109 protein-coding genes, 1 tRNA gene and 1 riboswitch (1 of these 111 cut by a window edge) are annotated in these 115,343 nt (G+C 52.6%); of the genes, 82 read left to right on the top strand and 28 right to left on the bottom strand.

Features of this window, described 5'->3' with window-relative positions:
* The 12 genes from yfkAB to RAC89_RS05980 all read left to right on the top strand — a co-directional run.
* A protein-coding gene (yfkAB, locus tag RAC89_RS06035) for a radical SAM/CxCxxxxC motif protein YfkAB (protein WP_306612432.1) crosses the window boundary here: on the top strand, positions 1-773 show its 3' portion. Its footprint begins 364 nt before the window's first position; only the last 773 of its 1,137 coding nucleotides appear in the window; its start codon lies beyond the left edge, outside the window; its stop codon occupies positions 771-773.
* A 52-nt stretch (positions 774-825) separates the two neighbouring features.
* Entirely contained in the window at positions 826-1,878 is a 1,053-nt protein-coding gene (ytvI, locus tag RAC89_RS06030) for a sporulation integral membrane protein YtvI (RefSeq protein WP_306612431.1), read from the top strand.
* A 20-nt stretch (positions 1,879-1,898) separates the two neighbouring features.
* The gene (locus RAC89_RS06025; RefSeq protein ID WP_306612430.1) at positions 1,899-2,783 is read left to right on the top strand and encodes a YitT family protein; all 885 of its coding nucleotides are present in this window, start codon (positions 1,899-1,901) and stop codon (positions 2,781-2,783) included.
* A gap of 239 nt (positions 2,784-3,022) precedes the next feature.
* On the top strand, positions 3,023-3,244 hold the full coding sequence (locus RAC89_RS06020) for a spore coat associated protein CotJA (RefSeq protein WP_306612428.1): 222 nt from the start codon (positions 3,023-3,025) through the stop codon (positions 3,242-3,244).
* Positions 3,245-3,262: 18 nt separating this feature from the next.
* Positions 3,263-3,532 carry a spore coat protein CotJB gene (locus tag RAC89_RS06015; protein ID WP_284641223.1) on the top strand — a complete coding sequence of 90 codons (270 nt, stop codon included), beginning with the start codon at positions 3,263-3,265 and terminating at the stop codon, positions 3,530-3,532.
* Positions 3,533-3,634: 102 nt separating this feature from the next.
* Positions 3,635-4,204: a manganese catalase family protein gene (locus tag RAC89_RS06010; protein WP_284646833.1), complete on the top strand. Its 570-nt coding sequence runs from the start codon at positions 3,635-3,637 to the stop codon at positions 4,202-4,204.
* Positions 4,205-4,228: 24 nt separating this feature from the next.
* Entirely contained in the window at positions 4,229-4,603 is a 375-nt protein-coding gene (locus RAC89_RS06005; protein WP_306612426.1) for a hypothetical protein, read from the top strand.
* A gap of 181 nt (positions 4,604-4,784) precedes the next feature.
* A complete protein-coding gene (locus RAC89_RS06000) occupies positions 4,785-4,985 on the top strand; it encodes a WYL domain-containing protein (protein WP_306612425.1) in 201 nt (66 codons plus the stop codon).
* Positions 4,986-5,408: 423 nt separating this feature from the next.
* Positions 5,409-5,939 (top strand): dihydrofolate reductase family protein, encoded by a 531-nt coding sequence (locus RAC89_RS05995; RefSeq protein WP_306612424.1) that lies wholly within the window; start codon positions 5,409-5,411, stop codon positions 5,937-5,939.
* Between the two features lie 89 nt (positions 5,940-6,028).
* Positions 6,029-6,679 (top strand): CBO0543 family protein, encoded by a 651-nt coding sequence (locus RAC89_RS05990; RefSeq protein WP_306612423.1) that lies wholly within the window; start codon positions 6,029-6,031, stop codon positions 6,677-6,679.
* 150 nt (positions 6,680-6,829) lie between these two features.
* The gene (locus tag RAC89_RS05985; protein ID WP_306612422.1) at positions 6,830-7,219 is read left to right on the top strand and encodes a DUF6010 family protein; all 390 of its coding nucleotides are present in this window, start codon (positions 6,830-6,832) and stop codon (positions 7,217-7,219) included.
* Positions 7,220-7,372: 153 nt separating this feature from the next.
* Positions 7,373-8,050, top strand: coding sequence for an HAD family hydrolase (locus RAC89_RS05980; RefSeq protein WP_306612420.1), 678 nt, complete (start codon positions 7,373-7,375; stop codon positions 8,048-8,050).
* A gap of 58 nt (positions 8,051-8,108) precedes the next feature.
* Here RAC89_RS05980 and RAC89_RS05975 read toward each other — a convergent pair whose 3' ends face one another.
* The 7 genes from RAC89_RS05975 to RAC89_RS05945 form a co-directional block, all read right to left on the bottom strand.
* Positions 8,109-9,197, bottom strand: coding sequence for a YheC/YheD family endospore coat-associated protein (locus RAC89_RS05975; protein WP_306612419.1), 1,089 nt, complete (start codon positions 9,195-9,197; stop codon positions 8,109-8,111).
* A gap of 37 nt (positions 9,198-9,234) precedes the next feature.
* Positions 9,235-10,416 (bottom strand): YheC/YheD family endospore coat-associated protein, encoded by a 1,182-nt coding sequence (locus RAC89_RS05970; RefSeq protein WP_306612417.1) that lies wholly within the window; start codon positions 10,414-10,416, stop codon positions 9,235-9,237.
* Positions 10,417-11,787, bottom strand: a complete 1,371-nt coding sequence (locus RAC89_RS05965; protein WP_306612416.1) for a YheC/YheD family endospore coat-associated protein — start codon at positions 11,785-11,787, stop codon at positions 10,417-10,419.
* A gap of 104 nt (positions 11,788-11,891) precedes the next feature.
* On the bottom strand, positions 11,892-13,112 hold the full coding sequence (locus RAC89_RS05960; RefSeq protein WP_306612414.1) for a YheC/YheD family endospore coat-associated protein: 1,221 nt from the start codon (positions 13,110-13,112) through the stop codon (positions 11,892-11,894).
* A 75-nt stretch (positions 13,113-13,187) separates the two neighbouring features.
* On the bottom strand, positions 13,188-14,546 hold the full coding sequence (locus RAC89_RS05955; protein WP_306612413.1) for a YheC/YheD family endospore coat-associated protein: 1,359 nt from the start codon (positions 14,544-14,546) through the stop codon (positions 13,188-13,190).
* Positions 14,547-14,733: 187 nt separating this feature from the next.
* The gene (locus RAC89_RS05950) at positions 14,734-15,537 is read right to left on the bottom strand and encodes an HAD family hydrolase (RefSeq protein ID WP_306612411.1); all 804 of its coding nucleotides are present in this window, start codon (positions 15,535-15,537) and stop codon (positions 14,734-14,736) included.
* A gap of 5 nt (positions 15,538-15,542) precedes the next feature.
* Positions 15,543-16,313, bottom strand: a complete 771-nt coding sequence (locus RAC89_RS05945; RefSeq protein WP_306612409.1) for a DeoR/GlpR family DNA-binding transcription regulator — start codon at positions 16,311-16,313, stop codon at positions 15,543-15,545.
* Between the two features lie 190 nt (positions 16,314-16,503).
* Between RAC89_RS05945 and RAC89_RS05940 the strand changes: the two genes are divergently transcribed.
* Both RAC89_RS05940 and RAC89_RS05935 read left to right on the top strand, forming a co-directional pair.
* The gene (locus RAC89_RS05940) at positions 16,504-17,619 is read left to right on the top strand and encodes an acyltransferase (protein ID WP_306612407.1); all 1,116 of its coding nucleotides are present in this window, start codon (positions 16,504-16,506) and stop codon (positions 17,617-17,619) included.
* Between the two features lie 85 nt (positions 17,620-17,704).
* Positions 17,705-17,983: a hypothetical protein gene (locus RAC89_RS05935; protein WP_284641155.1), complete on the top strand. Its 279-nt coding sequence runs from the start codon at positions 17,705-17,707 to the stop codon at positions 17,981-17,983.
* 72 nt (positions 17,984-18,055) lie between these two features.
* Here the strand turns inward: RAC89_RS05935 and RAC89_RS05930 are convergent, their stop codons facing one another.
* On the bottom strand, positions 18,056-18,433 hold the full coding sequence (locus tag RAC89_RS05930) for a hypothetical protein (RefSeq protein WP_306612404.1): 378 nt from the start codon (positions 18,431-18,433) through the stop codon (positions 18,056-18,058).
* A gap of 157 nt (positions 18,434-18,590) precedes the next feature.
* Here RAC89_RS05930 and RAC89_RS05925 point away from each other — a divergent pair, with 157 nt between their 5' ends.
* Positions 18,591-19,931 carry a DRTGG domain-containing protein gene (locus RAC89_RS05925; RefSeq protein ID WP_306612402.1) on the top strand — a complete coding sequence of 447 codons (1,341 nt, stop codon included), beginning with the start codon at positions 18,591-18,593 and terminating at the stop codon, positions 19,929-19,931.
* Here RAC89_RS05925 and helD read toward each other — a convergent pair.
* From helD to RAC89_RS05905, 4 genes are all read right to left on the bottom strand, one after another.
* Positions 19,915-22,275 carry an RNA polymerase recycling motor HelD gene (helD, locus tag RAC89_RS05920; RefSeq protein ID WP_306612401.1) on the bottom strand — a complete coding sequence of 787 codons (2,361 nt, stop codon included), beginning with the start codon at positions 22,273-22,275 and terminating at the stop codon, positions 19,915-19,917. The genes RAC89_RS05925 and helD overlap by 17 nt on opposite strands.
* A 637-nt stretch (positions 22,276-22,912) precedes the next feature.
* Entirely contained in the window at positions 22,913-23,197 is a 285-nt protein-coding gene (locus tag RAC89_RS05915; RefSeq protein ID WP_306612399.1) for a YtpI family protein, read from the bottom strand.
* A 105-nt stretch (positions 23,198-23,302) separates the two neighbouring features.
* Positions 23,303-23,815, bottom strand: a complete 513-nt coding sequence (locus RAC89_RS05910; protein ID WP_284641150.1) for a sporulation membrane protein YtrI — start codon at positions 23,813-23,815, stop codon at positions 23,303-23,305.
* Positions 23,812-24,144 carry a YtrH family sporulation protein gene (locus RAC89_RS05905; protein ID WP_284641149.1) on the bottom strand — a complete coding sequence of 111 codons (333 nt, stop codon included), beginning with the start codon at positions 24,142-24,144 and terminating at the stop codon, positions 23,812-23,814. Before RAC89_RS05905 ends, RAC89_RS05910 begins: the two co-directional genes overlap by 4 nt.
* A gap of 135 nt (positions 24,145-24,279) precedes the next feature.
* Here RAC89_RS05905 and RAC89_RS05900 point away from each other — a divergent pair, with 135 nt between their 5' ends.
* The 9 genes from RAC89_RS05900 (at position 24,280) to RAC89_RS05860 (ending at position 35,600) form a co-directional block, all read left to right on the top strand.
* On the top strand, positions 24,280-27,849 hold the full coding sequence (locus RAC89_RS05900; RefSeq protein ID WP_306612398.1) for a DNA polymerase III subunit alpha: 3,570 nt from the start codon (positions 24,280-24,282) through the stop codon (positions 27,847-27,849).
* Between the two features lie 109 nt (positions 27,850-27,958).
* Positions 27,959-28,447 carry a phosphatidylglycerophosphatase A family protein gene (locus RAC89_RS05895; protein WP_284641147.1) on the top strand — a complete coding sequence of 163 codons (489 nt, stop codon included), beginning with the start codon at positions 27,959-27,961 and terminating at the stop codon, positions 28,445-28,447.
* A 100-nt stretch (positions 28,448-28,547) separates the two neighbouring features.
* A complete protein-coding gene (locus RAC89_RS05890) occupies positions 28,548-28,739 on the top strand; it encodes a glutamate decarboxylase (protein ID WP_284641146.1) in 192 nt (63 codons plus the stop codon).
* Between the two features lie 55 nt (positions 28,740-28,794).
* Entirely contained in the window at positions 28,795-29,724 is a 930-nt protein-coding gene (gene accD / locus RAC89_RS05885; RefSeq protein ID WP_306612397.1) for an acetyl-CoA carboxylase, carboxyltransferase subunit beta, read from the top strand.
* A complete protein-coding gene (gene accA, locus RAC89_RS05880; protein ID WP_306612396.1) occupies positions 29,714-30,688 on the top strand; it encodes an acetyl-CoA carboxylase carboxyl transferase subunit alpha in 975 nt (324 codons plus the stop codon). The genes accD and accA overlap by 11 nt, the downstream gene beginning before the upstream one ends.
* A complete protein-coding gene (gene pyk, locus RAC89_RS05875; RefSeq protein WP_306612395.1) occupies positions 30,681-32,438 on the top strand; it encodes a pyruvate kinase in 1,758 nt (585 codons plus the stop codon). Before accA ends, pyk begins: the two co-directional genes overlap by 8 nt.
* A gap of 87 nt (positions 32,439-32,525) precedes the next feature.
* Positions 32,526-32,939 carry an acyl-CoA thioesterase gene (locus RAC89_RS05870; protein ID WP_284641142.1) on the top strand — a complete coding sequence of 138 codons (414 nt, stop codon included), beginning with the start codon at positions 32,526-32,528 and terminating at the stop codon, positions 32,937-32,939.
* A 4-nt stretch (positions 32,940-32,943) separates the two neighbouring features.
* Positions 32,944-33,339: an FxsA family protein gene (locus tag RAC89_RS05865; protein ID WP_306612394.1), complete on the top strand. Its 396-nt coding sequence runs from the start codon at positions 32,944-32,946 to the stop codon at positions 33,337-33,339.
* Positions 33,340-33,515: 176 nt separating this feature from the next.
* The gene (locus tag RAC89_RS05860; RefSeq protein ID WP_306612393.1) at positions 33,516-35,600 is read left to right on the top strand and encodes an RNA degradosome polyphosphate kinase; all 2,085 of its coding nucleotides are present in this window, start codon (positions 33,516-33,518) and stop codon (positions 35,598-35,600) included.
* On the opposite strand, the gene RAC89_RS05855 is transcribed toward RAC89_RS05860, so the two are convergent.
* Positions 35,572-37,107 carry a Ppx/GppA phosphatase family protein gene (locus tag RAC89_RS05855; protein WP_306612392.1) on the bottom strand — a complete coding sequence of 512 codons (1,536 nt, stop codon included), beginning with the start codon at positions 37,105-37,107 and terminating at the stop codon, positions 35,572-35,574. The two genes, RAC89_RS05860 and RAC89_RS05855, sit on opposite strands and share 29 nt — an antisense overlap.
* 168 nt (positions 37,108-37,275) lie before the next feature.
* Between RAC89_RS05855 and RAC89_RS05850 the strand changes: the two genes are divergently transcribed.
* The 8 genes from RAC89_RS05850 to RAC89_RS05815 all read left to right on the top strand — a co-directional run bounded on the left by RAC89_RS05850 (position 37,276) and on the right by RAC89_RS05815 (position 46,925).
* Positions 37,276-37,737 (top strand): YsnF/AvaK domain-containing protein, encoded by a 462-nt coding sequence (locus RAC89_RS05850; RefSeq protein ID WP_306612391.1) that lies wholly within the window; start codon positions 37,276-37,278, stop codon positions 37,735-37,737.
* Positions 37,738-37,813: 76 nt separating this feature from the next.
* On the top strand, positions 37,814-38,401 hold the full coding sequence (locus RAC89_RS05845) for a YsnF/AvaK domain-containing protein (protein WP_306612389.1): 588 nt from the start codon (positions 37,814-37,816) through the stop codon (positions 38,399-38,401).
* A 248-nt stretch (positions 38,402-38,649) separates the two neighbouring features.
* Complete coding sequence (citZ, locus tag RAC89_RS05840) at positions 38,650-39,762, top strand: citrate synthase (RefSeq protein WP_284641136.1); 1,113 nt, start codon at positions 38,650-38,652, stop codon at positions 39,760-39,762.
* Between the two features lie 140 nt (positions 39,763-39,902).
* Complete coding sequence (icd, locus tag RAC89_RS05835; protein WP_306612387.1) at positions 39,903-41,198, top strand: NADP-dependent isocitrate dehydrogenase; 1,296 nt, start codon at positions 39,903-39,905, stop codon at positions 41,196-41,198.
* A 53-nt stretch (positions 41,199-41,251) separates the two neighbouring features.
* The gene (gene mdh, locus RAC89_RS05830; protein WP_306612386.1) at positions 41,252-42,193 is read left to right on the top strand and encodes a malate dehydrogenase; all 942 of its coding nucleotides are present in this window, start codon (positions 41,252-41,254) and stop codon (positions 42,191-42,193) included.
* Between the two features lie 409 nt (positions 42,194-42,602).
* Positions 42,603-43,271 carry a TetR/AcrR family transcriptional regulator gene (locus RAC89_RS05825; RefSeq protein ID WP_306612384.1) on the top strand — a complete coding sequence of 223 codons (669 nt, stop codon included), beginning with the start codon at positions 42,603-42,605 and terminating at the stop codon, positions 43,269-43,271.
* Positions 43,268-46,381 (top strand): efflux RND transporter permease subunit, encoded by a 3,114-nt coding sequence (locus tag RAC89_RS05820; RefSeq protein WP_306612382.1) that lies wholly within the window; start codon positions 43,268-43,270, stop codon positions 46,379-46,381. Before RAC89_RS05825 ends, RAC89_RS05820 begins: the two co-directional genes overlap by 4 nt.
* Before the next feature lie 118 nt (positions 46,382-46,499).
* On the top strand, positions 46,500-46,925 hold the full coding sequence (locus RAC89_RS05815; RefSeq protein WP_306612380.1) for a hypothetical protein: 426 nt from the start codon (positions 46,500-46,502) through the stop codon (positions 46,923-46,925).
* On the opposite strand, the gene yfbR is transcribed toward RAC89_RS05815, so the two are convergent.
* The gene (gene yfbR / locus RAC89_RS05810) at positions 46,922-47,503 is read right to left on the bottom strand and encodes a 5'-deoxynucleotidase (protein ID WP_306616054.1); all 582 of its coding nucleotides are present in this window, start codon (positions 47,501-47,503) and stop codon (positions 46,922-46,924) included. The two genes, RAC89_RS05815 and yfbR, sit on opposite strands and share 4 nt — an antisense overlap.
* A 29-nt stretch (positions 47,504-47,532) precedes the next feature.
* A complete protein-coding gene (locus tag RAC89_RS05805) occupies positions 47,533-48,684 on the bottom strand; it encodes a polysaccharide deacetylase family protein (protein ID WP_306612378.1) in 1,152 nt (383 codons plus the stop codon).
* Between the two features lie 122 nt (positions 48,685-48,806).
* Between RAC89_RS05805 and RAC89_RS05800 the strand changes: the two genes are divergently transcribed.
* From RAC89_RS05800 to RAC89_RS05770, 7 genes are all read left to right on the top strand, one after another.
* On the top strand, positions 48,807-50,348 hold the full coding sequence (locus tag RAC89_RS05800; protein ID WP_306612376.1) for a fumarate hydratase: 1,542 nt from the start codon (positions 48,807-48,809) through the stop codon (positions 50,346-50,348).
* Between the two features lie 154 nt (positions 50,349-50,502).
* On the top strand, positions 50,503-52,299 hold the full coding sequence (gene pnpS / locus RAC89_RS05795; RefSeq protein ID WP_306612375.1) for a two-component system histidine kinase PnpS: 1,797 nt from the start codon (positions 50,503-50,505) through the stop codon (positions 52,297-52,299).
* Positions 52,300-52,386: 87 nt separating this feature from the next.
* A complete protein-coding gene (locus tag RAC89_RS05790; RefSeq protein ID WP_284641127.1) occupies positions 52,387-53,103 on the top strand; it encodes a response regulator transcription factor in 717 nt (238 codons plus the stop codon).
* A gap of 254 nt (positions 53,104-53,357) precedes the next feature.
* Positions 53,358-54,443 (top strand): Gfo/Idh/MocA family protein, encoded by a 1,086-nt coding sequence (locus RAC89_RS05785; RefSeq protein ID WP_306612374.1) that lies wholly within the window; start codon positions 53,358-53,360, stop codon positions 54,441-54,443.
* A gap of 191 nt (positions 54,444-54,634) precedes the next feature.
* Entirely contained in the window at positions 54,635-57,625 is a 2,991-nt protein-coding gene (locus tag RAC89_RS05780; protein WP_306612372.1) for a stalk domain-containing protein, read from the top strand.
* Positions 57,626-57,730: 105 nt separating this feature from the next.
* Positions 57,731-58,963 carry an aminopeptidase gene (locus tag RAC89_RS05775; protein WP_306612370.1) on the top strand — a complete coding sequence of 411 codons (1,233 nt, stop codon included), beginning with the start codon at positions 57,731-57,733 and terminating at the stop codon, positions 58,961-58,963.
* An 87-nt stretch (positions 58,964-59,050) separates the two neighbouring features.
* A complete protein-coding gene (locus tag RAC89_RS05770) occupies positions 59,051-59,923 on the top strand; it encodes a manganese catalase family protein (protein ID WP_306612368.1) in 873 nt (290 codons plus the stop codon).
* A 55-nt stretch (positions 59,924-59,978) separates the two neighbouring features.
* Here the strand turns inward: RAC89_RS05770 and RAC89_RS05765 are convergent, their stop codons facing one another.
* Positions 59,979-60,143 (bottom strand): hypothetical protein, encoded by a 165-nt coding sequence (locus RAC89_RS05765; protein ID WP_306612367.1) that lies wholly within the window; start codon positions 60,141-60,143, stop codon positions 59,979-59,981.
* Between the two features lie 185 nt (positions 60,144-60,328).
* On the opposite strand from RAC89_RS05765, the gene RAC89_RS05760 reads away from it, so the two are divergent.
* The 3 genes from RAC89_RS05760 (at position 60,329) to RAC89_RS05750 (ending at position 64,532) form a co-directional block, all read left to right on the top strand.
* On the top strand, positions 60,329-61,984 hold the full coding sequence (locus RAC89_RS05760) for an alkaline phosphatase family protein (protein ID WP_306612365.1): 1,656 nt from the start codon (positions 60,329-60,331) through the stop codon (positions 61,982-61,984).
* A gap of 141 nt (positions 61,985-62,125) precedes the next feature.
* Positions 62,126-64,303, top strand: coding sequence for a PAS domain-containing protein (locus tag RAC89_RS05755; protein ID WP_306612363.1), 2,178 nt, complete (start codon positions 62,126-62,128; stop codon positions 64,301-64,303).
* An 85-nt stretch (positions 64,304-64,388) separates the two neighbouring features.
* A complete protein-coding gene (locus RAC89_RS05750; RefSeq protein WP_284641119.1) occupies positions 64,389-64,532 on the top strand; it encodes a hypothetical protein in 144 nt (47 codons plus the stop codon).
* A gap of 50 nt (positions 64,533-64,582) precedes the next feature.
* On the opposite strand, the gene RAC89_RS05745 is transcribed toward RAC89_RS05750, so the two are convergent.
* Positions 64,583-65,728, bottom strand: coding sequence for a DUF2264 domain-containing protein (locus RAC89_RS05745; RefSeq protein WP_306612361.1), 1,146 nt, complete (start codon positions 65,726-65,728; stop codon positions 64,583-64,585).
* 178 nt (positions 65,729-65,906) lie between these two features.
* Between RAC89_RS05745 and RAC89_RS05740 the strand changes: the two genes are divergently transcribed.
* Positions 65,907-66,377 carry a CBO0543 family protein gene (locus RAC89_RS05740; RefSeq protein ID WP_306612359.1) on the top strand — a complete coding sequence of 157 codons (471 nt, stop codon included), beginning with the start codon at positions 65,907-65,909 and terminating at the stop codon, positions 66,375-66,377.
* Positions 66,378-66,417: 40 nt separating this feature from the next.
* Here RAC89_RS05740 and RAC89_RS05735 read toward each other — a convergent pair whose 3' ends face one another.
* Positions 66,418-67,179 carry a YheC/YheD family protein gene (locus RAC89_RS05735; RefSeq protein ID WP_306612357.1) on the bottom strand — a complete coding sequence of 254 codons (762 nt, stop codon included), beginning with the start codon at positions 67,177-67,179 and terminating at the stop codon, positions 66,418-66,420.
* Between the two features lie 190 nt (positions 67,180-67,369).
* Between RAC89_RS05735 and RAC89_RS05730 the strand changes: the two genes are divergently transcribed.
* On the top strand, positions 67,370-67,666 hold the full coding sequence (locus RAC89_RS05730) for a DUF6509 family protein (RefSeq protein WP_306612354.1): 297 nt from the start codon (positions 67,370-67,372) through the stop codon (positions 67,664-67,666).
* 51 nt (positions 67,667-67,717) lie between these two features.
* Here the strand turns inward: RAC89_RS05730 and RAC89_RS05725 are convergent, their stop codons facing one another.
* Positions 67,718-68,023: a hypothetical protein gene (locus RAC89_RS05725; RefSeq protein ID WP_306612352.1), complete on the bottom strand. Its 306-nt coding sequence runs from the start codon at positions 68,021-68,023 to the stop codon at positions 67,718-67,720.
* A 75-nt stretch (positions 68,024-68,098) separates the two neighbouring features.
* On the opposite strand from RAC89_RS05725, the gene infC reads away from it, so the two are divergent.
* From infC to RAC89_RS05710, 3 genes are all read left to right on the top strand, one after another.
* Complete coding sequence (gene infC / locus RAC89_RS05720; protein ID WP_306616053.1) at positions 68,099-68,572, top strand: translation initiation factor IF-3; 474 nt, start codon at positions 68,099-68,101, stop codon at positions 68,570-68,572.
* Positions 68,573-68,779: 207 nt separating this feature from the next.
* Positions 68,780-69,097, top strand: coding sequence for a transposase (locus tag RAC89_RS05715; RefSeq protein WP_306612350.1), 318 nt, complete (start codon positions 68,780-68,782; stop codon positions 69,095-69,097).
* On the top strand, positions 68,983-69,963 hold the full coding sequence (locus tag RAC89_RS05710; protein ID WP_306616052.1) for an IS3 family transposase: 981 nt from the start codon (positions 68,983-68,985) through the stop codon (positions 69,961-69,963). Before RAC89_RS05715 ends, RAC89_RS05710 begins: the two co-directional genes overlap by 115 nt.
* A gap of 173 nt (positions 69,964-70,136) precedes the next feature.
* Here RAC89_RS05710 and RAC89_RS05705 read toward each other — a convergent pair whose 3' ends face one another.
* Together RAC89_RS05705 and RAC89_RS05700 are read right to left on the bottom strand one after the other, a co-directional pair.
* Entirely contained in the window at positions 70,137-70,907 is a 771-nt protein-coding gene (locus tag RAC89_RS05705; RefSeq protein WP_306612348.1) for a PDDEXK family nuclease, read from the bottom strand.
* 8 nt (positions 70,908-70,915) lie between these two features.
* Positions 70,916-72,835: a methyl-accepting chemotaxis protein gene (locus RAC89_RS05700; RefSeq protein ID WP_306612346.1), complete on the bottom strand. Its 1,920-nt coding sequence runs from the start codon at positions 72,833-72,835 to the stop codon at positions 70,916-70,918.
* Between the two features lie 254 nt (positions 72,836-73,089).
* Here RAC89_RS05700 and RAC89_RS05695 point away from each other — a divergent pair, with 254 nt between their 5' ends.
* The 6 genes from RAC89_RS05695 (at position 73,090) to RAC89_RS05670 (ending at position 79,409) form a co-directional block, all read left to right on the top strand.
* Positions 73,090-74,094 (top strand): PstS family phosphate ABC transporter substrate-binding protein, encoded by a 1,005-nt coding sequence (locus tag RAC89_RS05695; RefSeq protein WP_306612344.1) that lies wholly within the window; start codon positions 73,090-73,092, stop codon positions 74,092-74,094.
* 114 nt (positions 74,095-74,208) lie between these two features.
* Positions 74,209-75,117 (top strand): phosphate ABC transporter permease subunit PstC, encoded by a 909-nt coding sequence (gene pstC, locus RAC89_RS05690; protein WP_306612342.1) that lies wholly within the window; start codon positions 74,209-74,211, stop codon positions 75,115-75,117.
* Positions 75,117-75,986 (top strand): phosphate ABC transporter permease PstA, encoded by an 870-nt coding sequence (gene pstA / locus RAC89_RS05685; RefSeq protein ID WP_284641108.1) that lies wholly within the window; start codon positions 75,117-75,119, stop codon positions 75,984-75,986. Before pstC ends, pstA begins: the two co-directional genes overlap by 1 nt.
* 12 nt (positions 75,987-75,998) lie before the next feature.
* Positions 75,999-76,751, top strand: coding sequence for a phosphate ABC transporter ATP-binding protein PstB (gene pstB, locus RAC89_RS05680; RefSeq protein WP_306612338.1), 753 nt, complete (start codon positions 75,999-76,001; stop codon positions 76,749-76,751).
* Between the two features lie 18 nt (positions 76,752-76,769).
* On the top strand, positions 76,770-77,429 hold the full coding sequence (gene phoU / locus RAC89_RS05675; RefSeq protein WP_306612336.1) for a phosphate signaling complex protein PhoU: 660 nt from the start codon (positions 76,770-76,772) through the stop codon (positions 77,427-77,429).
* A gap of 231 nt (positions 77,430-77,660) precedes the next feature.
* Positions 77,661-79,409: a bifunctional diguanylate cyclase/phosphodiesterase gene (locus tag RAC89_RS05670; protein ID WP_306612335.1), complete on the top strand. Its 1,749-nt coding sequence runs from the start codon at positions 77,661-77,663 to the stop codon at positions 79,407-79,409.
* On the opposite strand, the gene RAC89_RS05665 is transcribed toward RAC89_RS05670, so the two are convergent.
* On the bottom strand, positions 79,385-80,152 hold the full coding sequence (locus RAC89_RS05665; RefSeq protein ID WP_306612334.1) for an HAD family hydrolase: 768 nt from the start codon (positions 80,150-80,152) through the stop codon (positions 79,385-79,387). The two genes, RAC89_RS05670 and RAC89_RS05665, sit on opposite strands and share 25 nt — an antisense overlap.
* A 159-nt stretch (positions 80,153-80,311) precedes the next feature.
* Between RAC89_RS05665 and polA the strand changes: the two genes are divergently transcribed.
* From polA to RAC89_RS05640, 5 genes are all read left to right on the top strand, one after another.
* Positions 80,312-82,981, top strand: a complete 2,670-nt coding sequence (gene polA, locus RAC89_RS05660; protein WP_306612333.1) for a DNA polymerase I — start codon at positions 80,312-80,314, stop codon at positions 82,979-82,981.
* 386 nt (positions 82,982-83,367) lie between these two features.
* Entirely contained in the window at positions 83,368-84,219 is an 852-nt protein-coding gene (gene mutM / locus RAC89_RS05655) for a DNA-formamidopyrimidine glycosylase (protein WP_306612332.1), read from the top strand.
* Positions 84,220-84,309: 90 nt separating this feature from the next.
* The gene (ytaF, locus tag RAC89_RS05650; RefSeq protein ID WP_306612331.1) at positions 84,310-84,999 is read left to right on the top strand and encodes a sporulation membrane protein YtaF; all 690 of its coding nucleotides are present in this window, start codon (positions 84,310-84,312) and stop codon (positions 84,997-84,999) included.
* A gap of 37 nt (positions 85,000-85,036) precedes the next feature.
* A complete protein-coding gene (gene coaE / locus RAC89_RS05645) occupies positions 85,037-85,633 on the top strand; it encodes a dephospho-CoA kinase (RefSeq protein ID WP_306612329.1) in 597 nt (198 codons plus the stop codon).
* Positions 85,630-86,205: a lytic transglycosylase domain-containing protein gene (locus RAC89_RS05640; RefSeq protein WP_306612327.1), complete on the top strand. Its 576-nt coding sequence runs from the start codon at positions 85,630-85,632 to the stop codon at positions 86,203-86,205. The genes coaE and RAC89_RS05640 overlap by 4 nt, the downstream gene beginning before the upstream one ends.
* Before the next feature lie 92 nt (positions 86,206-86,297).
* On the opposite strand, the gene RAC89_RS05635 is transcribed toward RAC89_RS05640, so the two are convergent.
* Complete coding sequence (locus RAC89_RS05635; RefSeq protein WP_284641098.1) at positions 86,298-86,522, bottom strand: alpha/beta-type small acid-soluble spore protein; 225 nt, start codon at positions 86,520-86,522, stop codon at positions 86,298-86,300.
* A 99-nt stretch (positions 86,523-86,621) separates the two neighbouring features.
* Between RAC89_RS05635 and nrdR the strand changes: the two genes are divergently transcribed.
* The 16 genes from nrdR to RAC89_RS05555 all read left to right on the top strand — a co-directional run bounded on the left by nrdR (position 86,622) and on the right by RAC89_RS05555 (position 103,384).
* Entirely contained in the window at positions 86,622-87,095 is a 474-nt protein-coding gene (gene nrdR, locus RAC89_RS05630; protein ID WP_284641097.1) for a transcriptional regulator NrdR, read from the top strand.
* 66 nt (positions 87,096-87,161) lie between these two features.
* Positions 87,162-87,234: transfer RNA gene (locus RAC89_RS05625), tRNA-Ala, on the top strand.
* Between the two features lie 159 nt (positions 87,235-87,393).
* A complete protein-coding gene (locus RAC89_RS05620; protein ID WP_306612324.1) occupies positions 87,394-88,341 on the top strand; it encodes an LLM class flavin-dependent oxidoreductase in 948 nt (315 codons plus the stop codon).
* An 80-nt stretch (positions 88,342-88,421) separates the two neighbouring features.
* Positions 88,422-89,081: a TetR/AcrR family transcriptional regulator gene (locus RAC89_RS05615; protein ID WP_306612323.1), complete on the top strand. Its 660-nt coding sequence runs from the start codon at positions 88,422-88,424 to the stop codon at positions 89,079-89,081.
* Positions 89,082-89,086: 5 nt separating this feature from the next.
* Positions 89,087-89,455 carry a DUF4180 domain-containing protein gene (locus RAC89_RS05610; RefSeq protein ID WP_306612321.1) on the top strand — a complete coding sequence of 123 codons (369 nt, stop codon included), beginning with the start codon at positions 89,087-89,089 and terminating at the stop codon, positions 89,453-89,455.
* Positions 89,456-89,476: 21 nt separating this feature from the next.
* Complete coding sequence (locus RAC89_RS05605) at positions 89,477-90,136, top strand: formylglycine-generating enzyme family protein (RefSeq protein ID WP_306612319.1); 660 nt, start codon at positions 89,477-89,479, stop codon at positions 90,134-90,136.
* A gap of 456 nt (positions 90,137-90,592) precedes the next feature.
* Positions 90,593-92,146: an ABC transporter substrate-binding protein gene (locus RAC89_RS05600; protein WP_306616051.1), complete on the top strand. Its 1,554-nt coding sequence runs from the start codon at positions 90,593-90,595 to the stop codon at positions 92,144-92,146.
* Positions 92,134-93,153, top strand: a complete 1,020-nt coding sequence (locus tag RAC89_RS05595) for an ABC transporter permease (RefSeq protein ID WP_306612317.1) — start codon at positions 92,134-92,136, stop codon at positions 93,151-93,153. Before RAC89_RS05600 ends, RAC89_RS05595 begins: the two co-directional genes overlap by 13 nt.
* The gene (locus RAC89_RS05590; RefSeq protein ID WP_306612315.1) at positions 93,150-94,013 is read left to right on the top strand and encodes an ABC transporter permease; all 864 of its coding nucleotides are present in this window, start codon (positions 93,150-93,152) and stop codon (positions 94,011-94,013) included. The genes RAC89_RS05595 and RAC89_RS05590 overlap by 4 nt, the downstream gene beginning before the upstream one ends.
* 32 nt (positions 94,014-94,045) lie before the next feature.
* Positions 94,046-94,969 (top strand): ABC transporter ATP-binding protein, encoded by a 924-nt coding sequence (locus RAC89_RS05585; protein WP_306612313.1) that lies wholly within the window; start codon positions 94,046-94,048, stop codon positions 94,967-94,969.
* Positions 94,959-95,579, top strand: coding sequence for an ABC transporter ATP-binding protein (locus tag RAC89_RS05580; protein WP_306612311.1), 621 nt, complete (start codon positions 94,959-94,961; stop codon positions 95,577-95,579). Before RAC89_RS05585 ends, RAC89_RS05580 begins: the two co-directional genes overlap by 11 nt.
* A gap of 157 nt (positions 95,580-95,736) precedes the next feature.
* On the top strand, positions 95,737-96,549 hold the full coding sequence (locus tag RAC89_RS05575; RefSeq protein WP_306612310.1) for a helix-turn-helix domain-containing protein: 813 nt from the start codon (positions 95,737-95,739) through the stop codon (positions 96,547-96,549).
* A 90-nt stretch (positions 96,550-96,639) separates the two neighbouring features.
* Entirely contained in the window at positions 96,640-97,215 is a 576-nt protein-coding gene (locus RAC89_RS05570) for a dihydrofolate reductase family protein (RefSeq protein WP_306612309.1), read from the top strand.
* An 87-nt stretch (positions 97,216-97,302) separates the two neighbouring features.
* Positions 97,303-99,936 (top strand): winged helix-turn-helix domain-containing protein, encoded by a 2,634-nt coding sequence (locus RAC89_RS05565; RefSeq protein ID WP_306612308.1) that lies wholly within the window; start codon positions 97,303-97,305, stop codon positions 99,934-99,936.
* A 90-nt stretch (positions 99,937-100,026) separates the two neighbouring features.
* Positions 100,027-100,953, top strand: a complete 927-nt coding sequence (locus tag RAC89_RS05560) for an NAD(P)-dependent alcohol dehydrogenase (RefSeq protein WP_306612307.1) — start codon at positions 100,027-100,029, stop codon at positions 100,951-100,953.
* Between the two features lie 134 nt (positions 100,954-101,087).
* Positions 101,088-101,174, top strand: a riboswitch (cyclic di-GMP riboswitch).
* Positions 101,144-103,384 (top strand): diguanylate cyclase, encoded by a 2,241-nt coding sequence (locus RAC89_RS05555; RefSeq protein ID WP_306612306.1) that lies wholly within the window; start codon positions 101,144-101,146, stop codon positions 103,382-103,384. Its footprint overlaps the riboswitch before it by 31 nt.
* A gap of 57 nt (positions 103,385-103,441) precedes the next feature.
* Here RAC89_RS05555 and RAC89_RS05550 read toward each other — a convergent pair whose 3' ends face one another.
* Complete coding sequence (locus RAC89_RS05550) at positions 103,442-104,023, bottom strand: NAD(P)H-dependent oxidoreductase (protein ID WP_306612305.1); 582 nt, start codon at positions 104,021-104,023, stop codon at positions 103,442-103,444.
* 109 nt (positions 104,024-104,132) lie between these two features.
* Between RAC89_RS05550 and RAC89_RS05545 the strand changes: the two genes are divergently transcribed.
* The 6 genes from RAC89_RS05545 (at position 104,133) to RAC89_RS05520 (ending at position 108,179) form a co-directional block, all read left to right on the top strand.
* Positions 104,133-105,149 (top strand): AraC family transcriptional regulator, encoded by a 1,017-nt coding sequence (locus tag RAC89_RS05545; protein WP_306612304.1) that lies wholly within the window; start codon positions 104,133-104,135, stop codon positions 105,147-105,149.
* Positions 105,150-105,167: 18 nt separating this feature from the next.
* Positions 105,168-106,133 carry a helix-turn-helix transcriptional regulator gene (locus RAC89_RS05540; protein WP_306612303.1) on the top strand — a complete coding sequence of 322 codons (966 nt, stop codon included), beginning with the start codon at positions 105,168-105,170 and terminating at the stop codon, positions 106,131-106,133.
* Positions 106,134-106,206: 73 nt separating this feature from the next.
* Positions 106,207-106,587 carry a VOC family protein gene (locus tag RAC89_RS05535; RefSeq protein WP_306612302.1) on the top strand — a complete coding sequence of 127 codons (381 nt, stop codon included), beginning with the start codon at positions 106,207-106,209 and terminating at the stop codon, positions 106,585-106,587.
* Positions 106,588-106,686: 99 nt separating this feature from the next.
* Positions 106,687-107,187, top strand: coding sequence for a VOC family protein (locus tag RAC89_RS05530; RefSeq protein WP_306612300.1), 501 nt, complete (start codon positions 106,687-106,689; stop codon positions 107,185-107,187).
* A 31-nt stretch (positions 107,188-107,218) separates the two neighbouring features.
* A complete protein-coding gene (locus RAC89_RS05525) occupies positions 107,219-107,845 on the top strand; it encodes an SRPBCC domain-containing protein (protein WP_306612299.1) in 627 nt (208 codons plus the stop codon).
* Entirely contained in the window at positions 107,829-108,179 is a 351-nt protein-coding gene (locus RAC89_RS05520; protein WP_306612297.1) for an MmcQ/YjbR family DNA-binding protein, read from the top strand. Before RAC89_RS05525 ends, RAC89_RS05520 begins: the two co-directional genes overlap by 17 nt.
* Here RAC89_RS05520 and RAC89_RS05515 read toward each other — a convergent pair.
* The 3 genes from RAC89_RS05515 to RAC89_RS05505 form a co-directional block, all read right to left on the bottom strand.
* Positions 108,133-109,245 carry a GerAB/ArcD/ProY family transporter gene (locus tag RAC89_RS05515; RefSeq protein ID WP_306612296.1) on the bottom strand — a complete coding sequence of 371 codons (1,113 nt, stop codon included), beginning with the start codon at positions 109,243-109,245 and terminating at the stop codon, positions 108,133-108,135. The genes RAC89_RS05520 and RAC89_RS05515 overlap by 47 nt on opposite strands.
* A gap of 233 nt (positions 109,246-109,478) precedes the next feature.
* Complete coding sequence (locus tag RAC89_RS05510; RefSeq protein ID WP_306612294.1) at positions 109,479-110,654, bottom strand: Ger(x)C family spore germination protein; 1,176 nt, start codon at positions 110,652-110,654, stop codon at positions 109,479-109,481.
* 15 nt (positions 110,655-110,669) lie between these two features.
* Positions 110,670-112,160: a spore germination protein gene (locus RAC89_RS05505; protein ID WP_373429895.1), complete on the bottom strand. Its 1,491-nt coding sequence runs from the start codon at positions 112,158-112,160 to the stop codon at positions 110,670-110,672.
* A 175-nt stretch (positions 112,161-112,335) separates the two neighbouring features.
* Here RAC89_RS05505 and RAC89_RS05500 point away from each other — a divergent pair, with 175 nt between their 5' ends.
* A complete protein-coding gene (locus RAC89_RS05500) occupies positions 112,336-113,607 on the top strand; it encodes a methyl-accepting chemotaxis protein (protein ID WP_306612293.1) in 1,272 nt (423 codons plus the stop codon).
* A gap of 235 nt (positions 113,608-113,842) precedes the next feature.
* On the opposite strand, the gene RAC89_RS05495 is transcribed toward RAC89_RS05500, so the two are convergent.
* The gene (locus tag RAC89_RS05495) at positions 113,843-114,013 is read right to left on the bottom strand and encodes a hypothetical protein (protein ID WP_306612291.1); all 171 of its coding nucleotides are present in this window, start codon (positions 114,011-114,013) and stop codon (positions 113,843-113,845) included.
* Between the two features lie 158 nt (positions 114,014-114,171).
* Here RAC89_RS05495 and RAC89_RS05490 point away from each other — a divergent pair, with 158 nt between their 5' ends.
* A complete protein-coding gene (locus tag RAC89_RS05490; RefSeq protein ID WP_306612290.1) occupies positions 114,172-115,155 on the top strand; it encodes an aldo/keto reductase in 984 nt (327 codons plus the stop codon).
* Positions 115,156-115,343 lie beyond the last annotated feature (188 nt).

Raw genomic sequence — 115,343 nt, 5'->3', positions numbered from 1 at the left:
ATTCGAATGTGACGCTCGATTTGTCCCGCTATGAAATGCTCGCTCCTTATCTGGATGTCATGCATATTTCGTTCAATTATTTGAATGCGGACGACTTTTATCAAGTGGGTTTTGTTCGTGCAGACCGCAAGGTATCCAAGGATACGGCCGCCCGCCTGTATGAACGGATGGTAGAGAACACGATGGCCCTCAGCCGCGGCGGCATGTTCGTATCCGCGGAGTCGATGATCAATTACCGTACGCATGAGAAGCTGCCGGCGATCCACCGGTTGATCGTTGAAATGGGCTGTCGCCGCCACGAGGTGCACCCCATGTACCCGAGCGCCTTTGCCGCCCATCTTCCGGTGCTGAGTCTGGAGCAGATTCGCACATCGATTCACGCTTTGCTTAACCATCGCAATCAGGAGCTCTGGATGCTGTTCGGCACGCTGCCCTTCTATGCTTGCAGCTCCTCCGAAGCCGATCTAGAATTGATTCGGAGACTCAGGAAGGAACCGAACGTAACGGTACGGAACGACCCGGACGGCCGCAATCGATTGAATGTCAACTTATTTACGGGCGATGTCTATGTGACGGATTTCTCGGATGTTCCCCCACTCGGCAACGTTCATCGGGATACGCTGGATCAGGTGTTTGAGCGATGGAAGCAGCATCCGCTGAATGATGCCGTTGATTGCTATTGCCCTGCGGCCTCCTGCTGCGGACCGAATTTGCTTGTTATGGATGCTTATTATAAAGGCTTGAATTTCAAAGAACGCCAGGCGGTCATTTAAACCGGATGCTTCAGTCAGACGCAACTTGACGAAAAGAGGGGAGCCTCATACGGTGTCATTGCGAGCTGTAGTTTTATGCGCTGTCGGATTTGTGCTGCTGTACGGATTGTTTACCATCGGATTCCCTTTCTTGCTGGCCTTGCTGGGAGCAATTTTTTTGGAGCCTTTGGTTACATTAAGTATGAAGTATTTGCGTTTCCATCGGATGGTTGCATCAGCTCTGGTTTGCACATGGTTTACCGCCTTACTGCTTGGCTTTGTTTATTTGCTGGGGTTCAAAATCGTCTCTGAGGTCATTCAGCTATGGAACCATAGTCCAGCTATTTTGAACGGGGCGAGATTGTTTTACGATGATACCTCAGAGCGTACGCGGCTCTTCTACGATTCACTGCCTTTGGGTGTAGCCGAGCAGCTCCAAGGAATTCTGGAGTCAGGCATAACCTCCCTGGCGGAAAGCGTCAAGGATGTATTGACGGCTGTTTCGATGTATTTTTTAAACGTAGCGAAGGCGATTCCTAACATGCTTGTCTTTGTCGTGGTCTTCATCATTAGTCTGTATCTCATGTCTTTCCAATTACCCGGCTTATATCAGTCCTTCCTAAATGTATTCGATAAAAGTTCAAGACCTAAGGTAGCCAGAGTGCTTACTGATTTGCGGAGAGCCTTGGTCGGATTTTTGTTTGCCCAGACACTGATCAGCTTTCTGACCTTCCTTGTTACAGCTGCCGGACTGCTGTTTTTGCGGGTCGATTACCCTTTGGCCATTGCGTTGGTCATCATCCTTGTAGATATCCTGCCTATCCTTGGAACAAGCGCCGTCTTCGTACCCTGGATCATCTACTGTCTGCTCGCGGGGAATACGCAGCTGGCTGTGGGGTTGCTGATCCTGCTGCTCTTCATTATGATTTTCCGGCGTCTCATCGAACCCAAAATTATTGGTGAGGCTGTAGGGATTCATGCGCTTGCCGCACTTATCAGCATGTATATCGGCTTTCAGTTGTTCGGGGTGATCGGGCTGGTGCTCGGTCCAGTCGTGATTATCATTTATCAGGCACTGCGTCGTGTAGGACTTTTGCACCTTACGATCAACTTGGATAAAGCTTAAACGCACGATGGAGGACACAGATGGAGACAACTAGACTGACTGCCAAGAAGCATGCCAAGCTGACTACTTTGAAGCTGCTGCGTCGTATCTTCTTCCTTACCCTGGGGGCTATTCTCGTCTCCGTCGGACTGGAAATTTTCCTCGTTCCGAACTCCATCATCGACGGAGGGGTTGTCGGTATTTCGATCATTTCGTCCTATTTGTTCGGAGGACCGCTCGGGCTTTACTTGCTGCTGCTGAATCTGCCGTTTCTGTTTGTCGGGTATAAGCAAATCGGTAAAACCTTCGCTTTGTCCACCTTGTTTGCCGTCATCATCATGTCCATCGGAACGTACAAGCTGCATCCGGTGGCCCCGTTAACGATAGATCCGCTGCTTGCCGCCGTCTTTGGCGGGATTATTGTCGGTATCGGGGTGGGGATGGTGATTCGTTCCGGAGGCTCGCTGGACGGTACGGAAATCGTGGCCATCCTGGTAAGCAAGAAAAGTCCGTTCTCTGTGGGCGAGATTGTGATGTTCTTCAACTTCTTCATTCTGGGGAGTGCGGGCTTCGTCTTCGGTTGGGACCGGGCGATGTATTCATTGATTGCTTATTATATTGCCTTTAAAATGATTGATCTCACCATTGAAGGCTTCGGAGAGTCGAAGTCCATCTGGATCATCAGCGACAGCGTTCGGGACATCGGGGACGCCATCATACAGCGCCTTGGCCGCGGCGTTACGTATCTCAGCGGCGAGGGAGGATTTACGGGCGATGACAAGCAGGTTATCTTCTGTGTCGTTACCCGGCTGGAGGAGGCGAAGCTGAAGTCCATCGTAGAGGAGATTGACCCAACGGCCTTCCTTGCGGTCGGCAACATTCACGATGTGAAGGGCGGACGCTTTAAGAAGAAAAGCATACATTAATTCAAGCGCCTTTACTTGCTCATTAGGAAACGATGGGCGGGTGAGGTGTTTTTTTATGTTCCTGGGGGCAGGTGCGCTACAGCCGCTGGATAAATAATACCAGTATTCAGGGAGCTTGTAAGCTCATAACAGACAGGCCATGTCTATATAAATAGAGGTAGTGGTTGTAAGATGAGCTCCTAGCCTGAAGCTCGATCCCAATGTATCACTTCCGAGGTTGTACAAAGGAGGTATGGCTTGTGAATCAACAGAATCAACAAGTGAAGGTATGGTTTCCCTTCGTCAGTCCGAATGACCCTTGCCCCCCGATCGAATGCAAAACTTACGTCACACCGCCAAATCTTTATATCCCGTTTCAGCCGCCGGGATTGCCGCAATATTCGCCTATAGAGGCACTGCGTAGAGGAACGCTGTGGCCTGCTCTGTTCAGTCCTTACGAGCCCAAACGAAACGAATCTTAACTCGAGGAGGGATGTTCTATGACCCATGCATTGCCGGAAAAATATTACACCACCCTTCATGAGCTTCAGGCCATCGATTTTGTCCTCGTGGAGCTGACCCTGTACCTTGACACCCACCCCGATGATGAACAGGCCATCAGGCAGTTTAATCAATTCACTCATCAGCGGCTGCAGGTGGCGCATCAATTTCAGATGGAATTCGGACCGCTTACGCAGTATGGCCACAGCTTCGGCTTCAGCAAGCATCCATGGCAGTGGGCGGAAGGCCCTTGGCCGTGGCAGGTATAGGCACGCACATGGCGCTTAACGTTGTAAGGCGGGCTGAGCTTTAATCGTTGCAGCGCCATGGCAGGGTTCTCTTAAACATTCGTTAACGGAGGGGAGCGTACTATGTGGATCTATGAGAAGAAGCTGCAGTATCCGGTACGGGTCGGCAAATGTGACGTACGCATGGCCAAACTGCTCTTGGAGCAGTATGGCGGAGCGGACGGAGAATTGGCAGCGGCGTTACGGTACTTGAACCAACGTTATTCGATACCGGATAAGGTGATCGGGCTGCTGACGGATATTGGGACGGAGGAATTTGCACACCTAGAAATGATTGCGACCATGGTGTATAAGCTGACAAAGGATGCGACACCGGAGATGCTGAAGGCCGCGGGACTCGATGATCATTACGTGGCGCACGACAATGCCTTGTTTTATCAAAATGCCAGCGGTGTGCCGTGGACAGCGGCCTACATACAGGCGAAGGGTGACCCGATCGCCGATTTGTACGAGGATATTGCGGCCGAAGAGAAGGCTAGAGCTACATACCAATGGCTTATCGATATGACCGACGATGTCGATCTTCAGGACGGTCTGAAATTCCTGCGGGAGCGGGAGGTTGTGCATTCGATGCGCTTCCGTGAAGCGGTCGAAATCCTTAAGGCGGACCGGCAGCAGAAGAAAATATTTTAATAGGATCAATGGGAGGTTGGCGCTGTGCAGAAGGAGGATATTCTGCTGGAGCTGCAGTCGCTCCCGGAACGGGTACTGCGGGCGGAGCAGGATTATTTGAAGGCGTTGTCCTACTTGGAGGAGAGCAGGCTGGCGTTAACGGCCAAGACGAACGAGCTTTTCTACCAGGGGACGATTCAGGGCAAGAATGAACAGGCGCGTGAGGCGGAGCTATGGCCTCATACGCATGAGCTGCGACGTCTTGTATTGAAGGCGAAGCTGGCTGCGGAGCAGGCGAAGAGCGAGCTGACTTATGTCAGGAATAAACTGGACAATACAAGGCTCATTGCCCAGATGGTGCTACATGCCCCACCTTCCGCTGCAAGCTACGATAACTGGGCCGCCGGCCCGATGGATTAGCTTAAGAAATAGCATGCCCCTGTGGGTGTGCTATTTTTTTATTTTTCCATTTTGCAGCTTCGCTTTCCCAGTAACCATTAGATAGGAAGTATTGGTAATAGTTAAGTCCTCCTTGCATAAAGAACGTTCGTTCTGTATAACATAAAGTAGAACAAACGTTCCTGTTAAAGGTGTGATATGTATGGATATGGAAAAATACGTCGGTAGAACAATTGATATTATTTATATTGGCCTTGACGAACGAATCACCCAGCGGCGGATCCATGTGAAATCCTCAGTTGGCGGTATCGTTAAGGCACATTGTTTACATCGAAATGCCCCAAGAACTTTTCGAATCGAGAACATTCTGGCAGTAAAGCCGGTGAATCAATATGCTTCATGATGCCGAGCGTAAGCTGTTACGTATAATTGGAAACTTTACAGCTATCCGTAGAAGAACGCCAACGGTCCACGAATTAACGATCAAGACGGGACGTAATGAAAAACTTGTATATGATTCGCTTGCGATACTGGCTGAAGAAGGTTTTATCGAATGGGATAAAACAGATCCGGAGACAATTCTTATCATACGTGCCTGGGAGGATCCTCCGCCGGAGGACTATAGGTTATTTACGGAATAAAAACAAGCTGGTTAGTGTTGACTTAAAAGCCCTTGGATATTGCTGGTCGAGCCATGACTGTGCACATTAGCAATCCATGAGAAACCGGGCATGCTGTTGGATGATAAAATCTAGACATAAAGGAGGCTGCAAATGGAACGCCTAATGATGAATGTGCGAGAAAACCAGGGAGGAGAGTCAGCCGCATGGCAAAAATCATTTTCGCATTGAACCAGTCTCTGGACGGGTTCGTCGACCACACGGCATTTCAGCCCGACCCCGTGCTATTCTGTCATTTCATCGACGACGTGCGCAGCTTGGCAGGCATCCTGTACGGGCGCCGCATGTACGAGACCATGCGGTATTGGGACGGAGACCATTTGGAATGGGATGCGCCGGAACGGGAATACGCAGCGGCGTGGCAAAGCAAACCGAAGTGGGTGGTGTCGAGGACGTTAAAGTCCGTCGGTCCGAACGCTTCTCTGATCGAGGGCGACCTCGCAGCGGCTATACGTAGGCTGAAGGCTCAGCATGAAGGGGAGATTGAAGTTGCCGGGCCGGAGTTGGCTCACAGTCTAACCGAGCTCGGTCTCGTTGATGAGTATCGACTCTATCTCCATCCAGTCGTGCTGGGTCACGGAAAGCCGTTCTTCGCCGGGCCGCGGCCGCCGCTGCGCCTGGTGGCAAGCGATAGAATTGGCGAACAGGTGATCAGGTTGACCTATGTTCCGGAATAGTTGTGCTGTTGATCCAACGGCCAAGGAAATTGCGTAATATTACTGTTATTAATTGTGTACCCTAAGGACAACAAGGAGGGAACACAAGGATGACGCAAACACAAGCTGATTATTTTCATAATATAGTATCGACTCAAGAACAGCTTACTCGTGAGGGGGTTAATTATTGGTCTCTATACTCCAATTTTACCACCTGGCAATTTTGGACAATCCTGGCTATGCTTATAATCCCACTCATTCTAGTATACAGATTTATTGATCGGACAAGGATTTACCAAATCGCATTTTATGGATTCGCCACTCATGTGCTATTTGCTTATACAGATGTATTCGGCATCCGTTACGGGTTATGGGGATACCCATATCAGGTAATACCGTTTCTGCCCAGTGTTTCATTAGATGCTGCGCTGATCCCGGTAGCGATCATGTTCGTCTATCAATGGACCCTTAAGCGAGGGAAAAACTTTCACCTGTATGCCGTCTTAACTGCACTGGCATTTGGGTTTGGTTTCAAACCATTACTGGTCATGTTCGGTTTGTTCGAAAAATACAAGTGGGTAAATTACTTTATCATCTTCCTTATTTATATAACCCTGTATGAGGCGGCCTACCTGCTAACCTCCTTATTTTCGAAAATGAAAACCTCTAATCCGAAGGGGCAGGGCAGACAGGATTACAGGGTTAAGATGAACGATGTGAACCTCAAGCTGCCAGGCAGGAAGAGAAGCAAGGTTACGTAAATAGCTTGAAGGAATAGGCATGCCGGCGGCGTGCCTTTTTTTGCGTGAAGGGCGCAATCATTTGCGTGAAACGGGTACATTTTTTGCGCTTTGTTGTAATCTCCAGGTGCTAAGATATGCATAGGAACGATTACACTAGGAGGATGTATCATGTCAAATCAAGGGAAAATAATTGTTGGAGGTATCTTACTCGCCTTATTGACCATTAGATGCTTTTACTGGTTTTATTCACCGATCGCTTATGAAATGTTCGCGTTATTCTTAGGATATACCGCCTGCGTTTATTTGGGGGCTGCTTTAGCAGATTCGCGAATCCAATGGATTTCTGTTGAGTTTGGAATGTCTCTTCTGTTTTTTACGATGGCAGCCATGGGACTATTGGTTTCCCCAATGTGGATTGGAATCGGATTTGCCTTGCACGGAATATGGGATATGCTGCACCATCCGAAAGTGATCAAGACCAAGGTAATCCACTGGTTTCCGCCTCTCTGTGCGATCTTTGACGTTACCGTGGCCGCATATATTTTTATCTTTTTTTAATTTACTTGGACATAAAGCACTCCGCACCAAACTGAGATGAAACGAAGCCTGCGGGGTTCCCGACAGCAACCAATTCATTCCAGGTGCGGTTTGACTTTACCGGGAAATCATGGTTGTATAATACGTAAAAAAGTGTTTCGGGAGGGGAACCGAATGACTGGGAAATGGACGAAGCCGGAAGCGATGATTTTCGATCTCGACGGCACGTTGTTTCAAACGGAAACGTTGCTGCTGCCGGCGTATTATGCCACCTTTGATCAGCTGCGGAAGGAAGGCCTGTTTCAAGGAGAGACGCCGCCGGAGAAGCATATTCTCGGCGCGCTGGGAATGCTGCTGGAGCATATATGGCAGCAGGTGATGCCGGATTACGGTGCCGAGGTGCATCGACGGGCGGACGAGCTTCTGTTGAACTTCCAGCTCGAGGGGATGGCCCGCAAGGAAGGGAAGTTATATGACGGTGTGGCCCGTACGCTGCAGACTGCGCGGGAGCAGGGCATCAAGCTGTTTATAGCCAGTAATGGGCTTGAAGCATACGTTAAGGGAGTTATCCGCATGCATGGCCTCGAGCCGTTGTTCGAGAAGGATGGGTTGTATAACGCGGGAGAGTACCAAACACGCTCCAAGAATGATCTGGTTCGCCTGTTGCTCGAACGGCATCAGCTGAAGTCGGCCTGGATGGTTGGCGACCGCTCGTCCGATGTGGAGGCAGGTCATGCCAACGGCTTGAAGGTGGTCGGCTGCGATTACGCCGGCTTCCGTAAAGAAGGAGAGCTCGACGATGCGGATGTGGTCATTAACCGGTTTGAGGATCTGTTAACGCTGATACAATAATAACGAAACCCCTTGCTTAGGCCATAAAGGCCGGCAGGGGGTTTGTTGTAGGTAAAGGTTACTCCTTTTTCTCTTCGGCCGGCTTCTTCTGCTTTAGCAGCCAGAGCGCATACTCCAGCGGGCGTGTAATCGCTCTCCGGTACGTTTCCGTTTCTCCGATCCGGTAGAATACTTCCCGCGACGGCTTCGGATTCACTTCCAGGAGCCACACATGGCCCTTCGGGTCAACCGCCAGATCGATGCCGACCTCGCATAGACGTCCGAACTTCTCTTCCAAATGCTTCACGACATTCAAGCCGAGAGTATACGCGCTTTGTTTGATTTGGTCTACCTTTGCCTGCGAGCCGAATCTCCGTTTCAGCAAGGTTTCCATCGGTGTCGCCGAGCCTCCGCCATGAAGGTTGGACGTCACGGAGCGCTTCGGTCCGACCCGTCCGGCACAGCCGGTAACCTGCCACACCCCGGTGCTGTCCTTCTGAACGAGCATCCGAAAGTCGTGAACGCGTCCGTCCTTCAGCTGGAGGGGAATCCCCTGCTGTAAAATGTACCGATGGCCCAGCTTCCAGCCGGTAACCCGGCTCGTAATTTGCTCAGGCGTGACCTTCTGCGGAAGGAGAATGCGCCGATTCGGGTCACGCCCCTGAAGCAAACAGTGTTCGCCGCCTGGAAGACGCTGCAGACGAAGGATGCCCCGCCCTCCGGTGCCGTTCATCGGTTTCATGTAGACGATTGAGTGCTTCTTCACGAAATTCGCAATGCTTTTCGCGTCCTCGAATTTCTCCGTATCCGGCATATGCGGCTTGATTTGGTCGTGCTCGGACAAAATCCGATGCATCGTCCATTTGTTGGCCATCGGTCGGCTAATGTAGCGAAGCTTCGTATGCCGCTCCCGGAAGGCCTTCAGCTTTCGGTAATTGCTCACCCCGTGATAGCGCGCACGGTCATAAATGATGGGTGGGAACGAAGTCCACTTGCGTTCCCACTTACCCTTCTCCGGATTATACGACAGCGCATGAATGCGAGGTCCTTTGCTCTCATGTACGTCGTCCGGCGTGAAGACGAGCACCTCCAGCCCAAGCTTGCGTCCGTTGACACAGAGCTTGCGGAAGAAGGAAAGCTCCTCCAGCTTTTTTCCTTGCATATACATCGCTAATACACCAACTTGGTAAAGGGGCATGCTGTCGTCACCTGCTTGCATTACGTTTTGTTGTAATCCGTGTCCTACCCGGTTTGGCTGCAGTGCGGACTTTTTTCCTGCGGGATAGAAAGGCGCTGTAAAGAATCAAATTTTCAAGTGATTTCTTGCGGATATGGGGTTCGTCGAATTTCATCGGCTTGGAGTTGGCTTCGAAGAACCATAAGCGGCCGTCCGTATCTACGCCAAGATCCATAGACATTTCTCCCAGGACGCTTCCGCTGGCCTTCTCAATCTGCTTCGCAATCAGAAGGGCAGACCTTCTGGCGCTGACGATAATTCGCTTGCTGCCTGCCGCACCGAAGGTGGAGGCAAGCAGCTTTGCCGGATCGTCGATCGAGCCGCCTCTCGGCACATGGGTGGTGATGCTGGATTTTCCCGCCAGTCTGGCGCCTACGCCCGCAATGCTCCACAAGCCTTTGCCGTTCTTCTGCACCAGCACGCGGAGATCGAAAGGGCGCTGCCTGTAGCTCGACAGATCGATCCCTTGCTGCATGATGTATTCCTTGGAGTCCACAAGCTCACGAACCTGGGACCACAGCTGAGTCGGCGTCGTATACCTGGAGATGTGGCTCTTGGTTTTTTCCTGAATGCTCAGCTCATATAAGGGGGTGCCGGCAGCTCCGGGCTTTAGGCTCACCTTCATGATTCCCTTCCCGGCTTTGCCTCGAATCGGCTTCAAATACAGGGAGGAATGCTTCTGGAGCAGCTTATCCAGCTCTTCGCTTGAGGTCAGTTTGTGTGTAACCGGAATAAAGCCCTTCGTGGTGCCGGATTTCGACAGCCACTCAAACAAATTCCATTTATTGAAGAAGGACGGGTTGAAGAAATGAATCTGTCCGTGGCGCAAGCAGGTTTGGATTACCTGCTGCACCTCGGGAAGCAGCTCGAATTTGCGGAAGGGGATCCGGTTATAAATGACATGCGGGATCGGCTGCTCCCCCTTCTTCCAGCGTTTCGCCGCAAAATCATACGTGTAGCCTACGGCGGAGCTCCCGGTAAGTTTAAAATCCTGAACGGTCATCACATAAACCTTCACCTGATGCTCCAGACCAGCCCGGATTAAATCGATAAAGTTTTCCTGATTTCCTCGAAAAATTCTCTTGTCATCCGAGTAAGTGAGAATGGCCAGCGTAGGCCGCTGCGGCTTCTGCTGTGTGCTCGCGTCCACTCACGAATCCCTCCTTGCCCGAAATCGGCTCAAGTAGAGACAGTAGTCATAAATGTACTGCAGCGAGGCTCTGCCTTGTTCCTTGAGCGCCGGGTGTTTAAAGATCGACCGGCCGGGCTTGGAGTTGGCCTCGAACATCCATACCCTCTCGTTCTGATCGATGCCGATGTCGAAGCCGAGCTCTCCCAGCGTATGGCGATGATTTTTCTCTACAGCCTCCGCAAGCTTGATGGCTGCATCCTTGGCCGTTTGCAGCACACTATCTCCACGTGCACCATAGACCTGACGCATCACCTGCTCGGGGGTCATCAGCTGGCCTCCGGTTCGAACATGGGTTGTTACGCTGCCTTTACCCGCCTTTTTGGCGCCGATCGCTGCAACGATCCATTGGTCGTTCGAATTTTTGGTCATATGGAAGCGGAAGTCAATCGGACAGTTGTCAATCTCGATCAAGCGGATGCCTTGCTGCGCCACATAATGGTTTAAGCGGCCGTTTTGGCGGGTCAGCAGGTTCATCAGACCGTCGAATTTGGCGAAGCGAAGCAGCACATTGCGGCCGCTGCGGCGGAAACGGGCATAGTACCCGCGTTTCGGATTGTACGTCAGCCGGTATATGCCGATGCCGAGACTTCCTCCGGTCGGTTTTAAATAAATGAACTTATGCTTCTCGAGCATTTCTCTAATATCTGACGCGGAGGGATTGATTCGGGAATCCGGCACATGCTTGTATGCATCGGTGCCCTCTAACAGGTTGTAGACATCCCACTTGTCGAAAAAGCTCCAGTTAAACAGCGGAATGCCGCGCCGGATAAAACGGTTTTTGAAGGCGTTCATCGAAGCGAGCTTCTCCGCCTTCCGGCTTGGGAGCCGGTTGTATACCACGTCCGGCAGCGGAACCACCTTGCGGACCCAGCCTCCCTCGGAGCGAGGAATGGTTGCTGTTACCGTGCCTTGGTTCCAATTCACTTGGTTCGGGGAAAAGGCAAAGTAATATGCCTTATCTGAGCCGACACGCATGAATTGGCGGATGAATTCGGTGCGGGAGCCGAAGGGAGCGGTGCTGCTGCTCGAGACGCTGGTCAGAATGCCGATGAGCGGTCCGATCTCGAGCTCTTTGCCGCCGCCGCTGCTTTGGATGAGTGTGCTGCCGAGACGCGGGATATGAAGCTGCTTATATAAAGTCGCCGGCAAATACAGATGCTTGCCGGTTTTCTTGAGCAGTCTCAGACCAAGCTCAAGGCTTTTGCTGCCAAGCCGTAATGTCACGCTTCTCGTTTTGGCCAGTTTGAGGGCGCTGGCAAGCTCACTTGTCAAGAAGACCGCTCGCTCCTGCCGCTGGGTGACGTGAATCGTGCAGGTTGTCAAACTCATGATAAACCTCCTTAGCGCTCCGTGTGCGAAGCGTTCTTCGTAAGGAATCGCGGCCTTGCCTAAGGCCGGCTCATCCGTTGCTGCCGCTCGAGCGTAGCCTTATTTCACCGCTCTCGCGATTGTCCAAAACGTCTGAGTTTATGATCTTCGGGAATCGCTGTTTGCGTCAGTAAATACTTGGCATACCGAATGGGATTTTCCAGCGCACGGTTACGCGCCTTATCGTCCTGTAAATAAGTAAAGATGGAGCGGCCGGGTTTGGAGTTCACTTCCAGTATCCAAATATAACCATCGAGATCGACACCAAAGTCGATGCCGAGCTCGACGAGCCGCCCGTGACAGGATTCGAGCACATCCGGGATGAGCTCGGATAGCCGCGTCAGCTCCTTCTGGAGCTGACGCGCCTTCTCCGGCCCGAACACGCGGGCCAGGAAAGGCCCGGCGGCCTCCGCTTTGCCGCCGCCGTGCAGGTTCGAGGTCAGGCTGCCGCCCTGACCTTGGCGGACGGCCATGCCGGTCAGCCGCCAGCGGCCGGCGCCGTCCTTCTGCACCAGCGAGCGTACGTCGTACGCATCGCCGCCGGCATCGTGCAGCCGCAGGTACGGCTGCACGAGATAGCTGCGCCGCCCCGTGAAGCGGCGCAGCCAGCGCAGCAGCGCGGCGGCGTCGCCGAAGCCGTGCGCGATGCGCCGGTTGCGCGTGTCGCGGCCGCGCACAGAGAAGGCCGCCTCGGCCGTATTCTCCGTGACGGCGTCAGCGCTGACGCGGGCCATCCCGGCGCTTTCGCGGCGCACGAGCAGCACGCCGCGTCCCTGCGAGCCGCCCTGTGGCTTCAGCACGATTGCGTCGCGGCGTTTCAGCCACTCCAGCATCGTGCGGCTGCTGCGCAGCTCCTCCGTGGGCGGAAGGAAGGGACGGAGCCGTTCCTCCCGCTGGAGAAGCTGCTGCACCTCCCACTTGCCCTTGAGGCCGTAGCCGAGCAGCCGGACCGGCTGCTGTTCCAGCAGGCGGCGCAGAGCCGTACGGTAATTGGCATATTCCTTGCGGGTGGAGAAGAAGCATCGGTCGTACACCGCATCCGGCAGAGGAAACCACTGGCTGACCCATTGCTTCAGCGACGGTTCATAAACGTAACCGGTGACTCGGGAGAGAGACCAATCGATGCCCTCCGGCGAGAAAACAAACACGGTCAGCCCATAGCGCCGACCGCATACAATCAAGCGGCGGTAGAACCCGCGGTTCGTAAAAGGGACGTCTCCTTCGGTACGTGTCGTCATGATGCCCAAGGTGCGTCCGGTCGTTCGCTCCAGCATGGTAATCATCATGCGTTTCACCTTCCTGCTTTGGCAGTTGCCGCGGCCTGGGAAGGCAGAAGCATCCCCCTTGGCCCCGGTCTTTGATTAGAATTTCGCCGCATGGCGAGCATACTGTACGACCGTCTTCACGGACGGGCGGATCTTTCGCTCCGCATTCAGCGGGGTGTTGTCATCCTTCGACGGCTTCGAATTCACCTCGAGCAGCCACACCCGCCCGGAGGTATCCAAGGCGAGGTCGACCCCCAGCTCGGCAAAATGTCCCTCCACCTGCGTCTCAATGCCCTTCGCAATCTGCAGGGCGGCGCGCTTCAGCCTGGCTGCCCCTGCAGCGGAGGCACCGGCGCGGGCCAGGGCCTCCCTGACGGTGCAGAGCGTTCCGCCCCGGGCCAGGTTGGAGACGAACTGGTGGTTGCCTGCAATCCGTCCGACGATGGAGGTGACGGTCCATGATCCGGTGTCATCCCGCTGCACGAGCGCCCGGAAATCGATGGGGCGGCCGCCCGCCTGAATCAGGTTCAGGCCTTGCTGGATCTGGTGCCGCCCGGTCTTCACCTTGCCCGAGATGGCCGAGTACAGCTGAGTCAGGCTGCGGTACACCTGCTTTCGGGTGCCGTTCAGGCCGGTGAAATGGGCGACATACGTTCCGCCCTCGGAGCGGCGGATGCGAATGATGCCTTTACCCAAGCTGCCCGTTATAGGCTTAAGAAAGACGGAGGCGTATTTGCTGCACATGGATTTCAGCATGGCAAAATTACGAAGCAGATGGGATTCCGGCAAGTACGTCTGGAGTCCGGCTTCCTTGCGCAGCGCATCGAAGACCTCGCTTTTATTGAGATATTTCTCATTAAACATGATGGTGCGGTGCTTGCTTCGGGCCTGGCTTACAAACTGCTGGACGTGGGGGTAATTTTCGTAGCGGCGAGAGGTAAGACGATTGTACAGTATATGGGGTACAGGAAAGGTAGAGCGAATCCAGCGGCCGGCGTAATGCCAGCCCTTGACGGTATCGCCTGCCGTCTTCAGGTCCTCCGGTGTGCAGAAGAAGACGGCGGCACCGTAGGTCTTGCATGCTTCCGTCATTTCGTGGCAGAAGGCGGTCGTTGTACCGAACAGCTTATCACCCGCACTGGCGTTGGCACGGCTGACCATGACTCCGATTAACGGTCCCAGATGAAGGGAACCCGAGGCGGATTTATATTGCAGACACAAGGAATCGCCGTGTTTCACGCCCCATTTGGCAGCGAGGGTGTCACTCAGTCGCAGCATTCCCGCTTGAGTGACAGGGATGACCTTTACCTCTTGTTTGGCGGACCCAAAGCAAAGGGAGACGGATGGGTTCTGCGAAAGCTTCCATTTCTTCACGAGAGAATCGCTGAGCATAACAACGGAGCCGTCCGGTGAAAGGCTGGCGCTGACATGAATCTTTACCTTCGTTCTTTTCATTGCGGACCTCCTTCCCAGCACAACATACATCTACCAAGTAACGAGCTACTGTCATCATATGAGGGCATCTACACCTTGGTGAATGGACCATGCCGAAAAGTACAGCGTTCGTAGGCCCGATGGGAAGGTGCTGCGGCAGGCTGTCCGGCGTCGCCGGAGGGTGGGAAACAACAAAAAAAGCCGGCGTTTATACACCGGCTTCTCGTAAATTATAGGCTCTGACCCAGGCAATCACATCCGCTACATACGCAGCGGTATGCTTTGCCTTTGCGCGTACCTCCGGATGGGCGCCGGCCATAGCGAAGCTGTGCGGCGTCTCGGAGAACATCGCGAGATCGTTGAACGAATCTCCGATGCATACGGTCTCCTCCGGCAGGACATCGAGCTTCTTCAGCAGCGCATGCAGGCCGGTGCCCTTCGAAACGCCCCGCGGCATAACATCCATGCAGTCGATATCGGAAATGTAGGCGTCAATCCGCTCGCCATACTGCTCGAGCAGCTTTCCCTGCAAGCTCCGAAGACGCTCCACATCGCCGAAAAAGGACATTTTGCCGCACATCACCTCGCGTCCCAGGAGCTCCCTCGCATGGGGGATCTCGTGAAAAGGCGCCATCAGCCTTGCTCCGATGATGCGGGCATGCTCATTCATCCGCTCGACGAAGTAGCTGTCCGGTCCGCAGAGCATGGTCAGGAAGGGCATGCCCTCCGCAGCTCCGGCCAGCTCCAGGAGAAGCTCCCGCTCGAAGGCGTGATGCGAAAGCAGCGTCCCGTCCGAGGTGTGGACATAGGCTCCGTTTTGGGAAATGGAATGAACCCTCCGGTCGATTTCCTTCATGACCGCATCGATTTCGGGATACATGCGGCCGGAGGCGAAGGCTACGGCAACACCCTCCTCCAACATAGCTTGAAGGCCCTTCACATCCTCCTCCCGGATCGAGGAATGATGATGGATCAAGGTACCGTCCAAATCGCTGACAATCAATTTAATCATAAGTGCTACTCTCCTTCTTCTGCGGCGACGATCAGATGAATGCCGTGCTTGTCCAGCAGCTCGGCGAATCGTTCTTCCGGACGCCGGTCCGTGATGATGATATCAATTTGCTCAAGACCTGCAACCCGGTAAAAGGTACGCTGCCCGAACTTCGAATGATCCGCGAGAACAATTACCTGATCCGCCCGCTCGACCATTTCACGATGGACATGGCCTTCGTCCTCATAGGGATTAGAGAGACCTTCGGCGGACAAGGCGGCGGTGCCGAGCAGAAGCTTATCCGCATGATAATCGCGCAGCATATCGATCGTTCTTGAGCCGGCGATGAAGCGGTGCTTGGGATGTACGACACCGCCGAGCAAATGCACGGTAATGCCGTTCCTCGCCGACAGCGTACCGGCAATGTCCATCGAATTGGTTACGACAACGTGCTGCGACGTTCTCAGGCACTCCGCCGCCTGAAGCACGGTCGTAGAAGCTTCCATGAACAAATAGTCTCCCTCATGGACCAAGGAGGCGGCATATTCGCCGATGGCGTGCTTGCCGGTGCTTTCCAGGTGTAGCCTTGTATGATAATCCACGACATCCTTCATCAAGGTGGGGAGAATCGCGCCGCCGCGAGTTCGCAGGATGCGGCCCTGCTCTTCCAGCTTGACAATATCCCGCCTGGCGGTATCCCGCGATACCTCGAACAGCTCGCAAATCTCATCCGTGCTGATGCGGCCCTTTTGCTGCAGGTGCTGCAAAATACCGATAAACCGTTCTTCTTGATACATGGCGCTCACCTCAGATAACTTGGTGTTCTTTTCTTCATTCTAAGTGAAGGTGATGCATGAAGGCAAGTGTTTTTAAGTAAATATAAGTATTTATGCGTGATTATAAGTGATATTTCGGTGGGGTAGGCTTGACACACCCAATATGTTACAATGCTTTATAGCATTTCTTCGACAAAGGAGTCGACAACATTTGACGGAAACCGTACCTCCCCCTGCAAAAAAGAAATCACTCCCCAAGCTCCATGAGCTGGATATCGTGAGAGCGATTGCCATCTTAGCGGTGGTAGCGATTCATGCCACCTCGGAGGCTACCGTGGAGCTTCCGGTCGGCAGTACGGCGCAGGCGGTCTACTTAGCAGTAAACAAGCTGTGCAACTTTGCCGTACCCGTTTTTATTTTATTAAGCGGCGTCGTCTTGTTCTATCGCTACTCGAACGATTGGGGCGCCAAGCAGGGAGTCACCTTTTACCTCAGAAGAGTAAAGCAGGTCGTTATTCCCTATCTCGTCTGGTCCTTGTTTTATTACCTGTACAACCAATGGATTTTTTCCAGGAACACTCTGCATTTCGACTGGCGCGCCTTTCTGGATTTACTGCCGTGGGCGGATGCCTCGTATCACTTGTATTTCATGACGATTATCGTGCAGTTTTACCTATTGTTCCCGCTGTTGATGACCCTGTGCCGGAAATGGGCTTGGTTTCGCCGAAGTCTGTTTTTGTTCGGGCTGCTTGTTCAAGCCGCCTTCTATTGCTACAACCGGTATGTGTCGCCTGTAGAGCATGTCCCTTCGCTGGCTGTGACGTATTTCGCGGTATTTGCGGTAGGCGGGCAGATCGGGCTGTATTACCAGCCGTTCATCGAATGGCTGCGGAAGCACATCAGCTGGGTGCTGCCGCTATCGTTGATCATCGGTGCATCGTTCGCCGGGTCCATTCTAATGGAGCAATACAAGCTAGTCCGGTTAAACGGCGTCTGGTATGAAGTCATGTTTCACTCGTATGCGATCTTTGTGGCGATGAGCTTCATCTGGTTCGGGAGAGGGCTGTTGAACAAGTGGAAAAGCGCTGCGCAATGGCTCATCCGGCTCGGAGCGGTCTCCTTCGGTATTTATTTGGTGCATCCGGCGGTCCTTACGTATTGGCATACCCGGGTGGAGCGGGCGACCGGCGACATTCTGCTATACCATGCGTATACACTCGGAGGCTTTGCCGCGACCTTGTTTGTCCCTTGGATTCTGGTCGCTGCCTACGGCAAATTCATGTCTCTTTGGAGAAAGAAAACGAAGCCGCAGCCGGCAAAAGCGTAGCCTGTCTTTTTTTCGGTGATAATCCGTCCCCGTGCCTCATAGAATGAAGCGTACAAGTTGTTCTGGGGAGGGGAGACAAGGACCGATGAAAGGGATACGTAATCTCGTTTATATGGGCTTAACTCTAGGAATGGTTATCTTTGCCGTTCCGCGGTTAAGTTTAAGCGACGGCTTGGCGCCCGAGTCGGTGTTCGGCTTCGTTTGGCTTGCGATGGCGCTCTTGATCGTAGCTGCGCATCTTCACGAGCTGCTGGGCGTGGAGGAGGAGACTCGCCGGGAGCTGCTGAAGGTGAAGAAGATGAAACGATGGCAGCTGGAGCAAATGCTGCAGGGCCGCAGGAAGGTTATGCAGTTCAAAAAATAAATGGCCTGGGTATGAAAAAGCCTGCTTGCTTTCCCTAAGGAGAGCGGGCAGGCTTTTCGGCATGACAGGAAACTACCACAGCAGACTGACGGCGAGGAGATTAAACAGAGCGAGCGGCAAAACCACATTGTTATAATAGGGATTGAATCCCGGAGACCCGAAGCCTCCGTATGGCCCAAAGCCGCCAAAGGGAATGAAGGCGCGGCTGTGTCCCGGCATGATTTGGAGGTAGATGTAATCGCTGTCGATGTGCACGATATAGCCGTCATGCGTTTGGCCGTGTACCGTTTGGACACGGACAGGGCGGTTCATGTGCTGGCTGCAAATGGAATGGAGGCGCTCCCTGCACTTTTTCATAGCACCTGCCGTCTCGGGGTCCAACTGGTAAATCGGCTGTAAAGCGCCGGCTCCGGCAGCGGCTCCGACCGGCTGTAACGGATTCATGGACATGTGTTCTCACTCCTTCGCATTATGTAAGCACAAATGGCTATTTCCATCCTATGCAGCACAAAACAGGTATAGAGCTGTCAGTCTATTCATTTTTTGTAAAATCGCCTATAATGGGTAATACAGAGTATGACAGATCAATGGGGGAGAGGTATAACAGATGGAGGTTTCCGGTGTACCTGAGGCGGCGACGAAGCACGAGCAGATCATTAAATATATAGAAAGCTTAAAGATCGGCACCAAAATCTCCGTCCGCAAAATCGCCGAACAGCTGGATGTCAGCGAGGGTACGGCATACCGTGCTATTAAAGAGGCGGATACGATCGGGCTTGTGGCCACTAAGGAGCGGGTCGGAACCGTACGGGTTGAGAAGAAGCTGCGCGACCAGCTGGATAAGCTTACCTTCGCGGAGGTCGTCAATATGGTGGACGGCGAAGTGCTGGGCGGGAGCGGCGGTTTGAACAAAACGCTGCATAAGTTCGTTATCGGCGCGATGGAGCAGGAAGCGATGATGCGCTATATCGATCCGGGCAGCCTGTTAATTGTAGGTAACCGCTATAAAGCGCATGTACGTGCGCTGGAGCAGGGGGCCGGCGTACTGATTACCGGGGGCTTCGGCACATCGGAGGAGGTCAAGCAGCTGGCGGACCAGCTGGAGCTTCCGATCATATCAAGCAGCTATGATACGTTTACCGTCGCCTCGATGATTAACCGGGCCATCTATGACCGGCTGATCAAGAAGAAGATTTTGCTGATTGAGGATATTATCCCGAAAGGGATGCAGGTGTTCGTGCTTAAGGGGAATCAGACGCTGAGGGACTGGCAGCGGCTGCATGAAGAGACGGGACACAGCCGTTTCCCTGTAGTGGATGAATGGAACCGGGTCATCGGAATGATTACGTCCAAGGACTTCATCGGTGCGGAGCCGCAGCAGACGATCGACAAGCTGATGACGCGGAGCCCTGTCACGGCTGCGCCGAGCACCTCGGTTGCTTCGGCGGCTCACATGATGGTGTGGGAGGGCATCGAGCTGCTGCCGATCATCGACCTTGGCCGTAGGGTAGTAGGCGTGATCAGCCGCAAGGATGTGTTGAAGGCGATGCAGCACACCCAGCGCCAGCCGCAGCACGGGGAGACATTCGAGGACCTGATTTGGTCCGGCTTTCAGGAGGGCAAGGACAAGAACGGCCAGCTCGTCTTCCGCGGCTCGATTACGCCGCAGATGACGAACCGGCTCGGTACCGTGTCCGAAGGGGTGCTGACCGTGCTTATGTCGCAAGCGGCTTACCACGCCGTGCTTGACGTGAAGAAGGGCGATCTCGTGATGGACAATATGTCCTCGTACTTTGTCAAGCCGGTTCAAATCGACAGTGAAATTGAAATTCGTCCGAAGATGATTGAAGTCAGCCGCAAGTTCGGGAAAATCGACGTGGAAATTTATCACGGCAGCGCGCTTGTCGCCAAAGCGATGTTAACCGCTCAGGTCATTGAGCAGGGGTAGCCGTATAAAGCTCCTCTCTGACTCCCCCCAGCAGTGGCGTTCGTTCCCCGGTATAGAATAAATGAAGCTCGTGCATCGCACGGGTGCAAACGGTATAGAAAAGCTTGCGCTCGCTTTCTCTGCCGTATTGCTTTGCCGAGGCGTCAAATACGATGACGGCGTCGAATTCCACACCTTTGGCCAAGTAAGAAGGAATCACGAGCACACCCGCCTCATAGGAGGTCGTTTCCTTGCAGATCAAGGCAAGACCTTCCAGATGCCTGCTGAGCGCCCGGTGGGCTTCCTCGCTTTCCTCCGCCGTTTTGCAAATGACCGCAATCGTAGGATGCCCGGCCGACTTCAACTGTCGGAGACGATCCCCAATGCCTTTTACCAAATCGATAGGGTCTGCAGCCTTCGTCAGAGTCGGCTTGGGACCTTCCCGATGAAACGGCTCTATGAGAGCCCCAGCCGGAAGCAAAGGCTTCGTAAACTCGACAATCTGACGGGTCGAGCGGTATGTCCGCGTTAGGATCATCGTTTCGGTTTGCTCGGAGCCATACAGCTCCGGCAGGAACTCCAGGCTGCTGCCGCCCGAGGTATGGGCGTAGATCGCTTGATTGAAGTCTCCAAGCACGGTCATTTTACTTCTGGGAAACAAGCCCTTCAGGTAATGGTATTGAAACGGCGAATAGTCCTGCCCCTCATCGACGAACACATGGCGAATCCCCGTATTCACTTGAGTGCCCTCCAGGCGCTCGCGGAGGTATAAGTACGGGGTGGCGTCCTCATAGGCGAGATAGCCTTGATCCAGGTGCTCACATGTTTGGCTGCAGATGTCCGCCCATTGCTTCGGCAGGGAGGAAGCTACGCATGCTGCCGCTACCTTCGGATCGGTGAAGAACTGTCTGTAGGCCGACGGCGCGTCAAGGAAACCCAAGCGCTTGATTTCCGCACGAACCGGCTCCATCTGCTCCCGAACCAACATCGTGGCGAGAATATGCTTCTCCCGATCGAAATCATCGAACGTATCCTCCGAAGGAAGCTTCTTGCGCTGCAGCTCCTGGTAGGCCTTTAAGTAAGCCTCGGTATCCAGCAAGTCTATCTCGTCCTCAACCCAGGGCTTTAAGCGCTCCGCGCGGGCGATTGGAATCAGCTCCTTCAGCAAGGCATCCCGGAGCAGCCTTAGACGATTCGGGATGGGCAGCCCTTGATCCAGCTCGTAGAACCGCTTCTGCAGACTTTGTGCGGAGAACAGCACGTCCTCGCGAAACCGGATATCCTGAAACGGAAGGCCTTGCCGGCCTAAGGTAGCCACATAAGCATCCAAAGCGTGCAGGTAATCGGTTGAGGCTTTGAACCGAATGCCCTCAAGCCGCGCCGCGTAGCCGGGCTCGTGCATGGAAGTCAAGGTGTATTCCATTTGAGCTGCGGGTTCCTCCAGATTGAACTCATGCCCTAGCCGGTGCTCCAGATATTCCTGAAACGTCGTTTGCTGCATGTTCTCCTCGCCCAGCTCGGGGAGCACGGTGGAAACATAGCTGTTGAACATGGAGTTTGGCGAGAAGAGAACGATCTGATCGGCCCTCAGCGTTTCACGAAACCGATAGAGCAAGTAGGCGACCCGCTGCAGGGCGGCAGACGTCTTTCCGCTTCCGGCTGCTCCCTGAACGACAAGCAATCGGCTGCCTACGTTGCGGATGAGCCGGTTTTGCTCCTTCTGGATCGTAGCCACGATGCTTCGCATCTGCGGGTCGGCCTGCTTGCCCAGCACCTCCTGAAGCAGCTCGTCGCCGATGGTCACACTGGTATCGAACAGGCTGCGGAGCTCGTTGTCGCGAATGATGAATTGACGCTTCAGCTCCATGCTGCCTGTGATGGTGCCGCCGGGAGTATCGTATTGTGCCGGGCCCGGAGGATAATCGTAATACAAGCTGGAGACCGGGGCGCGCCAGTCGTAGATGAGAAACTGATCTCCTTCCTGATTGAGCAGCGAGCCCACGCCGACATAAATAGCCTCGCTTCGCGGCTCTCCGTCTTCCTGAAAGTCGATGCGCCCAAAATATGGCGATTGCAGAAGCCGCTTGAGTTTTTTTAGCTGCGCCTGCTGCTGCCGGTGCGCCCGTTCACGGTCCGAGATGACCTCCGCCTGCTGCTTCAGGCTTGCCATCGTTTCGACCATTTCCTCGAGACCCTCGACGTTCACTGTTACATCATCCCAGAAATGCTTGCGGAAGCCGACAATGTCTTCTCTTATGCCACTGATTTGCTCCTGCAGCGTTTCGGCCCGCTCCTTAATTTCTTGTCTCACGGCAGTAATGCGATGCTGCTCCTCAACCCATGCTTGCTCTGATACGCGACTCATAGCACAGCTCCTTTTCATGAAAGATTTTTGTGAAGAGGGGTTTGACAACAGGGTTTCGATGTGTTATGATAATATTGAGGAAAACTGATTTTGTTAATCTTTCTTAAAAATGGAATCGAGATCAATGATATCATTAAATTATATCGATTGCAATAGGAAACGGAGCCCCTAGGGAGGACTCCGTTTTTTTGTGTTAAGGCGAGCGCCTTTTCGGCGTTAATGGTCATGGAACGCAGGCAATTTACCGGGATGCATACGAATAAAGACCCCGGGGGGACGTTATTCCCTCGAAATAGCGGGTAACTGGCAATAGCGTCCAAGCGGGACGTTAACGGCGATGAAACGCCAGCAAAGCCTGTATTCACGAGGAAATAGCGACCCTGGGGGACGTTATTCCTTCGAAATAGCCGGTAATTGGCAGAATAGCGTCCCCGCGGGACGTTAACGGCGATGAAACGCCGACAAAGACTGTATTCACGAGGAAATAGCGACCCTGGGGGACGTTATTCCTTCGAAATAGCCGGTAACGGGCAGAATAGCGTCCCCTCGGGACGTTACACAAAGAAAGGCCGACAACGCCGGGCATTCTCTAAACGAAAAAGAACCGCGCAGGCTGATGCCTGACGGTTCCCCGATCCTACCGGTTAAATAAAGAGTGGTTCCGAATTCCGACGAAGAAGTTGAACGCGCCCAAGATAAAGCAAACCACACCGAAAATGCGCCGTGTTACCGAATCCGTAAAGAAGAACAGCTGGCTGACGGCAATGATGACAAGCATCAGGCCCATGGCGATGTTCATCCGGGAGGAATAAATGCCGCGAAGCTTCGGGTCCTGCTCCCGGCGGTACCGAAGGCTGTAGTATACAGTGAAGATCAGGCTGACAAGAATCAAGGTGCTGAGCACCGCTTGAATGATCAGCATTGGCTAATGCACTTCCTTTATGAGCTTGAATATAAGCGCACCTTACGAAGGCGCAGCTTTAACTCTACCCATAACGCGGAAAAAAAGCAATCCTGTCCCTGCGAATCATGACGAGGGGAGGCGCTTCCATTCTTTTGCCGTAACCCAAACGCGAAGCTCTGTACCGACCAGCAGCATGGTTTTGACGGTGACGATATAATCCTTCTCCATGACGCCTGAGAACGTCTTCTCCGTGAGGATTTCCTCGTACAAGTCCTTCGAGTCGACGAATGAGGAAATCTTCGTGCCGATCACGACCTTGCCGAACTCCTTATGAATACGGCGCTTCAGCTCGCTTTCCGTAACTTTATCTAAAGGAGGCTGCGGGCTGCTGGTGCTCACTTCGATAATATTCAGAAGATTAATCGTGGTCTGCTGATTTTTGGATTTGCGCAGTGTGGCCGTCTCCTCCATAAGCTTCTCGTTATCCGACAGCAGCTCCCGATTCTCCGTAATGATGAGATTCATGTTGTGGCTGTACACCGACATAAAAAATGCAGCCCCGATGATCATACCGGAAATGACGAGGCCGAAGGCGCGCAGGTAGGCGGTGAACAGGTCAAAGCGGGGCACCCTCATCCATTTGCGCCTCCCTTGCAGATCCACTGGATCAGCATCGTTCCTACATGAGCCCCTGTGAAAGCGCAGACGATGTACAAAATTTGCTTAATGGCAGGGGAGATATTGCCAAGTGCAAAATTGGTTTCAATCGCCCGAATCGGATCGATCGTGCCGCCGATCGCGGCGACCATAGCCCATATTTTAATCTGTTCGGCAACCAGGGACATCCGGTTGATCGGCGGATCCAGCGTCAGAACGGCACAAATGCCCGCCAGCATCGTTCCCCCCAGCACCACCCCGAACGCAACGAAAAAATCCAACAAACATCTGGATAAAAACATAACCATACGACTGCTCATCCTTTCCCGTATGACAAGCTTGGCTTGACCCATCCCTCTTGTCCTAATCTATGGCACACTTGTTCGCATTATGCTAAAATTAAGAGAAACATTTTTTTCTTTCGAGAAACGGAGGCGAAGCGATTGAGCGGGTTTGTCCATTTGCATGTACATAGCGAGTACAGCTTGCTCGACGGGGCGGCGCGGATCGACGATATGGTCGAACAGGCGGCGAAGCTCGGGATGAAGGCGCTGGCGCTTACCGATCACGGTGTGATGTACGGAGCGATTCCTTTCTATAAAGCGTGCAAGCAGCACGGAATTAAGCCTATCCTTGGGTGCGAGATGTATTTTACCGCCGGCTCGATCAAGCAGAAGGCCGCGAGACAGGAGCAGCCCATCTACCATTTGCTGCTGCTTGCCAAAAATTTGACGGGTTACCGTAACCTGATGAAGCTGGTATCGATCGCTCATCTGGAGGGCTTCCACTATAAGCCCCGCATCGACCTTGAGCATTTGGCCGCTTACTCCGAGGGCTTGATATGCACCAGCGCTTGTCTCGGCAGCGAGGTGTCCCAGCATCTTCTGCACGGGCGTTATGAGGAGGCGAAGGCGGCGGCACTCAGGTACCGCGGTATTTTCGGCGCGGACTTCTATCTTGAGCTGCAGGACCACGGCTTGCTGGAGCAAAGGAAAGTCATGCCCGAGATGCTGAAGCTGAGCCGCGAGACGGGCATCCAGCTGGTAGTAACGAACGACGTGCATTACGTGCGGGAGCCGGAGCACGCCGTGCAGGATATATTGATTTGCATTGGCACGGGGAAAACCGTTGAGGATCAGGACCGGCTTCGTTTCTCCACCAGCCAGCTCTATCTTAAGAGCGGGGAGGAGATGAGCCGTGCATTCGCTCATGTGCCGGAGGCGCTGGCCAATACAGCAGCCATTGCGGAGCAATGCGAGCTGGAGCTGGAGTTCGGCCGCTCGATCCTGCCCCAATTCGAGCCGATTCCCGAAGGACGGACAGCAGGCGAATACCTTGCTGAGCTGTGCCGCGTTGGCCTTCAGCAGCGCTACGGCTTGTCGCAAGAGTGGGAGGATGCAGGCTGGCGAAGAAGCATTGAGGATCGCTTGACTTATGAGCTTGGAGTTATCGAACGTATGGGGTACTCCGATTATTTTCTAATCGTGTGGGACTTCATCCGCTTTGCCAAAGAAAACGGCATCATGGTCGGCCCCGGCAGAGGTTCCTCTGCAGGAAGTCTCGTAGCCTATGTTCTCCGAATAACCGATGTGGATCCGATCCGTTACGAGCTGCTCTTCGAGCGCTTCCTAAATCCGGAGCGGGTCACGATGCCGGATATCGACATCGACTTCAGCGATCTTCGACGCGATGAGGTCATCGACTACGTTGTGAAGAAATACGGCCGCGACCGTGTGGCGCAGATCGTCACCTTCGGTACGATGGCGGCGAAGGCAGCGGTGCGCGATGTCGGCCGCGTGCTGAGCGTTCCCTATAATGAGGTGGACCGCGCGGCAAAGCTCATCCCGAATCAGCTCGGAATGACGCTCGCCGATGCGCTCAAAGTAAGTCCTGAGCTCAAATCGCTCGCCGAGAAGCATCCCAAGACCGGGGAGCTGCTGGAGCTGGCCATGAAGGTTGAAGGAATGCCGCGTCACGTCTCGACGCATGCCGCCGGCGTTGTGATCTCCCGTGAGCCGTTAACGCAGTATGTTCCCCTTCAGGAGGGTACGGAGCAGACGCCGCTAACCCAATACTCGATGGAGCATCTGGAATCGATCGGTTTGCTGAAGATGGATTTTCTCGGACTGCGGACGCTTTCGATCATTGAGCGCACGCTGGAATGGATCCGCGAGAGAACAGGGATAACGATCGATTGGACGAAGATTTCAATGAATGATCCTTTAACCTATGAGCTTCTGAGCCGCGGGGATACGACAGGGATCTTCCAGCTGGAATCTCCGGGTATGCGCCGTGTGCTGAAGGATCTTCGCCCCTCGCAGTTCGAGGACATTATCTCCGTCTTGGCTTTGTATCGGCCGGGACCAATGGAATTCATCCCCCAGTACATCCGGAGCAAGCACGGAGAGCAGGCGGTAGAGTACCCCCACCCGTCCATCGAGCCTTATCTGAAGGATACGTACGGCATCATCGTGTATCAGGAGCAGATCATGCAGATCGCTTCCGGCATGGCCGGCTTCCGGCTGGGAGAGGCGGATCTGCTGCGAAGAGCGGTCAGCAAGAAGAAGCGGGAGGTGCTCGATGAAGAGCGGGCCCACTTCGTTCGAGGCTGCTTAAGCCAAGGTCATACGGAGGATGCGGCCAACCGGGTGTATGATATGATCGTACGCTTCGCCGATTACGGCTTCCCGAAGGCGCATGCGACGGCGTACGGTGTGCTCGCCTTTCAGACGGCGTATCTGAAGGCGCATTATCCGGTGCCGTTCATGGCATCGATGCTTACGGCTGTGATGGGCAGCCACCATAAGGTGGCCGAATATGTGGACGAGTGCCGCCGGATGGGCATTGCCGTGCTGCCACCTGACGTGAACGAGAGCGGGATTGTGTTCACCCCTACGGGGGACTCCATTCGATTCGGTCTTGCGGCCATCAAAAATGTCGGTACGCATGCGATCGAATCCATCATCGCGCAGCGAAGCGAAGGTCCTTATGAGAGTCTGATCGACTTCTGCCGAAGAGTGGACCTGCGGGTTTGCAATAAGCGCGTTCTGGAATCGCTCATTCAAGGAGGCGCGACGGACTCGCTGCCGGGGCACCGGGCGCAGCAGCTTGCGATGCTGGAGGATGCGGTAGACGCCGCTGTGAAGTGGCGCAAGGAGCGGGAGGATCTGCAGCTGCATCTGTTCGGCTTCGTTGAGGAGGTCAACTGGGAGGTGGATTACCCGGAGATCGCTCCTTTCACGATGACGCAGCAGCTGGAGCTGGAGAAGGAGCTCTTGGGTCTGTACATCTCGGGCAGCCCGCTGGATGACTATGAAGCGGTGCTGCGCAGGCTCGAGGTCGATTATTTGCACCATTTGCAGGAATACCCGGACCACAGCGAAGTCAAGGTAGCCGGATTGGTGCTGTCGAACAAAACGATCGTGACCAAGAAGGGCCAGCCGATGGCCTTTATGGAGCTGGAGGACCGGGTTGGCAAGGCGGAGATCGTACTGTTCCCGGAGACCTGGAAGAAGTACGCCCCCCTCGTTCAGAAGGGGAAGCCGATTCTGGTGATGGCGAAGCTGCAGCTTGGTGACGAGGATTATAAGCTGCTTGCCGATCAGCTGATTGCTTTGGAGGATCCGCATTTGGAGCTGAAGGCGGTCAAACCGGCGGCGGCTTCCGGTGCACAGGCTCGTACGGCGGGCGGCACCTACTCCAGGCCGGATTCGGCGACTCTCCGGACGAAGCAGCAGGCTAAGCCGATGGCTCAGGACGCTCCGCAGCAGGTGCATGCCGCTCAAGGATCAAGAGTGTACGTCAAAATTTCCGAGGAGAAGGAGCGGCCGGCGATCTTATCGTCGCTCAAGGAGCTTATACGCAAGCAGCCTGGCAATCATCCGGTGGTGCTTTATTATGAGAAAAGTAAAAAAACGCTGGGGCTGAGCGAGTCCTATTATGTGAATCCTTCCGCCGACCTGGTTCGACGCATGGAGCAGCTGCTCGGTAAAGATACCGTAAAAGTGAAATAATTGACGTCTCCTCTGCATACATTTAGTAACCCAAACGGGAAACTGTGTAAGAAAGCAGCCGAAGCCCGGAACCCCTGTTACTTATGGATGAGTGAGGAGGCGTTTTTTTATGACCCATCAGCACATCGAGGAATGCTTGGAGAAGCGCGGCGTAACGATCGACCGGATCGCCGAAATCGTACACAAGCTGCAGCTGCCTTATAACTCTAGCCTCACTATGGAAGCATGTGTGGAAAGCGTGCAAGCGGTGTTAAGGAAAAGAGAAGTACAGTATGTGCTGTACACCGGCATCGCTCTCGATGATTTGGCGGAAAGGAAGCTGCTTCCGGAGCCGCTTCAAACCATAATGGAGAAGGACGAATCGCTTTACGGAGTGGATGAGACGCTGGCGCTGGGCATTGTGCATGTGTACGGGATGATCGGACTGACCAGCTTCGGTTATCTGGACAAGGAAAAGATGGGGATTATCCGCGAGCTGAACGATCAGCGGTCGGGGATTCACGTGTTTTTGGACGATTTGGTGGCCGGTCTGGCAGCAGCCGCGTCAGCAAGAATTGCGCACCGTCATCAGGATGAGCTGGACGGACCGGCTCACTAGAACCCTCGTTTACGTCCTCAGGAAACAGACCCTCCCTCGGTTGCGGGAAAAAGTGGAGTTATGATATCATTATTCCATTATGTTCGGGAGGTCTGTTTTCATGTGGACGGTTATATATATCGCTCCGACTGCAAAAATTGCTGACAGAATCAAGACGAAACTGACGGAAGAAGGATTTCTGGTGCAAGTGCGCGCGATAAATATGACTAAGAATCAGTTTGAGATTTTGGTTCCCGAAGGCGAAGTGGAAGAGGTTCAAGAGGTATTGAACTCGATTTTGCATAGATCTTAACATTTCATTTTCATCTTATGTGCTTGGTTCAACTTTCCGCAAGAGAGGTGTAGTCGTGCAATTCAAAGATTTGTTTCAGAAGAAGAGGAAGTACGCCACGGTTCCTTCTGCGGATCGGCCTGCGCCCAACCGGGTCGTTGATGATGGGACGATCGATGTCCCCGAGGAACGTCCAAGAAGAGAGATTCCCGAAGGACTTATGAATAAATGCCCGAAGTGCGGCAAAATTCAGTCTACCAAAGAATTGGACAAGAACCTGAAGGTATGTATCAGCTGCAGCTATCATTTCAAGCTGAACGCTGTGGAGCGTATTCAAATGCTGGTCGACGAGGGTAACTTTATCGAGTATGATAGTGATCTGGCATCGGAGAATCCTTTGAATTTCCCACAGTATACGGAAAAGTACACGAAGGCCGTGGAAGCTACCGGGATGCGTGATGCCGTCATTACGGGAGAAGGCTCGATTGGTGGCTTTACCTGTGTTGTCGCGGTGATGAGCGCTGACTTCATGCTCGCAACGCTCGGCTCGGTTGTGGGAGAGAAGATTACCCGAGCGGTTGAAGCGGCAACGGAGAAGAAGCTACCGCTGCTCATTTTCTCCACCTCCGGGGGAGCGCGCATGCAAGAGAGCATTCTAAGCCTGATGCAAATGGCCAAGACGAGTGCAGCCATCGCCAAGTTCAACGAGCAGGGCGGTCTTTATATTTCTGTTATTACGGATCCTACTTATGGCGGCGTTACTGCCAGCTACGCTATGCTTGGAGATTTTGTTATCGCCGAGCCGGCGGCGGCCTTCGGCTTTGCAGGTCCGCGAGTCATCGAGCAGACCATTCGCCAGAAGCTTCCTGAAAATTTCCAAACCGCTGAGCTGAATCAGAAGTACGGCCAGGTGGATCTGGTCGTGCCCCGCAAGGAGCTGCGGACGATGCTATCTCAGATTATCAGCATGCATGGAGTAAAGGAGGGGAAGACCGTTGGCAGGTGAGATGCCTTTCGAGCAGCCGCTCGTGGAGCTGCGGGGAAAAATCGATGAGCTGAAGAAATTCAGCAAGGACAAGCAAATCGATTTCACCGATGAAATCGCCCGACTTGAACAGCGCTATCAGCAGCTGGAGACAGAGCTGTACCAGAACCTCAGCGTGAAGCAGAAGATGCAATTGGCCCGGCATGCTCAGCGTCCGACCACGCTGGACCTGATCAACCACATTTTCACCGATTTCATTGAGCTTCACGGTGATCGCCTATACGGTGACGATTTGGCGATCGTCGGTGGAATCGCTCGTTTGAACGGATTGCCGGTGACGGTTGTAGGACACCAAAAAGGGAAAGATACGAAGGATAATATCTCTAGGCACTTCGGAATGCCTCATCCCGAAGGCTACCGCAAGGCTTTGCGGTTCATGAAGCAAGCAAACAAGTTCAACCGTCCGATCATCACCTTCATCGACACGCCGGGAGCTTATCCGGGAAGTGCCGCCGAGGAGCGGGGACAAGGGGAGGCTATCGCCCGCAACCTGATGGAGATGGCGTCCATGCGGGTTCCTATTCTATGCGTCATCGTAGGGGAAGGCGGCAGCGGCGGAGCTTTGGCGCTCGGCGTAGGCAACCGGGTGTTTATGCTCGAGAACGCCATCTATTCCGTTATCACCCCGGAGGGAGCGGCTTCAATTCTGTTCCGCGATGCTTCCAAGTCCATGGAGGCGGCGGAGGCGATGAAGATTACGGCGGATGAAATATTAAAGCTGGGAATCATCGACGGCATCATTCCGGAGCCGAAGGGCGGAGCTCATCGGGATGTGGCAGCACAAGCGGAGTCTATCAAGAGCACGCTTTGGACAAGCTTGGAAGAGCTGCTGAAGCTGTCTGAGCAAGAGCTAGTGGAAGACCGTTACAACAAGTTTAGACAAATGGGTCGGTTTAAGGCTATTCAGGAGGGTAATCATGCGTAAAACGAAGATTGTATGTACGATTGGTCCGGTGAGTGAATCACTGGAAATGTTTAAGAAATTGATCGATGCCGGGATGAACGTGGCCAGATTGAATTTCTCCCATGGGGATTTTGAAGAGCACGGCAATCGGATCAAGAACGTAAGACAAGCCTGCAAGGAGCTCGGCAAGAACGTAGCGATTCTGCTGGATACGAAAGGTCCTGAGATCCGCACGGGCAAGCTGAAGGGCGACCAGAAGGTGGAGCTGGTTCAGGATAACCTGATCACGCTCACGACAGAGGAAATCGAAGGCGATGCAGAGCGCGTATACATTACCTATCGCGATCTGTACAAGGATGTTCGCGTAGGCTCCACGATCCTGATCGACGACGGCTTGATCGGGTTGACCGTTGAGGATATTCGCGGTACCGACATCGTCTGCCGCATCAAAAACGGCGGTTTGCTGGGCGGCAAGAAGGGCGTCAACGTGCCTGGCGTGAAGATCAATCTTCCGGGGATTACGGAGAAGGATGCCAACGACATCATTTTCGGTATCGAGCAGGGTGTTGACTTTATCGCTGCTTCTTTCGTACGGAAAGCAAGCGACGTCATCGAGATTCGCGAGATTCTTGAGCGTCATAACGCGCAGCACATTCAAATCATCTCCAAGATCGAGAACCAGGAAGGCGTGGACAATCTCGACGAAATTCTGGAGGTATCCGACGGTTTAATGGTAGCCCGCGGAGATCTTGGTGTGGAAATTCCGGCGGAGGATGTGCCGATCGTTCAGAAGGCGATGATCAAGAAATGTAATCAGGCAGGCAAGCCTGTCATTACGGCTACGATGATGCTGGATTCCATGCAGCGCAACCCGCGTCCTACACGTGCGGAAGCGAGCGACGTGGCGAATGCGATCTTCGACGGTACCGATGCGGTGATGCTGTCCGGCGAAACGGCGGCGGGGAAATATCCGGTGGAGTCCGTGCAGACCATGGCGAGAATCGCAGAGCGTGCGGAATCTGCACTGGAGCATCGTGAAATCTTCATCCGTCAAAGCAATGCACAGCAAACGAATGTAACCGAAGCGATCAGCCAAGCCGTAGCTAACTCCGCGCTGGATCTGGATGCGAAGGCGATTCTTACGGCAACCGAGAGCGGTTATACCGCGCGCATGGTGTCCAAATACCGTCCGAAGGCTCCGATTATCGCGGTAACGCCGAGCGATCAAGTACTGCGCCGCTTGTCTCTTGTATGGGGCGTTGTGCCTATCAAGGGCGAGCCTTGCAATACGACGGACCAGCTGTTCGAGCACGCTGTAGATACAAGCGTGAAGTCCGGCTTTGTCAGCTTGGGCGACCTTGTTGTCATTACGGCTGGAGTGCCTGTCGGCCGCTCCGGAACGACAAACCTGATTAAAGTGCATCAGATCGGCGAAATGATTGCCAAAGGCCAAGGAATCGGCACGCAGATTGCAACCGGCAAGGTCGTTACGGCACGCACCGCGGAAGAGGCGAATGCTAAGGTATCCGAGGGCTGCATTTTGGTCTCTCTTACGACGGACAAGGAGTACATGCCTGCATTCGAGAAAGCGGCAGCGGTCATTACCGAAACCGGAGGCATTACCTCCCATGCGGCGGTCGTAGGCATCAGCTTGGGCAAGCCGGTCGTCGTTGGCGTGAACAACGCGCTGGAGCTGCTCAAGGAAGGCACTGAGGTGTCCATTTACCCTGAGGTTGGCGTCATTTATTCCGGACGCGCACGCGTTCTGTAAACAATACAAGGATAAAAAAGCGGAATCGAAGTCCTCGGTTTCGCTTTTTTAACGTTATGGCTTGGTAATGGAGGTGCTTGGAAACGTATGTCATCGCAATGGTTTACTCACCCGCTGCGGGTCCGCTATCAAGAGACGGATCAAATGGGGGTCGTCTATCATGCTAATTATTTGAACTGGTTCGAAATCGGCCGTACCGAAATGATTCGTCAGCTGGGCATGCCCTACGGGCGGATCGAGGAGAACGGGCTGCTGCTGCCCGTGGTAGAGGCAGAGCTGAAATTTCACGCGCCTGCGAAATATGATGATGAAATCATCATGAAGACACGGATTGCATCGTACACTAATGTACGGCTGGAATTTCAATCGGAGGTTCGCCGCGGCGAGGAGCTGCTCGTGAGCGGGGGGACACGCCATATTTGGGTCAACCGGGATTGGAAGCCGGCCCGAATTGATAAAGCCGCACCTGAACTTTATACCTTGCTGCAGAAATGGGGCTGAAGCTATGTACCGCCTGCTGGTTGTCATAATGATCGTCGTACCGGCTCTTGAGATCTGGGGCTTGTTCACCATAGGTAAGCTTATCGGAGGCTGGCAAACCTTCTTCCTCCTCCTGCTGACGGGCTTTACGGGCGCATGGATGGCAAGGCGCGAAGGGAGACGTGTTTGGGAGTACGCGCAGTATCAGATGCGCAATGGACAGGTTCCGACCGACTCTATACTGGACGGAATATGTATTTTTGCCGGAGGTCTGCTTCTGCTTACTCCCGGTTTCCTTACGGATATCCTCGGATTCCTTCTCGTTTTCCCATTAACCCGTCCGGTCTTCAAGGCTTGGGCGTTGATCCTGATCCGAAGATTGATCAGCCAGGGCAATTTTCAATTGTTTTGGCGGAGGTAGGGCGAATACTCAAGCTTGGATATTTACATAATTTTTACAAAAATCAAGTGCATTGTTAACATTGTCGAATTACCATGGAATGAGTAGAATGAGAGAGAATAACGACAGATCGGCTGGCACATCAGGCATCTCTTGTTTGCAAATTCGGCTAATAACCATGGAGGTTGCATTTCCTTATGAAAGATACTGCTGCCCGAGAGACTGCGAACCAATATATCAATCGCGATTTAAGCTGGGTGGAATTTAACTGGCGCGTACTGGAGGAGGCTCAGGATCCGAGCACGCCGCTCCTCGAGAGGGTCAAATTTCTCTCCATTGTCTCTTCGAACCTGGACGAGTTCATGAGTGTCCGGGTGGCCGGTGTCAAGGACCAGATGAAGGCAGGCTTTACCAAAAAAGATTTTACCGGATATACTCCTGCAAGTTTATTTAAACGAATTATGAGGCGTTCTTCCAAAATGGTTGCAGAGCAGTACCGTACGTATCGGGATGTGACGCGACAGCTTGCCAAAGAAGGCATTCTTTTCGTCGATTATGAGGACTTGAACGTGACCCAGCGGGGTGCAATGGATGAGTATTATCACGACATCATTTTTCCCGTGCTTACACCGATGGCGGTGGACCAGTCGCGTCCGTTTCCTCTTGTCCATACACAAAGTCTTTATTTAGCCGTCGTGCTGAACAAGGACGATGAGACGATCGATGAGGAGCCGTACTTCGCCATTTTGCAGGTACCCTCCAATTTGAACCGTTATATCGCCCTTCCTACGCGTCCCAACAGCAAGAAGCATGAATATATTTTGCTGGAGGATTTAATCGAGCAGCATATCCATACGTTATTTACCGGCTACACGCCGCTTGCCGTGCATGGGTTTCGATTGACACGCAATGCGGATTTAACGCTCAATGAAGAAGGCGCGGAGGATCTGCTTGAGGAGATTGAAGCGCAGCTGCGACGCCGCCGATGGGGGGCACCGGTTCGCCTTGAGGTAGAGAAGGGCATTCATCCCTATGCTCTCACCCAGCTGATGGATGAGTTCGAGATTACGGATAATATTTTTGAAATTGACGGACCGATCGATTTAACCTATTTCATGAAGCTGGCCGGTTCGGTTCATGGCTTCGAGCATTTGCGTTACCCGCCGATCAAGCCTGTGTACCCGATTGAGCTGAGTGATACGGAGGATATGTTCACCGTGCTTCGGAGCAAGGACGTTCTCGTGTATCATCCCTACGAATCGTTCGATGCGGTGACGGATTTCGTCTGCCAGGCGGCTTACGATCCGCAGGTGCTTGCCATCAAAATGACACTGTACAGGGTAAGCGGGAACTCACCGCTCATACAGGCGCTGGCCCGAGCGGCTGAATCGGGTAAGCAGGTAACGGTCGTTGTGGAGCTGAAGGCGCGCTTCGACGAAGAGCGAAACATAGCATGGGCACGCAAGCTGGAGCAATCGGGATGCCACGTCGTTTACGGTCTGGTCGGCTTGAAGACACATGCCAAAATCACTCTAGTGGTAAGGCAGGAGCCGGATGGCCTGCGCCGTTATGTTCATGTCGGCACAGGTAATTATAACGATAATACAGCCAAGCTATATACGGATGTAGGACTATTCACGACACATAAAATCATCGGAGAAGATGCCTCCGCTTTGTTCAACGAGGTGACCGGCTACTCGGCTCCGCATAACTGGAAGGCCTTCGGCGTAGCTCCGACGGATTTGAAGGATAAATTGTTCGAGAAGATTAGGAAGGAAGCGCATTTCGCTTCCGAAGGCAAGCCTGCGAAAATTATCGCTAAGCTCAATTCTTTGTCGAATCAGCAAATGGTGGATGAACTGTACGCCGCTTCTCAGGCAGGGGTAAAGGTGGAGCTGATCGTCAGAGGGGTGTGCTGTCTGCGGCCGGGTGTGCCGGGCCTCAGTGAGAATATATCGGTCCGCAGCATTGTGGACCGTTTCTTGGAGCATTCGCGTATTTTTTACTTTGAAAACGAAGGTGACCCCGAGATCTACATCGCCAGCGCGGATTGGATGACAAGGAATTTGACGCGGCGGGTAGAATTAATGTGTCCGGTCTTTGACCAGCATATCAAATCCTCGCTCATCCATATCTTGAAATTAAGCCTGGAGGATAATGTGAAGGCGAGAGTGCTGCAATCGAACGGTTTGTACGAAAGGGTGCTGGCGGAGGGCGAGAAGCCGCTCCGCAGCCAATTCGAAGCCATGAAGATCAAATCGTGGAAAAAGACGGCGCGTTAAGCTGGACCGACAAGCCCCATATTTTGCGAAAATCCTTTTGCAGTTCTTCGACCTCACTGAATTCGGCAGTGGGGTCGTTTTGTATTTGCAGCTGAAGCCGGAGCGACTTGTCGTCAGAGACCGCATATACCAAGTGCAAGGACTGGGTTTCGCTGCTGTCCAAGGCTACAGCCAGCTGCAGGATGCTGCCCAAACGAACGACGAGCTCAACGTCACTGTCCAGCATAATTTCACGATAGGACGACCACATGTGCAGCAGACGTTTTTTCGTTTTGTAGGTAGCAATGAAAGCACACAGCAGTGTCTCTCTGTGGGTAAGTCCGTCAATCCTTGCACCGGCCAACATATAGAAGGTGTGCTTCGCGTATTGGTAATAGCTTAGGGACACTCCGATTCTATACAGCTTGGAGGCAATTTCTAGACAAAGCCGGCTTCGCGGGTCAAAAGGATGCTTGCCCGCGGCGGTGAGCGCATCGTAGATGGCAAGAGCGGAATGCTTCACATGCTTCGAATGAGCCGGAGGAACCGTGGAATGCAGTTTATACAAATTGTCGGAGCTTCTCTCTGCAATGGGCAGGGAGGTGTCCTCCGCTGCAAAGCTTTCATAAAAAATTCCGTCCCGAAGTCCCGCGCCGCTGATGACACAGTGGCTGGAGCCGGACGCTTGGAATAGGTTATCCACAATGATCAGCCCGGGAACAATCAGGTCGAACCGGTCTTTGGATAATCCGTCCACCTTCTTGCGTTTGTCGGGGGGAAGTTTAGGCAGCCACTCGGTAAGCTCCTGCATCGCTTCACCGGACATAGGATAGTTATGCGTAATCGGCAGAGGATACTGGTGTCTACGCTGATATATTTTACATAGGGATCGGAACGTTCCTCCCAAGCCCACCACCGGCTTTCCCGCGTTGGTTCGGATCCAGGGCTCGCTTGCAACGGCTTGCAGCACCATGTTGCGGATTTCATGCAGCTTCGCTTCCGGGGCTTCTCCGTCCGTAGTGAAACGTCTTGCCGTATTCACCGCGCCGAAAGGGAAGGATACGCTGTGCAGCAGCTTTTTACCGCGAAAAAGAGAAACCTCCGTGCTCCCTCCCCCGATATCGATTAAGAGGCCGTCCGCGATATCAAGCGTTTGGCTCATCCCCAAGAAGCCGATACGGGCTTCATCCTCGCCGGAAAGCAGCTCCACCTGAATTCCGCTTTGCTCTCGCAATTGATTTACTATTTCTTGGGAGTTGGAAGCATTGCGTATAGCTGCGGTTGCTACAGCCCGAAGGCTTGTGACTTGGTGAGCATTACAAATGCCTCTGAAATTTTGAAGGATTCGGACTATGCCGTCTATTTCGGCAGCAGGTAGGGAACCGTCCATGCTCATTCTGCCGCTAAGTCGGGCGGATTGCTTAAATTCGCTTATGACCCGGTAGGCTCCGTTCGCTTGGATGTCATAGATCACGAGACGAATGGAATTCGAACCGATATCGATAATGCTTATGCGGCGGCTGTTCATGGCATGTTCCTCCTTTGGGCGTAGGACAAGTTGTATGCAATATTCCTATTTTACCAAAAAAGCGATAGGACTTCATGCAGTATATGTTTGGTTAGAATAACGGACACCAAAAAGGGTTACCTTAGTCTACGTGACACCAAATCCACTACGCTTGGAGGTCGAGTCATCATGGCAGATTTATTTAACATTTTTGATGATGAGAAGAAGGAGAATCGCGAGGTAAGGGATGAGGATCGCGAAGCAGCCGTACAGCTTCGTCAAGAGGAGCTGGATATCTCCAAGGATCGCGTGCAGACGGGTGAAGTGAAGCTTCACAAGGATGTCATCGCGGAACAGAAAACGGTCCACGTGCCGGTGAGCCATGAAGAAGTGGTGATCGAAAGAAGAAGCTTCGACGCCGAAGCATCGGACGAGCCGATCGGCCGGGAAGAAACCATCCGTATTCCGGTAAGCGAAGACCGCGTCCATGTGGACAAGCATACGGTAGTGACGGGCGAAGTAGCGATGCATAAGCGTACCGTTCAAGAGACCCAAGCGGTTACGGATACAGTGCGCAGAGAAGAGGCAAGAGTGGAAGTGGAAGGCGACAGCACCGTAGTGGAAGATGTTGACGCCGAAGAAATTCGATAATTAAACAGCTTTATTCTCGACACCTCCGGCTGTTGGCCGGGGGTGTTTGGTTAACAAAAAAGGGAGGCACAGCAGAATGGATCGCAGACTTGGCTTCGGGTTGGCAGCTGGTGCGATAGCAGGGGGCGTCATCGGCTTTTTCATCGGCACTTACGGCACGGTGAATACCATGTGGGTTACTCTTGCAGGAGTCATCGTAGGCGCGATAGCAGGAGGCGTGCTCGGGGTAGTCATCCGTGTGATTGCACCGAAGGAAGGGCACGAGAATGAAAGGCAGGATAAGGCTGAAGAGGGAAAAATGGTGCTGCGCGAGGAGCGGCTGCAGGTGGACAAGGAGCGCGTGAAGACGGGGGAGGTTCACGTGCATCGCGAACGCATCGAGGAAGAACAAACGGTAAAAGTACCGGTGGTCAGGGAAGAGATTGTGATTGAAACCAAGGAAGGAACAGGCCCGGAGGCTGAATCCAAAACGATTCGCATCCCTGTTAAAGAAGAGCGTCTCGAGGTTCTGAAACATGCGGTGGTTACAGGCGATGTAAAGGTTTATAAGAACGAATATGAAACCATGGAAGAGGTAACGGAGACGCTTAGAAAAGAAGTCGCTTCTGTGGAAGTGGCAGGCAAGGCTGACGTGACGGAGGAACAAACGCAGGCCCCTCATTGATCGAGGGGTGTTTTTGCGTTTGGATGGGAGGATAGAGTATAATTTAGATCCATCTAGAAAAAGCTTCTAGAGGGGCCGAAACGGATCGCTTAACGGATCGATGCGAATTAACATCACCGAAAATTACATCGATTAAAATTTTGGTTATGGTGCTGATAATGAACTTTTATGTCTAAATTTGTTCACTTTACTTGGTAAATACTTTATTATTAACATATGTGAAATTGACTGCAAAAGGAGAGATTATCTTGACAGCCACCAAAGGTTTGGAAGGAATCGTAGCCACAACGTCCTCCATTAGCTCCATCATAGACGGCGTGCTTACGTATCGGGGCATCAACATAGATGACTTGGCGGAGAACGCTACATTCGAAGAGGTCGTATATTTGCTATGGTACGGCAAGCTGCCTAATCGCTCCGAGCTGAACCAATTGCTTCAAGACTTGAGCAACCATGCACAGGTTCCCGCTCAAGTACTCGAGCAAATCAAAACATATCCTAAAGATGTAAATACAATGGCAGCTCTTCGTTCTGCCGTTTCTTCTTTGGCTCTGTATGATGCGGAAGCTAATGATATGACACCGGAAGCCAACCTCCGCAAAGCCATCAAGCTGCAAGCTCAGATCACTACGATCGTAGCTGCATTCTCGCGCATCCGCGAAGGCAAAGAACCGATTGCACCTAAAGCGAACGCAACCATTGCCGAGAACTTCCTTTATATGCTTACAGGCAAGGATCCGGAGAAGATCGCCATCGAAGCTTTGGACAAGGCGCTCGTGCTTCACGCTGACCATGAGCTGAATGCTTCCACCTTCGCAGCCCGCGTAACCGTAGCAACACTTTCCGATATTTACTCCGGCGTAACCTCCGCTATCGGAGCTTTGAAGGGACCGCTTCACGGCGGCGCCAACGAAGCCGTTATGGCGATGCTGGAAGAAATCGGAACTTTCGATAAAGCTGAAAGCTACATCAACGAGAAGCTCGCCAACAAAGAAAAGATTATGGGCTTCGGTCACCGTGTTTACAAGAACGGCGACCCTCGCGCCAAGCATCTGCAGAAGATGTCCCACGAGCTGGGCAAGCTGACCGGTAACCTGAACTGGTACAACATGTCCATCAAGATCGAAGAGCTCGTAACCGGACAAAAGGGTCTGAAGCCAAACGTAGATTTCTACTCCGCTTCCGTATACACATCCCTTGAAATCCCGCGTGATCTGTTCACGCCGATCTTTGCGATCAGCCGTACCTCCGGTTGGACAGCTCATATTCTTGAGCAGTATGAGAACAACCGTCTGATCCGTCCTCGTGCGGAGTATACGGGTCCTGCTCATCAAGCTTACGTTCCGATTGAGAAGCGCTAATTCGAACGTTCGTTATCACCGGAACCAATAGGTAAAAGGCAACCAACGGGTTGCTGCGTCGCGCGCCGTCAGCGGCAGCGCCGCGGCTCCCGTTCAATTTTGTAATGAACCATATATTACTGAGGAGGCAATACATACCCATGGCACAATTCGAAAATTATGCAGCGCCAACTGAAGGCGAAAAAATCACGATTACTAACGGAAAACTGAACGTTCCTAATAACCCGATCATTCCATTCATCGAAGGTGACGGCACAGGTCCTGACATCTGGGCTGCTTCCAAGCGCGTTCTTGATGCAGCGGTAGAGAAAGCCTACAACGGCCAAAAGAAAATCGCCTGGTACGAAGTGTTTGCCGGCGAGAAAGCCTTCAATAAATTCAACAACTGGCTTCCTAACGACACACTGACGGCTATCCGCGAGTACATCGTTGCTATTAAGGGTCCATTGACGACGCCAATCGGCGGCGGTATCCGTTCCTTGAACGTAGCGCTTCGCCAAGAGCTGGATCTGTACGTTTGCTCCCGTCCGGTTCGTTACTTCAAGGGTGTTCCTTCCCCTGTAAAGCGTCCTGAGCTGGTTGACATGGTTATTTTCCGTGAGAACACAGAGGACATCTACGCCGGTATCGAGTGGGCTGCAGGCTCCGAGGAAGTGAAGAAAGTGATCTCCTTCCTGCAAAACGAGATGGGCGTGAAGAAGATCCGCTTCCCTGAGACTTCCGGTATCGGTATTAAGCCGGTTTCCTCCGAAGGCTCCAAGCGTTTGATCCGTTCCGCGATCGAGTACGCCATCGCACACAACCGCAAGAGCGTTACTCTGGTTCACAAAGGCAACATCATGAAATTCACTGAAGGTGCGTTCAAAAACTGGGGTTATGAGCTTGCTGAGCAAGAGTTCGGCGACAAAACCTTCACTTGGGCTCAATACGACAAGATCAAGGAAGAACAAGGCACGGATGCTGCTAATGCGGCTCAAAAGGCTGCTGAAGCGGAAGGCAAAATCATCGTTAAGGACGCTATCGCTGACATCGCATTGCAGCAAGTTTTGACTCGTCCTACAGATTTTGACGTTATCGCTACCCTGAACCTGAACGGCGACTACTTGTCCGATGCCCTTGCTGCACAAGTTGGAGGTATTGGAATCGCGCCAGGAGCAAATATTAACTATGTAACCGGTCATGCGATCTTCGAAGCGACACATGGTACAGCTCCGAAGTATGCCGGGTTGGACGTAGTTAACCCTGGTTCCGTTATCCTGTCCGGCGTAATGATGCTGGAGCACCTGGGCTGGCTGGAAGCAGCTGAGCTGATCTACAAAGGTATGGAAACAGCGATCAATAACAAGACAGTTACTTATGACTTCGCTCGCTTGATGGAAGGCGCAACCGAAGTGAAATGCTCCGAGTTCGCTAACCAAATCATCGCTAACTTCTAATTTAATGGGGCGCTTATAGCGCCCCTACTCTAATTCAGGAGGCTAACCGGATCATGGCTATTCAACGTAAGAAGATTACTGTTGTAGGTGCAGGATTTACCGGTGCAACCACTGCTCTGATGCTGGCTCAGAAGGAGCTTGGCGACATCGTTCTGCTCGATATCCCGCAATTGGAAAACCCGACGAAGGGGAAAGCGCTCGATATGCTCGAAGCATCCCCGGTGCAAGGCTTTGACGCAAACATCATCGGTACTTCAAGCTATGATGATTCCGCGAATTCCGATATCGTGATTATCACAGCGGGGATCGCCCGTAAGCCCGGCATGAGCCGCGACGATCTCGTGAACACGAACGCAGGCATTGTGAAATCCGTTTGTGAGAATGTGAAGAGAACCAGTCCTAACTCCATCGTAATCATCCTATCGAACCCAGTGGATGCCATGACTTACGTTGCCTTTGAAGCACTCGGATTCCCTAAAAATCGCGTCATCGGTCAATCCGGTGTCCTGGATACGGCGCGTTATTGTACGTTCATCGCCCAAGAGCTGAATGTGTCCGTTGAAGACGTTCGCGGCTTCGTGCTTGGCGGTCACGGCGACGATATGGTTCCGCTCGTCCGTTACTCCAATGTGGGCGGCATTCCTATTGAGAAGCTGATCCCGGCAGAGCGAATCGAAGCGATCGTACAGCGTACACGTACAGGCGGCGGCGAGATCGTCAATCTGCTCGGGAACGGTTCCGCGTACTACGCACCGGCGGCTTCCTTGGTACAAATGACGGAAGCGATCCTTAAGGATAAGAAACGCATTATTCCTTCGATAGCATTGCTGGAAGGCGAATACGGCTATGACAATCTGTTCATGGGCGTCCCTACTTTGCTTGGAGGCAACGGGATCGAGAAAATATTCGAGCTCGAGCTGCTTCCGGAGGAGAAAGCGGCGCTTGACAAATCCGCGGAATCCGTTCGCAATGTGATCAAAATCGTTCAAGGCTAATCCCCTTGTATACAATGGAGCAGTCTCGGTCAATAGACCGGGGCTGTTTTTTTGTTCGTTTGAATGTACGACTGCGAAGCGTGAAGAGTGCAAAGCTGCCAATGTGCAGAAATCCACGAGCCCAAGCGAGGCTCGGAACGAAATTTGTGAGAATAGGCATCTTTGAGGACGCATATTGCCTCGGCACAAGGCATCTGGTACTGGAATGTTGTATATACGCAGAAATCTTATCACAATTGATACAAATCATAGAAAAAAAGATGTATTATTGCAGAATGTGCTGTTCACAAATAATAGGCCCCGATATATAGAACCAAATGACCCCAGATTCAAAAGAGGGAATGTGTAGGGAATGGCAAGTGTAAACTGGCCCCTCCCTTAAAGAGGTCTTGAAAATCAAATACAGCATATGGTAACATACAATATGACTGACTCGTCAGTCATATTTACGGCAATGGAGGATGTATCAGCGATGCCTGGGGATGACAAAAGGGAGCGGATTATCGAAGCCGCAATGAAGCTCTTCGAAGAGCAAGGATACCACGGGACGAAGGTATCCAATATCGTGAAGGAAGCCGGGATGGCGCAGGGAACCTTTTACTTATATTTTAAGAGCAAAGAGGACTTGTTCCGAAGTGTTGCCGAAAGCTGTCTGGATGAGATTGCCATGGCGCTTGCCGTGAATGCGGAAGGGGAGTCCGTTCTATCACAGGAGAATACAATCCTGTACCGGACGATACACAAGGCCTTGACGGTGTACTATCACAATCGGATGATAGTCAGCATGCTGAACCGGATTGGTGCGGCATCTCCGGAAATTCAGGATATTTCAAGACATTTTTATGGGAAAATGGCTGCTCTGATTCAAGCAACGTTCCGTAAGTTCAAGGCATATCCGCATTATACGGACCAGCAGCTCGAGATGACGGCTTACGCAAAAATCGGCATGGTGGAAATGGTTGCCTATCATTGGTTTATCGAGAAGGGAGCAGGCCTCGAATCCATTGACGAAATGACCAAGGTGCTGATCGGTGTCAACATCAACTGCTTACCGGAGGAAGGTGCCAGCGGGCAATGATTACGAAGCTGTTGAAGTATCGCAAAGTAACACTGCTCTTCTTCTTTATGGCGGTGCTGCTTGGGGTTGTCAATATCGGCACGCTCAAGCAGCGAGAGAACCCGGAGATCGATCTTACGGTTGCTCTTGTACGTACGATTTATCCCGGAGCATCCCCCGAGAAGGTCGAGCAATACGTAACTCGTCCCTTGGAGGAGAAAATCAAGGAAATGAGCGACGTTTCCCTGATCACATCGACTTCCGCAGCGAACGTATCCGTCATTCAGGTCGAGGTTAATCCCGATACGGATATTAAGCGGGCATGGGACACACTACGCCAGAAGGTGCAGGCTGCGGTCAGCGAGCTGCCTGACGGAGCCCAGCAGCCTGTCGTTAATGATGATCTGGGCAAAATTGCAGAGCAGATCCTTCATTTTGTAGTGGAGCGTCCGGAGGAGCTGGAGCCGCTTCGACCGACAATGGAACTGTGGAAGAAGCAGCTGTCCACCCTGGATGGCGTGAGCAACGTCGATATCGTAGGACTCCCCGAACAGGAGGTAGCGGTAACGCTCGATACGGAGAAGCTCAATGCCTTCCGGCTTCCTTGGGGAATTGTAGCGCAATCGCTGCAAACTAAGCAGGAGCGGGTACCGCTCGGTTCTATCGATAAGGGCAGCAAGCAGTATTATGTAAACCTGGGCGGTGAGTGGAAGACTGCGGAGGATATCGCCAATACGGATTTGGTCGGCTTGCCTGGCGGCATGATGCTCAAGGTGAAGGATGTCGCCGAGGTGAAGCTTCGGCCTCAAGAGAGAGAGGCTTCCATTCTTCACAACGGCAAGCCGGCTTTGAATCTGGTCATTAACGCGGAGAAGGGTGCCGATATCCCGGCGCTGCAAAGACGAATCGACAGCAAGGTCGCCCAGCTGGGCGACGAGTTGCCGGAGCACGTTACACTGGAATCCCTCTTTACGCAAAAGGAAAGTTTGGATCACTTATTCCGTGAGCTCGGGAAGGAGCTGGTGATCGGCATCTTGGCGGTGATCATCGTCTGCTCGATGGGCCTTACATTCGGTACCGCGCTAATTGTAGCGATGGCCATTCCGATCTCCATTACAGTGGGTTTCATTCCTGTAGAGATGATGGGGATCGATCTTAACCAGATTACTGTTGTAGCTATCGTTATTGTCCTTGGTATTCTCGTCGACGATGCCATCGTCGTGAACGATAACATTCAGCGGCGGCTGGATCTCGGCGATTCGGTCGACGTAGCGTCACTGGAAGGCAGTAAGGACGTAGCCATATCCATCTTAACGGCTACCATTGCAACAGCGGCTGCGTTCCTTCCCTTGTTCTTCCTGAAGGGGAATATCGGCAGCTTCATCCGGCCTTTGCCGGTCGTCATTTCGTTGACGCTGGCTGCCTCCATGGCGATGTCTCTGACGATCATCCCGATCTTCCGCCAGTGGGTCGGGGAACGAAGGCTGCGTAAGCACGGAGGGACAAGATCAGCTGCTTCAACCGTTCAGACGGAGCCAGGATGGCTGGGCAAGCCGATTCAGAAGCTCAGTCATTTTTACGGCAAGCAAATTCACCGTTTCCTCCGAAGGCCGCTGCTGACCGGGATCGTTGCCTTACTACTCGGCACCAGTGCTTTCGGTTTGCTTCCTTTCTTGGGCGCGCAGTATTTTCCTCCGGCGGAGAAGGATCAGATGCTGATCGATATCGAGCTGCCGACGGGCCAAATTTTCGCCGAAACGGAATATGTCGTGCATAAGGCAGCCGCGTGGGTAGAGCAGCAGCCGGGCGTAAAGTTCGTTTCAGCCTACGCAGGAAGAACGTCCCCGAAGTTTTATTATTCTGAGACAGATAGGACGAGTACGAACATCGGGCAGCTGTTTGTCAAAATCGATACCAAGCAGCTTCATACCAAAGAGGTCATCGCCTACTGGAGGGAGCAGCTGGAAAGCATGTTCCCGGCGGATGTTGAAATCACGCCGCGGGAGCTCGAGCAGGGTCCCCCCGTTGGGGCGCCTATCGCGGTTCGGATCAGCGGAAGTGATCTTACGCAGCTTCGCACGCTTTCCACAAGCATACAAGACATGCTGAAGAAAATACCGGGCACGGTTAGCGTATCGGACGATGTAGGGAAAGAGATGGAGACCTATGAGGTAGCTCCTAACCCGGCTAAGCTTCGCCAATATGGCGTCACTGAGAAGGATTTATCCATGACACTGCGAATGGCCACGGAAGGACTGGAGGTTACCGAGCTGCAGCAAGGGGAGGATCCGATTGATGTAACGCTCTACGCCAAGCAGCTGGGGAACGGAACCGATCCGATTACGACGATGAAGCAAATGTATGTGCCTGGCCAAGGCGGAAGCACCGTGCAGGTGCAGCAGCTTGCCGATATTCGGAGCACGTCGATGCTCAAGTCGATTCATCATCGCGATCAGACAAGGACAATTACCGTTCGAAGCTATACGGAAGGGCGGCTTGCCGATGACATCGTAAAGGAGCTTCAAGCTGAGCTTGCAGTCAATCCTCCGCCGTCCGGCTACACGATTGATTTCGGGGGAGAGAATGAAGAGCGCAACGATGCGTTTGCGGCCATAGGTAAGCTCTCGATTATTGTCATCTTGTTGATTTATATCATTATGGTCATGCAGTTCTATTCGCTCTCCATCCCGCTGCTGATCCTGTCCACGGTATATTTGGCAGCCGGAGGAGCGGTAATCGGTCTGTATCTTACCAACTCACCGATCGGCTTCATGGCCTTGATGGGGCTAGTGAGTCTGGCGGGCATCGTCGTTCGAAACGGCATCATTCTGATCGAGTTCATCGAGCAGGCAAGAGAGAGAGGACTGCCGCTGTATGAGGCTGTAGCGGAAGCAGGCAAGGCAAGACTTCGACCGATTCTTCTTACCATGGCGACGGCTATCGGGGGGCTGCTGCCCATGACGATTATGGGGGGGAACCTGTGGCGCCCTATGGGAATTACCATCATCTCGGGGCTGCTGTATTCCACCCTGCTGACCTTGATTGTTGTGCCCTCGTTGTTCGTTATTTTAGCCAAATGGAGGGACCGCAGAGCGGAGAGGTCGGGAAAACCGCTTCACCCTCACGGATAATAAAGCAAACCCGCGACCTCAGGTTACAATTCTGTGACCGGGCGCGGGTTTTATTTGCTTCTTGGTAAAATCATCCGCTATACTATAGTCAGTATGGCATGTTTTATAGGAGGGTTTAATGATGTTTCAGTTTCTGCTTTATTTACACGTTTTGAGCGCCATTCTTATGGGGGCGTACCTGGTCATGCCTTTCTTATCCGGGAAGCTGGCAAGTCTTTCGGGATCGGCGCAGTATGGCTTCCTGAATGTGCTGTCGGGCTTTAACCGGGCCGGGCAATTTGCGCTTATCCTTGCTTTTCTGACCGGTGGTTATATGGTGGGTAAAGGAAGCTACTCCGTGCTCTGGATGGTGCTTGCCGTCGTATTGCTGCTCGCTATCGGCGCTGTAAGCGGTATTATGGGCAAAAAAATGAGACATGCCTTAGCGGATGTCTCGGGCAGCAAGATTGCAGGCCAGCTGGGTGCAATTCGTTCGCTGAGCCTGGTTCTGGCTATTCTGGTTTTTGTCACCGTAACATTAATGAAATTCCCTAACTACCTTTAAAGCTCGTCAAGCGTCTTTTCCAGGCTTGGAGCCAAATGTTCCAGGAAGTATTTCATTTCGGGCATGTCCATCTCTTCGATGGCTTGCTCGATTTGTTTTTTTGCGATGGCGAACTCGCGATTGCCCGCAGAAAGCTCCGTCACGCATTTTAAATAGGCATCTAGCGTATCGGCGGCCTTGACGTATTTTTTCAAATCCGCATCCGCTTCCGTCTTGGTATCGATCAGCGGCGTGTATACACTGCGCAGCGGCTCAGGAATCATATCGAGCAGACGCTCTGCGGCCAAATGCTCGATCTCGCGGAAGTTCGCCAGGATCTTCTGATTGTGATGCTTGACCGGAGTCGGGATATCGCCGGTAAACACCTCGGTAGCATCATGGAACAGCGCCATGCTGACTACACGGTCCGTAGGAATCTGCTTGCCGTATACTTCATTCGCAATAGAGCAGAGAACGTGAGTGAGAATAGCTACATGAAACGAATGCTCGGCGACATTCTCCTTAAGCACGTTACGCATAAGGCTCCAGCGCTCGATATAGCGCAGCCGGTACAAATAAGCAAAAAAGTGACTTTCCATAGTCATGCGGACATCATTCCTATTATGAATTATTGCTTCACAGTCGGAGTTTGTCGAACGGTGAAGCTAGGTACAGAAGGATTATACACGATTTGTGTCCCGATTGCTTGCTCCAAATCCTTCAGCCCCATGTACAGCTTGCTGCTGCGAAGCATCAGCGGCTGCTGCAGCCGGATGACGCCGTCAAGCGGTGAAACGAGCTCCGACCGGCGGACGTTCCCTTCCCAGCGGCGATTGCCGTAGAACAGCTCGACACGGCCGTTCGGGTGAACCGTTGCCTGGCCGCCCAGCTGGCGAAGCGCCTCCTCTACGGGCACCTGCTCCTCCGAAGCTCCTTTGGCGATCACACGGTAAAGAATGGAAGCGTGCAGTCCCTCCGGACTAATGGAGGGATGTCCGCCGTTGATCCGGGGAATCCGCATCGGGTCCGCAGCGCGGCTTGCCATCTCCGGCACAATGGTGAAAGCATATCGGATGCCGGCTTGCTTCAGCAGCCCGCGTGATAGCTCGTCGTTGATGCCGAAAGGGTACGCGAACGTATCGACGGGAGCCGGATAGAGCTCACTGACCTTGCTTATGCATGCTTTGGTGTCGGCAAGAATGCGCTGCTTATACTGCTCCTCGGTTTCGCGGACCCCGTCCGTCAGGAAGCGGCCGACAAGGGCTGCGTTATTGTCCTCCAGCTTGTAATGGAGTGCATCGGTATGGCATTGAAGGTCGATGAAGTCGGTCTCACGCGTCATAGTACGGATATGGTCCCTCGATAAAAAAGGAATATTGCTTTCGTTCGGGTTGTCCAGATCGCCGGAAATGACGAAATTGACGGCCGGGATTTGAAGCTTTTTCAAGATAGGATACGCGTTCGTATAATAGCTTTCATAACCGTCGTCGAAGGTAACCAGAACGGCATTGACCGGCACGGACGCTCCTTGCATGTAATTCTTAAACTCTTGCAGTGTAATGAAATGATAGCCTTTGCTTTGCAGGTAGGCCAGCTGATCGTGAAACAGCTTCGTGGTAATGGTGCTGCTGCTCGTTGCTTCGTCACTTACGTGATGATACATCAGGACGGCTACCTGATCCTCGTACATGGTGCTGCTTCTGGCCTCGTTCCACGCGGGAAATGTAAGGCTGAGCACAAGCACCAGCAGGACAAGACCTTGCTTCCATAGCTTGTTCAACGCGTTTCCTCCTTCCTGAAACTCATAGTTTTGGTCCAAGTCCGATTATGATATGATATAGATATGTACTCTTAAGCTATTATTCAGGCTTTTGCACATTCGGAAAGGAGTCTTCACAGACCATGCAGCACTTCCAAGAAAGTATTTATAAGCTCATTGTGGAAACCTCCACGAACCTCCCGGCCGATGTCCGCGAGGCGATTCAAGCCGCCCGCCAGAAGGAGGACGAGGGAACTCGCTCCGCTCTGTCGCTGTCGACGATTGCTAACAACATTCATATGGCGGAATGTAATGTATCTCCGATCTGTCAGGATACGGGGATGCCGACTTTCATTATACACACTCCTGTGGGTGCAAACCAGATCGTGATGAAGAAACAAATTCTTGAAGCGATCGCGCAGGCGACGAAGGACAGCAAGCTTCGTCCGAATTCCGTGGATTCGCTCACAGGCGAGAACAGCGGCAACAACCTGGGCCCGGGCACACCGGTCATTCACTTCGAGCAATGGGAGCGCGATGAAATTGAGGTGAAGCTGATCCTCAAGGGCGGCGGCTGCGAGAACAAGAACATTCAGTACAGCCTCCCGGCTGAGCTGGAGGGACTTGGTAAGGCAGGCCGTGATCTTGACGGTATCCGCAAGTGCATTATGCACGCGGTATATCAGGCACAAGGGCAAGGCTGCAGCGCCGGCTTCATTGGCGTAGGCATCGGCGGCGACCGCACCAGCGGGTATGAGCTTGCGAAGCAGCAGCTATTCCGCAAGGTCGATGATGTGAATCCGAACGAAGATCTGCGCAAGCTCGAAGACTATGTAATGGAAAACGCTAATCAGCTTGGCATCGGCACGATGGGCTTCGGCGGTCAAGTGTCGCTGCTCGGCTGTAAGGTCGGCGTGATGAACCGTCTGCCGGCGAGCTTCTTCGTTTCCGTAGCTTACAATTGCTGGGCGTTCCGACGTCAAGGCGTTCTCATCGACGCCAATACCGGCGAGATCAACGAGTGGGTGTACACAAGCGGAACCGACCTGCCGATGAAGCAGGACGAGCCGGCTGCTGCGGCTGCCGACTCGTCCGCAGAGCGCCGCGAATTCGTACTCAACACGCCGATCTCCGAAGAGCAAATTCGTGAGCTGAAGGTTGGCGATGTCGTCATCATCAACGGACCGATGCATACGGGCCGCGACGCGCTGCACAAGTACTTGATGGATCACGACTCCCCGGTGGATCTGAACGGATCGGTTATTTACCATTGCGGTCCCGTTATGGCGAAGGATGCCGAGGGCAATTGGGTTGTGAAGGCCGCAGGGCCGACGACCAGTATCCGCGAGGAGCCTTACCAAGGCGATATCATTAAGAAGTTCGGCATTCGTGCGGTGATCGGCAAGGGCGGCATGGGGCCGAAGACGCTGAAGGCGCTCCAGGAGCATGGAGCCGTCTACTTGAACGCCATCGGCGGGGCAGCGCAATATTATGCCGAGTGCTTCAAGAAGGTGGAAGGCGTTGACTTTATGGAATTCGGGATTCCGGAAGCGATGTGGCACCTGCAAACCGAAGGCTTTGCAGCCATCGTGACGATGGATTCCCACGGTAACAGCCTGCATGCGGAAGTAGAGAAAAACTCCTTGGAGAAGCTGACTCAGTTCAAGGAGCCGGTTTTTAAATAAGTCATAGGAAGCTGGACCTCTTATCTTCGGATAGGGGGTCTTTCCTGTTTATCTTTACAAAAAAATAACTAGCGCTTCCCTTGGATTAGGGGTACGATATTGTGTAAAACGTTTCATAGGAGCGAATGGCTCCTACTATCCGGAGGAATGCAGCATGAATAAGTTTCGCGCCAGGCTGACGCTGATGTTTATTGTCCTGATCGGATGCTCAGTGCTTACGGCAGGTTTGTTTATGGCCAAGCTGATGCAGGATTCTCATATTGAGGCATTAAAGACAAATATGCTGAGAGAGCTTCACATTTTGCAGGTGACGGTGGATTGGAAGCGAAGCGGCACGGATGCCGAATTGACCCGTTATTACACGGGACAGGCGATGCTGCTGCGAAATTCGGCGGATGCTCGCATCACCTACATCCGTGCGGACGGCAAGGTGCTCGGCGAATCGGATTACGATCCGGGGAATATGGACAACCATCTCAGCCGCCAAGAAGTGATCGATGCGGAAAAGTACGGTACCGGGATCGCCACTCGGTATTCCCAGACGGTAGGACGCAACATGCTGTATGTGGTGGTACCCGTCAAGGATGGGGCTGTGACGCAGGGCTTTCTTCGTCTCGCGATGAGTCTTGAGGATGTTGAAAATTCCATCCGGCATTTATGGTCGGTGCTGCTTGCCGGTTTGATTATCGTTTTCGTCATTGCCGGTTTGATCAGCTACCGCTTAGCCTATGGGATTACCAGACCTATCGAAATGATTACGCGGGTAGCCCAGCAAATAACGAATAGAAATTACAAGGCGAGAGTTCATTTCCCGAAAAAGGATGAGATCGGGCAGCTGGGAATGGCTTTGAACCGGATGGCAGACAGCCTGCAGCTGCAGATGAACCGAATTACGGAAAATGAAGGCCGCCTTAGCAGTGTTTTGGAGAATATGAACAGCGGGGTCATGATGATTGACAAGGAGGAACGCATCGTTCTGCTGAACCGGTCGGCGGAGGAATTCCTCGGCTTCTCCTCGCAGGAGCTGCTCGGCAAGAAATTTGATGAAGCGAAGCAGCAGTTTGAGTTTACTCAAATGATTCAGGAATGCTTCGAAACCAGAGAGCATATCCGGGATGAAATGATTTTTTATTACCCGAGCGAACGAATTCTCGATATTAACCTCAACCCGATTCTGCAAACGGATGATGAATGGGCAGGCGTGCTTATCGTGCTGCACGATACGACGGCGATGCGCAGGCTGGAGCGGATGCGTTCGGAGTTCGTGGCGAACGTCTCTCATGAGCTGAAGACGCCGATCGCCGCGGTGAAGGGCTTCGCCGAGACGCTGCTGGCGGGGGCATTGAATGATAAGGAAACGGCCAAATCGTTCCTGCAAATCATCTTTGATGAGAGTGAGCGGTTAAACCGCCTGATCGGTGACATTCTGGAGCTGTCGAAGATTGAGTCGAAGCGGATTCCGCTGCATTTTTCTCCGGTGCATTTGCATTCGTTCATCGCAAACTGCGTTCATGTCATGAATGCGGAGGCGAAGAAGAAGCACATCGAGCTGGAAATGCAGGTACCCCAGGATGCTTACATGGAGGCCGATGAGGATCGACTTCGCCAAATCTTGATCAACTTGCTGTCCAACGGAATCAACTACACGCCGGAGGGCGGAAAAGTGAAGGTCAAGGTAGAGCTGCTTGATGACATCGTTGCAGGCTCGGAAGGAGAAAAATTAAAGCTGACGATAGCCGATACGGGGATCGGCATTCCTAAGAAGGATTTGCCGCGTATCTTCGAACGATTTTATCGAGTGGATAAAGCCAGGTCAAGAAGCTCAGGAGGCACCGGTTTAGGGCTGTCCATTGTGAAGCATCTGGTCGAGCTGCACAAGGGCACGATCCGGGTGGAAAGCGAAGTAGGGATGGGCTCGAAGTTCATCATTGAGCTTCCGGTGCTGCATTAAATATGAAAAATCTTCAAACATGTTAATTTATAGGCGAATTCGTGCTATGATGAGTTTGTCAGTCCATGAAATCGGTTGGGGGTTCCCATGCAGCAAAAAATTTTGGTTATCGAAGATGAACCTACAATAGCTCGATTGCTGTCCTACAATTTGTCTCAGGAGGGGTATGACACTCTAGTGGTCGACCATGGCAGCGAAGGTTTGCAGGTCGCATTACAGCAGCAGTTCGATCTCATTTTTTTGGATATTATGCTCCCGGGGATGAACGGGTTCGAGATTTTGTCCAAGCTTCGCCAGAAGGGCAACAAAACGCCGGTCATTATCTTGACGGCCCGCAACGCAGAGGACGAAGTCGTTCAGGGCTTGAAGTATGGTGCCGATGACTATATTACCAAGCCGTTCGGTGTGGCGGAGCTGCTGGCGAGGGTATCTGCGGTGCTGCGGCGAACGATGAGCGAGGAACAGCTGCAGGAGAAAAATTTGAGCGCTGAGAAGGTTATTACGGCGGGAGATTTGCACATTTATCCGGAAAAGTATGAGGTGCTGCTGAACGGGGACTCGATCCCGCTGCGTCCGAAGGAATTCGAGGTGCTGCTCTATCTGGTGCAGCGTCCGGGTGTCGTAGTGACGAGGGACGACCTGATGAACATCGTTTGGGGCTTCGATTATATCGGAGGCCAGCGTACGGTCGACGTGCATGTCAGCTCTTTGCGCAAGAAGCTGGAGATGAATCAGGAGTCGGTGCAGATTGAGTCGATTCGCGGAGTCGGGTATAAGCTGGTGACTTCCACCGGGAAGAAATAAGATAAGCGAGAGGGGTAGGCCATGGGCTTGCCTCTTTTTTCAGTTTGCAGCCGCGCATAGATAAATTTCCCGGGAAATGCCGAACGCTGGCATAAAATGTCGGAACGTAGTGTTGTTCGGGGGGATCCGAGTCTTCATGTGACACAATCGGATAAAAGAATCGCCAGATCCAAAATATCTTTTCCATGGAAAGTTGTCTATACTATGAGGTAGCGTCTCAATACATAACGGTGGCTTAGGAGGTCAATTTGATCATGTCTAGAACTTTCAGAATCGGTATTATCGGCTGCGGCGGAATTGCGAACGGCAAGCATATGCCTGCGTTGAAAAATCAATCTAACGCTCAGATGGTCGCTTTTTGCGATATCGAGGAGCATAAAGCGAGAGAGGCGGCGGAAAAATTCGGTACGCCTGACGCAAGAGTATATACGGACTACCGGGAGCTGCTGCAGGACGGCTCCATTGATGTCGTTCATGTTTGTACGCCGAACGATTCGCACGCGGATATTTCCATTTCGGCCTTGGAGTCCGGGAAACACGTAATGTGCGAGAAGCCGATGGCCAAAACCGCCGCTGATGCGCGCCGTATGGTGGAAGCGGCCAAGCGGACCGGGAAGAAGCTTTCGATCGGCTATCAGAACCGTTTCCGTTCCGACAGCCAGTACTTGAAGCGTCTCTGTGAGGACGGAGAGCTGGGTGAAATTTATTACGCCAAGGCACATGCGATTCGGCGCCGCGCCGTTCCGACTTGGGGCGTGTTCCTTGATGAGGAAAAGCAGGGCGGAGGCCCGTTGATCGATATCGGGACGCATGCCTTGGATCTGACGCTGTGGATGATGAACAACTACAAGCCTAAGGCGGTACTCGGGACGGCCTTCCATAAGCTGTCGAAGAAAGAGAACGCAGCCAATGCATGGGGTTCCTGGGATCCGGCGAAGTTTACGGTAGAGGATTCGGCCTTTGGGATGATTACGATGGAGAATGGCGCAACGATCGTACTGGAATCGAGCTGGGCAATCAATATGCTGGCGACAGGCGAGGCCAAGACGACTTTATGCGGCACAGAGGGCGGAGCCGATATGCAGGACGGACTACGGATCAACGGCGAGAAGCATAGCAAGCTGTTCATGAATCAAATCCAGCTGGATGCCAAGGGTGTGGATTTCTACGACAGCCGCGGCGAGAGCCCGGCGGATTTGGAGGCGCGCCTGTGGCTTGAAGCTATCGAGCAGGATAAGGATCCGGTCGTAACTCCGGAGCAGGCATGTGTCGTGTCTGAAATTCTAGAGGCGATCTATGAGTCCTCGAAGACAGGCAAAGCCGTGTACTTTAACGAATAACTGTATTTCATTCAGAGCTCGTATCTCCCGGAATCGGCTGAGAGGTACGGGCTTTTCTTTTGGTTTGCCTGCGACAAGCAGCATTTTCCAAAAAAAACACAAGCTTGTAAAAAGGGAGCCCGTAGCGGAGCTGGATCCGGAAGAGGTAATCTATAAGGAAGCGTTTACACTTGCTATCTGAGGAGGCCTCCATGAAACGATCGAACAACCGATTGAAGAAAAAGCTGATGACCGTTGTACTTGCAGCAGCGATGACCATGCCTTCAGCCTTAGTGCCGGCTGCTTACGCTGCAGACCCGTCTCCCGAGCTTCAAACGAAGCTGAAGGACGCCATTGTACTTTATGTGAATAGTCCGGATGCGTTATCTCATGGGAAAAAGCAGCGGATTGATCCTGATAACCCCGGAGTGCGGGCCATAGTGAAGGACGGATCTACGCTGGTGCCGGTCCGATTCGTCTCCGAGCAGCTCGGTGCGGAAGTGACATGGGACGACAAAGAAAGCCGCGCTACGATTGTGAACGGGAAGGATACGATTCAAGTCGCCATCCACGAGAAGAGCATCCGTGTGAATGAGTCCATCAAGGAGCTTGAGGTACCGGCTCAGCTGATCGACGGTCGAACCATGGTGCCGCTCCGGGCTATTGCAGAAGCGCTCGGGCGCAAGGTATTTTGGGATCCGATGGGGCTTATCGTAATCTCCCTTGAGGATCGCTTCTTCGACGGGGGGAAGGACGCAGGGGCGCTGGAGCAAACGGCGGACCTGTTTAATTCTCCGCTGCCTTTACGGGAGGCGGTCGCCAGTGTAGACGACGGGAATGTGCCGGAGAATACTTTGGACGGTTCGCTGGAAACCCGCTGGTCGGGGCAAGGGGACGGGGAATGGATCCGCTTTGACCTTGGGGAGAAACGGACAATGGGGTATGCGGCGATTGCCTTCTACAGCGGGGATCAGCGGCAGTCTTTCTTTGATCTTGAGGTTTCGGACGACGGGGAGAGCTGGAGGCAGGTATTCAGCGGGAAAAGCAGCGGCAAGTCGCTGGAGCCGGAGCTGTTTGATTTTGATGATACGGCCGGCCGTTATATTCGCGTTCTGGGGCATGGCAATTCGAAAAATGCGTGGAACAGTATCTCGGAGTTTCAGGTATATGCGCCTGGAGAAGGCAATACGATCCGCCGTATTACCGCCGCACCTCCGGAGGCGAAGCCTGATGTAAAGTACGCGCTGCCGGGCTTGATCAATCCGGACGGCAAGGCCGTTTCCCTGCATGCACCCAATCGGGTAACAGGAAAGACACTGAACGTGCTTGATTACGGCGCCGACATCAAAGATAACGATACGGACGACCTGCCCGCCATTCAGAAGGCAATTGCAGCGGCAAAACCGGGAGACGAGGTATATTTGCCGAACGGCGTGTACAATCTGAGAAGCACCCTTCCGAACGATAAATCGGCGAACATAGAGCTGAAGAGCGGCGTCAATCTGCGGGGGGAAAGCCAGGAGCAAACCATCCTGATCTCAAGTATCGGAGCGGAGACGCCTAGCGGTAAAATGATGAAGGCTTATAGCCGGGCAAATATCGTTGTCTCCGGAATGACGTTGACTTCAACCTGGAACGGGAAGTATTCCTCCGATACCAAAGAAGCGAATCCGGATAAGGGCGGTCCACAGTACCTTATTTATATTACCGACAGCGTAAACAAGCCTTCCAGCAACATTACGATTGACGGGGTGACCTTCGAGAAGTTCGAGCGTATGGCTGTGCGTATTGAGAAGAGCAGTCATGTCGTCGTGAAAAACAGCCTGTTCCGGAATGCGACCGACGTAGCCGGCGGCGGAGCGGGGTATGGGGTTTCCATTCAGGGACTGCCGAAGAACGACCGTACCGGTTATGCGAACGATACCTACTTTAACGTCGTGGAGAACAATACGTTCCAGGGTCCTTATATCCGTCACGGGGCGTTGATTCAGTACTATGCCCATAATAATGTGATTCGCAACAATACCTTCCTAAGCACCCAGCTGGACGCGATTGATCTGCATGGGGAAGACGAATATTTGAATGAAATTTACGGCAACAAGATCCGGGATATTGTGACGGGAGCGGGCATCGGAGTAGGGAATACGGGCGGTTCGGCGCCTTCCAACCACGACGCGTCGGGTCCGGGCAACTATATTCACAACAACACAATCACCGGCTCCCGTGAGGGAATCAAGGTGCATATGGGCTCCCCAGATACGGTGATCGAGAACAATACGATTTCCGATTCGAAGGTAGCGGACGGCAAGGGGATTTATTTGCAAAATGCGCCGCGTACGCTCGTTCGAGGCAATACGATCACAGGCTTGACCGGTGAGGGCTCCTGGGGGATTATGCTGGAGGAGGATCCGGGGGATAAGAATACGAAGGATCTGGCCGGCAAAGGAAGTCCGAAGGACATTCAGCTGATCGGCAATAAGGTGACCGGCAATGCGAATGGTGTTCAGATTGGCGCAACAAGCACGGGCATTAGCCTGAAGGACAACGAGATTAAGGATAATAAAGGGGAAAATATAGTAGATCTGCAGGGGACCTCAGCCGAAGCCGGATCGACCAGTGCAGAGCCGTCAGCTCCTGCCGCGACTACGGCGCCCGCTGCCGCTTCCGCCGATGGAGTCATCATCGCCTCGTCGGATGTGGAGGCGGACCGCAGCGTGGAAGGCAATCTCGGCACGGAGAACCGGATGCGGTTAAAGCGTTCGGGGAGCGGAACGACAGCGAGAATCGGCTACTTCAAGTTCGAAGTAAACGACGCCGAGCAGGTTCGATCAGCGGAGCTTCGCTTGTCTGCCATGCTGACGCCTTCCAATGCCGATGATGCCAAGCTGGAATATGAGGTGTACGGCTTGACGGATGATACTTGGCAGGAAAATGAGCTGACCTGGAAGAACGCTCCAAACCATGGAGATAAGGGCGAAATTACGGGAGTCGGCGAATCGGCGATCCTGCTGGGTACGATCACCTTGTCCGAGAAGATCGATAAAACCTACAAGCTCGACGTGACTTCCTTTGTACAAAGCCAGACCGACGGCGTCATCACACTGATGATTGCCGATAACAAGGGCCAGAACGGCAACATTGCCCTGTACACGAAGGAAAAGGGGGATGCGGAGCTGCAGCCCGCACTGCTCATAACGAAATAAAGTGAAACAAACCATGCTTTCTCTTACGGAGCATGGTTTTTTCTTTGCTTGGCGGAATATGCTAAAATGACCGTAATGCGATAGAATCAAAGGAGGAATTCAGCTATGGCGGATTTTCAAGAAAAGCTGGAGCGTTATGCATCTTTGGCCGTACAGGTCGGTGTGAATATTCAGCCCGGTCAAACATTGGTTGTCACCGCGCCCTTAGCCTCTGCGCCGTTCGTTAGGCTTGTGGCTAAGAAGGCTTATGAGGCAGGCGCCAAAAACGTACATATCGAATGGCAGGACGACGAGGCCACGCGCATCAAATATGAGCTCGCGCCAGATGAAGCTTTCCTTGAATATCCCATGTGGCGGGCCAAAGGCTGGGAGGAAATGGCGGAGAATAACGCAGCTTTCCTGTCCGTTCTTGCTCCGAACCCGGATTTGCTCAAGGGGATTGACCCGCAAAGAATAGCGAATGCGAACAAGACCGCCGGTGAAGCATTGAAAACATGGCGCACCTATCCTATGACGGACAAAGTCAGCTGGTCTATTGTCGCCGTCCCTTCCGAAGCATGGGCGGCAAAGGTGCTTCCGGACCAGGATGAGGCAGGTCGCGTCGATGCCCTCTGGGAGCTGATCTTCTCGGCGACTCGTATTAACCGGGAGGATCCGGTGCAGGCATGGAAGCTGCATCTGGAGGAGCTTGATAAGAAAGCGGATCAGCTGAACAGCAAGCGTTACCGCGCCCTTCGTTATCATGGACCGGGAACCGATCTGACCATTGAGCTGCCGGAGGGACATCTCTGGGTCAGCGGGGGCAGTGTGAACGTAAAGGGAACCTCATTTGTCGCGAATATGCCGACGGAGGAGGTGTTCACGGCACCTCGGAAGGAAGGCGTGAACGGAACCGTGCGAAGCACGAAGCCGCTGAGCTACGGCGGGGTACTGATTAAGGATTTTGCCCTTACCTTCGAGAACGGCAAGATCATTCACGTTGAAGCTGCTGAAGGGCTCGATGTGCTGAAGAGACTGGTCGATACGGACGAAGGCTCGGCCTATCTCGGCGAGGTAGCGCTTGTGCCGCATCGTTCGCCGATTTCCGACACGAACCTGATTTTCTACAATACGCTCTTTGACGAGAATGCATCCAGCCACTTGGCTATCGGGAAGGCCTATGCCTTCTGTCTCGAAGGCGGCAAGGAAATGACGGAGGAGGAGCTTGCCGCGCGGGGGATGAACTCCAGTATCGTTCACGTGGATTTCATGATCGGCTCCGGCGAGCTGAGCGTGGATGGCGTGCTGGAGGATGGCGCCACCGAGGCTTTAATCGTTAACGGGGATTGGGCGATGTAAAACGAAGCCGGCTAGATAATTTCACCTTCGTTGGGGAAATGTAAATGTCGAACGAAAAACGACAATCCCTGACGGAGGTGTTTTACATTGTTTTATTATACAGAGCAACTAATTAATGAGATTGTCCCGGATCAGCCGGATCCGGCAGCGGCCAAGGCAATGCAGGAAATCCTGGGCGGACATTTCGGGGAAATGCGCACCATGATGCAATTCTCGTTTCAAAGCGCCAATTTCCGGGGGGCGGCCACGGAATATCGCGACTTGATCAAAGGGATTTTCCTGGAGGAAATCAGCCACGTCGAGCTGGTTCAGAATACGATTAACGCTCTGCTTGACGGTTCAGGCAGTGATCCGGGGACGCAGACCCAAGCCCAAAACACAACTCTGCAGAATGGTGCCGGGGACCCTATCGGATATCACTATATAATCGGTGCACAGAGCTCGATGCCGATTGATTCGTCCGGCAATCCATGGAATGGTTCTTGGGTATATGACCACGGCAACCTGGTGACGAATCTTCTTGATAATTTGGTGCTGGAAGCGACGGGGACTCTTCAAAAATCAAGAATCTATGAGATGAGCTCGAACCGAACGTTCCGCGAGACCCTTGCCTTTCTCATGGTACGTGACAACGCCCATCAGAACGCTTACGCCAAAGCGCTCGAGACACTCGGCGTTCAATGGGCGAAGGTGCTGCCGGTGCCGGAGTACGATCTGAACAAATATCCCGAGTGCCGTAAGTATATTGAACGAGGCCTGCATAACGTGCAGTTTAATTTCCGAATGGACCCGACACGCATTGCCGAGATCTTCCAAGGTGCTTCTCCGGGACGACATGGCGGAGTCCTATCGGTAGAGCAGCCGCCGCAAGGCTACCCGGTACCTGCACGCCCGGAGCGTCCGGCCGAGCACAGCCCCGGCATGCCGCCGAAGCCTAGCGCTCAGCCTGTGCTTGTATAATTAAGGTTCGAGGGTAATAGCAAAGCCCCACTGCTGCTGCAGTGGGGCTTTGCTATTACCAGAAATATTTCACGAGATCTACGTTGAAGAGATGCTTATTACCAAGGCTCAGGTTGATGATAAAATATAGCAGCGGCGATGCCAGTATACCGAAGAAGATGATAACCAAAGGCAGCAAACCGGAAAATTTCTTTGTATTAGTCGTTTTCATTGTTTCCATGTGTGATAACCCCTTTTCATTGTGATGTTGTTCCGTCTTATGTCTTTATTATAAGAACGGGCAACGGGGGTGTAAGTGATTTAAATCACATAGGGTAGACGATCACAAAATCGTAACAGAAAGCATAATCCATGCCTGTCATTGGAAACCTAGACAGACGTTACTTGCAGAATGGGTGAAGTTCAATGAATAAATGGATTGCCGCTATGTGTATTTTCATCCTGCTGTTTGTGCTGGCGTGGTTTATTTTCTCCAAGGTGTTTTATCTCAGAAGCAGTCCCAAAACCCAAGCTTTGTCGACTCAAGAGCAGCAACAGCAATTGTCACACAGCAAATCCGCTAACCCTAAGGCGAGAAAGGTCATCCTCATTGTTGTGGATTCCCTGCTCACCAGTGCGTTAGAGGAAGGGCTGAAGCAGGGGATTTTACCGACCTTTGCCTATCTAAAGAAGCAAGGCCGGTACCATGACAATCTGGTCAGCTCGTTTCCTACTATGTCTGTGGCCATTGACAGCACCCTGCTGACAGGAGCTTATCCCGATCAGCACCGTGTTCCGGGATTAGTGTGGTATAGCGCCGATCGGAGAAGCATGATCAATTATGGAACAGGACCGATGGAGATAGCTAAGGCAGGCTTGAGCCCGGTTCTATTTAATTCCTTCATCCATTTAAACGGACAGCATTTGAACCCAAGCCTGCCGACCCTTTACGAGGAGCTCGCTCAAAAAGGCTTTACCTCGGGCTCCATCAATGGTTTTGTATACCGAGGAGCGAAGGAGCATACGCTTCATATCCCTCCTTGGCTGAGCCGGTTCACTATGCTTCCGCCGGAGATCCGGGTGAAGGGGCCTGACTTTCTGTCGTTCGGCATTTTTGCCAATCCGTTAGAGGGACGAATCGACATGACGGACGATCCATTTCACCGTGCGGGTCTGAATAACTATTTTTCATTGGAGACCGCTTCCTATCTAGTGCAGCATGATCTGCTTCCCGATTTTCTGTATGTCTATCTGCCCGATTTGGACAAGCAGCTGCATAAGAAGGGACCGTCCGATCTGAGCTTTGTACAAAAAACGGATAAGCAGCTGAATGACTTCCTCCAACAGTTCGGTTCGCTGGAAAAGGCGCAGGAAAAAGCGGTGTTCATCCTGATAGGTGACAGCGGCGTTACTCAGATTGATGACCGCAAAGAGGAAGCGATTGTTCCATTGCATGAGCTGCTTCAGCAGTATGTGCTGCTGAAGCCCGGAGAGCTGCCGGAGGCGCATACCGAGATGGTGCTTGCAGTCAACGAGACCATGGCCTATGTGTACAAGCTGAAACAAAGCTTGTCTTATCGAGATATTGCCAAGGCCGTAACAGCGGATGATCGGATCGATTTTATTGCGTGGAAGGAGCACGATTGGATTCATGCAGCAAGCTCACGGATGGCGGATGAGCTTCGCTACAAACAAGGCGGACCCTATAAGGATCCGTATGGGCAGACTTGGACCATCGAAGGGGATACGAAGGTGCTGGATGTGAAGCTCGATGAGCAAGGGAGATCCGTTGTCTATGACGCTTATCCCGACGGACTGCGCAGATTACACGCCGCGCTTCATTCTCATGAAGGGGAATTTCTGATCGTCACAGCGAAGCCCGGGTTTGAGCTGGCCGATCGGAGTTCTCCGCATCATACCGGCGGAGGCGCTCATGGAGCTCTTAATAAAACGGAATCGCTGATTCCCCTGTTTATCTACGGTACCGAGGAAATGCCGAAGCACTTGCGTTTGGTCGATCTGAAGGAATTTCTGCTGAAGCTAACGGAACAAAGTCGGGATTTGGCCCGAAACAAAGAATAAGGATTGCCTAAATTGTGGGGATAACGTAAAATATTTAGTATGTTATTCTAAGCGATTTGAGGCCTACAAGCCGGATTAGAGAGCGATCACGCGGACTAATCCGGCTTTTCTTGTGCGAGCTAATAAAGTGAGGGACCGTAGATGGAAGACAACAAGGCTGTCTTGCTAGGCGACGAACTATTTTATAGTGCTTTTCATTATTCTGCCATGGGCATGGCGCTGGTTGCGCTCGACGGCCGTTCCATCGCCGTCAATGATGCGCTGTGCAGTGTTCTGGGATACACCCGGCAGGAACTGACCCGTGTAACCTTTCAACAAATTACATACAGCCAAGATATCGATCAAGAAACGGAGCTTTTCGAGCGGCTGGTAGCCGGGCAGCTGCCTTCCTACCAAATGGAGAAACGATACCTTCATAAGTCAGGACAACTTGTATGGGTATTGTTAAGCGCTTCTATCGTCAGGAGCAAGGATGGAGAGCCTTTATATGTCGTTTCTCAAATTCAGGACATTACAGGCCGTAAAGTAATGGAGCAAGAGCTGAGATCGGTTCAACATCAGTATGAGCTTCTGGCGGAAAATGCCGTGGATATCATTACCTTTAGCTCCCCGGACGGGACTTTTCAATTTATTTCACCCGCGAGCCGGACTTTACTAGGGTACATGCCGGAGGAGATGCTGGGCAAGCAGGCGATATGTTTCTTTCATCCCGACGATAAAGAGACGATCTCACAGCTGCAGCTTGCGGATACGGATACTTTCGATTGCCGGGTCAAGCATAAGGAAGGGCATTATGTTTGGATCGAGACCACCATCCGAATGATTCGCGATGAGCATGGGGAAACGGCTAAGCTTATCGGGATCGGACGTGACATAACCAGACGCAAGGATATGGAAAATGATCTGCGCAGAAGTCAAGAACGTCTGAGGGAGGCTCAGCGGATATCGAAGATCGGCAGCTGGGAATGGGATGTCTCGCGGGATTACATCAAATGGTCCGAGGAATCCTTCCGGATTTTCGGCAAGGGTCCCGGTGAGTTCCTCGGCAAGCTGGAGGAGTACTACCAATTCATTCATCCTGGAGATCGGGGAATGGTGGAAGCTGCCGTAACGAAAGCGCTGAACGGCGAGGAATATGATTATGTGTGCAGACTTCCGGCTAAGGACGACCAATGGAAATATATCCATGTGCGCGGGGCTCAGCAGCGGAATGCTGAAGGTGTGATCGTCGGGATCAACGGAACGGTGCAAGATATTACCGACCGGATTCTACAGGAGCAGAAGCTGGAAGAAACCATAGAACGGTACACCTCATTAAAAAAGTACAATCCGGACGCCGTCGTTTCTTTGACCCACCTGGGAGAAATCATTTCGGGCAACGCGGCCGCGGAGACTTTATCCGGCTATAAGGCGGAAGAGCTGAAAGGGATGCATTTTACCGATTTCATAACGGACCCTTACCTTGAGCTCACGCAAGAGCGGTTCAAGCAGTTTCTTAGCGGCAACCTGATCGAGGAGACCCATATTGTGCTTCGCAATAAACATGGGCAGCTGCTGGATGTTGTGGCAACACCCGCTCCGATTGTCATTAAAGGCAACATCGTAGGCTGTTATTTGATTATTAAGGACATTACGGAGCAGAGGAAAAAGGACGAGCTGCTCATTCGTTCGGAGAAGCAATCGATTGCAGGGCAGCTGGCTGCGGCCATCGCACACGAGATTAGGAATCCGCTTACCGCCATTAAAGGTTTTTTTCAGCTCATGCGTTCGGGAAGCATCAAGGACGCTTATTTCAATATACTGGATGAAGAGTTTATTCGGATCGAAATGATTCTTGGCGAGCTGATGGTGCTGGCCAAGCCGCAGGATATGAAAATGGAATCGAAGGATTTGGTTCGTACGCTGCAAAGTGTGACGCTGCTGCTTGAAAGTCAGGCGAACATGAATAATGTCACCATACGGCATTGCTTCGAGGCGGAAGAGATCCTAATTCGGTGTGATGAGAATCAGATTAAGCAGGTTTTCATTAATATGCTGAAAAATGCCATTGAAGTCATGCCCAAGGGGGGAGCGGTCGAGATTCTCGTAAAGCCGGAGGACGGGTTCGTGACCGTCTCCATAACGGATCATGGCTGTGGGATCCCCAGGGAGCTGCTGGATCGAATCGGCCAGCCCTTCTATTCTACCAAGGAGAAGGGAACCGGTCTCGGCTTAATGGTCAGCTACCGTATTATTGAGAATCATGGGGGAAGCGTAACAATCCGCAGTGTCGTAGATGAGGGGACAACCTTTGAGGTAAAGCTGCCGAGATTGAATTAAAATGGGGTTCCTTTGCTCGTTATGAATGACAAGAGAAGGAATGGGAGAACCTACCTAAGGTGCCAACAGCGAAGGAGGTGTACCCATGGCGAAAAATCAAGAGGAACGAAGCGTAGAAATTCCGGAAGAGAACGAATATCCGGATCGATCGGTAAGCTCGATTATGGGGCGAATGGAGACACCGGCTGATCGAATCGCAGACAAAGAGGAATATGTAGACGAGCCCTAATCGGATCATAAGCAAGCACCTCGCGACAAGCAATCGCGAGGTGCTTTTTTCTACTTGAGGGCCGTATCGATAGGGAAGTATTGTCCGGACCAAGCTTTCCGTGAGGTCCACTCGGCGCTTCCTTGCCAAAAGGCGTGCTCGGGAGGCAGTCCCAACGGAAGAAACACCGATGCGCATAAATAGAGACTGCCGGTCGAAATATAGGTCTCCCCGACGTCCGGCTGATCGCCGCAAAACCCAATCCGCAGCCAGCCGCTCTCATCGAAGGTTCCCGGAGCTGCCATCATGCGTCGTATCACGGCTGTCAAGGCGCAGCGCACCTGAGGGGGAGAAATTTCCGCCGGCAGGCGATCCTGAAGGGCAACCTGTGACAGGAGCTGGAAGGCTCCGAAGCGGTAAGCGAGCGATCGACCGATCGGCGGGAAAGTACCTTCCGGCGAAATGCAGCGCTCCTGCTGGGCGGCATAGCGGGAGGCTCTGCGAAGAGTCGTTTCGGTAAGCGTGCCCCAGTCTGGATATTCCGAGCCTATGGTAAGGAGGATATCCACAAGCATCGGCTGGATCACGAAGCTGTTGTAGTAATCGTGATGGTATTCGACGCCGTCGCCATAGGTGCCGTCTCCCAAATACCATTCATGATGTTTTTTGATCGCAAAGTCAACGCGCATCGGGTCCCAATCTTCCTCCCCCAGCAGCTTCAGGGCGGTCTCCGTCATGGCGGCGAACAGCAGCCAATTGCTGTACACCGGCTTTCTCGTACGGGTCGCCTTCAGGCAGCCGATCAGGTTGCTCTTGACCCGCTCGTCCAGCTTGCCCAGCAGCTCCCTCGGCGCCCGCAGCAAGGCGTGAGACAAGAAGGCCGCATCAACGATCGGCTGTCCTCCCTTGGAGAAATTCATCCGATCCGGCGAAGCCGGATCGGTCCCAGCATCGATGGCTTCCCGAGCAAGCTCAGCTATGCGATTCCGCTGCGCCTCTTCCTCAGCGGATAGTCCTGTTGCCTCCAGCCAAGGGGCAAGTCCGCAAAGCAGGCGGCCCAGCGCCTCAAGATAAGTATAGTCTCCCCGGTCATCGAGCTTCCCTTGAACCGGCATCGTTTCCTTCAATTTTCGCTCTTTTAGCGCAACCAGCACCGGCTCGCCGATTTGAAGCAACCAATCGATCCACTGCTTTCTGTCTAGAGCACCTTGATCCATTCTCCTTCAACCCTTTCTTGATATCTCCTTGAAACGTTTCAATCCTACTTTATATTATAGCGCTGATGAGTCGAATTGAGGAAAATATTTTTTATTTACATTCCTTATTATTCCTATGTTTCTATGAAACCCCAAGTGGGTAATAAAGTAGGATCGTAAACTAGGGTAGGGTGAGATCATGAGCGTTGAAACAGGGATTGAAGCGGTATCTTGTGTTATCGCAGCATGGCTTTTATGGTTGTTTATACCCAGAGATCGAATGCGAGAGGTACATGTAAGCTTTTTAGTTGCCCAGGCTCCTGCGTGGTTTTTAGGTGTTCTTGTGGTCGAGCTGGGACTGCTTGAATACCCTGTCCGTTTTTTTTCTGATGCGGTTCGTACCAGCTTTACTTTTGAGTTTTTTATTTTGCCTGCGATGAGTGTGCTATACAATCTTCACTTTCCGGCCCGGTCGGTTTGGTGGAAAAAACTTGCATTTGCCCTCTTTTTCCCGACTTGGATCACTTTGCTTGAAATTCCGATAGAAAAATATACCCAGCTTCTTAGCTACATACATTGGCATTGGTCAGCCACTTGGGGCAGCTTGCTGTTCGTGTTTCACTTATGCTACCTGTATTATTGTTGGTTCTTCAGCAAGAAAGCCGCATAAAAACATGCCCGATTCTTCCTTGGAATCGGGCTTTCTTTCGTTATCGCTTCCTTGTTTGCCGAAGTCGACGGACCACACTTTGAATTTGGGGATAAAGGCCGGCATCCGCATGATCCTTAAATAAATTGTACTGCGGTCTGGTGTTGGCTTCGATCAGCCACAGCCTCTGGCTTCGGTCGATTCCGATATCGAGTCCAAGCTCGGTGATCAAGGGAAAGGAGGCTTCGAGTGCTGCGGCAATCCGATACCCCATCTCCCTCAGCTCGGCTTCCAGCTCATGCTGCCTCAGCTCCTCCAGCTTCAAGCTGCTTTTCAGCGCTTGGCTTAAGCCGATCGAGCTGCCTCCCCGGCAGTGATTCGTTACGATCTGTCCGGAGGGGGCCCATTTGCCCATAACTCCCATGTATCTCCACTTTTTCCCCGGCTTCAGCAGCACCACGCGAAAATCAAGCTGTCTTCCTTGCAAATCCATAAGATCGATGCCCTGCTGCAGGATGTAGCTTTTCTTTCCTATTTTGCGGATCATATGAGAATAGATTTGATCTATGGCCACTTCATAACGGTCCGTATGCGTATGAACCCTAACCTTACCGCTTCGCATCGTCAGCTTCATGATGCCTCGGCCGCCGCCTCCAAAGCACGGCTTCAGGAAGACGACGGGGTATTTTTCCAGAAATTGAAGCAGCTTCCTTGGTGTCAGCTTTGCCGTATCCGGCAAATACGTGCGAAGAGAATCGACCTTCCATAGCGCGGCATGCTTCCTCCACTTGCTCCAGGGGTACATTCTACCGTACAAGCTCAACGCGGATCCCCTCCTGTGAAAAGTAGAATCGGATAGGATTAGCATATGTAAGGGGAATAGGCTAGGCGCTTGACCGGTGACGTTACAATTTGGAGAGTTCGGATGGAGGATGTATCTTGTGGAGAAGGCACAGCAGCTTGACTCTGCGGTTTCAAAGGGATAAAATCCGAAGGAAAGGACAGGTGACGGCATGTTCACAATTACAGAATACAGTGTGGAGCTCGTGAAGGATCCCTTCGGCATCCTGACCGGCAAGCGTTATGAATTCACTCTTGATCTTCAGGTAGATGAAGAGGATGAACTGTACTCGGAGCAGGGAATCTTTTTAAGGGTTGTATATCGCGTGGAGGAAGAGAGCGCGGGGATCGTCAAATATGAGTTCCTTGAGCGTAACACCAACAAGTATCTTGATTTCGAGCTGGAAGAAGAGGAGGCTGAGGCCGTACGGTCTTTCTGCCAGGCTCATTACAGCGAAGCGGAGGAATAAGCCGGAGCCTTAGGGCGGACGGCTTATTCCTGCTCGCGCCGGGTTGTAAGGCTATCGCTTCTTGGGGCGCCTTGCGATTTGGTTCGTAACGACGAAGGCAAGGTCGTCATTGCCGAATAAGGATAAAACGCCGAGCAGAGTGTCGTCCGGTATATCGCCGGCTTCCTCTTTGGGAACCGTCAGCTCTATCGCTTGCTGCAGGGCAGGATTATCCGCTTGCTGAGGATAAGCGAGTCGGTACAGTTCATTCGGGTCCAGGCCGTGATTCACACACCACTGGGCAAAGACGAGGATCATCATGCTCTCGTCCCTTTGGTAATTTCGGATGATTTGTTCTTCTAGCTCCTTGCTGCTCATCGGTCGGCGCTCCTTCTTTCAATGGCTGGAGATGGTCATAGGGTTCATTATATCGGAATGACAGAGGTGTGTACAATGATCATGAATGAGAAAATTAAGGCAGCCGAGGTGCATCTGACAGGTGTAGACGGGGAAGACCTGGGTGTAGTGGCGACAAGTGAAGCGCTGGCAATGGCAAGGAAGCTCAAGGTCGACTTGGTGTGCACATCGCTAATGAGCAGCCCACCGCCTTGCCAACTGATCGGGGCAGGCGCGGCCAAGCAGGAGGCGCAGCAGGCCCGCAAACGGGAGAAGGCGCCGAAGGTGAAGGAAATCCGCCTCACGACGCAAATTGAGGAGCACGATTATGACACCAAGCGGCAGCAAGCCGAACGGATCCTGAGCTCCGGGGATGCGGTCCTCTTGGTCGTCAAGCTGCAGGGCAAGGAAGGCGAGCGTGCGAAGGAGCTGTTGGAATCGCTGCTCAAGGATTTGAGCAGTGTAGGCCGAAAGCAGACGGGCATTCAGCTAAGCGGCAAGCAGGCCGCGGTGCAGGTGGACCCGTTGTAGCGGCCTTGAGCTGCGGTCGGTCACCGCCGCGATTGCGACCGCAACCGCATCGCACCGCGGCAGCGTAAAGTGAAAAAATCACCTTACAAGCCCATGCTCGGCGCATGGAGGAGATGTAAGGTGATTTTTGCAGCTAGAATAAAAAGTGGACACATCGTTAAGTGAAGTTAGATAATTAACTTAGCAAAGAACAATGAGGTGTCCACCATGGGAAATCAACGGCAGCGTTACAATGAAGAATTTAAAAAGCAGACAGTCAAATACGTACAAGAACAGACCAAGACGGTGCCGGAAATCGCGGCGGAGCTGAACATTCCGGCAGGAACAATCCACAACTGGATGTCTCAGTACCGTTCATTTGAAAATGAGCCGCTAGCCAACCCGGAAAAGCTTCGTCAAATGAAAGAAGAATTGGCAGCAAAAGAACGCGAAGCCAAGAAAAAAGATCAGGAGATAGCCGATCTCCAAGAGGAGCTGGCCATTTTAAAAAAGGCTCTGCACATCTTCAGCAAAGAAAAGAACTAAGGTTCCAGTTCATTGAAGATCACCGCTCCGAATTTCGAATGGAGAAGATGTGCAAAGTGCTGCAGGTATCCAGGAGCGGGTTTTACAAGTGGCAAACGGCTACAGCAAGTGAGCGAGAGAAACGGAAGACGATGGTGATGGAGCGGATTTCCTACCATTTTCACGACTCTTATGGAAGATATGGCAGTCCCAAGATCACCCGTTTACTATGGGCTGAACAGTTTAAGATTTCAGAGCGCACAGTCAGTCTCTACATGAAGGAGCTAGGGCTGCGTTCGTGCGTTTCTCGTAAATTTAAGGTACAGACAACCGACTCTAACCATGATCTGCCTATTGCTCCAAACATCCTGAATCAGGAATTTGATGTGAAAAAGCCAGAGAAGGTCTGGGTAGCAGACATTACCTACATCCCTTGCCGAGAGGGCCGATTGTACCTTGCCAGCATCTTAGACTTATGCACGCGTGAGATCGTCGGCTGGCGCCTCTACGATCGAATGACCACAGACTTAGTTGTAGACACGTTACAAGCCGCCTATGAGGCCAAGAAACCTCAGAAAGGGCTCATCCATCATTCAGACCGCGGCTCACAGTATGCCTCAGATGAATACCGTAAGAAATTGAAGGCTTACTCAATGAAAGCCAGTATGAGCCGAAAAGGGAACTGCTATGACAACGCTTGTATCGAGTCATTTCACAGCATATTAAAGAAGGAGCTTATTTACCGCACCAAGTTTAAAACGAAGCAGCAGGCTTATGAAGCCATTTTTCAATATATTGAGTTCTTCTACAACCGTAAGCGAATCCACAGTGCAATCGGCTATGTATCGCCGGTTAAATTTGCTGCGCGTTTTAAGAAGCCTGCTTAAGCGTTCACTTAACGGAGTGTCTACTTTCTTGACAGAGGTCCATTTTTGTTTTTACATACGGAGGTCATCCTGCTAATCGCTAACATGGAGGCCTGTAAGATGATTTTATAACGCTACCGATGGTGCCTCTGTCCAAAATCCGCGGTGTAAAATGATTTTTTCACGCTAAACGACTACAGCCATTCGGAAACCCTCGCCGGGTTTACCATATAGCAGCGAATCCGCTTAGTGCCGCTCCCCTTAACGAGCAAATAGCCCTTCTCGTGCAGAGCATGCAGCAGCTTTCGGGCGGTCTGACCTTGCACGTCCAGCCAGCGGCCCGTATCCCCGGGCGTGAATCCGGCTGTTTGCCGAAGAGCTTGCCGCAAAATCTCCTTCTCCACGTAGCTCAGTTCCCCATCGCCAGTCTTCGAGCCAAGCACACGCCCCATAAACTGCTGAAGCAGCTGTTCGCACCGTCTCGGACGATCCTTCACATCATCGTAAGTGAAGCGGAGAACCCTCCAGCCATCGATCATCAGGTGATTCTGCCGGACCCATTGGTCGGAGAACTGGTTCCGGCTCATCCGCTGCACGTGGGATTCATACCCGTCTATTTCTATCGCTAATCGAAGTGTGCCTTCGATCCAAGCAAAATCAAGGTACCTGACACCATCCCGGAAGTCATACACCTCGTATTCGGGATGTAATCCCTCGAAGCTTCCGAAGGCCGGCCACCACACCTTCTCCAGAAAAAGCTTCTCAGCATGTGCGTGCCCCTCCAACAGCCTTCGCAGCCGTTCGCCGGATCTGCGCTTCTGATGCCCCAAGAACCACTCTCCGTGTTTCTGCTCAAAGTAACCAATCAAGCTCATCCCTCCATAGGCAAAAAAATAACCGAGGACGAGAGCAGCCAATCGCTGGTTCTCATCCTCGGTGTGTGCTTCACAACCAGAGTTCATCATCCATCTCATTATACCATAACGAGCTTTTTCTCTTCATCCTTTTCTTTTTCGTTCTCTTTCGCTTCGGGTGCCACGAAGACTGCTTCAGAAGGCGCTTGAGCTGACGCCATTACAGGCTGATCGCCTAACTCAACTTCACTGGCAGTCGACCCCTGTTCCGCATCGACTCCCGCATCGCCCCCCGCATCGACTCCCTCATCGATCTGAAAACGGCTGATCTCTTCAAACAGCTCCTGCGAGAGGACCAAAATATCGTCGGCCTGCTCGGCCACCCGGCGAATTGCCATGTCCTGCTGCAAGGACACCGCATTGACCTCCTCGATTCCGGCAGCCGACTGCTGCGCAATCGCGCTCACGAACTGGACCGAATCAATCAGCTGGCTGTTTTTCTGCATGACCCGTTCGATGCGTCCGTGGATTTGCTGAACTTGCTCCGACAGCTCGTCCATGGATACGCGAATTTCAGCGAATGCTTCTACACTATCATCCATCTTGTCCCGCTGCTGGTCGAAGGACTGTCGTGTGCTCCCGATCTGCTGGTGAAGCTCCTGCGTTTGGGAAACCAGGGAGGAAATGATCCGGCTTACCGTTTGCGACGATTCGTTCGTCTGGGTCGAGAGGAGGCGAACCTCTTCCGCGATGACAGAAAAGCCTCTGCCGTGCTCGCCGGCGCGCGCCGCTTCAATGGCTGCATTCAGTGACAATACGTTCGTTTGAGTGGAAATTTCCGTGATGGTGCTTACGATTTTAGCAATTTGATTCGAGCTGCTCGTCAAGCTCTCCATCGCCATGTAAACCTTCTTCAGCATTTCCTCCGATTCCGCTACTGCCGCCTTTAACGCATCCATCGAGGCAGAACCGGTATGCGTGTTAAACGATACTTCACGGCTTTTGCGCTGCATGGCTGTCGCAGAATCGGCAATATTTAGTATTTCCTTTTCCAAATCGGCAATGATCAGAGTGCTCTGCTCCGATTGAACCGCCTGCTGCTCCGAGCCGACGGAAATTTCCTGGATCGCGCGCACTACATCCTGATTAGCCGCGGCGGTAGAGCCGGACAGCTCATGAAAGGATCGGGAATGCTCCGACAGGGAGCCGGCAATATCCTTCGTATGGCGCAGCATGCGGTTGACTTGATCCACCATGTGATCGAAGCTTTGGCTGAGCATACCAAGCTCGTCCTTCGCCCTACTATGAATCTTGTGCCGCAAATCTCCTTCTGCTATAAGTTGAACGGCAGCCTGCAATCGGCGAAGAGGCCGGGTGAAGGAACGAATGACGATCAAGGCTACGGCAACGGTAACGACAACAACGGTAATCAGTGCAAAGAGCGAGACCGCCGCGGACCGGCTAAGCAGCACCTTCGAGCTCGCTACGGCTGCGGCCGCGTCCTGCGAGTATACTTCATTAAACTGATCGGTCAGTTCGAAAATGTATTCTTTATGTACTTGGGACTGCTCATGGAGCGACTCCAGCTGCTTGCTCATTTCCTGGGGAGGGAGTGATTTGTTCTTGACCACGGCAAGCGCTGCGTCAAAGGTAGCGGTGAATTCCTTCGAAGTATTCGTCAGCTTGGCACTCCATTTGCGCTCATCCGAGGTTCCGGCCGTTCCCGCAATCTTCTCAACCAGCTCGTAGAAGTGAGCTCTTTCTTTATTATAAGGCTCGGCGATGTCTTCCTTCTTCGAAACCATCATGCTGGACTTTAGCGCATCCAATGTATTCGCCGACTGCTTCAGTGCGGATGCGAGAAACTGCTTATCCACCTGCGCGTTCTGAAACAGAATTTGTTCCTTCATAAGATCGGCTTGCATCCATTGATAGGCTGACATCCCGGAAACGATCAATAGAATGAACGCAAATCCGATAAGCAGCTTCCCTCTCATGGTCAATAAGGATAAAGAAAATTGCCCGCGACTCTTTGCCATGACTACCCTCTCCTTTTACCTATATCTATTTGCCTATATCTTACACAATGAAATAGCGAAAAAGGTCAGCGTTATGTTAAGCCAGTGTAAATTGTTGTCGAAACTTCCTGGCGTCAAGGAGAATCTTGTAGAACGAATTCGAAGACTTGTAGTTTTAACATTCCGTTTACAAAACTTCGAAATTGCGAAAACAAATGAGCCGTAACATAGCAATTGTGAGTTCGAAAAACAAATTAGATCAAGGAGTGGTCAAGTTGTTAAAGGTTTTGGCACGTAAAGGAACGATCGTACTTTCTTCTGTTATTCTTGCAATGTCGCTTGCGGCATGCGGAAAAACAGCAACGAACGACAACACGCAAGGTTCCGCACCGGCACCGCAAGGCGGAAACAACACAGCTGCTCCGGCCCCTGCAGGTCTGAAGGGTGAAATCAAAATCGACGGTTCCTCGACGGTATTCCCGATCTCCCAGGCTATGGCGGAAGAATTCATGAAGAAAAATAAAGATGTCAAAATCACCGTAGGCGAATCCGGCTCTTCGAACGGAGCGAAGAAGCTGATCGGCGGCGAAATTGACATTGCCGATATGTCCCGTAAGTTTAAGCAAGAAGAGAAGGACGAACTGAAAACGAAGCAAAACACCGAAGTCATTGAGATGCCGGTGGCGCTTGACGGAATCACGGTAGTAGTGAACAAGAAGAACACCTTCGCCAAAGAAATGACGGTTGAAGAGCTGAAGAAGGTATGGCAGAAGGACAGCACAATCAAGAAGTGGAACGAAATTCGTCCGGAGTGGCCGGATAAAGAAATCAAACTGTACGGCCCTGGTACGGCTTCCGGTACGTTCGAGTTTTTCACGGAAGCAATCAACGGGAAAGCAAAGGAATCCCGCAGCGACTATACACCGTCCGAGGACGACAATGTACTTGTAAAGGGCGTAGCCGGCGATGAGTTCGCGATGGGTTACTTCGGATATGCATACTACAAAGAAAATGAAGCGAAGCTGAACGCCGTTGCGATCAAGAAGGATGCGAATTCTCCTGCCGTTGCTCCGTCTTTGGAGACCATTGAAAAAATGACGTATGCACCGCTGTCCAGATATATCTATGTATACCCTACGAAAAAAGCGCTGGAGCAGCCGCATATTAAAGAATTCCTGAAGTACTATAACAGCGCTGAAGGCTCCAAGCTGGTAGAAGCCGTGAAGTACATCAAGCTTCCGCAAGAAACCATGAACAAGAATCTGGAAGCTTTGAAGTAAGCTTACATTTGAAAAGCGCAAGCAGATAGAAAGCGAGAGCCGTGGCGTCCCGTAGGTAAGCTAGGGGGTGTCACGGTTTTCACAGTATAACATGCTGTGGGGGAATTAATGGGAATGGGACAAACAACAGATCTAAAAAAGAAAAAGAGCATGATTTCGTCCGATGTGTTGATACCAAAGGTTTTGGCATTCTTCGCCATCATTTCGATCTTTACGACGATTGGCATTGTGGCCATCCTGATTTTTGAATCGATCGGCTTTTTCCGTGAGGTGCCGCTGTTTGATTTCATCACGGGGACCGAGTGGACTCCGCTGTTCAGCGATCCGAAGTTCGGTGTGCTTCCTCTGATTACAGGTACGCTCCTGATTACCGTAATTGCCAGTATTGTAGCGATTCCGGTCGGTTTGGGCAGCGCGATCTATTTAAGTGAGTATGCCCCGGCCCGTGTTCGAAATATTTTGAAGCCGGTGCTGGAAATATTGGCAGGGATTCCTACGATTGTGTATGGCTTTTTCGCATTAACGTTCGTCACCCCGATTTTACAGTTCCTGATCCCGCAGACGGAAATTTTTAACGCCTTGAGTGCGGGAATTGTGGTGGGCATTATGATCATTCCTATCATCTCCTCGATGAGTGAGGATGCCATGGTGGCCGTTCCGAATTCCCTTCGCAACGGAGCTTATGCCCTTGGCGCGACCCGGTTCGAGGTGGCGGTCAAAATCGTCGTTCCCGCAGCGCTCTCCGGTATTGTGGCTTCTTTCGTGCTGGGCTTGTCCCGTGCGATCGGAGAGACCATGATTGTGACCTTGGCGGCAGGCAATCTGGCGCATCTGTCCTTTAACCCGCTCGAGAGCATTCAGACGTTGACGGCCTATATCGTAGCTGTCAGCTCGGGGGATACCCAGCACGGCTCGGTGGAGTATTTAACGATTTATGCGGTAGGGATTACGCTGTTCGTCATGACACTGGCTATGAATATACTGGCCGGCTACATCTCTAAAAAGTTCAGGGAGGAATACTGATGGCATCGAGAGAAGAATTGCTGCATATCGGCAAAAGAAAACGTAAAAACAAGCTATACCATCAGCTGTTTTACCTTTCCACCTGCTTCGGAGTCGTAGCGCTGGCGTTATTGCTGATACAGGTGCTTGTGCAAGGCGCAGGCTGGTTGAACTGGGACTTTCTTACGAACTTTTCCTCCCGCATTCCCGCGAATGCCGGGATTAAAGCTGCCATTGTCGGCACCTTCTGGCTCATGCTGATCACGGCTCCGCTAACCTTCATCATTGGAGTGGCTACGGCGATCTATTTGGAAGAGTATGCGAAGGACACGGCTTTCAGCCGTTTCATCCAAACGAATATTGCGAACTTGGCCGGCGTTCCCTCGATCGTTTACGGCTTGCTTGGACTGACCGTATTTGTGCGCGTTATGCATTTGGAGCGCAGCCTTCTGTCCGGCGCATTAACGATGACCTTGCTGGTACTGCCGATCATTATCGTTTCGTCGCAGGAAGCCTTGAAGACCGTACCTCAATCGCTGCGCAATGCGTCCTTCGCATTGGGAGCGAATCGCTGGCAAACGATAGTCCGCGTGGTATTGCCCTCGGCCTTGCCGGGAATTTTGACGGGAACGATTCTGTCCTTATCCCGTGCCATCGGAGAGACGGCGCCGCTGATCGTCATCGGAGCGGTTTCTTATATCGCCTTTCTGCCGAGGTCTCCATTCGACACCTTTACCGTCATGCCGATCCAGATCTTCAGCTGGGCGAGTCAGCCGCAGGCGGAATTTCAGAATGTGGCCGCGGCGGGAATTATTGTGCTGCTGATCATGCTGCTGAGCATGAACGCTTTTGCTATCTTTTTACGGAACAAATACCAGAGGAAGCTGTAGGAGGGCCCGGACATGTCTATTGTCAGCATCAAGAATTTAAACTTGCATTATTCCGAGTTTCATGCCTTGAAGAACGTTCAAATGGAAATTAGCGAAAAATCGGTGACGGCCTTCATCGGTCCGTCCGGCTGCGGGAAGTCGACCTTGCTGCGTACGCTGAACCGAATGAACGATATGATTAAAGGGATTCGTATCGAAGGCGATGTCATGATTAACGGCACCAATATTTACGACCCGGATGTGAATGTGGAGCTGCTCCGCAAAAATATCGGCATGGTGTTTCAACAGCCGAATCCTTTTCCAAAGTCAATCTATGATAACGTAGCCTATGGCCCGCGTATTCACGGCATTACGGACAAATCGCAGCTGGATCATATCGTGGAAAGCAGCTTGAAGGCTGCCGCACTTTGGACGGAAGTGAGCAGTAACCTGAAAAAGTCGGCATACGGTTTATCCGGCGGTCAGCAGCAGCGGCTTTGTATCGCTCGAGCGCTAGCGGTGAATCCGCAAATTTTGCTGATGGATGAGCCGACCTCGGCACTGGATCCGATCTCGACTTTGAAGATTGAAGAGCTGATTCGGGAGCTGCGCGATAAATATACGATCGTCATCGTCACCCATAACATGCAGCAAGCGGCGAGAATCTCCGATTTCACCTCGTTCTTCCTTAACGGAGAAGTGATTGAATCCGACCAGACGGAGAAAATTTTCACCACACCGTCGGACCAGCGAACAGAAGACTACATTACCGGACGTTTCGGATAAATTGAGGAGTGAATTGTCGTGGATACGAGATCGAATTTTCATCAGGCGGTTGATGAGCTGCAGCAAGAGCTGCTGAAGATGGGCATACAGGTAGAAGAGCATATTCACCTAGCGGTAGAAGCCTTGGCCGCAATGGATGAAGCTTTAGCGAAGCGGATCATTCAAGAGGACGATCAAATCGACGAAATGCTGCTGGCGATCGAGGAAAAATGTGTACGGCTGATTGCTCTGCAGCAGCCCATGGCCAGCGACCTGCGGATTATCGGTATGGCGATGAAGATTTCAACGGACCTCGAGCGGATTGCCGACCATGCCGTAGACATCGCCAAGATTGCCCTGCGCCTGGCGGGCGAGGAATTGGTAAAGCCCTTGGAGATTATTCCCAAGATGACGCTGCTCGCTAAAGATATGCTTCGCGAAAGTCTGCTGTCCTATACGGAGCGCAACGTTCACCGCGCCGCAGCCCTTGCGGAGAAGGATGACGAGCTCGATAAGCTGTACAGCACGGTCATGAATGAGATAATCGGGCTGATGAATAGCGATTTTGCACGGAACCGCCAGCTGTCTCAGCTGATGTTCGCGGCGCATTACCTGGAGCGCGTCGGCGATCATACGACGAATATCGGGGAAGGAGTCATCTATATGGTGACCGGAAAACGCAAGGATTTGAATGTCTAATAGAGAAGGACCTGAGGCTTTATTGTCTCGGGTCCTTTCGGTGTATATGTACGATTTTTTCCATAACTTCGACAATCTTTTACAATATCTTTACATAACAAGGTGGGTAATGTTAACACTAGTTCTTCCATCCTATGCTAGAATAAAAACAAGAGAACAAAGAAGTAGGGATGGCATATGGCGATAGAACGTCCAACGTACGAGAAGGGTCCTACGGCACAGTCGCTTCATATGGAATTGCAGCAAATTGTAAAGGACAGGTCGATTACAACGCTTTATCAGCCGATTCTTTCATTGAAGGACGGCAAGGTATTCGGCTATGAGGCGCTGACACGGGGTCCGGAGACCAGCCCTCTTTATGCGCCCTTGCCGTTGTTCGAGGAGGCGGAGCGCTCCGGCTTGCTGTACTCCCTTGACCGGTTAGCCCGCGAGAAGGCCATACAGGATTCCTTGGCGGTAACGGACAAAGAGCTTCTGTTTTTGAATCTCTCGGCACGCATCCTGCACGATCCGTTGTTTGTGCCCGGTCGGACGCTGGAGCTGCTTGAACGAAGAGGGCTTAGGCCGTACAACGTCGTTTTTGAAATAACGGAGCGCGATTCCATTGGGGATTTCGCCGCCGCCCAGCGTATTCTCGATCATTACCGTCAACAGGGCTACCGGATTGCTGTGGATGACGCCGGCGCCGGCTATTCCTCCCTGCAGGCGGTAGCGGAGCTGCAGCCTGACTTTATTAAAGCGGACCGCTCGCTCGTGAAGGATCTTCACCTGCACAAGAAAAAGGAATATATCGTAGAAACGCTGCTTGAATTCGCCCAGAAGCTGAACATTGACATGATTGCTGAGGGAATCGAGAAGACGGAGGAGCTGATGAAGCTCACCCGGATGGGCGTGCATTTCGGGCAAGGCTTTCTGCTCGGACGGCCTGGAAGGGAACGCACCGTGCTGACGGAGGACCTTAGGGAGTGCATTCTCACCCATCGCCGGAAGCACGATACGACAGGGAGCACCTGGTCTATTGGGGACTTGGCCTCTCCCTGCGGGGAATTCAAGCCTACCGTACAGATCTCCGAGGTCGCAGGGTATTTTAAGCAAAATATTCATGCCCAAGGCGCAGCCATAGTATCTGACGGCGTGCCGATCGGGCTCATCATGCGGGAGCGGCTGTTTCAGCAGCTGGCGGGGCAGTACGGCTTCTCCCTTTTCTGGAACCGTTCCATCGATCAGCTGATGGATCCGAGACCGTTGATCGTTGATGAGTTGACGCCGGTGGAGCAGGTTTCCCAGCTTGCCACCTCCCGAGACATACAAAATCTATATGACCTTGTGCTTATCACAAGGAAAGGGAGCTTCACCGGAGCGGCCTCCATCCGCTCCATTCTGGAGTGCATCACGAACGCACGGATGGAGAGCGCGAAGGTGGCCAGCCCGCTTACCGGCTTGCCGGGCAATATCCAGATTCATAGGGAGCTGAACAAACGTCTGACGGAGGGGCGCCGTTTTTCCGTCATTTACGCGGATTTGGATTTCTTCAAATGGTACAATGACCGGTACGGCTTCCAGAAGGGCGACCAGCTGATTCAATTCACGGCGGATTGCATCCAGCAAGCGATTGGCGTGCTTGGCAAGCCGCATGACTTTGTTGGACATATCGGCGGCGACGATTTCATTGCGATAACAAGCTGTGATGATCCCGAGAAGCTGTGCGGCGAGGTGATCCGCCGTTTCGAGCAGGGCGTGCCGCTATTCTACGAGCAGAAGGACTGGAGCTATGTGGAGGATCGCAGCGGCAACCGGATCGAAAGCACCGGAGTCACCATCTCCCTTTCGTTGATCGTCTGCGGACAGGCCGGGCAAGTGACGGCGGACCAGATTTCCCAAGCGGCCGCGAAGCTGAAGAAGCTGTCCAAGCAGGCGAAGGGAAGCATCTTCTGCTCCGATTACTTGGAGACCGCCTATAGCAATAATTCAGGCAGCTGATCCAGCTGTACAATACAGTATACACTGCGTTTTCCGAGCTTCTGATGTGAAATGGTTTTGGCTGGGGAACGGACAGACGGGTCCTTCGGCGGATGATACCATACGGCATCGATACCAACCTTGGTAGCTCCGCAAATATCATGCTTCCAGGAGTTACCGACCATAAGGGCATGCCGCGGACTGACCTCCAGTCTTTTCAGCGCGGCTTTAAAGAGATACGGGGACGGTTTTTTCTCGGAGGGCTTGCCTGCGGTAAAGATCCGGTCCTGCTGGAAGAACGGGATCAGGCTGAATTTCTCTAGCAAGCCGAGGACCTCCGTCCGCGGGCTGTTGCTGATAATGGCCAGCTTATAGCTGGATGCGAGCCGGTGCAGCATGGGAATGACATGCGGCGCCGGCCTCTTGGCGTTGGATTGCATGGTTCGCGCTTCCCCCAGCATACTCCTTAGCATGGAAGAAGGAAGCGGGATGTCGAGCTCGGTTATGGCTTCGAGGAAACAGGCTTGCTCCAGCTCATCCAGCCGCTGAGAGGATAAATTGGTTTTGCGCCGGAGGTGCCAGCGGCGTATATAAGCCTGCCATACATCCTCCTTTGTTGGCGATTCTTCTTGAAGCCAGCGTGCGGTGTAGTCCCCCCATACGCTTTTGAAGCATTGCTCGAAGGAACGTCCTTGCTCAACCAGGGTTTGATTCACATCCAGCAGAATGGCCTTCTTGTTTACCGGCCTCGCGATCGATGTCATGGCTTACCATACCTCCGTTCCTCGCTATCTCCTTTTCATTTTATGCAGAAATTGGCGTCGAACAGCCCTCCTTTACGTGAGAACCCGGTTTTTTTCTTCGGGCTCCGTATGATATGATGAAGGGAGGTATGTTAACGGTTCAAAAAATGAGGTGTAACCATGTCCAAACTGGTTTTAATTGATGGCAACAGTATTATTTATCGCGCTTTCTTCGCCTTGCCGCCGCTTAGCAACACCAAGGGTCAGCATACGAATGCGGTATTCGGATTTACCACGATGCTGCTGAGGCTCATGGAGGAACAGAAGCCTACCCATTTCCTGGTGGCGTTCGATGCGGGGAAAGCGACGTTTCGACATAAGGACTACGCAGAATATAAAGGCGGACGGGAAAAAACGCCGTCGGAGCTGTCGGAGCAATTCCCGGTACTGAAGGAGCTGCTGCAGTCCTTCGGCATTCGGCAGTTCGAGCTGGACGGATATGAAGCCGACGACATTATCGGTACGCTCACACGGCTTGCCGATGAGAAGGGCGGCATAGAGGTGCTCGTCGTTACGGGAGACAAGGACATGCTTCAGCTTGCCTCGGACAGGGTAACGATTGCTCTAACCCGGAAGGGCATTAGCGAGGTGGAGCTGTTCAGCCCGGAGTACATCGGTGAGAAGTACGGCCTTACACCTAAGCAGATCATCGACCTCAAGGGTCTAATGGGTGATACGAGCGATAATATTCCGGGAATTCCGGGCGTCGGGGAGAAAACCGCACTTAAGCTGCTCCACGAGTTCGGCTCGGTGGAGAACGTGCTGGAAAATGCCGCGAACGTCAAGGGGAAAATGGGCGAAAAAATCGCCGAGCACGCAGACAGTGCCCGCATGAGCAAGGAGCTGGCCACGATTTACCGCGAGGTGCCGCTCGACCTGGAGTGGGAGCAGCTGAAATATGAGGGCTACGACAAGCGGGAGCTCGGAGAGGCGTTCCGCAAGCTGGAATTCAAATCGCTCATTGAGAAAATGGACTTGACCGTCAGCGCCGCCGCTTCGGCCGTTCCGCAAGCGGACATGGAAGCCGTTCTAGTAACAGAGAACACAATGGACGAGCTTCTGGCCTTCCTGCCTGAGGTGCAGGCACTGCACATCGAGATCATCGGCGATAACCCGCATACGGCGGATGTCGTCGGCATTGCCTTCAGCCCTGCTCCTGTAGAGGGCAAAGCGCTGCGCTGCTACTATATCCCATTCGAGCTTGCGGCCGGGGATCAAGGGAAGCCGCTTCGCGAATGGCTCGCCTCAGAGGAGAAGAACGTTGCCGTGTTCGACCTGCATCGCGCTCTGATCGCCCTCGCATGGAGAGGCATCGAGCTGAAGGGAGCCGGCATCTGTACGGTGCTCGCCGCCTATCTGCTCGATCCGACGGAGTCCACGCTGACGCTGGATAGCCTTTCGGCACGGTATGAGCTTCCGGCGATACCGTCCGATGAGGAGGTCTACGGCAAGGGGGCCAAGTTTGCCCTGCCAGCGCTGGAGGAGCTTTACTCCTATCTATGCCGCAAGGCTGCAGCGGTCGCCTTCCTCGCAGACAAGCTGAAGGCCGATCTGGAGCAGAATGACATGGATAAGCTGTTCTACGAGCTGGAATTCCCGCTTGCCGTTGTGCTGGCCTCCATGGAGATGAAGGGCATCAAGGTCGATGCGGAGGGGCTGAAGAAGTACGGTGCGGAGCTCGGCGTACAGCTCGAGAAGATCATGCAGGAGGTATACCAGGCCGCAGGCGTCGAATTCAATATCGGTTCTCCTAAGCAGCTTGGTGAAATCTTGTTCGAGAAGCTGCAGCTGCCCGTGTGGAAGAAAACGAAGACCGGCTATTCCACCGATGCGGAGGTACTGGAGAAGCTGGAGCCGTACCATCCGGTCATCGGCCATATTCTGAATTACCGCTCGCTTGCGAAGCTTCAGTCTACGTACGTGGAGGGCTTGCTGAAGGAGGTTCGCCCGAGCGACGGAAAGGTGCATACGTACTACCAGCAGACGATTGCCGCGACTGGCCGTCTCAGCAGCCAATTTCCGAATTTGCAGAATATCCCAATCCGTCTGGAGGAGGGCCGTAAGATCCGGAAGGTATTCGTGCCTTCCGAGCCGGGCTGGCGCATTCTGACGGCGGATTACTCGCAGATTGAGCTGCGGGTGCTCGCTCACATCTCTCAGGATGAGAAGCTGATGGAAGCGTTCCGGAAAAATATGGATATTCATACGAAAACGGCAATGGACGTCTTCGGCGTATCCGAATCTGAGGTCGATTCGAACATGCGCCGTTCGGCCAAAGCGGTCAACTTCGGGATCGTTTACGGCATCAGCGAATACGGCTTGTCCCAAAACCTGAATATTACACGGAAGGAAGCAGGGCAGTTTATCGAGCAGTATTTTGCCGTGTTCCAGGGTGTACGCAAATATATGGATGACATTGTGCGCAAAGCCCGCGAGGACGGCTACGTCACGACGCTGCTGAACCGCCGCCGGTACTTGCCGGAGATTACGGCCTCCAACTTTAACATTCGTTCTTTCGCCGAACGTACGGCGATGAACTCGCCGATTCAAGGCACTGCGGCGGATATCATCAAGCTGGCGATGGTACAGCTCGACGAGCGGATGCGCGAAGAAAAGCTGAAGAGCCGCATGCTGCTGCAGGTGCATGACGAATTGGTGTTCGAGGTGCCGGAGGAAGAGCTTGAGCTGATGAAGCGGACCGTTGCTGAGGTGATGGAGGGCGCTCTCAAGCTGGATGTTCCGCTGAAGGTGGATGTCGATTGGGGAGAGAATTGGTACGAAGCGAAATAAGGCTCACGCAATAATATACTCGGCAACTTGCGGTGCTTGCGCACCGTTGTTGCCGTTTTTGACGAAAAGGAGCAAAGCGCTGCGACATGTTTGAGGTTGCAAAGCTGCAGGGCATTCGTGCCATAGTGCAGAAATTTACGCTCCTCTCCCTGGTTCGGAACGAGATTTGTGCGAAATAACAGCTTTCAGAGCGCGTAAGGGCTCAAACCGAGGCAAGAGGTCCGAGAAAGTTGTATATTCGCAGAAATCCTTTCAGATTGTCCAAACTGGATAGGGGAAAAGCTGCACTTTCGCAGAAATGTTCTTTCTAAGAGAGGATTGCCCTTCATGAGAAGGGATATTGAATAGAAGCAATTCTTGCTTTATACGAGAGGAGGGAGTTCATCATGCCGGAATTGCCGGAGGTAGAGACGGTTCGGCGGACGCTGAATCAGCTCGTGGCTGGGAAAACGATTGCCAAGGTTGCGGTCCGGCTCAATCGGATCATCCTGCTGCCGGATGATGTTAAGCTGTTCGAGCAGCTGCTGGCGGGCCAGACGATTCATACCGTGGAGCGGCGGGGCAAATTCCTGCGCTTCATGATGGATGACTACACCATGGTGTCTCATCTGCGCATGGAGGGCCGCTATGGGCTATACCAGCAGGATGACGCGATCGAGCCGCATACGCATGTCATTTTTTATTTTACCGATGGGACGGAGCTGCGGTATAAGGACGTAAGACAGTTCGGAACCATGCACGTGTTTCCGAAAAATCTGGACTTGCAGGAGAATCCCCTTAAGAAGCTCGGATTGGAGCCGCTGGACGAAGGCTTTACCCTGAAAGCCTTTGAGGAAACCATTGCAAGAAAAACAACGAAAATCAAACCGCTGCTGCTGAATCAGGAATACATTGTCGGCATCGGGAATATATATGTGGACGAGTCCTTGTACTTGGCGGGTATTCATCCGGAGCGGGAAGCGGGATCGCTCAGCAGGAAGGAGCTTGCCAAGCTGCATGAGGCGATTGTCCGAACGCTGCAGGATGCGGTGCAGGCCGGCGGCTCCTCCATCAAATCGTACGTGAACGGACAAGGCGAGATCGGCATGTTCCAGCACCAGCTGAAGATGTATGGCCGGAAGGAAGAGCCGTGTTATTCATGCGGTACGGCCATTGTGAAAACGGTGGTCGCGGGACGGGGCACGCATTATTGTCCGAAATGTCAGCCTTTAAAACGTCAACGCGTGCGAAAGGTATAGGGGAAGGCCCGTCTTGTCTGCGGACATGCACTCTCCGCCCAGAGCTCTCATATAGATAGGTTGAGGCTTTAGGTGAGGAGGAGGGGTAGCATGCTGCCTGCGATATCATTGCTGATCTTGGCGCTGGCGGTCAGTCTTGACGGCTTCGGCGTCGGTGTCATGTACGGGTTGCGTAAAATCAGAATACCGCTTGTATCCATCGCCATTATTTCCTTTTGCTCGGGGCTGATCATTTACGGGTCCATGCAGATTGGCGTATACCTAAGTCGGTTTGTGCATCCGCAGTGGGCTAAGGGGCTTGGTGCCTTAATTCTCGTAGGGATCGGCATATGGGCGTTGTTTCAGATGTTTATGGAAAAAGAGGAGCAGGCTGACGCGTCTGATGCCGGCAAGCAACCTGTAAGCACCCCGCTTGGGGGAACGGCTGTGTATACGGTGAAGGAAATATTCACGCTGGAGCTGAAACGGTTCGGTCTGATCATCCAAATTCTGCGTTCCCCGCAGGTGGCGGATATGGACCGGTCGGGCAATATCTCTGCAAATGAGGCGATGCTGCTTGGCTTAGCGTTGTCGCTGGATGCGTTCGGAGCCGGAATCGGTGCCGCTCTGATTGGTTTTACCCCTTGGCTGACGGCGGCGGTAATCGCGTGCGCAAGCGGTATGTTCCTTACACTGGGACTTCGAATCGGGTTCCGCTATGCCGATATTCGATGGATACGCAAGCTATCGATTTTGCCCGGATTTGTTCTCATCATCATGGGTATCATGAAACTGTTCTAATTCTTCCATTACTTCGTCTTCCTAGAGGAGCATAAACATGAATATCGGATTAACCGGAGGCATTGCCTGCGGCAAGAGTACAGTTGCTTCCCTGCTCGTTCAGCGCGGCGCATTCCTGGTGGATGCCGACCGCATCGCCCGTGAGGTGGTGGAGCCGGGAAGTCCTGTGCTTTCCCGGGTGGTGGAACGTTTTGGCCCAAGCATCCTTCTGGAGGACGGGTCGCTTCACCGTAAGAAGCTTGGCGAAATTATTTTTGAAAATCCGGCTGCCCGCGAGGATTTGAACGGGATTCTTCATCCGCCGATTCGAGCCATGATGCGCGAGCAGATGGCTTCTCTCGAGTCTCAGCATCCGGACAAGCTGGTTGTCGTAGATATTCCGCTGCTTTTTGAATCCAAGCTGCAGCATATGGTTTCGGAGGTCATGGTCGTGTATGTGCCGCGTGAGGTACAGCAAGAGCGACTGATGGCACGGGACGGAATCACACGGGAACAAGCGGAGAAACGGATCGCAGCTCAAATGCCGATCGAAGAGAAAAAGCAGCTCGCGGATATCGTGATAGATAATTCCGGCACCTTGATCGAAACAGAAAAACAGGTGGACCGTTTTCTGAAGGAAAGGGGGCTGTTATGAAGTTTTTTCGAAAAAAACGAACTTTCGCTTTCCTTTTAGTGGGGTTTGTTATATTTCTTTTTCTGAGCAGCGGTGCGCTGGGGAGGATGATGTATCCGATCCATTATCAGGAGGAGATTCGGGAAAACGCGGCTAGGTATGAGCTGGACCCTTTTCTCATAGCAGCCATTATTCGGGTGGAATCCAATTATGAGAAGGACATTGAATCCAAGAAAGGGGCCTACGGGCTCATGCAGTTGATGCCGGATACGTCCTCATGGATTATTGAAACCGGCCAATTTTCACCTTCTTACGGGAGTGCATTGGATAATCCGGCCGTTAGCATCCAGCTCGGATCCTGGTATCTGAATTGGCTGCACAAGCAATTTCAAGGCAATCCATATGCGGCTATTGCAGGGTATAATGCAGGGCAGGGCAATGTCATTAAATGGCTGCAATCGAAAGAATGGGACGGAACCTTGGAGAATGCGGCTATGATCCCTTTTGGCGAAACAAGACATTACGTACAGCGTGTGGTATATTACCAGAAACGATATGAGCAGTTGTACGGAGATCATTGGAATAAGAAGTAGGCTTAAACTCTGAGAAAAGGTAAAGAAGCATTGGACAAGCTCCTTGCGGAGGTTTGTCCAATACTTCTATGCGTATTGCTCAAAACGTGGTATTATTTGAATTGACCGGCAAGAGATTGCTCAGCGATTTGTACCAGGCGGCGTGTAATGTGACCACCGATCGCACCAGTATCACGAGTAGCCATGTTACCGTAGTAACCGTCTTGTGGAATCGCGATACCGAGTTCCTGAGCTACTTCGTACTTCAATTGGTCCAACGCTTGACTAGCCTGTGGGACAACCAGAACGTTGCTGCCACCAGATTGACCTGCACCCATGTCTGTTCACCTCCTTGTCGTTGGTAATCCTATTATGCTCGTTTCCTTGGCGTTCATAACAGGTAGTGTATGGTAATACTGAAAGGATGTATCCCGCTCATGAAATGCCCTTATTGTGACTATAGTGGAACCAAGGTGCTTGATTCCCGCGCAGCCAACGAGAATAAATCGATCCGTCGCCGGAGAGAATGTGAACGATGCCAGAAGCGTTTCACGACCTTCGAGATGGTGGAGGAAACGCCTCTTATCGTCATTAAGAAAGACGGAAGCCGAGAGGAATTCAGCCGGGAGAAAATGATGCGAGGATTAATCCGCGCGTGCGAGAAGCGCCCTGTGTCGGTAGAGCAGCTGGACAAGATCGTATCCGAGGTGGAGAAACAGATCCGCAATACGGCGCACGCCGAGGTGGACAGCCGCCAGATCGGCGAGATCGTAATGGAGCAGCTGTACCCGGTGGATGAGGTTGCCTATATCCGTTTTGCCTCGGTGTACCGTCAATTCAAGGACATTAATATGTTCATGAAGGAATTGAATGATATTTTGCTGAAGCACCAAGTCGGCGGACAGGGATAACAGCATGTAAAATCAAGTGTTGACAAGCAATGATGCTCCGTGGTAATATACATTTTGTCGCCACACGGGGCCTTAGCTCAGCTGGGAGAGCGCATCGCTGGCAGCGATGAGGTCAGGGGTTCGATCCCCCTAGGCTCCATACATAAACAAAAGTTAACCGATCCAACGAGGGTCGGTTTTTTTATTTTGAAAAGGCAAGGAAAGTGTTTATCTGAGCTATACTGGTAATACCGCTTTTCGCAGATAAATGAATACAAATCGGACGAGCATTAGGAGGGAACCGGTCATCGGGAATGAAATGAGTGAAAAAGGAAAATTTCTAAAACTTGGCGTGCTGGACCTGGTCCCCGTATTCGGCAGCAGGAATGACACTTACGCCTTAGAACGGGCGGCGGAGCTTGCACAGACGGCTGAGCGGCTGGGGTATTCCCGTTATTGGGTGGCCGAGCACCATGATATGCCGCAATTGGCTTGCCCGTCGCCGGAAGTGCTTTTAGCTCATATCGGAGCCCGAACGAAGCGGATTCGTATCGGTTCAGGCGCGGTGTTACTGCCGCACTATAAGCCGCTCAAAGTAGCGGAATCTTTTCGTTTGCTGGCTGCCCTGTACCCCGGTCGGATCGATCTGGGCATAGGCCGGGCACCCGGTGGAAATGCTCATGCCAGTATGGCGCTTAGCGGCAATTTTTTGGAAAATGTAGGGCAAATGCCGGATAAATTAAAGGATATCGCCAGGCTGCTGCAAGGCAGCTACACCTATCAGGGAGAACCGGTCGGCGCCCGTCCGAATCCTTCTGTTCAACCGGAGGTATGGCTTCTCGGAACCAACAAGAAAAGCGCGGAATATGCGGCGGCATTCGGAATGGGTTACGTATTCGGCCAATTTATGAGCGAAACGGACCCCGGGGAGGTGCTGCGCGCTTACCGGGAATCGTTTGTTCCTTCGCCCCTATCCCCGAAGCCAAAAACGATGATTACCATAGGTGTTGTATGTGCGGCAACCGACGAAGAGGCAAGGAGACTGGCGCTCTCCGGCGGTTCCATGTTCCGCGAAGAGGTGCAGGCCGGACAATCGATGCCGTATTCAGAACGCAAACTTCTTGTGGGAACAGCTTCATCCGTTCAAGCTCGATTACAGGAGCTGTCGGATTTATATGGAGTTGATGAATTCATGCTTGTAAGTATGATCCCTGATTACGCCGAAAGACTGCGTTCCTATGAACTGCTTGCTCAATGCACTTTTTAATTTGACAAAAGGGCAAGTGGTACATACAATTAATTTATTCTGACTGTTCAGTATAAATAAAATAGGAATCAGGTGAACGTATGCCCAAGGTAGGGATGGAACCGAAGCGCCGAGCGGATGTCATTAATGCGGCATTAACCTGCATTAGCGTTCACGGGATGGACGGGATGACCTTAGATAAGGTTGCCGAGTATGCGAAATGCTCTAAGGGAGTAATTATTTACTATTTTAAAAATAAGGATCAGCTGATCGTGGAAGCCTTCCGGTCCTTCATGGCTTATTACGGTCTGAAGATACAATCCGAAATCGACAGCTCCATGCCGGCGGATAAAATGATCGATATTACGATGAAGCATATCCTGCCCCCATATGATGACGATAAAAGCAACGAGATGAAGCTAAATGTGTCGCCGCTGGACGGGATAGAAGCCATGTTTATCCCGATCGAGGATCAGGCGAGACTCTTTCTTCAGTTGTTCTCCAAGGCTGTATTGGACCGCAGGCTGCAGGAGGTCGTGTCCGCCAGTTACACGACGGATCTCCACGGCATCGCCAAAATTTTCGATTATGGCAACAGGACGGGGCGCATGAATGTGGAAGATCCCCAAAGCGCTGCATACGGGCTGCTTGCCATGGTAGTCGGACTCAGCTTCTTTAGAGTCGCGAACATTCCGCCCGTTCATGGCGAGGATAACCGATACGTCGGTGAGGATTATATTAGGAAGATGACAGGGGGCTAGTTGAAATGAACATTACAAAAGTAGTGGCTAACGGGGTGCCCATTGCCGTTGTGAGCGGCAGCGAGGTCGCCGTCGAGGATGCACAGTCAGCTTTGGATCTTTTGGCAACCGTGCGTTATGAAACCGACAGCGATCGGATGATTCTGCACAAATCGCTGCTGAGCGAAAGCTTTTTCGATCTGAGTACGCGCCTTGCAGGGGAAGTGGTACAGAAATTTATCAATTACCGGATGAAGCTTGCTATCGTGGGTGATTTTTCTACGTATTCTAGTAAAAGTCTCAAAGACTTCATCTATGAGAGCAATAACGGAGCCGATCTTTTCTTTCTGCCAGACGTACAACATGCCATTGACCGGTTGAGCAGGGTGAGCTAGTTGGCGAACGGGAGGATGTCGATGCTTGAGATCCCCATGGTGCCGATTCCGGCGGGTGAAGTTGAATTAAGGGATGACCGAATCAAGCGCAATTGGACGACGCGGGTGGATTCTTTTTTATTAGGGCAAGTTCCTGTTACGAGGGGATTGTATGATGCGATCATACCCAGGGCAGTCGAAGCTCACTACGAGCCACAATCTCCGGTAGTGGACGTCTCATGGCATGATGCTGTTGCCTTTTGTAATTTGCTTTCCCGGCAAGCCGGCCTGCAGGAATGCTACTCGGTAAGCGAGGACGGAGAACGTGTCGACTGGAACAGGGAGGCCCGCAGTTACCGGCTTCCAACAGAAGCGGAATGGCAGTATGCGTGTAAAGCCGGAACTGGCGGTTATCGTTACGGCGAGCTCAAGACAATAGCCTGGTATCTTGAGAATGCCGAAGGCAGGGTACATCATGTGGGGCAGAAGCAGCCGAATGCGTGGGGACTCTACGATATGCTGGGAAATGTGTGGGAGTGGTGCTGGGATGTATATGATCCCAAGGTATACGGGTCTTACCGAATTTTTCGCGGCGGGAGCTGGGCGGAAGAGGCAAGGGGATGCGGTGCCACCTGCCGCCGTCGAAGCCATCCGACGTTTCGGATCGATGATCTTGGGTTTCGTCTTGCGAGATCCTGCTAAGGGAACGATGGGGTACCCTCTTCTGCAAGAAGACCGCCATCGTGTCCAACAAGGGTAGCAAAGCTGCTAAAGTGCAGAAATCCACGATCCCAATCGTAGTTCAGAACGGAATTTGTGAGAATGAGCATCTTTAAAATCGCACAATGGCTGATAGTGTGGCAAATGGCCTCGGAATGCTGTATATACGCAGAAATCCTCTTCGCTTTGAGGAAAAGGGTGGAAAAATCTGCCTTTTTGCAGAAATGTACTAGTTTAAGGACCGTCCTGAACAGGACGGTTTTTTCTTTGGTACCTTACTGATGACAAGCACATTAGTTTGTGTTACGATTTATTCGTTTCGTGTTACGATTGATTAAGCCTACATAAAGATTCAGCCCGAACACGGTCATAGATGAGAATCGGGAGTGAGAGAGCTTGAAAAGTATCATAAGAAACTATGGGATCTTGATTCTAATCATGCTGATCCTTGCGGCAGGATGCTCGGGGAAGCAGAAGGAAACGGCTGCGGGCAATAAACAAGAGCTTCTGCTCGCCGTAGGCGGTGAGCCGGAGCACGGCTTCGACCCGACGACAGGCTGGGGAAGATATGGCTCGCCTTTGTTCCAAAGCACCTTACTGAAAAGGGATCATGCGATGAACATTACAAATGATCTTGCTACCTCTTATGAGGTAAGCGGTGACGGCAGGGTTTGGACCGTATCGCTTCGCAAGGATGTCAAGTTCTCCGACGGGAAGCCGTTATCCGCTGCCGATGTCCAATATACGTTTCTAACGGCTGCTAAGAGCGGTTCTGCTATCGACCTTAGTATCTTGAGCGATGTGGAAGCACCGGAAGAGCATGTCGTCCGGTTCAAGCTCAAAGAGCCGCAGTCAACGTTTATCCAATATCTCGTGTCGACGGGGATTGTTCCGAAGCATGCCCACGGGAAGGATTATGCATCCCATCCTATCGGCTCCGGTCCGTTCCGGCTCGTGCAGTGGGATAAGGGGCAGCAGGTGATTGTCGAACCGAATCCTGAATATTACGGGAAACCATCGGTCTTTAAGAAAATCACGTTTCTTTTCCTGAATGAGGATGCTGCTTTGGCCGCGGCGAAGGCGGGGAAGGTCGATGTAGCTGCCATTCCGGCAAGCTTCAGCAAGATGACTGTTGCGGGCATGAGGCTGGAAGCCGTGAAGTCGGTGGATAATCGGGGCATCATGTTTCCCTACGTGAAAGCAGGGAGCAAGACGAAGGAAGGCTACCCGGTCGGGAACGATGTAACCTCCGAAGCGTCCGTTCGAAAAGCCATCAACCTGGCGCTCGATCGAAAAGCGCTGGTGAATGGGGTGCTTGAGGGTCACGGTACACCTGCTTATACGATCAATGACGGCCTCCCTTGGTCGAACCCGGACGCCGCCATCAAGGATGGCGACATGGCCGGCGCCAGAAAGCTTCTGACGGATGACGGCTGGAAGGACACCGATGGGGATGGCATTCTTGAGAAAAATTCGCGCAAAGCCGAGCTTACGCTCCTATACCCTGCGGGCGATGTCAATAGACAGTCTCTGGCGATTGCTGCTGCGGATATGCTGAAGCCGCTCGGAATTGCGGTCAAGGCGGAAGGGAAGAGCTGGGATGAGATTCGAAAGCAGATGCATGCCCATCCCGTATTGTTAGGCTGGGGAAGCCATGATCCGCTGGAGATGTACAACGTATACAGCAGCAGGTTCGGCGGCGTGGAGTACTATAACCCTGGCTTTTACAGTAATCCGGCGGTGGAGGCTTATATGGAGAAAGCCTTGAGAGCAACGGACGAGAAGGAAGCGGCGGAATATTGGAGAAAGGCGCAATGGGACGGCCAAACCGGTTTAAGCGCCCAAGGCGACGCGCCATGGGCTTGGCTTGTAAACCTGGATCATTTGTACCTTGTTAAGGAGGGTCTGGACATCGGCAGGCAAAAGATTCATCCTCACGGTCATGGCTGGCCGGTTACGGATAACATTGAGGAATGGCAATGGACCGAGTGATGAGAACCTCGGCTTCGTTCGCGAAGAGACTAACCTTTTTCCTGCTGCGTAAAGGGGCCAGGTTGATACTGCTACTCCTGGCGGTAAGCAGTATCTCCTTTGCGCTTGCAGAGTACTCCCCTATGGATCCGGTGCAGGCCTACGTTGGCGCCGACCTGATGAGGGTTAGCCCCGAGCAGCGGGAGGCCATTGCCGAGTATTGGGGGCTTAACAAGCCGCCTGTAGAACGCTTCACCTTGTGGCTCGGTTCCGTCATGCGCGGTGAGCTCGGCACCTCCATGATCTATCGCCTGCCCGTGACGGAGGTCATTCATGAGAGGTTCGTCAGCTCCGTCTTTCTGATGGGGGCCGCTTGGCTGCTTTCGGGCCTTCTTGGGTTTGCCTTGGGGGTAATCGCAGCGATGAAGAGAAATACGTGGATCGACAAGCTCATTCAATGGTATTGCTATTCGCTTTCGGCAACTCCCGCCTTTTGGCTGGGGCTGTTGTTCTTGATGATCTTTGCCGTCTGGCTCGGTTGGTTTCCCGTAGGCTTAGGCGTCCCTGCCGGTGTGCTTGCGGAGCAAGTAACCCTTGCGGACCGGATGGAGCATATGGCCTTGCCCGCACTCACTCTGAGCGCCGCAGGAACAGCTTCCATTACGCTGCACACGCGTCAAAAGCTGGTTGAGGTGCTGGACAGCGATTATATCTTGTTTGCAAGAGCAAGAGGGGAGCAAGGTTTTGCATTGTTTTGGCGGCATGGACTGCGCAATGTAGCTCTGCCCGCCGTTACCCTGCAATTTACTGCCTTTAGCGAGCTGTTCGGCGGAGCGGTGCTTGCCGAGCAGGTATTTGCTTATCCCGGCTTAGGTCAAGCCACCGTGGAAGCAGGGCTCCGCGGGGATGTACCTCTGCTGCTCGGCATCGTTCTGTTCAGCACGCTGTTCGTCTTCTGTGGCAATCTGCTGGCGGAGGCGGCTTATCGCTTTATCGATCCCAGAGTGAAGGAGGGGCAAGCGGCATGAGAACTTTGGCTAAGCCTTGGAAGTCAGCTTTCAGGCTCCCTAAGCTGCACGGCCGTCAGCGCGCCCTCCTCTCGGCAGGAAGCGCTTTGGCATTTCTACTGTTCATTTGGCTTGGTTCCGTTTTTTTGCCGGAGGGGGGATTGCAATCTCAGCTGGAGCTGCGGAATGTGCCGCCCTCTCCGGAGCATCTCTTCGGAACGGATTGGCTGGGACGAGATATGCTGACCCGAACGTGGAAAGGGCTGCAGCTTAGTCTGCAGGTCGGATTCATCGCAGGCGGGATCAGTGTCATTCTTGCAACGGTACTCGGTCTCTCTGCAGCAGTCTTCGGAAAAGGGGTAGACCGGGTCATTACTTGGCTTATCGATTTATTCTTGAGCGTACCTCATCTGGTTGCGCTCATTCTCATCGCCTTCGTTCTTGGGGGCGGGGCCAAGGGCGTCATCGCCGGAGTAGCGCTAACCCACTGGCCAGCGCTGACGCGGGTGATCCGGGCGGAGGTCTTGCGGCTTCGTTCCTCCGAGTACGTGCTAATATCCAAACGAATGGGAAAAAGCGCCTATTGGATCGGGAGCCGCCACCTGCTTCCCCACCTGCTGCCGCAGCTGCTTACCGGGCTGGTGCTGGTGATTCCCCACGCGATTTTGCACGAAGCGGCGGTAACCTTCGTAGGGCTTGGACTTTCTCCGCACGAGCCCGCGATCGGAGTGATTTTATCGGAATCCATGCGTTATCTTTCCGCCGGTTTATGGTGGTTAGCCGTGTTTCCCGGTCTGTGTCTCTTTCTTGTTGTTCGAAGCATTGCTCAGCTAGGAGAGCAGTGTCGATTACTAACCGACCCGCATCATTCTCATGACTGATCCGGCGAGTTCCAGGTTCGGAGGAGAATCATATGGCTCTATTGGAGATAGAGGATTTATCCGTTCGTTTTACCCAATATACGAAAGGCATGCGCCAAAGCACGATTCAGGTGCTGCATGAGCTTCGGCTGTCGATCCATGCCGGTGAAATTGTAACGGTGTTCGGCTCCAGCGGTTCAGGCAAAAGTCTGCTTGCCCACGCCGTCTTGGGGATTTTGCCGGGGAATGCAAGCTCTACGGGAACGATTCGGTTCGGGCAGCAGCCGCTTACTCCCGAAAGACAGGCGAAGCTAAGAGGGAACCAAATTTCCCTAGTGCCACAATCGGTTTCTTACCTGGATCCGCTGATGCGTGTAGGACGTCAGGTCAGGCAATCGGTCAAAGCGGGTGACCCCGTCTCGAAGCAGAGAGAGGTCTTCGACCGGTACCGGCTGAAGCGGGAGGCGGAGAACTATTTTCCGTTTCAGCTGTCGGGAGGCATGGCAAGAAGAGTTCTTGTATCTACAGCGGTCCTAAGCGGCGCTAAGCTCATCATTGCTGATGAGCCGACCCCGGGGCTGGACCCCGCAATTGTCGGGGAAGCGCTTGGCTGCCTTCGGGAGCTGGCCGATCAAGGCTGCGCCGTCATGCTGATTTCCCATGATATCGAATCGGCGCTGACGGTATCCGACCGGGTCGCGGTTATGTATGCGGGCCGTGTGGTCGAACAGTGTCCTGCGGAGGATTTCAGCGGATCGGGGGAACGATTGCGACATCCTTACACCCAAGCATTATGGCGCTCATTGCCGCAAAATGATTTCACCCCTCTGCCCGGATCGCAGCCGTCTGCAGATGCTTTGCCGGAAGGCTGTGTATTCGCGCCGAGATGTTCCGCCGCTACCCGTGAATGCCTCGGGGCTGTACCGGCAATGAGAGAGGTTAGAGGCGGACTCGTGAGGTGCATTCATGCTTCTTGAAGGGAATAAGCTGGGCTATGGCTATGCGAACCGGCCTTGGCTTTTTAATCATGTGGATATTCGGATCGAATCCGGGGAAAGAGTCGGTTTGGTCGGTCCCAGCGGCTGCGGAAAATCGACGTTGGGCCGCTTGCTGGCAGGCTATGCCAAACCGCTCCAAGGCAATGTAACACTAGACGGAAACCCTCTTCCCGAGAAGGGATACCATCCCGTTCAAATGATCTTTCAGCATCCGGAGAAGGCAGTCAATCCAAGATGGAAGCTGCGGCGAACGCTAAATGAAGGCTGGGCGCCGGAGCAAGACCTTCTTCAGCGGCTCGGCATTGAGCCTGCCTGGCTGGATCGTTGGCCTAACGAGCTGTCGGGAGGTGAGCTGCAGCGCATTTGCATCGCAAGGGCGCTTAGTCCGCAGACTCAATTTCTGATCGCCGATGAAATGAGTACGATGCTGGATGCCGTCACGCAAGCGCAGCTGTGGCATGCCCTACTCGAGGCGGCTCGGACGCGCAACATGGGGATGCTTGTCATCAGTCACGAACGGCACTTGCTGCGGCGCGTCTGTCATCGGATCATAGAGTTTCCGGCAGCGGGAACGATGGAACCGCAATAACGGGTCCTTTTCATATAGCGGGAGGAGTTCCTAGAGTGGCTGCCGAATGGGTTATGACAAACGGATATAGAAGGGAGCCGGCCGGTCCGGCCGTCATGGCCCCTGGCTCTGACGAGAGCCGCCGGCGACGAAGATGACTACTATCAGCTTTAGCGTCATGCAGCCACCGCAGGCTATAAGCAGGGATATCGAATGTCTGCGAATCGCAACGCACACGGGACATCAGCCGCTTGATGTCAAGGTATGCCCGAGCGGGTACCCGGGGATCGTATTTCAGCTTGCTGCCGACCGTACCTCTGCCATCGAGAGCATCGCCATCCGCTCCGCGAAAACGACTGCGATCCCGTTCCTGTTTCTTCATGGCCAAGGGTCGGAGCCAAGCATCATGCGCTTTCACGGCAAGCCTTACACCACGATTCAGATCGTCTTCAAGCCCCATGCTTTGTACAGCTTGTTCGGCTGGGACGCTTCGCTTCATAATCAAGGCTTTTTGGAGACCCATCAATTCGGAGCTGAGGGACTTGAGGAAGAGCTTCGGCAAGCGGGCTCAACGGACGAACGAGTCGAATTGCTGGGCCGCTTTCTTACGGCGAGGAAGGAACAGACGCATGCTCGGGACGAGCTCATCGAATCGACGCTTGATTACATACGTGATCATATCGCAACGATTTCCGTGAAAGAGCTGGTAGCCTCCTTTCATCTGTCGGAACGGCAATTCCAGAAACGGTTCGCCCGGGTCGTAGGGATGCCGCCGAATTTATTCATTCGGGTAAGGAGGATCAATGAAGCGCTGAAGCGGATGCATTCCGGTGCGTATGAACGGTTGTCCGATGTGGCCTATTCGCTGAACTATTACGACCAGTCTCATTTTATCCGCGATATGAAATTGTTCTCTTGGGTAAGTCCGAAGCATATCGCGATGAAGGTCAGTGAATTTCACAGTGATTTAGCCGGGTCTTCTTATCTGTAGAAGGACGGTTTTGTCCAATTTTTTCAGTCATCCTTGGGGTATGATGAAGTTGTTCCCATAACCGATTACCCCCTGAGGAGTGACGAGCAAATGAAGAAGATTAAAGTGCTGAACCGGATATCGATTGACGGTTACTTTGCCAGCCCGAACGAAGCGAGCTTCGGTATGGACTGGTTTATCCATGACCCGGAGGTGGACAAGGCAGTACATTCGATCGGCGGCAAAATGAATACGCTGATTTTGGGAGGGACGACTTACCGCGGATTTGAACAGTATTGGGTTCCTGTTTTGAACGATCCTTATGCGCCCCGGCAGTTGAAGGAGATCGCAGAGGAGTTAAATGACATGACCAAGATTGTTTTCTCCAGAACGATGACAGCTTCGAAATGGGATCATACCCGGATTTATCCCGACCGATTGCTGGAGACCGTACATCAGCTGAAACTGGAGGCCGATTCCGATATTCTCCTGCTGGGCAGCGGATCCATTTTACAGCAGCTAGCTCGGGAAGATTTGATCGACGAATATATTTTTATCGTCACCCCTGTCATTTCCGGCGGAGGAAAGCCATTGTTCCAGGATGTGAAACAGACCGGGCTTACGCTGGAAAAGGCGATCACGTTCGCATCCGGTAACGTCGTGCTTCATTATACGGTTCAGCGGTAAAGCAAAAGCTGCGATAGATCCATAAACCCGGTATAGTAGGCTCTGTGGCTGTTGACGATAGAGAAAGGCCGTACTTATAATGAAGTCATGTCGATGAACATCCTATCCACCAAATTATACATGCCCCCGTCGCGGCCTAAGGTTGTTCGGCGGACTCGCCTATTGGAGCGGCTGAATGAGGGGATGCACCGCAAGCTGACCATCGTGTCCGCACCTGCGGGTTATGGCAAAACGACGCTTGTCGCCGAATGGCTCGCCGGCTGCGGAAGAACGGCCGTATGGCTTTCCTTGGACGAGGGCGACCACGATCCTGCACGCTTTCTCACCTATCTGACGGCTGCCCTGCAGACGATGGACAGGAGTATCGGAGAAGGCGTATTTGCTTTGCTTGCCTCTCCCCAGCCGCCGCCTTCGGAATTCATTCTAACTACACTGCTTAATGATATAACATCCGTTCCTTACCCGTTTCACCTCGTGCTTGACGATTACCACGTGTTGGATGCAGGTCCCGTCGATAAGGCGATTACCTTCCTGCTTGACCGCATGCCGCCGCAGATGCATCTGGTCATAGCAACCCGCAAGGACCCCTCGATTCCCTTGGGACGGCTGCGTGCCCGCGACCAGCTTACGGAATTACGCGCTGCAGACTTGCGGTTCGACTTCCCCGAAACAGTTGAGTTTCTTGGAGAGGTCATGGGCCTCAGCTTGTCGAACGACGAAATGGCGCATCTTGATTCCCGTACGGAAGGCTGGGCTGCCGGCCTGCAGTTAGCTGCGCTATCCATGAAGGGCGATTCGGGCATATCGGGCCGCAGCGCTTCCTTCACAAGCACCCACCCCTTCGTACTGGACTATCTGGTGGAAGAGGTGCTGAAGCGGCAGCCTGCCGCAATACAGACCTTCCTGCTGCGAACCTCGATCCTCGACCGATTCTGCGGCCCGCTCTGCGATGCGGTAATGGCCGGTGCTGAGAGGGAGCAGCCCCTCCCACCCGGGCAGGAAGTCCTGGCGTATCTCGAGCAGGCCAACCTGTTCCTTGTCCCGCTCGATCAGGAGAAGCGCTGGTACCGCTATCACCATCTCTTTGCAGAGCTGCTGCGGCAAAAGCTTCAGCCGATGTCAGAGATCGCTCCGCTTCATGTGCGTGCCAGCGAATGGCTGGAAGCACAAGGCTGCGAGCTGGAGGCGTTTCACCATGCGGCCGCAGCGGGCGAGACGGCCCGGGCCGTTCGGTTAATAGAGGGCAAAGGGATGCCCTTACTCTTTCGTGGAGCGGTGACGCCTATCCTGAATTGGCTGGCATCGCTGCCCGAGGAGGAGCTGGACGCATGGCCATCGTTGTGGGTGACCTATGCATCTGCTCTGCTATTGTCAGGCCGGCTGTCCGGCGTAGAGCAGAAGCTGCAAGCTGCGGAGAAGGCGCTGCAAGGCATCCCGCATGACGACAAGAGCCGCGATCTCATCGGGCATATTGCCTCGATACGAGCCACGATGGCTGTCAACAAGCATCAGGCGGAAACGATCCTCGCCGAGTCGCGTCGTGCCTTGAATTATTTGCACCAAGGCAATCTGCCCGTCCGCACCGCTACCACCTGGACCCTGGGATACGCTTATCAGCTTCTAGGGGAGCGGACAGCGGCAATCAAGGCTTATACCGAAGCTTTATCCGCCAGTCAAAGAATCGGGCACGTCATGATTACCGTCATGGCTACTCTCGGCATAGGCCTGCTGCAGGAAGCGGATAACCGGTACCATATGGCGGCGGAAACTTATCGTCATGTGCTGGCATTGGCGGGTGACCCGCCGCTGCCTGTCGCATGTGAGGCCCATCTCGGCTTAGCCCGTATCCATTATGAGTGGAACCGGCTGGAGGAGGCACAGCGGCACAGCCAACAGGCATCCCGTCTGGCCAGGCTGCTGGAGCATTCGGACCGGGTGGTGGCATGCGAGGTGTTTCTCGCCCGGTTGAAGCTGGCTCAAGGGAAAGTAAGCGAGGCTGCCGAGATCGTTGTCCGGTCCGAGCATTTTGCAAGACAGCATCGGTATGAGCATCAATTCCCCTTCATCTCCGCCGTACGCGTGCAGGTGCTGCTTCGGCAGGGCAATCTCACGGCAGCCTTGCAGCTCGCCCGGAAACACAAGCTTCCTGTGAGTCTGGCTCGGGCCCATCTGGCTCAAGGAGATACAGCTGCAGCGCTGGCTCTGCTGGGACCGCACATGGAATGGGTGGAAGCCAAAGGCTGGGAGGATGAACGGCTTCAAGGCTTGATTCTCGAAGCCCTTGCGCTGCATGCCCATGGAGAAAAGCTGAGATCCTTGCAGCAGCTGAGCTATGCCTTGGCATTAGCGGAGCCGGGAGGCTTCGTCCGGCTGTTTCTCGAGGAAGGGCTGCCGATGGCCGGTCTCTTGTCGGAAGCCGCGGCTGCGGGAATCATGCAAGAGTACATCGGAAAGCTGCTGTCCGCCATGAAAGCGGAGGGAATCCATAGCGGGCTCCTCTCCGATCTGCCTCAAGCGCCCTCACTGATTGAGCCGCTTACCGCGCGGGAAACGGAGGTGCTCCGTCTCATAGCCCTAGGATTGTCGAATCACGAGATAGGCGAGCGCCTTTTCATTTCCCTGAGTACGGTGAAAGGGCATAACCGGATCATCTTCGACAAGCTGCAGGTCAAACGGCGCACCGAAGCGGTAGCTCTTGCCCGCAAGCTTGGTCTTCTTTAAGCATTTCGTCAAAACCGTACTTTAGTATCTATGGAATCGCATCCATTGGCATGTATGCTAATTCCAATATGCCGTTGGGGGAGGAAGTCCATGAGAGCGATATTATGTACAAAATACGGTTCCGCGGATGTGCTGAAGCTGGCTGAGGTGGAGAAGCCGATTCCCAAGGACAAGGAAGTGCTGGTGAAAATTCATGCGACGACGGTGTCGGCCGGTGACTTGCGTGTGCGCCGCTTTCAAAGCCCGCTATCGCTGTGGCTCCCTATGCGCATTGTCTTGGGACTTAGGAAACCGAGGAAGCCCATCCTTGGCGTCGAGCTGGCCGGAGAGATTGAAGCGGTGGGCAAGGAGGTCCGGAGCTTTCGGGAAGGGGATCAAATTTATGCCCTGACCGGGATGGGCTTCGGAGCGCATGCGGAGTACACATGTTTGCGGGAGGACGGTGTGATGGCTTTAAAGCCCGCGAACATGAGCTATGAAGAGGCGGCTGCCGTTCCTATGGGAGCTACGACGGCATTGCATTTTTTTCGCAAAGGGAATATAAGGCAAGGGCAGAGGGTTCTAATCTATGGAGCTTCCGGAGCTGTAGGCACGTCTGCGGTGCAGCTGGCGAAATATTATGGCGCGGAGGTTACCGGGGTGTGCAGCGCCTCCAACCTTGAATTTGTCAAAGCCATAGGGGCGGATCAGGTGATGGACTACACGAAGGAGGAGTTTACCCTGGAAGTAGGGTGCTACGATCTGATCTTCGACGCTGTAGGGAAGCTCTCGAAATCCGCTGCCAAGAAAGCACTTGCTCCAAGCGGGAGCTATGTGACGGTCGATGGCCAAGGGATTGCCAAGGTACGCAAGGAAGATCTGCTTTTCCTCAAAGGGCTCGCAGAAGAAGGGAAGCTGAAAGCGGTTATCGATAGACGCTACTCGTTGGAGCAAGTTCCCGAAGCGCATCGTTATGTTGAAAAAGGGCATAAAAAAGGGAATGTCGTCATCACGGTGAAGCATGAGAATTGTATGTAATTTTATAAGAGAAGGCCACTGGGTTGCCGTTACCGGTGGTTTTTATTTTGCGCATATAAAGTGGTATGGTAATCCTTGCCCGTAGTCCCTTAGACAAATAGCTAAAAATATCTTATACTAAAATGTGTCGAATAATGTCGAGTGGGCAAACCTTCCGAAAGGAGGGGGCGCAAAGCTTCGGGCCTAAGGAGTGCTGACTCTAGGGCGGCCGGGCCGCAGAAATCGGATTGCGTTTGAATCATCGCAACGCGGCGCCAATAACTCGCAGCATGTCATGTTCATCGATGGAGTGAGGGGAAAGCCTATGAATTTGCGGATCAAATTGCCGATCCTTATCGTTGTCATTGTTTCAGCCTCCATACTTATTTCCGGGATCATCACATATTTCTATAGCTCGGAGCTTCTGCTTCGCAAGAGTGACGACGAAATGAAGGCGAATGCTTATCGTATGGGAGAAGCCATTCGGGGGTTGGTTTCCGCAGAAATACGGCAAACCGAAATCCTCGCCTCCCAGCAGCTGTTTCGTCATACGCTGGCCGCTAGAAGCGAATCCGGCGTACATTTTTTTGATTCGACGAATCCGCAGCTCTCATTATCTACGAAGGCGCTTCAGGACGCTTATCACGGTTCGGTGCTGCATGAGAAATTTTGGCTCGGCGATTCCGAGGGAGTAGTTATTGCCGGCAGCGACGCAGCACCGGAGACAGGTCAAATTATAGTGAAGGACCGCAGCTACTTTATCGCGGCGATGAAAGGGGCACCGGCTGTTAGCGGCACGATTGCTTCCAGGGCCAACAGCCAAACGATCATCGTTATTGCGGTGCCGGTTAAGGAACCTTCAGGCCAAGTCATAGGGGTCGTCGGCAATTCCATTTATACTTCTTTTTTCTCGGATCAGTTGAAGGGCATCAAAATAAACAAGCATGGAGTGCTGTATATCGTGGATGCTGACGGAATGATATTGGCTCACTCCGCCAACGACAACTTGATTCAAACGAAGGTAAAAAGCGAGGAGATTATAAGCGTTATCCGGGATCAATCCGATGAAATGAACGGCGGTATGGTGATTTCGAACGGTCAAGGGTCCAAATATTTGGCGTATTCCAAAATCCCTCTGGCCGATTGGACCGTCATCGTAGAGGATGACGTGGCGGACATTCAAAGTCCGCTGATCGATTTGGCCTATAAGTACGCGATGGTGCTTCTTCTTTCCATCACAGCGGCGTTCGGGTTGTTCGTCATGATCTTGTTCCGTTGGGTGACGAAACCGCTTCACGAGATTATCAGAGTAATTATGCGAGCCGGGGCAGGGGACCTTACCGCCAGGGTGCAGCTCCGGGCTAAGGATGAATTCCGTGTGCTCGGGACCTCGCTCAATGACATGCTGATTCGAATCGGGGAGCTGATGCAGGCGCAGGAAACGGCGAACCGTCTTCAGCTGGAAAACGTCGCGGAGCGGGAGAGGAGCCGGGTTTCCGAGCTGCTTCGAACCTGCATGTATAAGCTGAATTCTACTTTGGATGCCGAGCAAGTGAAGGACCTTGCCTTCTACGAGCTGCTGAAGCTTGTCCGTTATGATCGCGCGGCTTCATGGATGCTGGAGTCCGATCGTTTAGTCCCTCATGCGGAAACCGATCACGGCATAGGATTGTCTCAACGGGATCCCTTAGAGGTTAAGGCTTGGTTTGCTCAAATGAGACAAGACCACCAGCCGATTATGGTATGCAGTACGGATGGACAGGGCTACCTTCTGGCCGTACCGCTCGAAATGCACGGGAAGCTCGTTGGTTTGCACATCATCGAGAGGAAGGAGCCGGCCTTTGAGCGAAGTGAAGTCGAGCTGGTGTTAAGCTTTTGCAGCCAAGCGGTCATCGCCGTGACGAATGCGCAGCTGTATCGGGAAAAGGAAATGATGGCCATAACGGATGAGCTGACCGGCATCTATAATCGCCGTCACTTTTTCCATCTGGCCGAGCAATGGCTGGAACGAGCCGAGCTGCATGGAGAGCCGATCTCCGTTATTTTATATGATGTAGATTATTTCAAGCAGGTAAACGATCGCTTCGGACATCTCTTTGGGGATTTGGTGCTGAGGAATGTACCGCTGGTAGTGGCCCCGCATCTTCCGCCTCAGCATCTTATGGCACGTTACGGCGGAGAGGAGTTTGTTCTGCTGCTGCCGGGACATCGTGGTGCGGAGGCATGGAAGGTCGCGGAAGCGATGCGCCGAATTGTAGCCGATCACAGCTTCGAGCCTGAGCAGCTCCCGATTCAAATTACTGCAAGCCTTGGCGCAGCGGAGAATGTGAGGGGTGAAGGGCTAAGGTCGCTGCTGCAGCGGGCGGATCAAGCCTTGTATGAAGCGAAACGTTCGGGACGCAACTGTACCGTTCTTGCCGAACCCTCCGAGAGCATGGAACGACACTCATAATACGTAGAAAGGCAGGTACCTCGTTAGAACGATACAACGCGGCGCCTGCCTATTTCGTTATGCTCGTTTGGACCCGAGCCGCCTTACTTTGTCGAGCCACTTGGTCCGCAGCTCTTCCGATGACGGCCTGACCGGACCGATCTCGGTAATTCGCACCGGCTTTATGCCGCAAAAATGCAATATATTGCGTTTCATCACTTGATGTCCGGCATGCCGGTAGATCCACCGGTTGTACCAAGGCGGGGTGTCCATGGTGACGATCAGATGCGCGGATTTGCCGGAGAGCAGCTTATCCCAAAGAGGGGAATGCTCGCGGTACTTAAAGGCGAAGCCGGGTAAGAAGACTCGATCGATGAACCCCTTCAGGACTGCGGGCATCGATCCCCACCAGGTAGGGTAAATGAATACCAGGTGATCCGCCCATCGGATGAGCTGCTGCGCCTCCTTCAAATCCTCCTCCAGCTCCGTTCTTTGCCGGTATCCATATTTCAGATTCGGATCAAAGCGGATTAGGCTTAGATCAATCTCACGTACGTCAGCTTGGCTCCCCGCGGCTCCCGCCTTATATGCAGCCGATAAAGCCGCACAGTAGCTTTGCGAGTCAGGATGTCCCATGATGATGAGAATGTTCGATTTCATATGTTTTTCCTCCTCCGGAATGCTATAGTAAGCATAGAACGTTATCCCGTACGAAGGTATGATCAGACGCGCACAAATGCTGTTGAATCGCGCAAAGGAGGAGGAAAGCTTGAACAGCCAAGGAGTATCCGTCTCGATGGTCTATCCGATCATGAAGACGATCGTCCATAAAGGATACGATCTGGATTTATTTTACCGATATGCTTCGTTTGACCCTGCTTCTCTTCGCAATGTCGAGGCGCGCATCCCCGAGCAAGAATTGGAGCGGTTAACGCTGGCGGCGGCAGAGTACACGCAGGATCCGTATTTTGGACTGCTTCAGGGGCAAATTATGGAGTTTGCCGATATGGGCATTCTCGGTTATGTCATGATGCACTCGAGCAAGGTAGCGGACGCACTGGCGGCATACCAGCGATATAACGTTATCTTGTGCAGCGGGTTTAACCTGAAGTGGGAAGTGTGCGGGGACGATGTGCTGATCCGGCTGTCCCTGCAGTCCTCCGGCCGGATGTCGCGTCATTGTATTGAGGATATGGCTTGTTCCTTGTATCGCCTGATCGGCAAATTAAGCAACCGCCAGCTGCCCCTTCGAGAGATTGCGTTTATGCATGAGGCGCCGGAGGATTTGGGTCCTTATGAAGCGGCGTTTGGCCGAATCCCGGTGTTTGAAGCGAAGGAAGATGTGCTGCGTTTGTCGAAGGAGGTGCTGGACTATCCGGTCATGTACTCCGACGCCAAGCTGCTGAAGCTGTTTGATTCCGTTGCACAGGAAACGATGGAAGAGCTGATCCGGCCCGGCAAGCTCTCGGACCAGGTCGTTCTGTGGATGAAGCAATGCAGTCCGTCGTTCTTCCCGACATTGCAGCAGACGGCGGCTCATTTTGGATTCAGCACCCGATCCCTTCAGAACAGGTTAAAGGAAGAAGACACAACCTATAATGAGATTTCCGTTCGTGTACGGAAGGAGCTCGCGATTGGCTATCTGCGCAAGCTTGATTATTCGGTTAGTGAAATTGCTTATGTCCTGCATTATTCCGAGCCCAGTGCTTTTCAAAGCGCCTTCAAAAAGTGGACGGGAATCACACCGGGGCAGTACCGCACTCGACTCATGGAGAACATGCAATAAGTAAGGGGAAATCATCTCATGGCAAAAGCGGATCATATGCTAGCGATTCTTATGCTGCTTAGAACCCGCCGCAAAATGACGGCTCAGCAGCTTGCGGAGGAGCTGGAAATTCATATTCGTACTGTGTACCGTTATATCGACGCCTTATGCATGAGCGGTGTGCCGATTGTTTCCGAAACAGGGCGGGACGGGGGGTACTTCATTCCTGATCATGTGAAGCTGGATCCTCTGTATTTTGATCCCGCGGAGCAAAAGGCGCTTCTCCATGCGGCGAAATTCATTCGTGAGTCCGGCTATCCGCAGGAGGAGGCCCTAGAGCGGGCTATCGGTAAAATAAAACGGTATACCAGCTATGCGCAAGCCGAGCGGCTCGGTCAACTGGAAGCCGGTTTGGAGGTGATTCATCCCCCCGCCAATGTGAGAATTTCGGGAGAGCTGCGTCTTTTGGAGCAGGCCATTGAAGCGCAATGCAGTCTTGACATTGTGTATGATGCAGGGTATGAAAATACTTCAACCTCGCGCACGCTGGACCCTTACGGCATCGTCCACTGGAAGGATAAGTGGTACGCTGTAGGGTATTGCCGGCTTCGAGCAGCCGTTCGGTGCTTTCGTGTCGACCGCATCCGAAGCATGACACTGACCGGGAACACGTTTGACAAACCGGGTACGTTCTCTGCCCGAAATGCCCTTCTGGAAAGTCTTCAAGGTCATACGGGCGACCTGGAGGAAGGCTTGGTAACCGTACGAGTCCAGGGGGGCCCTCAAGCATTGAATGATTTGTGCGGGCATTGGATGTTTGGGCACTCCCTCACGGAGCGAGAGAAGGAGCTGGCCGTATTCAAAGTGGAGGAAGCGTACTTATATACCCATGCGCCTTACTATTTGCTCTCTTTCGGCGGATCCATCCGTGTCCTGGAGCCTGAGCCGTTAAGAGCATGCTTAGCGGATATCGCCGCAAAGCTGGTTGAGTATTATAAAAGCTGAGAAACACTGACCGTCGTTGTCAGTGTTTGTTTTTTATAATATCGGTATATCAATTCAAGAGAGGCGGATGGGAATGAATAAATACAGTCATATGGATGTCAGGGTTACGTCTTGGGAGCAGGTACACCATTTTTATGAAGCGCTGCTAGGAGCCTTGGGGTATACCCGTACGTTTCATACCGAACTATGGAAGGTTTTTGCCTCGGAGGGAGAGCTTCCCAGTGTAGCTTATTTTGCCTTGACGGTAAATCCCGAACATGAACCTAACGAGAATACAATCGGATTCTGGGCGGAGGAACGGGAAGAAGTAGATCGAATTGCCGAGCTGGTAAAGCTAAACGGGGGAACGGTAACAAGCGGGCCGGGGTTGTTTCCAATAAGCCCGACCTATTACGCTGTATTCTTTGAGGACCCTTGCGGAAACAAGTATGAAATGGTGCATCGATTGAATTGATGAAGCTGCAGCGGCATGGAGACGTTAGCAATAGGGAAGAAACGGAAGGAGGAAGTCTATGGTAAAATATATAAAAATGATAAGCATAGGAGGATCTTGATGGGATCGATAATGAGCAGAATTACACCTTGTCTCTGGTTTGACAAGCAAGCGGAGGAAGCAGCCTTGTTTTACACGAGTATTTTCAGCAATTCAGCCGTTACCGGCATGACCCGTTACGGTGAGGTAAGGCATGAGATCGACGGCATGACTGAGGGGATGGTGATGACGGTCCATTTCCAGCTGGACGGGCAGGATTATGTGGCATTAAACGGAGGACCTCTATACCGATTTAATGAGGCTCTGTCTCTGATGGTTCATTGCGAAACACAGGAGGAAGTGGACTATTACTGGGAGAAGCTCTCGGATGGCGGAGATGAGAAGGCTCAGGTCTGCGGCTGGCTGAAGGACAAGTATGGAGTATCCTGGCAAATCGTTCCTGTCCAGCTGACGAAGATGATCAGCGATCCCGATGCAGAGAAGTCCCAAAGGGTTACCCGGGCGATGCTTCAGATGAAGAAGATGGACATTGCCGCGTTACAGCGAGCTTACGAAGGATAGTAAAGCAGGACAGGATAGGAGGAAAACAGAAATGCCGAGTTCCGTATTTACCAATGCGCTCAGAGAAGCAACGGGAGTATCCTGGGAGGAGTGGATCATCCGCTTGCAGCGCTCGGTCGATCCCGCATGGTCGCACGAACAAATCAAGAGTTATATCCTCAGCAACCACCGCGTTGCCGAGGAATGGGGAGAGTGGCTGGCGCTCCTGTTCGGAGAGCTGCTGGGCCGTATTCCCGTAGGAGTAACCAAGGACGCAGGCGTCCAGGTAGGATATCGGAAAACGATAAATATTCGGAAGGATCAGGCATGGAGTTATCTAACTTCATTGCAAGGACTTGCCTTGTGGCTCGGAACCTTTTCCCAATTTGAATGGAGCAAAGGGTTTGAGTTCGAGTCACAGGAGGGGGTCACGGGGAAGCTGACCGTGGTTGAGCCCGGCCTTAAGCTGCGCATGACGTACAAGCGTCCCGAGTGGGAAACGCAATCAAGGCTGCAGCTGTATTTCTTGGCCACCAAGACAGGGAAGACGACCTTGGCGTTCCACCAGGAGATGCTGGAGGATGTGTATATCAGAGAGCTGATGAGACGTCACTGGGAGCGGGTCGCACTTCATGCGGATAGTGCTTTGGAAGGAGCCGGGCATGGCAACCGTCCATGAGGTACGAGCTTTGGCCCTTTCATTGCCGGAAACGGAAGAGCAGGAGCATGGGGGGAAGCCTTCCTTCCGAGTTCGAGATAAAATATACGCGGTGATCCAGCCCGATCAGGTCTCGTTGGTGATCAAAACGACGGAGGAGGATCGTCAGGCTTACACGACGCTGGATCCCGAGGTTTTCCAGGTGCCGGGCAGCTTCTCAAGGCTGGCTTATATGATGGTTCGGATCGACCGAATCGAAATGGACGAGCTGCGGCAGCTGCTGGTGAAGGCATGGAAGCTGGTCGCGCCTAAACGTTTGGTGAAGGCGTACGAGGCGATGCAGCCTCTTCTTTAACAGCATGAGATCCTTTTGCGGGTTTTAGCCAAATAAGGAAGCTCAGCGGTAGGATCATCTCAAAGAACAGGGCGATTAGGGGCCAGGTTTTGTTAAATTCCAACAGCTGCATATAGTCAGGAAAGAAGGTAATGGCCCCGACGGAAGCAAGAACGGCGATGGATAAAGTGAGGCTGCTTCCCGAAGCTCTGGGTAGAAGGCGTGTGATGCCGTTTGTCACTAGATAAAGGTTAACGCATGTCTTTACCATCATGGCCGGGATCCAGATTCCGACGATGAAAACGTCGAATCGGTCCAGGAAATCGGTAATGCGGATTTCTCTGATTAAGTGATGATTCGGATAAATGAACCTGCTGGTCAGCTCCGGATTTAGTACGCCTATACATAAGAATATGAGGAGCTGCAGAAGACCAACACCCCATAAAAGACCGTACATCCCTTGTCGGAAAGGAAACGATTCATTCTTCGAGAGAAAAGCAAGTCCGATAAGCTCCCCGATATAAGCAACGGCATACCATGAGGCTTTCAGTACCGGTACGCCTCCGTATTCCCAGATTGGCTGAACATTCCGAAGCTGGAACTCCCGGACCAATAGCAACGGCAGCATGAGAATCACGATAACCAAAAAGGTTTGATAAATCTCCGTCATCCTGGCTATGATCACTACACCGGGCCGAGCAACCCAAGCGCTGCAAACGGCTAATATTAATAGCAGAATGATGATGGGTGTTCTTGGGAGCAGGGAGTAATTGATAAAGCTGCCTAATTGATGATAATCGCGCATGGAGATGACGAAGAAGAATAAGATATAGCCCGCCCCGATCATTCTTCCGAGATAAGGAAATCGCTCAACCAGCACTGCGTACAGATCCCGGTTAGGAAACCGCTTCATAACCCGGGATATAACCCACCAGGAAAAAATGACGGCAGCCAGTGCCAACGGATAGGCGAATATGGCATCCTGCTTGGCAGCCTCAACCATCTGTGAGGGAATACTGGCTAAAGTGGCATTTAACGTCATGAGGCATCCGAGCATCACAACCTGTCTGGAACTAAGACGATCCATGGCAGCTCCATCCTTCCTCTAGTGAAACGGGTTCAATGGCTTTAGAAGAGACTCAATCATTCTCGGCGGCGAGAACAGCTCGGACGCAGACATAACATAAGCCCATAAGCATGCACTCAGGCCAACAGACAGAAATGCGAGCAAACGCGTTATCCCATTGGCCTTGCGAAGAGTGAACCAATCTATGAGAAGGATTATAAGGGCTCCCCCAATGGCTTCTGCCAAAGCTAATTTCATGATGTCAGCTCCTCGTCTGGAATACCGAAGGGTTTATTTACCGTGCCGCTATGCTTGATGGAAATAGAGGGCACAACCTCAAGCTTCACTTTCGGATAGTGCGTTCTCCTCCAGTCCTCCCTGAGGGATCTCCATGCTTTCATATTATGACGGTGGATCAAATCTCCGAAACCGAGCGGATCCGAATGATAAGTGTTTTGCAGCAGAGCTACAGCTTTCGAAATATTGGTAACCAGCAATTCTTTGATTTGAGCTTCGAGCTCTAGCGCATGGCTTGTAGCATGAAAGTTCGATTCATTATCCACGAGAGTCCCTTTTGCATGAATCTTCATCCGAATGGTAATCTGTTCCTCGGTCATCAGGGGAATAAGCTCGACGTTCAAATCCTTCAGTAGGACGGAGATGCTTCCATTTCCACGAGTGCTCTTGACAGTCACCTCGGGATTCCGTGCTTCACCCATGGCAATAAGCAAATAGGACGAAAGCGGCTCGTTGATGAAGCCTTTCAGCTTGCTCCTTTCAAAAACAGCAAGGCCGGACGACTTAATCATCATATTGGATTTGCCTTCAACATCTGAGCCTGATTTGATTAATGTGAGTGCCGGAACCAAGGGATCCACACCTTCCGTAAGCAGCTTCTGATTGAGTCGCTTGAGCGTGGTCGGATGCTCCGTTAAATTTTGAACGAGTTCCCTCATGAGCTCGGATGGAAATTGCTCGATGGGAGAATTGGCATTGAGCAGCTCGGATGCTTCTCCTTTTGCGATTGCGATCAATGAAGAGAGTCGATTCTGGGGTACTCGGACAAAAATATCCATGAGATGCCCAAGCCCTCCTCTCGCGAGCTCCTCGCCAAAAACAACAATCCGCCGATGGGAAAAGTTAAGCTGTCTGGATAATGACTTTTGTTGGATCACATTGGACTCGCGTACGGTCTTCCCTGTAACGATATCATTGAACCAGGATTTCGACCCGCTTGTACCGCCGCCGCCTCCTTTCGAGCCGGCTCCTCCCATTTGACTAGGAAGCGGGATTTGAACGGTTACCTTGTATAGATCCCCTGCCTTGTCAATGCCGCTTCCGCTTACGAAGGCCACGTCATTCACTTCTTTGCGATCCCAGCAGCCTGCAAGCAGCAAGCACATTATTGCGATCAGCCAGCATTTATGCATTCGGGAAGCATCTCCTTACTTGGCTGGTTCAGGTGATGAGGAATTTGACTGTGTACGCTTCTTGTCACGGGCCGTTTGAGACCTCTTCTTCATTTTCCACCACGGGGCGCGAACGAACATGTCCTTCATTTTATTTTTGCGGTAAGGTGCAAAGCCGGACATATACGGTATGCCGAAGGAATGGAGCCGGCACAAATGCAAGGAGATGATGAAGACCCCGACAACGATGCCGAAAAGCCCCAAAATTCCGGCAAGAAACATGAGCGGAAAGCGCAGGATGCGGATCGAAATGGACATGTTAAAATGTGGAATCGTAAAGGACGCGATACCGGTTAACGAGACTATAATGACCATGGGGGCGGAGACGATTCCAGCTTGAACCGCGGATTGTCCGATTACGAGCGCTCCTAGAATACTGACGGCTTGTCCAATGGTTTTAGGCAGCCGGATTCCCGCCTCACGCAAGGCCTCAAAGGCAACCTCCATAATGAGCGCCTCCACCAGAGCCGGAAACGGGATGGCCTCCCGTGCCGCCGAAATGCTGTGCAGCAGTGTGCTGGGAAGCATGTCCTGATGATAGGTAGATATGGCAATGTATAAGGAGGGCAGAAGTAAGGCTACGGTCATAAACATATAACGCAACCAGCGAATCAAATTGCCGATCATGTACCTTTCGTAATAATCCTCATTGGCCTGCAGCATGCTCCAGAACGTGATGGGTGCCGTAAGGACAAACGGGGTTCCATCCACGAAAATGGCAAAGCGGCCCTCCAAAAGCTGAGCGGCCACCACATCCGGGCGTTCCGTATATCGGAATTGAGGAAAGGGCGAATACGGGTGATCCTCGATGAATTCCTCTATATATCCGCTCTCAAGCACGCTGTCGATTTTGATGGCCTGCAGTCTTTTTGTTATTTCATCAATCAGCTTGGGGTCCGCCAGATCCTCTATGTAAGCAAGCGCAACATTGGTCTTCGTCCGCTCACCGATTATGAAGGGGACAAGCTTCAGCTTGGAGGACTTGATCTTGAATCGCAGCAGCGAGGTGTTGGTTCTTAGGCTTTCAATGAAGCCCTCACGCGGTCCCCGGATGTTCACCTCGGAATCGGGCTGCTGTACGCTTCGCCTGGTGCCGCCAGCGACTTTCAGCACAATTGCTTCCGCGCTGTCCTCCACGAGGAGCAGCGCATTGCCCGATAAAATGGCGTCGACCGACTCCGTAAAGCAGGATGTCCTCGACAGCTTAGTAATGGTGACGACCTGCTCTTCCAGCTGCTTGGGAGCCACAAAGGTACCATTCACTTCATCAAGCCGGTGCAGCAGCGGACGTAACACGTTGTCCTGAAGATACTCGGATTTTACTAATCCGTCTATGAAAATAAGAACGCCCTTGACTCCGCTCAGCAGCGTTAATTCTCGGAATTCGACATCGGAACAGGACTGGAACTCTTCTTCCAGCATGCTAAGGTTGGAGGGCAGATGTCTGGAAAAGGATGTACGATTCATGGCAAAACTTCCTACCTTCCTTTAATGATGTTAATATGACCAATGGAGTAAAGTTCTATTAGATCAAGGAACATAAAGGTAATTTGTCTATGATATAGATCACAGTGTCCTCATTCGAATTTTGTTATAATCCGGAATACGTGCAGCTTTTGATACGAAGGGGAGCAAGAAGGCAATGACATTCGGATTAGTAAAAAAATTCGTGCTCGGACTAACAGCTGTTTCTGCAATTACCTATGGGACCAGCGCATTTTTTATTTTTGTTTTGAAGGATCAGTTTACCTCCTTCTTACCGGAGGGAGTATTTATTGCGGTGACCTTAGCCATGGGCATAGGCTGGACGGGGTTTCTTGGCTGGCTGATGGCCAAGTGGATTGTCAGTCCGCTGCTGCTGTTGACAAAGTTAGCCAATGAGGCAGCCGAAGGTAATTTAGCGATCAGCCTACCGGCACACCGGTCGAAGGATGAGCTCGGGGTCTTAAACGAGGCGTTCCGCAGTATGGTTCGGCAGCTTCGGGGCTTGCTTCAGGACATTACAAAGCACGCGATTGCAGCTAACGAGAGCTCCGCGGCGCTAAGTGAGGCGATCCTGCAGGCTACCTATCAAGCGGAGCAGATTTCGGCCATTAACGAGCGAATCGCTCATGGGGCAGAACAGCAGAAGGAGGAAGCAAGACTTTCCTTCCTCGCCATGGAACAAGTATCGCTTGCTGCGTCGGAGGTCAGCGAAGAAGCCGGACAGACGAATCGACTCTCTGCGCAAATGGTGAGGACGATAGAGGAAAGCAGCGAGGTGATCCGCACCTTGGTACATACTATGCTGGAGACGTCACGGACAGGCGAAGGAACGATTGAGGTTGTGGCCCAGCTGGAGCGCGACGCACTGGAAATCGGAAGCGTGACTCGGCTGGTAGGGGAAATCGCCGATCAGACTCATCTGCTTGCTCTGAATGCAAGCATTGAAGCGGCGAGGGCAGGGGAAGAAGGGCGAGGCTTCTCTGTAGTTGCCATGGAGATTCGTAAGCTGGCTGAGCAGAGCAGTCAATCCGTACATGCCATCGATGAGCTGATAAGACAGGTGCAGCTTGCGGTGGAGGACGTTGCCGATCGGCTGAAACGACAGGTCGAGTCCATGCAGCGGGAAGCGTCAAAGGGAGAGCAGACGGAGCACGCGATACGCAGGATGAGCGGAAGCGCTCAGGAAACGGCGAGTGCCGTACAGCTGATCGCCGCTACGATTGCAGAGCAGTCGCAGCAAATTTATGGAGCGGAGCAGAAGCAGCGAAGCATCGATAGGATTGCTCTGGAAATTGTTGATGCTGCGAGGCAGGCCGCTTCGTCCACTCAGGAGCAGACCGCCGTCATGCAGGAAATTGCCTCCTCGTCGGAGGTGCTGAAACGACAATCTGAAATCCTGAGGGAGAAAAGCGCCGCGTTCCGAACATGAACACAAAAGAAAAGCCCGCCGAAGCCGCTAGAGAAGCGGTATTCAGCGGGCTTTTATGCATGTTTAGGTAAAGAATAAATCGATGAGAGCACCGCCGAACAGCCAATAGCTGAGTGTCAGGCTGAAAATAACGAGAACCGCATTTTTGATAAAGCTCATGAAAATCCCCCAATTCCTATCTAATAAATAATCTTTCTCTCTCTGTTATATTAGACGAAGAAGTATGGGAAAAGTTTCACTTTCTTTCATTTTTAATGAGAGCCTTAATTTCCTCGAGATCCTTGCGGAACCTACGGTACGTAAGGTAGCCGGCGAGCGCTTTGAGCAGAAAAAACAAAACGGCTGCGACGATGACAAGGATGTAGTTGGATTTGACGATGGCGATAAGGCGATTCAACTCGTCCATTAAACAGAATCCTCCCAGGGGATGAAGGTTCATCCAATTCTCAATGATCTATTTTCAGCCTCAGGACCGCTATTTTATACACTTCCCGTTGTGAAGGGCATTCATATGGAGTATAATGGCCCCAGTTCCCATCCTATGAAGAACAAGGAGATGACCTGATGAACTACAGAACGCTTGGCACTACAGACCTGAAAGTAAGCGAAATCAGCTTCGGTACATGGGCTATCGGAGGTTCTTGGGGCAACGTAAGCGATGAAGAGTCCCTGAGGGCTTTGGATTATGCTATGGATCAGGGCGTGAATTTCTTCGACACAGCGGATGTTTACGGAGACGGAAGGTCGGAAAGGCTGCTTGCGCAAGCGACGAAGGGTAAAGAGGATCGGATCCATGTTGCGACCAAGTTTTGCCGGAAGGGGGACATTCACGATCCCCAAACCTATTCGGAGCAGTCGGTTCGTGCATACTGTGAAGACAGTCTTCGCCGGCTGAACCGGGAGCGCATTGACCTCTATCAAATTCATTGTCCGGCTACTGCCATTCTGCGGGATGGAAGCGTATTCGGCGTATTGGACAAGCTCCAAGCGGAAGGCAAAATCAGGCACTACGGCGTCAGCGTCGAAACCGTCGAAGAGGGCTTGATCTGCTTGCAGCATCCCGGTGTAAGAGCACTGCAAGTAATTTTCAATATACTGCGGCAGAAGCCGCTGGAGCAGCTGCTTCCCGAGGCTAAAGCCAAAGGAGTGGGGATTCTCGTGAGACTTCCGTTAGCCAGCGGCTTGCTGACAGGGAAGTTTACGGAAGCGACGACTTTCTCAAACGATGACCACCGCTCCTTCAACCGCAACGGAGAGCAATTCAACGTGGGTGAAACGTTCGGCGGCTTGCCGTTTGAAAAGGGTGTTGAGCTGAGCAGGGAACTTGCGTGGATCGCCGAAGGTCGAGGAAATATGACTCGTGCTTCGCTGAGATGGCTGCTGGATCAGCCTGAAATCAGCTGTGTCATTCCCGGCTTTAAGTCGGTTGAACAGGTGAAGGACAATCTTGGGGCAGGGGATGTGCCGAGCTTTTCGGAGGAAGAGCTCGCGAAGCTTCGCAGCTTTTATAATGAGCGTGTACATACTCAGATCCGAGGGGCTTACTAGTAGGTTCATCTGCCGATTATCTGTATAGTTCTTACGGGCGATGACGCTCACGGACCATCGACCGGCTCCTGCCGGCTCGATCCGTTGTCCGGCGATAGTCATCGCTTTTTCAATGAAAACCTCACCTCCCCGATCCCCTATTATCATCGCTGCGCTCTTCTACCATAATCATTCCTCAACATAAATAA

Origin of the sequence: Paenibacillus sp. GD4 (genome assembly GCF_030846225.1) — a bacterium.
GTDB lineage: Bacteria > Bacillota > Bacilli > Paenibacillales > NBRC-103111 > Paenibacillus_G > Paenibacillus_G silviterrae.
This window is presented reverse-complemented; position numbering and strand designations above follow the sequence as displayed.

Bases quoted from the DNA above. Each gene is read 5' to 3' on its own strand.
- RAC89_RS05535 (WP_306612302.1), top strand. From the start codon at position 106,207: ATGAATAAATACAGTCATATGGATGTCAGGGTTACGTCTTGGGAGCAG.
- RAC89_RS05500 (WP_306612293.1), top strand. From the start codon at position 112,336: ATGACATTCGGATTAGTAAAAAAATTCGTGCTCGGACTAACAGCTGTT.
- pstA (WP_284641108.1), top strand. From the start codon at position 75,117: ATGGCATCGAGAGAAGAATTGCTGCATATCGGCAAAAGAAAACGTAAA.
- pnpS (WP_306612375.1), top strand. From the start codon at position 50,503: ATGAATAAGTTTCGCGCCAGGCTGACGCTGATGTTTATTGTCCTGATC.
- RAC89_RS05505 (WP_373429895.1), bottom strand. From the start codon at position 112,160: ATGAATCGTACATCCTTTTCCAGACATCTGCCCTCCAACCTTAGCATG.
- RAC89_RS05575 (WP_306612310.1), top strand. From the start codon at position 95,737: ATGCAGCCACCGCAGGCTATAAGCAGGGATATCGAATGTCTGCGAATC.
- RAC89_RS05960 (WP_306612414.1), bottom strand. From the start codon at position 13,112: ATGATGATTACCATGCTGGAGCGAACGACCGGACGCACCTTGGGCATC.
- RAC89_RS05910 (WP_284641150.1), bottom strand. From the start codon at position 23,815: ATGAGGGTGCCCCGCTTTGACCTGTTCACCGCCTACCTGCGCGCCTTC.
- RAC89_RS05640 (WP_306612327.1), top strand. From the start codon at position 85,630: ATGAAGTTTTTTCGAAAAAAACGAACTTTCGCTTTCCTTTTAGTGGGG.
- RAC89_RS05705 (WP_306612348.1), bottom strand. From the start codon at position 70,907: ATGATGAACTCTGGTTGTGAAGCACACACCGAGGATGAGAACCAGCGA.
- RAC89_RS05765 (WP_306612367.1), bottom strand. From the start codon at position 60,143: ATGGAAACAATGAAAACGACTAATACAAAGAAATTTTCCGGTTTGCTG.
- RAC89_RS05615 (WP_306612323.1), top strand. From the start codon at position 88,422: ATGCCCAAGGTAGGGATGGAACCGAAGCGCCGAGCGGATGTCATTAAT.
- RAC89_RS05670 (WP_306612335.1), top strand. From the start codon at position 77,661: ATGGAATTGCAGCAAATTGTAAAGGACAGGTCGATTACAACGCTTTAT.
- RAC89_RS05995 (WP_306612424.1), top strand. From the start codon at position 5,409: ATGGCAAAAATCATTTTCGCATTGAACCAGTCTCTGGACGGGTTCGTC.
- RAC89_RS05775 (WP_306612370.1), top strand. From the start codon at position 57,731: ATGGCGGATTTTCAAGAAAAGCTGGAGCGTTATGCATCTTTGGCCGTA.
- pstB (WP_306612338.1), top strand. From the start codon at position 75,999: ATGTCTATTGTCAGCATCAAGAATTTAAACTTGCATTATTCCGAGTTT.
- RAC89_RS05985 (WP_306612422.1), top strand. From the start codon at position 6,830: ATGTCAAATCAAGGGAAAATAATTGTTGGAGGTATCTTACTCGCCTTA.
- RAC89_RS05975 (WP_306612419.1), bottom strand. From the start codon at position 9,197: ATGTATATGCAAGGAAAAAAGCTGGAGGAGCTTTCCTTCTTCCGCAAG.
- RAC89_RS05860 (WP_306612393.1), top strand. From the start codon at position 33,516: ATGAAAGATACTGCTGCCCGAGAGACTGCGAACCAATATATCAATCGC.
- RAC89_RS06000 (WP_306612425.1), top strand. From the start codon at position 4,785: ATGGATATGGAAAAATACGTCGGTAGAACAATTGATATTATTTATATT.
- RAC89_RS05590 (WP_306612315.1), top strand. From the start codon at position 93,150: ATGAGAACTTTGGCTAAGCCTTGGAAGTCAGCTTTCAGGCTCCCTAAG.
- RAC89_RS05870 (WP_284641142.1), top strand. From the start codon at position 32,526: ATGTCATCGCAATGGTTTACTCACCCGCTGCGGGTCCGCTATCAAGAG.
- infC (WP_306616053.1), top strand. From the start codon at position 68,099: ATGATCATGAATGAGAAAATTAAGGCAGCCGAGGTGCATCTGACAGGT.
- RAC89_RS05490 (WP_306612290.1), top strand. From the start codon at position 114,172: ATGAACTACAGAACGCTTGGCACTACAGACCTGAAAGTAAGCGAAATC.
- RAC89_RS05790 (WP_284641127.1), top strand. From the start codon at position 52,387: ATGCAGCAAAAAATTTTGGTTATCGAAGATGAACCTACAATAGCTCGA.
- helD (WP_306612401.1), bottom strand. From the start codon at position 22,275: ATGAGTCGCGTATCAGAGCAAGCATGGGTTGAGGAGCAGCATCGCATT.
- RAC89_RS05930 (WP_306612404.1), bottom strand. From the start codon at position 18,433: ATGTCCATGAATCCGTTACAGCCGGTCGGAGCCGCTGCCGGAGCCGGC.
- RAC89_RS05990 (WP_306612423.1), top strand. From the start codon at position 6,029: ATGACGCAAACACAAGCTGATTATTTTCATAATATAGTATCGACTCAA.
- RAC89_RS05595 (WP_306612317.1), top strand. From the start codon at position 92,134: ATGGACCGAGTGATGAGAACCTCGGCTTCGTTCGCGAAGAGACTAACC.
- mdh (WP_306612386.1), top strand. From the start codon at position 41,252: ATGGCTATTCAACGTAAGAAGATTACTGTTGTAGGTGCAGGATTTACC.
- RAC89_RS05495 (WP_306612291.1), bottom strand. From the start codon at position 114,013: ATGGACGAGTTGAATCGCCTTATCGCCATCGTCAAATCCAACTACATC.
- RAC89_RS05515 (WP_306612296.1), bottom strand. From the start codon at position 109,245: ATGGATCGTCTTAGTTCCAGACAGGTTGTGATGCTCGGATGCCTCATG.
- RAC89_RS05525 (WP_306612299.1), top strand. From the start codon at position 107,219: ATGCCGAGTTCCGTATTTACCAATGCGCTCAGAGAAGCAACGGGAGTA.
- RAC89_RS05935 (WP_284641155.1), top strand. From the start codon at position 17,705: ATGAAAGGGATACGTAATCTCGTTTATATGGGCTTAACTCTAGGAATG.
- RAC89_RS05725 (WP_306612352.1), bottom strand. From the start codon at position 68,023: ATGAGCAGCAAGGAGCTAGAAGAACAAATCATCCGAAATTACCAAAGG.
- RAC89_RS05580 (WP_306612311.1), top strand. From the start codon at position 94,959: ATGCTTCTTGAAGGGAATAAGCTGGGCTATGGCTATGCGAACCGGCCT.
- RAC89_RS05730 (WP_306612354.1), top strand. From the start codon at position 67,370: ATGTTCACAATTACAGAATACAGTGTGGAGCTCGTGAAGGATCCCTTC.
- RAC89_RS05780 (WP_306612372.1), top strand. From the start codon at position 54,635: ATGAAACGATCGAACAACCGATTGAAGAAAAAGCTGATGACCGTTGTA.
- RAC89_RS05585 (WP_306612313.1), top strand. From the start codon at position 94,046: ATGGCTCTATTGGAGATAGAGGATTTATCCGTTCGTTTTACCCAATAT.
- RAC89_RS05740 (WP_306612359.1), top strand. From the start codon at position 65,907: ATGAGCGTTGAAACAGGGATTGAAGCGGTATCTTGTGTTATCGCAGCA.
- RAC89_RS05905 (WP_284641149.1), bottom strand. From the start codon at position 24,144: ATGGTTATGTTTTTATCCAGATGTTTGTTGGATTTTTTCGTTGCGTTC.
- RAC89_RS05530 (WP_306612300.1), top strand. From the start codon at position 106,687: ATGGGATCGATAATGAGCAGAATTACACCTTGTCTCTGGTTTGACAAG.
- RAC89_RS05565 (WP_306612308.1), top strand. From the start codon at position 97,303: ATGTCGATGAACATCCTATCCACCAAATTATACATGCCCCCGTCGCGG.
- RAC89_RS05750 (WP_284641119.1), top strand. From the start codon at position 64,389: ATGGCGAAAAATCAAGAGGAACGAAGCGTAGAAATTCCGGAAGAGAAC.
- RAC89_RS05825 (WP_306612384.1), top strand. From the start codon at position 42,603: ATGGTAACATACAATATGACTGACTCGTCAGTCATATTTACGGCAATG.
- RAC89_RS05665 (WP_306612334.1), bottom strand. From the start codon at position 80,152: ATGACATCGATCGCGAGGCCGGTAAACAAGAAGGCCATTCTGCTGGAT.
- RAC89_RS05955 (WP_306612413.1), bottom strand. From the start codon at position 14,546: ATGAAAAGAACGAAGGTAAAGATTCATGTCAGCGCCAGCCTTTCACCG.
- RAC89_RS05540 (WP_306612303.1), top strand. From the start codon at position 105,168: ATGGCAAAAGCGGATCATATGCTAGCGATTCTTATGCTGCTTAGAACC.
- RAC89_RS05610 (WP_306612321.1), top strand. From the start codon at position 89,087: ATGAACATTACAAAAGTAGTGGCTAACGGGGTGCCCATTGCCGTTGTG.
- RAC89_RS05520 (WP_306612297.1), top strand. From the start codon at position 107,829: ATGGCAACCGTCCATGAGGTACGAGCTTTGGCCCTTTCATTGCCGGAA.
- RAC89_RS05980 (WP_306612420.1), top strand. From the start codon at position 7,373: ATGACTGGGAAATGGACGAAGCCGGAAGCGATGATTTTCGATCTCGAC.
- RAC89_RS05820 (WP_306612382.1), top strand. From the start codon at position 43,268: ATGATTACGAAGCTGTTGAAGTATCGCAAAGTAACACTGCTCTTCTTC.
- coaE (WP_306612329.1), top strand. From the start codon at position 85,037: ATGAATATCGGATTAACCGGAGGCATTGCCTGCGGCAAGAGTACAGTT.
- RAC89_RS05755 (WP_306612363.1), top strand. From the start codon at position 62,126: ATGGAAGACAACAAGGCTGTCTTGCTAGGCGACGAACTATTTTATAGT.
- RAC89_RS05760 (WP_306612365.1), top strand. From the start codon at position 60,329: ATGAATAAATGGATTGCCGCTATGTGTATTTTCATCCTGCTGTTTGTG.
- icd (WP_306612387.1), top strand. From the start codon at position 39,903: ATGGCACAATTCGAAAATTATGCAGCGCCAACTGAAGGCGAAAAAATC.
- RAC89_RS05745 (WP_306612361.1), bottom strand. From the start codon at position 65,728: ATGGATCAAGGTGCTCTAGACAGAAAGCAGTGGATCGATTGGTTGCTT.
- yfbR (WP_306616054.1), bottom strand. From the start codon at position 47,503: ATGGAAAGTCACTTTTTTGCTTATTTGTACCGGCTGCGCTATATCGAG.
- RAC89_RS05550 (WP_306612305.1), bottom strand. From the start codon at position 104,023: ATGAAATCGAACATTCTCATCATCATGGGACATCCTGACTCGCAAAGC.
- nrdR (WP_284641097.1), top strand. From the start codon at position 86,622: ATGAAATGCCCTTATTGTGACTATAGTGGAACCAAGGTGCTTGATTCC.
- RAC89_RS05850 (WP_306612391.1), top strand. From the start codon at position 37,276: ATGGCAGATTTATTTAACATTTTTGATGATGAGAAGAAGGAGAATCGC.
- RAC89_RS06015 (WP_284641223.1), top strand. From the start codon at position 3,263: ATGACCCATGCATTGCCGGAAAAATATTACACCACCCTTCATGAGCTT.
- RAC89_RS05965 (WP_306612416.1), bottom strand. From the start codon at position 11,787: ATGAGTTTGACAACCTGCACGATTCACGTCACCCAGCGGCAGGAGCGA.
- RAC89_RS05925 (WP_306612402.1), top strand. From the start codon at position 18,591: ATGGAGGTTTCCGGTGTACCTGAGGCGGCGACGAAGCACGAGCAGATC.
- RAC89_RS05700 (WP_306612346.1), bottom strand. From the start codon at position 72,835: ATGGCAAAGAGTCGCGGGCAATTTTCTTTATCCTTATTGACCATGAGA.
- RAC89_RS05950 (WP_306612411.1), bottom strand. From the start codon at position 15,537: ATGATTAAATTGATTGTCAGCGATTTGGACGGTACCTTGATCCATCAT.
- RAC89_RS05865 (WP_306612394.1), top strand. From the start codon at position 32,944: ATGTACCGCCTGCTGGTTGTCATAATGATCGTCGTACCGGCTCTTGAG.
- RAC89_RS05715 (WP_306612350.1), top strand. From the start codon at position 68,780: ATGGGAAATCAACGGCAGCGTTACAATGAAGAATTTAAAAAGCAGACA.
- RAC89_RS05600 (WP_306616051.1), top strand. From the start codon at position 90,593: ATGCTGATCCTTGCGGCAGGATGCTCGGGGAAGCAGAAGGAAACGGCT.
- RAC89_RS05510 (WP_306612294.1), bottom strand. From the start codon at position 110,654: ATGCATAAATGCTGGCTGATCGCAATAATGTGCTTGCTGCTTGCAGGC.
- RAC89_RS06025 (WP_306612430.1), top strand. From the start codon at position 1,899: ATGGAGACAACTAGACTGACTGCCAAGAAGCATGCCAAGCTGACTACT.
- RAC89_RS05945 (WP_306612409.1), bottom strand. From the start codon at position 16,313: ATGTATCAAGAAGAACGGTTTATCGGTATTTTGCAGCACCTGCAGCAA.
- RAC89_RS06010 (WP_284646833.1), top strand. From the start codon at position 3,635: ATGTGGATCTATGAGAAGAAGCTGCAGTATCCGGTACGGGTCGGCAAA.
- RAC89_RS05800 (WP_306612376.1), top strand. From the start codon at position 48,807: ATGCAGCACTTCCAAGAAAGTATTTATAAGCTCATTGTGGAAACCTCC.
- pyk (WP_306612395.1), top strand. From the start codon at position 30,681: ATGCGTAAAACGAAGATTGTATGTACGATTGGTCCGGTGAGTGAATCA.
- RAC89_RS05605 (WP_306612319.1), top strand. From the start codon at position 89,477: ATGCTTGAGATCCCCATGGTGCCGATTCCGGCGGGTGAAGTTGAATTA.
- RAC89_RS05815 (WP_306612380.1), top strand. From the start codon at position 46,500: ATGATGTTTCAGTTTCTGCTTTATTTACACGTTTTGAGCGCCATTCTT.
- ytaF (WP_306612331.1), top strand. From the start codon at position 84,310: ATGCTGCCTGCGATATCATTGCTGATCTTGGCGCTGGCGGTCAGTCTT.
- pstC (WP_306612342.1), top strand. From the start codon at position 74,209: ATGGGACAAACAACAGATCTAAAAAAGAAAAAGAGCATGATTTCGTCC.
- RAC89_RS05915 (WP_306612399.1), bottom strand. From the start codon at position 23,197: ATGCTGATCATTCAAGCGGTGCTCAGCACCTTGATTCTTGTCAGCCTG.
- RAC89_RS05890 (WP_284641146.1), top strand. From the start codon at position 28,548: ATGTGGACGGTTATATATATCGCTCCGACTGCAAAAATTGCTGACAGA.
- mutM (WP_306612332.1), top strand. From the start codon at position 83,368: ATGCCGGAATTGCCGGAGGTAGAGACGGTTCGGCGGACGCTGAATCAG.
- RAC89_RS05785 (WP_306612374.1), top strand. From the start codon at position 53,358: ATGTCTAGAACTTTCAGAATCGGTATTATCGGCTGCGGCGGAATTGCG.
- RAC89_RS05570 (WP_306612309.1), top strand. From the start codon at position 96,640: ATGAAGAAGATTAAAGTGCTGAACCGGATATCGATTGACGGTTACTTT.
- RAC89_RS05855 (WP_306612392.1), bottom strand. From the start codon at position 37,107: ATGAACAGCCGCCGCATAAGCATTATCGATATCGGTTCGAATTCCATT.
- RAC89_RS05620 (WP_306612324.1), top strand. From the start codon at position 87,394: ATGAGTGAAAAAGGAAAATTTCTAAAACTTGGCGTGCTGGACCTGGTC.
- polA (WP_306612333.1), top strand. From the start codon at position 80,312: ATGTCCAAACTGGTTTTAATTGATGGCAACAGTATTATTTATCGCGCT.
- RAC89_RS05895 (WP_284641147.1), top strand. From the start codon at position 27,959: ATGACCCATCAGCACATCGAGGAATGCTTGGAGAAGCGCGGCGTAACG.
- RAC89_RS05845 (WP_306612389.1), top strand. From the start codon at position 37,814: ATGGATCGCAGACTTGGCTTCGGGTTGGCAGCTGGTGCGATAGCAGGG.
- RAC89_RS05635 (WP_284641098.1), bottom strand. From the start codon at position 86,522: ATGGGTGCAGGTCAATCTGGTGGCAGCAACGTTCTGGTTGTCCCACAG.
- RAC89_RS05560 (WP_306612307.1), top strand. From the start codon at position 100,027: ATGAGAGCGATATTATGTACAAAATACGGTTCCGCGGATGTGCTGAAG.